Origin of the sequence: Pseudooceanicola nanhaiensis DSM 18065, assembly GCF_000688295.1 — a bacterium.
Classification (GTDB): domain Bacteria; phylum Pseudomonadota; class Alphaproteobacteria; order Rhodobacterales; family Rhodobacteraceae; genus Pseudooceanicola; species Pseudooceanicola nanhaiensis.
The window spans coordinates 623,264-732,761 of sequence record NZ_JHZF01000013.1; the positions used below are offsets into that span (position 1 = coordinate 623,264).

At 68.8% G+C, this 109,498-nt stretch carries 118 protein-coding genes and 1 tRNA gene (2 of these 119 cut by a window edge); 53 read left to right on the plus strand and 66 right to left on the minus strand.

Going from position 1 to position 109,498, the window contains the following annotated elements:
- From Q344_RS0113015 to Q344_RS0113030, 4 genes are all read left to right on the plus strand, one after another.
- Positions 1–365, plus strand: the 3' end of a protein-coding gene (locus tag Q344_RS0113015; protein ID WP_028287107.1) for a glycosyltransferase family 4 protein. Its footprint begins 862 nt before the window's first position; the window shows 365 of its 1,227 coding nt (coding positions 863–1,227); the start codon falls outside the window, past its left edge; its stop codon occupies positions 363–365.
- Between the two features lie 74 nt (positions 366–439).
- The gene (locus tag Q344_RS0113020) at positions 440–1,420 is read left to right on the plus strand and encodes a glycosyltransferase family 2 protein (protein WP_409372505.1); all 981 of its coding nucleotides are present in this window, start codon (positions 440–442) and stop codon (positions 1,418–1,420) included.
- The gene (locus Q344_RS0113025; protein ID WP_028287109.1) at positions 1,417–3,117 is read left to right on the plus strand and encodes a DUF5927 domain-containing protein; all 1,701 of its coding nucleotides are present in this window, start codon (positions 1,417–1,419) and stop codon (positions 3,115–3,117) included. Before Q344_RS0113020 ends, Q344_RS0113025 begins: the two co-directional genes overlap by 4 nt.
- Positions 3,118–3,123: 6 nt before the next feature.
- Positions 3,124–4,554 (plus strand): sulfotransferase family 2 domain-containing protein, encoded by a 1,431-nt coding sequence (locus Q344_RS0113030; protein ID WP_028287110.1) that lies wholly within the window; start codon positions 3,124–3,126, stop codon positions 4,552–4,554.
- Positions 4,555–4,558: 4 nt separating this feature from the next.
- Here Q344_RS0113030 and Q344_RS0113035 read toward each other — a convergent pair whose 3' ends face one another.
- The 8 genes from Q344_RS0113035 to smpB all read right to left on the minus strand — a co-directional run bounded on the left by Q344_RS0113035 (position 4,559) and on the right by smpB (position 9,904).
- Positions 4,559–5,023, minus strand: coding sequence for a PTS sugar transporter subunit IIA (locus tag Q344_RS0113035; RefSeq protein ID WP_028287111.1), 465 nt, complete (start codon positions 5,021–5,023; stop codon positions 4,559–4,561).
- A 57-nt stretch (positions 5,024–5,080) separates the two neighbouring features.
- Positions 5,081–5,650 (minus strand): ribosome hibernation-promoting factor, HPF/YfiA family, encoded by a 570-nt coding sequence (gene hpf / locus Q344_RS0113040; protein WP_028287112.1) that lies wholly within the window; start codon positions 5,648–5,650, stop codon positions 5,081–5,083.
- 241 nt (positions 5,651–5,891) lie between these two features.
- On the minus strand, positions 5,892–6,653 hold the full coding sequence (gene lptB / locus Q344_RS0113045) for an LPS export ABC transporter ATP-binding protein (RefSeq protein ID WP_028287113.1): 762 nt from the start codon (positions 6,651–6,653) through the stop codon (positions 5,892–5,894).
- Positions 6,650–7,153: a lipopolysaccharide transport periplasmic protein LptA gene (gene lptA, locus Q344_RS0113050; RefSeq protein ID WP_036539201.1), complete on the minus strand. Its 504-nt coding sequence runs from the start codon at positions 7,151–7,153 to the stop codon at positions 6,650–6,652. Before lptA ends, lptB begins: the two co-directional genes overlap by 4 nt.
- 2 nt (positions 7,154–7,155) lie before the next feature.
- Positions 7,156–7,767: an LPS export ABC transporter periplasmic protein LptC gene (lptC, locus tag Q344_RS0113055; RefSeq protein WP_028287115.1), complete on the minus strand. Its 612-nt coding sequence runs from the start codon at positions 7,765–7,767 to the stop codon at positions 7,156–7,158.
- A gap of 1 nt (position 7,768) precedes the next feature.
- Positions 7,769–8,740, minus strand: coding sequence for a KpsF/GutQ family sugar-phosphate isomerase (locus tag Q344_RS0113060; protein WP_028287116.1), 972 nt, complete (start codon positions 8,738–8,740; stop codon positions 7,769–7,771).
- 7 nt (positions 8,741–8,747) lie between these two features.
- Positions 8,748–9,362 carry a ribonuclease D gene (locus Q344_RS0113065; protein WP_028287117.1) on the minus strand — a complete coding sequence of 205 codons (615 nt, stop codon included), beginning with the start codon at positions 9,360–9,362 and terminating at the stop codon, positions 8,748–8,750.
- A 68-nt stretch (positions 9,363–9,430) separates the two neighbouring features.
- Positions 9,431–9,904, minus strand: a complete 474-nt coding sequence (gene smpB / locus Q344_RS0113070; protein WP_028287118.1) for an SsrA-binding protein SmpB — start codon at positions 9,902–9,904, stop codon at positions 9,431–9,433.
- A gap of 138 nt (positions 9,905–10,042) precedes the next feature.
- Here smpB and Q344_RS0113075 point away from each other — a divergent pair, with 138 nt between their 5' ends.
- A complete protein-coding gene (locus Q344_RS0113075; protein ID WP_084178467.1) occupies positions 10,043–11,059 on the plus strand; it encodes an NADP-dependent oxidoreductase in 1,017 nt (338 codons plus the stop codon).
- Positions 11,060–11,301: 242 nt separating this feature from the next.
- Here Q344_RS0113075 and Q344_RS0113080 read toward each other — a convergent pair whose 3' ends face one another.
- Genes Q344_RS0113080 through Q344_RS0113095 form a run of 4 tightly spaced genes read right to left on the minus strand, consistent with a single transcriptional unit; the run spans position 11,302 to position 18,027 of the window.
- Entirely contained in the window at positions 11,302–13,356 is a 2,055-nt protein-coding gene (locus Q344_RS0113080; RefSeq protein WP_028287120.1) for a membrane protein, read from the minus strand.
- Positions 13,353–16,130 (minus strand): DUF4159 domain-containing protein, encoded by a 2,778-nt coding sequence (locus Q344_RS0113085; RefSeq protein WP_028287121.1) that lies wholly within the window; start codon positions 16,128–16,130, stop codon positions 13,353–13,355. Before Q344_RS0113085 ends, Q344_RS0113080 begins: the two co-directional genes overlap by 4 nt.
- Positions 16,127–17,005 carry a DUF58 domain-containing protein gene (locus Q344_RS0113090; RefSeq protein WP_028287122.1) on the minus strand — a complete coding sequence of 293 codons (879 nt, stop codon included), beginning with the start codon at positions 17,003–17,005 and terminating at the stop codon, positions 16,127–16,129. The genes Q344_RS0113085 and Q344_RS0113090 overlap by 4 nt, the downstream gene beginning before the upstream one ends.
- Positions 17,002–18,027, minus strand: coding sequence for an AAA family ATPase (locus Q344_RS0113095; protein WP_188781521.1), 1,026 nt, complete (start codon positions 18,025–18,027; stop codon positions 17,002–17,004). The genes Q344_RS0113090 and Q344_RS0113095 overlap by 4 nt, the downstream gene beginning before the upstream one ends.
- A 53-nt stretch (positions 18,028–18,080) precedes the next feature.
- On the opposite strand from Q344_RS0113095, the gene Q344_RS0113100 reads away from it, so the two are divergent.
- The 4 genes from Q344_RS0113100 (at position 18,081) to Q344_RS0113115 (ending at position 20,691) form a co-directional block, all read left to right on the plus strand.
- Complete coding sequence (locus Q344_RS0113100; protein ID WP_036539202.1) at positions 18,081–18,689, plus strand: DUF1285 domain-containing protein; 609 nt, start codon at positions 18,081–18,083, stop codon at positions 18,687–18,689.
- Positions 18,690–18,790: 101 nt separating this feature from the next.
- Positions 18,791–19,546: a hydroxypyruvate isomerase family protein gene (locus Q344_RS0113105; protein WP_028287125.1), complete on the plus strand. Its 756-nt coding sequence runs from the start codon at positions 18,791–18,793 to the stop codon at positions 19,544–19,546.
- A 75-nt stretch (positions 19,547–19,621) separates the two neighbouring features.
- A complete protein-coding gene (locus tag Q344_RS0113110; RefSeq protein ID WP_028287126.1) occupies positions 19,622–19,990 on the plus strand; it encodes a VOC family protein in 369 nt (122 codons plus the stop codon).
- Positions 19,990–20,691: a helix-turn-helix transcriptional regulator gene (locus Q344_RS0113115; protein ID WP_028287127.1), complete on the plus strand. Its 702-nt coding sequence runs from the start codon at positions 19,990–19,992 to the stop codon at positions 20,689–20,691. The genes Q344_RS0113110 and Q344_RS0113115 overlap by 1 nt, the downstream gene beginning before the upstream one ends.
- A gap of 181 nt (positions 20,692–20,872) precedes the next feature.
- On the opposite strand, the gene radC is transcribed toward Q344_RS0113115, so the two are convergent.
- From radC to dnaK, 3 genes are all read right to left on the minus strand, one after another.
- On the minus strand, positions 20,873–21,625 hold the full coding sequence (radC, locus tag Q344_RS0113120; RefSeq protein ID WP_028287128.1) for a RadC family protein: 753 nt from the start codon (positions 21,623–21,625) through the stop codon (positions 20,873–20,875).
- 353 nt (positions 21,626–21,978) lie between these two features.
- On the minus strand, positions 21,979–23,127 hold the full coding sequence (dnaJ, locus tag Q344_RS0113125) for a molecular chaperone DnaJ (RefSeq protein ID WP_028287129.1): 1,149 nt from the start codon (positions 23,125–23,127) through the stop codon (positions 21,979–21,981).
- A 79-nt stretch (positions 23,128–23,206) separates the two neighbouring features.
- Positions 23,207–25,120, minus strand: coding sequence for a molecular chaperone DnaK (dnaK, locus tag Q344_RS0113130; RefSeq protein WP_028287130.1), 1,914 nt, complete (start codon positions 25,118–25,120; stop codon positions 23,207–23,209).
- 239 nt (positions 25,121–25,359) lie between these two features.
- On the opposite strand from dnaK, the gene Q344_RS0113135 reads away from it, so the two are divergent.
- A complete protein-coding gene (locus Q344_RS0113135) occupies positions 25,360–25,965 on the plus strand; it encodes an alpha-ketoglutarate-dependent dioxygenase AlkB family protein (RefSeq protein WP_028287131.1) in 606 nt (201 codons plus the stop codon).
- A 238-nt stretch (positions 25,966–26,203) separates the two neighbouring features.
- On the opposite strand, the gene Q344_RS0113140 is transcribed toward Q344_RS0113135, so the two are convergent.
- Positions 26,204–26,971 carry a cyclase family protein gene (locus Q344_RS0113140; protein WP_028287132.1) on the minus strand — a complete coding sequence of 256 codons (768 nt, stop codon included), beginning with the start codon at positions 26,969–26,971 and terminating at the stop codon, positions 26,204–26,206.
- A 92-nt stretch (positions 26,972–27,063) separates the two neighbouring features.
- Here Q344_RS0113140 and Q344_RS0113145 point away from each other — a divergent pair, with 92 nt between their 5' ends.
- On the plus strand, positions 27,064–28,275 hold the full coding sequence (locus Q344_RS0113145) for an MFS transporter (RefSeq protein WP_028287133.1): 1,212 nt from the start codon (positions 27,064–27,066) through the stop codon (positions 28,273–28,275).
- Between the two features lie 31 nt (positions 28,276–28,306).
- Here Q344_RS0113145 and Q344_RS0113150 read toward each other — a convergent pair whose 3' ends face one another.
- Positions 28,307–28,762: an Lrp/AsnC family transcriptional regulator gene (locus Q344_RS0113150; protein WP_028287134.1), complete on the minus strand. Its 456-nt coding sequence runs from the start codon at positions 28,760–28,762 to the stop codon at positions 28,307–28,309.
- 113 nt (positions 28,763–28,875) lie between these two features.
- Here Q344_RS0113150 and Q344_RS23925 point away from each other — a divergent pair, with 113 nt between their 5' ends.
- Positions 28,876–30,258, plus strand: a complete 1,383-nt coding sequence (locus tag Q344_RS23925; protein WP_051630612.1) for an aminotransferase class V-fold PLP-dependent enzyme — start codon at positions 28,876–28,878, stop codon at positions 30,256–30,258.
- On the opposite strand, the gene Q344_RS0113160 is transcribed toward Q344_RS23925, so the two are convergent.
- The 3 genes from Q344_RS0113160 to trhO form a co-directional block, all read right to left on the minus strand.
- Positions 30,242–31,063, minus strand: a complete 822-nt coding sequence (locus Q344_RS0113160; RefSeq protein ID WP_211249919.1) for a hypothetical protein — start codon at positions 31,061–31,063, stop codon at positions 30,242–30,244. The two genes, Q344_RS23925 and Q344_RS0113160, sit on opposite strands and share 17 nt — an antisense overlap.
- Positions 31,060–32,769, minus strand: coding sequence for a SulP family inorganic anion transporter (locus tag Q344_RS23930; protein WP_051630614.1), 1,710 nt, complete (start codon positions 32,767–32,769; stop codon positions 31,060–31,062). Before Q344_RS23930 ends, Q344_RS0113160 begins: the two co-directional genes overlap by 4 nt.
- Before the next feature lie 105 nt (positions 32,770–32,874).
- A complete protein-coding gene (gene trhO, locus Q344_RS0113170) occupies positions 32,875–33,777 on the minus strand; it encodes an oxygen-dependent tRNA uridine(34) hydroxylase TrhO (protein WP_028287136.1) in 903 nt (300 codons plus the stop codon).
- 232 nt (positions 33,778–34,009) lie between these two features.
- Between trhO and Q344_RS0113175 the strand changes: the two genes are divergently transcribed.
- Complete coding sequence (locus Q344_RS0113175; protein WP_028287137.1) at positions 34,010–35,458, plus strand: alanine/glycine:cation symporter family protein; 1,449 nt, start codon at positions 34,010–34,012, stop codon at positions 35,456–35,458.
- A 107-nt stretch (positions 35,459–35,565) separates the two neighbouring features.
- A complete protein-coding gene (gene pncA / locus Q344_RS0113180) occupies positions 35,566–36,162 on the plus strand; it encodes a bifunctional nicotinamidase/pyrazinamidase (protein ID WP_028287138.1) in 597 nt (198 codons plus the stop codon).
- A 7-nt stretch (positions 36,163–36,169) separates the two neighbouring features.
- Here the strand turns inward: pncA and Q344_RS0113185 are convergent, their stop codons facing one another.
- On the minus strand, positions 36,170–36,634 hold the full coding sequence (locus Q344_RS0113185; RefSeq protein ID WP_028287139.1) for a hypothetical protein: 465 nt from the start codon (positions 36,632–36,634) through the stop codon (positions 36,170–36,172).
- Between the two features lie 194 nt (positions 36,635–36,828).
- On the opposite strand from Q344_RS0113185, the gene pncB reads away from it, so the two are divergent.
- Positions 36,829–38,121: a nicotinate phosphoribosyltransferase gene (pncB, locus tag Q344_RS0113190; RefSeq protein ID WP_028287140.1), complete on the plus strand. Its 1,293-nt coding sequence runs from the start codon at positions 36,829–36,831 to the stop codon at positions 38,119–38,121.
- A 1-nt stretch (position 38,122) separates the two neighbouring features.
- Here pncB and Q344_RS25565 read toward each other — a convergent pair whose 3' ends face one another.
- From Q344_RS25565 to Q344_RS0113225, 9 genes are all read right to left on the minus strand, one after another.
- Complete coding sequence (locus Q344_RS25565) at positions 38,123–39,286, minus strand: DGQHR domain-containing protein (protein ID WP_084178402.1); 1,164 nt, start codon at positions 39,284–39,286, stop codon at positions 38,123–38,125.
- Complete coding sequence (locus Q344_RS26105; protein ID WP_156954701.1) at positions 39,279–39,869, minus strand: hypothetical protein; 591 nt, start codon at positions 39,867–39,869, stop codon at positions 39,279–39,281. Before Q344_RS26105 ends, Q344_RS25565 begins: the two co-directional genes overlap by 8 nt.
- 340 nt (positions 39,870–40,209) lie before the next feature.
- On the minus strand, positions 40,210–40,371 hold the full coding sequence (locus Q344_RS26110; RefSeq protein ID WP_156954702.1) for a nicotinate phosphoribosyltransferase: 162 nt from the start codon (positions 40,369–40,371) through the stop codon (positions 40,210–40,212).
- Between the two features lie 63 nt (positions 40,372–40,434).
- On the minus strand, positions 40,435–40,848 hold the full coding sequence (gene arfB, locus Q344_RS0113200) for an alternative ribosome rescue aminoacyl-tRNA hydrolase ArfB (RefSeq protein ID WP_028287141.1): 414 nt from the start codon (positions 40,846–40,848) through the stop codon (positions 40,435–40,437).
- Between the two features lie 296 nt (positions 40,849–41,144).
- Positions 41,145–41,768 carry a queuosine precursor transporter gene (locus tag Q344_RS0113205; protein ID WP_028287142.1) on the minus strand — a complete coding sequence of 208 codons (624 nt, stop codon included), beginning with the start codon at positions 41,766–41,768 and terminating at the stop codon, positions 41,145–41,147.
- A gap of 65 nt (positions 41,769–41,833) precedes the next feature.
- A complete protein-coding gene (locus Q344_RS0113210; protein WP_028287143.1) occupies positions 41,834–42,727 on the minus strand; it encodes an esterase-like activity of phytase family protein in 894 nt (297 codons plus the stop codon).
- Positions 42,700–43,632 (minus strand): penicillin-insensitive murein endopeptidase, encoded by a 933-nt coding sequence (gene mepA / locus Q344_RS0113215; protein ID WP_028287144.1) that lies wholly within the window; start codon positions 43,630–43,632, stop codon positions 42,700–42,702. Before mepA ends, Q344_RS0113210 begins: the two co-directional genes overlap by 28 nt.
- Positions 43,617–44,978, minus strand: a complete 1,362-nt coding sequence (locus Q344_RS0113220) for an MFS transporter (RefSeq protein WP_028287145.1) — start codon at positions 44,976–44,978, stop codon at positions 43,617–43,619. Before Q344_RS0113220 ends, mepA begins: the two co-directional genes overlap by 16 nt.
- A 100-nt stretch (positions 44,979–45,078) precedes the next feature.
- On the minus strand, positions 45,079–45,690 hold the full coding sequence (locus Q344_RS0113225) for a glutathione S-transferase family protein (RefSeq protein WP_028287146.1): 612 nt from the start codon (positions 45,688–45,690) through the stop codon (positions 45,079–45,081).
- 77 nt (positions 45,691–45,767) lie between these two features.
- Between Q344_RS0113225 and Q344_RS0113230 the strand changes: the two genes are divergently transcribed.
- The 3 genes from Q344_RS0113230 to Q344_RS0113240 are packed head-to-tail and all read left to right on the plus strand — an operon-like array spanning position 45,768 to position 47,775.
- Positions 45,768–46,451, plus strand: coding sequence for a helix-turn-helix transcriptional regulator (locus Q344_RS0113230; RefSeq protein ID WP_028287147.1), 684 nt, complete (start codon positions 45,768–45,770; stop codon positions 46,449–46,451).
- A gap of 51 nt (positions 46,452–46,502) precedes the next feature.
- Positions 46,503–47,354 (plus strand): cytochrome c biogenesis CcdA family protein, encoded by an 852-nt coding sequence (locus Q344_RS0113235; RefSeq protein WP_308423364.1) that lies wholly within the window; start codon positions 46,503–46,505, stop codon positions 47,352–47,354.
- A gap of 10 nt (positions 47,355–47,364) precedes the next feature.
- Entirely contained in the window at positions 47,365–47,775 is a 411-nt protein-coding gene (locus tag Q344_RS0113240; RefSeq protein WP_028287149.1) for a thioredoxin family protein, read from the plus strand.
- Here Q344_RS0113240 and Q344_RS0113245 read toward each other — a convergent pair.
- From Q344_RS0113245 to era, 4 genes are all read right to left on the minus strand, one after another.
- Positions 47,772–48,374 (minus strand): glutathione S-transferase family protein, encoded by a 603-nt coding sequence (locus Q344_RS0113245; RefSeq protein ID WP_028287150.1) that lies wholly within the window; start codon positions 48,372–48,374, stop codon positions 47,772–47,774. The two genes, Q344_RS0113240 and Q344_RS0113245, sit on opposite strands and share 4 nt — an antisense overlap.
- Before the next feature lie 70 nt (positions 48,375–48,444).
- Positions 48,445–48,978 (minus strand): TetR/AcrR family transcriptional regulator, encoded by a 534-nt coding sequence (locus Q344_RS0113250; protein ID WP_028287151.1) that lies wholly within the window; start codon positions 48,976–48,978, stop codon positions 48,445–48,447.
- A 74-nt stretch (positions 48,979–49,052) separates the two neighbouring features.
- Positions 49,053–49,382: a DUF1491 family protein gene (locus Q344_RS0113255; protein WP_028287152.1), complete on the minus strand. Its 330-nt coding sequence runs from the start codon at positions 49,380–49,382 to the stop codon at positions 49,053–49,055.
- A gap of 1 nt (position 49,383) precedes the next feature.
- On the minus strand, positions 49,384–50,289 hold the full coding sequence (era, locus tag Q344_RS0113260; protein WP_028287153.1) for a GTPase Era: 906 nt from the start codon (positions 50,287–50,289) through the stop codon (positions 49,384–49,386).
- A gap of 197 nt (positions 50,290–50,486) precedes the next feature.
- Between era and Q344_RS23935 the strand changes: the two genes are divergently transcribed.
- Positions 50,487–50,810 (plus strand): VOC family protein, encoded by a 324-nt coding sequence (locus tag Q344_RS23935; protein WP_036539207.1) that lies wholly within the window; start codon positions 50,487–50,489, stop codon positions 50,808–50,810.
- Here Q344_RS23935 and rnc read toward each other — a convergent pair.
- The 5 genes from rnc to Q344_RS0113290 all read right to left on the minus strand — a co-directional run bounded on the left by rnc (position 50,807) and on the right by Q344_RS0113290 (position 53,566).
- Positions 50,807–51,493 (minus strand): ribonuclease III, encoded by a 687-nt coding sequence (gene rnc / locus Q344_RS0113270; RefSeq protein WP_028287154.1) that lies wholly within the window; start codon positions 51,491–51,493, stop codon positions 50,807–50,809. The genes Q344_RS23935 and rnc overlap by 4 nt on opposite strands.
- Before the next feature lie 10 nt (positions 51,494–51,503).
- Positions 51,504–52,343, minus strand: coding sequence for a signal peptidase I (gene lepB / locus Q344_RS0113275; protein WP_028287155.1), 840 nt, complete (start codon positions 52,341–52,343; stop codon positions 51,504–51,506).
- A 145-nt stretch (positions 52,344–52,488) separates the two neighbouring features.
- A complete protein-coding gene (acpS, locus tag Q344_RS0113280) occupies positions 52,489–52,893 on the minus strand; it encodes a holo-ACP synthase (RefSeq protein ID WP_028287156.1) in 405 nt (134 codons plus the stop codon).
- A 7-nt stretch (positions 52,894–52,900) separates the two neighbouring features.
- A complete protein-coding gene (locus Q344_RS0113285; protein ID WP_036539209.1) occupies positions 52,901–53,347 on the minus strand; it encodes a hypothetical protein in 447 nt (148 codons plus the stop codon).
- Positions 53,348–53,374: 27 nt separating this feature from the next.
- On the minus strand, positions 53,375–53,566 hold the full coding sequence (locus tag Q344_RS0113290; protein ID WP_028287158.1) for a hypothetical protein: 192 nt from the start codon (positions 53,564–53,566) through the stop codon (positions 53,375–53,377).
- 89 nt (positions 53,567–53,655) lie between these two features.
- Between Q344_RS0113290 and Q344_RS0113295 the strand changes: the two genes are divergently transcribed.
- Positions 53,656–54,552, plus strand: coding sequence for a LysR substrate-binding domain-containing protein (locus tag Q344_RS0113295; protein ID WP_028287159.1), 897 nt, complete (start codon positions 53,656–53,658; stop codon positions 54,550–54,552).
- A gap of 10 nt (positions 54,553–54,562) precedes the next feature.
- Here Q344_RS0113295 and Q344_RS25155 read toward each other — a convergent pair whose 3' ends face one another.
- From Q344_RS25155 to folK, 6 genes are all read right to left on the minus strand, one after another.
- Complete coding sequence (locus tag Q344_RS25155) at positions 54,563–55,447, minus strand: NAD-dependent epimerase/dehydratase family protein (RefSeq protein WP_028287160.1); 885 nt, start codon at positions 55,445–55,447, stop codon at positions 54,563–54,565.
- Between the two features lie 15 nt (positions 55,448–55,462).
- On the minus strand, positions 55,463–56,209 hold the full coding sequence (locus Q344_RS0113305; protein WP_028287161.1) for a pyridoxine 5'-phosphate synthase: 747 nt from the start codon (positions 56,207–56,209) through the stop codon (positions 55,463–55,465).
- Between the two features lie 29 nt (positions 56,210–56,238).
- Positions 56,239–56,889: a DUF2062 domain-containing protein gene (locus Q344_RS0113310; RefSeq protein ID WP_028287162.1), complete on the minus strand. Its 651-nt coding sequence runs from the start codon at positions 56,887–56,889 to the stop codon at positions 56,239–56,241.
- Positions 56,879–59,038: a RelA/SpoT family protein gene (locus tag Q344_RS0113315; RefSeq protein WP_028287163.1), complete on the minus strand. Its 2,160-nt coding sequence runs from the start codon at positions 59,036–59,038 to the stop codon at positions 56,879–56,881. Before Q344_RS0113315 ends, Q344_RS0113310 begins: the two co-directional genes overlap by 11 nt.
- Positions 59,039–59,078: 40 nt before the next feature.
- The gene (gene rpoZ / locus Q344_RS0113320) at positions 59,079–59,432 is read right to left on the minus strand and encodes a DNA-directed RNA polymerase subunit omega (protein ID WP_028287164.1); all 354 of its coding nucleotides are present in this window, start codon (positions 59,430–59,432) and stop codon (positions 59,079–59,081) included.
- A gap of 66 nt (positions 59,433–59,498) precedes the next feature.
- Entirely contained in the window at positions 59,499–60,077 is a 579-nt protein-coding gene (gene folK / locus Q344_RS0113325; protein WP_028287165.1) for a 2-amino-4-hydroxy-6-hydroxymethyldihydropteridine diphosphokinase, read from the minus strand.
- 154 nt (positions 60,078–60,231) lie between these two features.
- On the opposite strand from folK, the gene Q344_RS0113330 reads away from it, so the two are divergent.
- The 6 genes from Q344_RS0113330 (at position 60,232) to rnhA (ending at position 64,061) form a co-directional block, all read left to right on the plus strand.
- The gene (locus Q344_RS0113330) at positions 60,232–60,807 is read left to right on the plus strand and encodes a LabA-like NYN domain-containing protein (protein ID WP_028287166.1); all 576 of its coding nucleotides are present in this window, start codon (positions 60,232–60,234) and stop codon (positions 60,805–60,807) included.
- Positions 60,808–60,829: 22 nt separating this feature from the next.
- The gene (locus Q344_RS0113335; protein WP_036539211.1) at positions 60,830–61,264 is read left to right on the plus strand and encodes a YqaA family protein; all 435 of its coding nucleotides are present in this window, start codon (positions 60,830–60,832) and stop codon (positions 61,262–61,264) included.
- A gap of 69 nt (positions 61,265–61,333) precedes the next feature.
- Complete coding sequence (ispH, locus tag Q344_RS0113340; RefSeq protein WP_028287168.1) at positions 61,334–62,284, plus strand: 4-hydroxy-3-methylbut-2-enyl diphosphate reductase; 951 nt, start codon at positions 61,334–61,336, stop codon at positions 62,282–62,284.
- A gap of 61 nt (positions 62,285–62,345) precedes the next feature.
- Positions 62,346–62,966, plus strand: coding sequence for a LysE family translocator (locus Q344_RS0113345; protein WP_028287169.1), 621 nt, complete (start codon positions 62,346–62,348; stop codon positions 62,964–62,966).
- 139 nt (positions 62,967–63,105) lie between these two features.
- Positions 63,106–63,600, plus strand: a complete 495-nt coding sequence (locus Q344_RS23945; RefSeq protein ID WP_229669220.1) for a methyltransferase domain-containing protein — start codon at positions 63,106–63,108, stop codon at positions 63,598–63,600.
- An 11-nt stretch (positions 63,601–63,611) separates the two neighbouring features.
- Positions 63,612–64,061: a ribonuclease HI gene (rnhA, locus tag Q344_RS0113355; RefSeq protein ID WP_028287170.1), complete on the plus strand. Its 450-nt coding sequence runs from the start codon at positions 63,612–63,614 to the stop codon at positions 64,059–64,061.
- 117 nt (positions 64,062–64,178) lie between these two features.
- Here rnhA and Q344_RS0113360 read toward each other — a convergent pair whose 3' ends face one another.
- Positions 64,179–64,415, minus strand: a complete 237-nt coding sequence (locus Q344_RS0113360) for a GlsB/YeaQ/YmgE family stress response membrane protein (RefSeq protein ID WP_028287171.1) — start codon at positions 64,413–64,415, stop codon at positions 64,179–64,181.
- A gap of 4 nt (positions 64,416–64,419) precedes the next feature.
- Positions 64,420–64,779 carry a hydroxyisourate hydrolase gene (uraH, locus tag Q344_RS0113365; RefSeq protein WP_028287172.1) on the minus strand — a complete coding sequence of 120 codons (360 nt, stop codon included), beginning with the start codon at positions 64,777–64,779 and terminating at the stop codon, positions 64,420–64,422.
- A gap of 70 nt (positions 64,780–64,849) precedes the next feature.
- On the opposite strand from uraH, the gene puuE reads away from it, so the two are divergent.
- The 5 genes from puuE to Q344_RS0113390 all read left to right on the plus strand — a co-directional run bounded on the left by puuE (position 64,850) and on the right by Q344_RS0113390 (position 69,767).
- Positions 64,850–66,259, plus strand: coding sequence for an allantoinase PuuE (gene puuE, locus Q344_RS0113370; protein WP_028287173.1), 1,410 nt, complete (start codon positions 64,850–64,852; stop codon positions 66,257–66,259).
- Positions 66,256–67,074: a bifunctional allantoicase/(S)-ureidoglycine aminohydrolase gene (locus Q344_RS0113375; RefSeq protein WP_028287174.1), complete on the plus strand. Its 819-nt coding sequence runs from the start codon at positions 66,256–66,258 to the stop codon at positions 67,072–67,074. The genes puuE and Q344_RS0113375 overlap by 4 nt, the downstream gene beginning before the upstream one ends.
- Complete coding sequence (locus Q344_RS0113380) at positions 67,071–67,556, plus strand: ureidoglycolate lyase (RefSeq protein WP_028287175.1); 486 nt, start codon at positions 67,071–67,073, stop codon at positions 67,554–67,556. Before Q344_RS0113375 ends, Q344_RS0113380 begins: the two co-directional genes overlap by 4 nt.
- Before the next feature lie 53 nt (positions 67,557–67,609).
- On the plus strand, positions 67,610–68,974 hold the full coding sequence (locus tag Q344_RS0113385; RefSeq protein WP_028287176.1) for a uracil-xanthine permease family protein: 1,365 nt from the start codon (positions 67,610–67,612) through the stop codon (positions 68,972–68,974).
- A 175-nt stretch (positions 68,975–69,149) separates the two neighbouring features.
- Positions 69,150–69,767, plus strand: a complete 618-nt coding sequence (locus tag Q344_RS0113390) for a Pr6Pr family membrane protein (RefSeq protein WP_028287177.1) — start codon at positions 69,150–69,152, stop codon at positions 69,765–69,767.
- Here the strand turns inward: Q344_RS0113390 and lpxK are convergent.
- Genes lpxK through Q344_RS0113405 form a run of 3 tightly spaced genes read right to left on the minus strand, consistent with a single transcriptional unit; the run spans position 69,760 to position 72,208 of the window.
- Positions 69,760–70,743, minus strand: coding sequence for a tetraacyldisaccharide 4'-kinase (gene lpxK / locus Q344_RS0113395; RefSeq protein WP_028287178.1), 984 nt, complete (start codon positions 70,741–70,743; stop codon positions 69,760–69,762). The genes Q344_RS0113390 and lpxK overlap by 8 nt on opposite strands.
- Positions 70,743–71,960, minus strand: coding sequence for a 3-deoxy-D-manno-octulosonic acid transferase (locus tag Q344_RS0113400; RefSeq protein ID WP_028287179.1), 1,218 nt, complete (start codon positions 71,958–71,960; stop codon positions 70,743–70,745). Before Q344_RS0113400 ends, lpxK begins: the two co-directional genes overlap by 1 nt.
- An 8-nt stretch (positions 71,961–71,968) precedes the next feature.
- Complete coding sequence (locus Q344_RS0113405; protein ID WP_028287180.1) at positions 71,969–72,208, minus strand: DUF4170 domain-containing protein; 240 nt, start codon at positions 72,206–72,208, stop codon at positions 71,969–71,971.
- 177 nt (positions 72,209–72,385) lie between these two features.
- On the opposite strand from Q344_RS0113405, the gene aroC reads away from it, so the two are divergent.
- Positions 72,386–73,489 carry a chorismate synthase gene (gene aroC / locus Q344_RS0113410; RefSeq protein WP_028287181.1) on the plus strand — a complete coding sequence of 368 codons (1,104 nt, stop codon included), beginning with the start codon at positions 72,386–72,388 and terminating at the stop codon, positions 73,487–73,489.
- A gap of 184 nt (positions 73,490–73,673) precedes the next feature.
- On the opposite strand, the gene rlmH is transcribed toward aroC, so the two are convergent.
- Positions 73,674–74,144 carry a 23S rRNA (pseudouridine(1915)-N(3))-methyltransferase RlmH gene (gene rlmH / locus Q344_RS0113415; RefSeq protein ID WP_028287182.1) on the minus strand — a complete coding sequence of 157 codons (471 nt, stop codon included), beginning with the start codon at positions 74,142–74,144 and terminating at the stop codon, positions 73,674–73,676.
- A gap of 17 nt (positions 74,145–74,161) precedes the next feature.
- Positions 74,162–74,524 carry a ribosome silencing factor gene (rsfS, locus tag Q344_RS0113420; protein ID WP_028287183.1) on the minus strand — a complete coding sequence of 121 codons (363 nt, stop codon included), beginning with the start codon at positions 74,522–74,524 and terminating at the stop codon, positions 74,162–74,164.
- 255 nt (positions 74,525–74,779) lie between these two features.
- Here rsfS and Q344_RS0113425 point away from each other — a divergent pair, with 255 nt between their 5' ends.
- Positions 74,780–75,199, plus strand: coding sequence for a hypothetical protein (locus tag Q344_RS0113425; protein ID WP_156954703.1), 420 nt, complete (start codon positions 74,780–74,782; stop codon positions 75,197–75,199).
- Here the strand turns inward: Q344_RS0113425 and Q344_RS0113430 are convergent.
- The gene (locus Q344_RS0113430; protein WP_028287185.1) at positions 75,181–76,503 is read right to left on the minus strand and encodes a mechanosensitive ion channel family protein; all 1,323 of its coding nucleotides are present in this window, start codon (positions 76,501–76,503) and stop codon (positions 75,181–75,183) included. The two genes, Q344_RS0113425 and Q344_RS0113430, sit on opposite strands and share 19 nt — an antisense overlap.
- A 137-nt stretch (positions 76,504–76,640) precedes the next feature.
- On the opposite strand from Q344_RS0113430, the gene Q344_RS0113435 reads away from it, so the two are divergent.
- From Q344_RS0113435 to Q344_RS0113460, 6 genes are all read left to right on the plus strand, one after another.
- Positions 76,641–76,835, plus strand: a complete 195-nt coding sequence (locus tag Q344_RS0113435; RefSeq protein ID WP_028287186.1) for a hypothetical protein — start codon at positions 76,641–76,643, stop codon at positions 76,833–76,835.
- A gap of 215 nt (positions 76,836–77,050) precedes the next feature.
- Positions 77,051–78,457, plus strand: a complete 1,407-nt coding sequence (gene leuC, locus Q344_RS0113440; protein WP_028287187.1) for a 3-isopropylmalate dehydratase large subunit — start codon at positions 77,051–77,053, stop codon at positions 78,455–78,457.
- Positions 78,458–78,493: 36 nt separating this feature from the next.
- Positions 78,494–79,012 (plus strand): HdeD family acid-resistance protein, encoded by a 519-nt coding sequence (locus Q344_RS0113445; protein ID WP_084178403.1) that lies wholly within the window; start codon positions 78,494–78,496, stop codon positions 79,010–79,012.
- Between the two features lie 93 nt (positions 79,013–79,105).
- Positions 79,106–79,711 carry a 3-isopropylmalate dehydratase small subunit gene (leuD, locus tag Q344_RS0113450; RefSeq protein ID WP_028287189.1) on the plus strand — a complete coding sequence of 202 codons (606 nt, stop codon included), beginning with the start codon at positions 79,106–79,108 and terminating at the stop codon, positions 79,709–79,711.
- Positions 79,712–79,962: 251 nt separating this feature from the next.
- Entirely contained in the window at positions 79,963–80,805 is an 843-nt protein-coding gene (locus Q344_RS0113455; protein ID WP_028287190.1) for a hypothetical protein, read from the plus strand.
- Between the two features lie 101 nt (positions 80,806–80,906).
- On the plus strand, positions 80,907–81,845 hold the full coding sequence (locus tag Q344_RS0113460; RefSeq protein ID WP_229669205.1) for an endonuclease/exonuclease/phosphatase family protein: 939 nt from the start codon (positions 80,907–80,909) through the stop codon (positions 81,843–81,845).
- 130 nt (positions 81,846–81,975) lie between these two features.
- Here Q344_RS0113460 and Q344_RS0113465 read toward each other — a convergent pair whose 3' ends face one another.
- The gene (locus Q344_RS0113465; RefSeq protein ID WP_028287192.1) at positions 81,976–82,878 is read right to left on the minus strand and encodes a Rossmann-fold NAD(P)-binding domain-containing protein; all 903 of its coding nucleotides are present in this window, start codon (positions 82,876–82,878) and stop codon (positions 81,976–81,978) included.
- Between the two features lie 93 nt (positions 82,879–82,971).
- Between Q344_RS0113465 and Q344_RS0113470 the strand changes: the two genes are divergently transcribed.
- The 5 genes from Q344_RS0113470 (at position 82,972) to prfB (ending at position 90,041) form a co-directional block, all read left to right on the plus strand.
- Positions 82,972–83,874 (plus strand): LysR family transcriptional regulator, encoded by a 903-nt coding sequence (locus Q344_RS0113470; RefSeq protein WP_028287193.1) that lies wholly within the window; start codon positions 82,972–82,974, stop codon positions 83,872–83,874.
- 69 nt (positions 83,875–83,943) lie between these two features.
- On the plus strand, positions 83,944–85,053 hold the full coding sequence (gene leuB / locus Q344_RS0113475) for a 3-isopropylmalate dehydrogenase (RefSeq protein WP_028287194.1): 1,110 nt from the start codon (positions 83,944–83,946) through the stop codon (positions 85,051–85,053).
- A 47-nt stretch (positions 85,054–85,100) separates the two neighbouring features.
- Complete coding sequence (locus Q344_RS0113480) at positions 85,101–86,084, plus strand: DMT family transporter (protein ID WP_028287195.1); 984 nt, start codon at positions 85,101–85,103, stop codon at positions 86,082–86,084.
- A gap of 143 nt (positions 86,085–86,227) precedes the next feature.
- On the plus strand, positions 86,228–88,747 hold the full coding sequence (locus Q344_RS0113485; RefSeq protein ID WP_028287196.1) for a penicillin-binding protein 1A: 2,520 nt from the start codon (positions 86,228–86,230) through the stop codon (positions 88,745–88,747).
- 169 nt (positions 88,748–88,916) lie between these two features.
- The gene (gene prfB, locus Q344_RS0113490) at positions 88,917–90,041 is read left to right on the plus strand and encodes a peptide chain release factor 2 (protein ID WP_028287197.1); all 1,125 of its coding nucleotides are present in this window, start codon (positions 88,917–88,919) and stop codon (positions 90,039–90,041) included.
- Between the two features lie 132 nt (positions 90,042–90,173).
- On the opposite strand, the gene Q344_RS26465 is transcribed toward prfB, so the two are convergent.
- The gene (locus Q344_RS26465; RefSeq protein ID WP_229669204.1) at positions 90,174–91,448 is read right to left on the minus strand and encodes an MFS transporter; all 1,275 of its coding nucleotides are present in this window, start codon (positions 91,446–91,448) and stop codon (positions 90,174–90,176) included.
- Complete coding sequence (locus Q344_RS26470; protein ID WP_028287199.1) at positions 91,385–92,179, minus strand: lytic murein transglycosylase; 795 nt, start codon at positions 92,177–92,179, stop codon at positions 91,385–91,387. The genes Q344_RS26465 and Q344_RS26470 overlap by 64 nt, the downstream gene beginning before the upstream one ends.
- A gap of 330 nt (positions 92,180–92,509) precedes the next feature.
- On the opposite strand from Q344_RS26470, the gene Q344_RS0113505 reads away from it, so the two are divergent.
- From Q344_RS0113505 to Q344_RS0113535, 7 genes are all read left to right on the plus strand, one after another.
- On the plus strand, positions 92,510–93,931 hold the full coding sequence (locus tag Q344_RS0113505; RefSeq protein WP_028287200.1) for an amidase: 1,422 nt from the start codon (positions 92,510–92,512) through the stop codon (positions 93,929–93,931).
- A gap of 74 nt (positions 93,932–94,005) precedes the next feature.
- Positions 94,006–94,082, plus strand: a tRNA-Pro gene (locus Q344_RS0113510).
- A gap of 305 nt (positions 94,083–94,387) precedes the next feature.
- Positions 94,388–96,847 (plus strand): heavy metal translocating P-type ATPase, encoded by a 2,460-nt coding sequence (locus Q344_RS0113515; RefSeq protein WP_028287201.1) that lies wholly within the window; start codon positions 94,388–94,390, stop codon positions 96,845–96,847.
- Positions 96,848–96,973: 126 nt separating this feature from the next.
- A complete protein-coding gene (locus Q344_RS0113520; protein WP_028287202.1) occupies positions 96,974–97,297 on the plus strand; it encodes a hypothetical protein in 324 nt (107 codons plus the stop codon).
- Between the two features lie 83 nt (positions 97,298–97,380).
- Complete coding sequence (locus Q344_RS0113525; protein WP_028287203.1) at positions 97,381–97,827, plus strand: c-type cytochrome; 447 nt, start codon at positions 97,381–97,383, stop codon at positions 97,825–97,827.
- 264 nt (positions 97,828–98,091) lie between these two features.
- Positions 98,092–98,526, plus strand: coding sequence for a c-type cytochrome (locus Q344_RS0113530; RefSeq protein ID WP_028287204.1), 435 nt, complete (start codon positions 98,092–98,094; stop codon positions 98,524–98,526).
- Entirely contained in the window at positions 98,523–98,951 is a 429-nt protein-coding gene (locus Q344_RS0113535) for a c-type cytochrome (protein ID WP_028287205.1), read from the plus strand. The genes Q344_RS0113530 and Q344_RS0113535 overlap by 4 nt, the downstream gene beginning before the upstream one ends.
- A gap of 40 nt (positions 98,952–98,991) precedes the next feature.
- On the opposite strand, the gene Q344_RS0113540 is transcribed toward Q344_RS0113535, so the two are convergent.
- From Q344_RS0113540 to Q344_RS0113575, 8 genes are all read right to left on the minus strand, one after another.
- Positions 98,992–99,288: an SHOCT domain-containing protein gene (locus tag Q344_RS0113540; RefSeq protein WP_028287206.1), complete on the minus strand. Its 297-nt coding sequence runs from the start codon at positions 99,286–99,288 to the stop codon at positions 98,992–98,994.
- 145 nt (positions 99,289–99,433) lie between these two features.
- Positions 99,434–99,730 carry a copper-binding protein gene (locus tag Q344_RS0113545; protein WP_028287207.1) on the minus strand — a complete coding sequence of 99 codons (297 nt, stop codon included), beginning with the start codon at positions 99,728–99,730 and terminating at the stop codon, positions 99,434–99,436.
- Between the two features lie 58 nt (positions 99,731–99,788).
- A complete protein-coding gene (locus Q344_RS0113550) occupies positions 99,789–101,141 on the minus strand; it encodes a multicopper oxidase family protein (RefSeq protein ID WP_211249920.1) in 1,353 nt (450 codons plus the stop codon).
- Positions 101,141–102,547 (minus strand): TolC family protein, encoded by a 1,407-nt coding sequence (locus Q344_RS0113555; RefSeq protein ID WP_028287209.1) that lies wholly within the window; start codon positions 102,545–102,547, stop codon positions 101,141–101,143. The genes Q344_RS0113550 and Q344_RS0113555 overlap by 1 nt, the downstream gene beginning before the upstream one ends.
- Complete coding sequence (locus tag Q344_RS0113560; protein WP_036539220.1) at positions 102,544–102,762, minus strand: hypothetical protein; 219 nt, start codon at positions 102,760–102,762, stop codon at positions 102,544–102,546. The genes Q344_RS0113555 and Q344_RS0113560 overlap by 4 nt, the downstream gene beginning before the upstream one ends.
- Positions 102,763–102,822: 60 nt before the next feature.
- Entirely contained in the window at positions 102,823–103,200 is a 378-nt protein-coding gene (locus Q344_RS0113565) for a hypothetical protein (protein WP_028287211.1), read from the minus strand.
- 321 nt (positions 103,201–103,521) lie between these two features.
- Positions 103,522–104,802 (minus strand): flavin-dependent oxidoreductase, encoded by a 1,281-nt coding sequence (locus tag Q344_RS0113570; protein ID WP_028287212.1) that lies wholly within the window; start codon positions 104,800–104,802, stop codon positions 103,522–103,524.
- Between the two features lie 259 nt (positions 104,803–105,061).
- A complete protein-coding gene (locus tag Q344_RS0113575; RefSeq protein WP_028287213.1) occupies positions 105,062–105,748 on the minus strand; it encodes a response regulator transcription factor in 687 nt (228 codons plus the stop codon).
- Between the two features lie 163 nt (positions 105,749–105,911).
- On the opposite strand from Q344_RS0113575, the gene ribA reads away from it, so the two are divergent.
- Both ribA and Q344_RS0113585 read left to right on the plus strand, forming a co-directional pair.
- Complete coding sequence (ribA, locus tag Q344_RS0113580) at positions 105,912–107,003, plus strand: GTP cyclohydrolase II (RefSeq protein ID WP_028287214.1); 1,092 nt, start codon at positions 105,912–105,914, stop codon at positions 107,001–107,003.
- On the plus strand, positions 107,000–107,497 hold the full coding sequence (locus Q344_RS0113585) for a L,D-transpeptidase family protein (RefSeq protein ID WP_188781520.1): 498 nt from the start codon (positions 107,000–107,002) through the stop codon (positions 107,495–107,497). The genes ribA and Q344_RS0113585 overlap by 4 nt, the downstream gene beginning before the upstream one ends.
- 430 nt (positions 107,498–107,927) lie before the next feature.
- Here Q344_RS0113585 and thpD read toward each other — a convergent pair whose 3' ends face one another.
- Complete coding sequence (gene thpD / locus Q344_RS0113590; protein WP_028287216.1) at positions 107,928–108,878, minus strand: ectoine hydroxylase; 951 nt, start codon at positions 108,876–108,878, stop codon at positions 107,928–107,930.
- Positions 108,879–108,986: 108 nt separating this feature from the next.
- Positions 108,987–109,498, minus strand: the 3' portion of a protein-coding gene (locus Q344_RS0113595; protein ID WP_028287217.1) for a YggS family pyridoxal phosphate-dependent enzyme. Its footprint extends 145 nt past the window's final position; 512 of the gene's 657 nt are visible here — the last part of the coding sequence; its start codon lies beyond the right edge, outside the window — the gene reads right to left on this strand; the stop codon is at positions 108,987–108,989.

A 109,498-nucleotide genomic window follows, 5' to 3' on the forward strand; every position in this document is an offset into this window, starting at 1 on the left:
GGCTCGACGCGCTGCCGCCGGACGGGCCGGTCCTGGAATGTCCGGACCTGCCCGATGGCGCGGTCGCGGCGCTGGTGGCGGGGGCGGCGGGTCTGCTCCAGCCCAGTTTCGCGGAGGGCTTCGGTCTGCCCCCGGTCGAGGCGGCGGCGCTCGGCACCCCGGTGGTCTGCGCGGACCTGGGTGTTTTCCACGAGGTTCTCGGGGACATTCCCGTTTACCTAAACCCGTCCGATCGCGTATCCTGGACGAAAGAGGTCAGGACACTGGCACGAGTAGACGGCAGGGTTTCGGGGACGGGGATTCAGGACGGCTATGTCCCGCCATCGTGGCAGGATCATTTCGACATCGTTTTAACGTTGACCTGATAGCCGAAGCCTGACCCGGTCCCGGCGGGACGGATAGGACACCATTGGGCTTCGCGCAGTCATACAGACTCAGGGTGCAGCGGAAACGCTGGCGCATCCGGGCGTTCCGCAAGCGGCGCGAACTGACCCGCGTGGCCGACCGCACCGGCCAGATCCGCAAGCGCGACATCCTGGTGTTCTCGACCTGCCGGAACGAGGCGATCCGCCTGCCCTATTTCCTGCGCTATTACCGTGACATGGGCGTGTCGCACTTCCTGATCGTGGACAACGACAGCACCGACGGCACCCGCGACTACCTGGCCGGGCAGGAGGACGTTTCCCTCTGGACCACCGCCGCGAGCTACAAGCGCGCCCGGTTCGGGGTGGACTGGCTGAACTGGCTCCAGCTGAAACACGGCCACGGGCACTGGACGCTGACGGTCGATCCGGACGAATTCTTCATCTACCCGTTCTGCGACACCCGCCCGCTTCCGGCGCTGACCGACTGGCTCGACGCCTCGTCGATCAAGAGCTTCCCGGCGATGCTGCTGGACATGTACCCCAAGGGCCGGCTCGATGCGCAGCCCTACGTCGCCGGGCAGAACCCGCTCGAGATCGCCGCCTGGTTCGACGCCGGGAACTACGTGATCTCGAAGAACCACCTCTACGGCAACCTCTGGATCCAGGGTGGCCCGCGGATGCGGATGTTCTTCCCGGACGAGCCCGCGCGCGCGCCGGCGCTGAACAAGATCCCGCTGGTGAAATGGGACCGGGACTATGCCTGGGTCTCCTCGACCCACACGCTGCTGCCGCGCGGCCTGAACCTCGTCTACGACGAATGGGGGGGCGAGAAGGCGTCGGGCATCCTGCTGCACACGAAGTTCCTGCACACCTTCGGCGAGAAGGCCGCGGAAGAGCTGGACCGCGGCCAGCATTACGCGGCCTCGGTCGAATACCGCGCCTATGCCGAAACGCTGAAGCAGGATCCCGAGCTCTGGTGCCGCTGGTCCGAGAAATACATCAACTGGCGCCAGCTCGAGATCCTCGGGCTGATGTCCAAGGGGAACTGGGCGTGACGGTCGGGATCGTCATGCTGGTCCACACGGCGCTGAACCGGGCCGAGCAGGTGGCGCGGCACTGGGCCGCCGCCGGCTGCCCGGTGGTGATCCACGCCGACGCGAACGTGCCGCGCCGGGTGAACCGGGCGTTCCGCAAGTCGCTGGCGGATGTGGAGAGCGTGCGCTTCTCGGGCCGTCACCGCTGCGAATGGGGCACCTGGGGCATCGTCGCGGCCACGCAGGAGGCCTGCGAGCTGATGCTGCGCGACTTCCCGGAGGTGACGCATGTCTACCTTGCCTCGGGCTCCTGCATGCCGCTGAGGCCGGTGCAGGAACTGCGCGATTACCTCGCCGCCCGCCCGCGCACCGATTTCATCGAAAGCGCGACGACCGCAGACGTCGCCTGGACCGTCGGAGGGCTGGACAGCGAACGTTTCACCCTGCGCTTCCCGTTCTCGTGGAAGCGGCACCGCCGCCTCTTCGACCGCTACGTCGAGCTGCAGCGCCGCCTCGGCTACAAGCGCCGGATGCCGAACGGGATCGTGCCGCACATGGGCTCGCAATGGTGGTGCCTGACGCGGCAGACCCTCTCGGCGATCCTGGAGGACCCGGAGCGGCCGACCTACGACCGCTACTTCCAGCGCGTCTGGATCCCCGACGAGAGCTATTTCCAGACCCTCTCGCGGCTCTGGTCGCGGCAGATCGAGAGCCGGTCGCTGACGCTGTCGAAGTTCGATTTCCAGGGCAAGCCGCACATCTTCTACGACGACCACCTCCAGCTGCTGCGCCGGTCGGACTGCTTCGTCGCGCGCAAGATCTGGCCGCATGCCAACCGGCTCTACCGCACCTTCCTGACCGAGGAGGGCGAGGGCCGGAAGACCGAACCGAACCCCGGCAAGATCGACCGCATCTTCAGCCGCGCCGTCGAACGGCGGACGCGGGGGCGGCCGGGGCTCTACATGCAGTCGCGCTGGCCGAACCACGGCTGGGAGAACGGGACGACCTGCGCCCCCTTCGCCGTGTTCCAGGGCTTCGCCGAGCTGTTCGAGGATTTCGAGCCCTGGCTCGCCGGGCAGACGGGGATGCGGGTGCACGGTCATCTCTACGGCCCCGCGCGGGCGGAATTCGCCGGCGGGCAGGAGATCATCGCCGGCGCCATCTCGGACAGCGCGGCGATCCGCGACTACAACCCGCGCGCCTTCCTGACGAACCTGCTCTGGGCGACGCGGGGCGAGATGCAGGCGTTCCAGTACGGGCCCGCCGACAACCAGCACATCCGGTGGGACCTGGCCCGCGACGGCAATGCGCGGATCGCCGTGATCTCGGGCGCATGGGCGCTGCCGCTCTTCCGGTCGAACGTCAATTTCAGCGAGATCCGGGCCGAGGCCGCCCGGCTCCAGAAGATCGAGGCGTCCTTCCTCGACCTGCTGCGGGCGACCGACACCAAGGCGCGGGTGCATATCTGGAGCATGGCGGACTTCATCGAGGCCCCGATGGAGGCGCTGCAGACCACGCTTTCCGAACTGGGCACGCGCACCACGCGCCGCCTGTCCGAGGCGCCGACGATGAGCGACCTCACGGGCTTCGGCCGCTTCCTCCAGAACCTCAAGAACCAGGGGATGCATCCCCATCTGATGGGCGACTTCCCGGTCTCGACCGACCCGCAGCCCGGCGGCGCGCGCAAGGCGCCGAAACCCTACCTCGTGCGGAAATAAGGCATCATGAGCGGCACTTTCGATCACTTCGTCATGTTCGCCGAGATGCGGACCGGCTCCAACTTCCTCGAGGCGAACCTGAACGCCATCCCCGGCGTGACCTGCCACGGCGAGGCGTTCAATCCCCATTTCATCGGCTATCCCAACCGCGAGGAGATCCTCGGCATGGGCATGGCGGCGCGCGATGCCGATCCGGCTGCGCTGATCGCGACCATACGTGACCGGACCGAGGGGATGGGCGGCTTCCGCTACTTCCACGACCACGACCCGCGGGTCTTCGACCTGGTGGTGGACGATCCGCGCTGTGCCAAGATCGTGCTGACCCGGAACCCGGTCGACAGCTACGTCAGCTGGAAGATCGCGCAGGCCACCGGCCAGTGGAAGCTGACCGACGTGCGCAAGCGCAAGGACGAGCCGGCGGCATTCGACGCGGCCGAGTTCTCGGCCCATCTGGAGGCGCTTCAGGCCTTCCAGGTGCGCCTGATGAACGCGCTCCAGCGCAGCGGGCAGACGGCCTTCTACGTCGCCTACGAGGACCTGCAGGACCTTGCCGTCATGAACGGGCTGGCCGCATGGCTGGGGGTCGAGGGGCGGCTGGAGGAGCTGGATCAGAAGCTCAAGCGGCAGAACCCGGCGGGGCTGGAAGAGAAGGTCGCGAACTTCCCCGAGATGGAAGGCGCGCTGGCGCGGCTCGACCGGTTCAACCTGTCCCGGACCCCGAATTTCGAACCCCGGCGCGGGCCGGCCGTGCCCTCCTACGTTGCCGCCGCGCAGGCGCCGCTGATGTACCTGCCGGTGCGCTCGGGCCCCGAGGCGGAGGTGCGGGCGTGGCTGGCTGCGCTTGACGGGGGGGACGAGGAGGCGCTGCTGACCCGCCTGTCCCAGAAGGAGCTGCGCCAGTGGAAACGGCGCCACGCCGGGCACCGCAGCTTCACGGTGATCCGCCATCCCGTCGCGCGCGCCCACGCGGCCTTCTGCGAGCGGATCCTCGCAACCGGAGAGGGCAGCCTTGCAGAGATCCGGCGCATCCTCCGCAACCGCTACAAGCTGCCGATCCCCGCCGAGGCGCCGGGCCCCGACTGGGGGGCGGAAGCGCACCGCGCCGCCTTCCTCGCCTTCCTCGATTTCGTGAAGGCCAACCTCGCCGGCCAGACGGCGCTGCGGATCGACCCCTCGTGGTCCACCCAGGCCGCGCTGATCGAGGGGATGGGCCAGTTCGCCCTGCCGGACATGGTGGTGCGGGAAGAGGACATGGCCCGCTGGCTGCCGATGCTCGCCAGGAGCGCGGGGGTGAAGAAGGCGCCCGAGCCCGCGGTGCCGCAGGACGGCGCCATCGTGCCGCTGGCCGCCTTCTACGACGACGAGGTCGAGGCGCGCGTCCAGGACGTCTATCAGCGCGATTACATGATCTTCGGATACCGCCGCTGGCGGCGCTGACGGCTCAGGCGGCCTGCATGCCCTGATCGGAGGTCAGGATCGCATAGATCGTGGCCGGATCGGCATTGGCGCGCAGCTTCTTGCAGATGCTGTCGTCCCGGAAGCTCCGGGACACCAGCGCCAATGCCTTGAGGTGTTCGACGCCCGCGTCCAGCGGGGCGAAGAGGGCGAAGACGAGGTCGACCGGCTGGCGGTCGACGGAATCGAAATCGACAGGTTTCTCAAGCAGGATGAACGCCCCGCGCACGTTGTCCAGACCATCCATGCGGGCATGGGGCAGGGCGACGCCGTGACCGACGCCGGTCGGGCCGAGGCTCTCGCGTTCCAGCAGAGCCTCGACCACGCGGGCCGAGTCCAGACCATAGGCGGCATGTGCCAGGTCGCCGAGATCGTGCAATAGGCGTTTCTTGCTCGAGGCTGCGCCAATGACCTTGACCGCCTCGGCCTTGAGAATTGCCGAAAGATTCATACTGTCCTGTCTCGCTTCGGCCTGCCGCCATCCCGCCCGGGGACGGCGCCCATACCCTTACGTTCGCGGGTCAATCCAGCCGATATTGCCATCCTCGCGGCGATACACGACGTTCAGCCCGTCTTTCCCTTCGTGGCGGAAGACTAACACAGGAGCCCCCGCCAGTTCCATCTGCATGACCGCCTCGCCGACCGACAGCGACGGAATCCGGGTCTGCATCTCAGCCACGATGATCGGCTGAAGGTCCTCGGTTTCCGATTCCCCCTCCTCCTGATCCGCGGCGAGGATATAAGAGGACGCTTCCAGATGTTCAACCGGGTCCGTCCGCTTGCTGTGGTGATCCTTCAGACGCCGCTTGTAGCGCCGCAGCTGCTTCTCCATCTTCTCGCTGCAACCCTCGAAAGCGGCGTAGATTTCCGTGGAATGGGCCTTGGCCTGCGCCGTCAGCCCGGTGCTCAGGTGCACCGTCGCTTCACAGACGTATTCGTGTGCGCTCTTGGAAAAGATGACGATCGCCTCGGTCGGGCGTTCGGCGTATTTCGCGATCGCTTCGTTAAGACCGTCCTTCACGTGGGTCTGAAGGGCATCGCCGATGTCGATTTGTTTTCCGGTGATCTGGTAGCGCATGTCGTCTCCTTCACGATAAGCATGAAGAGCCGCCGGTGCGCGAGAGCGCTCCGATCAGCTCTCCATACCGAGATAAGACCGTCCGTCCGCCAAGCAATTGCCGGGCCCGGGCTTTTCGCCCGGTCGGCGGCAAATGGCGTGAGACGCGACTGTCATTCCTCCATTTGAGGCGAGGTGCCGCCGTCCTGTCAATCGAATCCGGCAGGCGCGGTTACCCGCGCATCGCGGGCGCCGCCGCCGGTCAGGAGATGCGGAAGCTGTCGCCGAGGTAGACGCGACGCACGTTCTCGTTCTCGACCACGTCGGCGGGCGAGCCGGACATCAGAACCTTGCCGTCGTGCAGGATATAGGCGCGGTCCACGATCTCGAGCGTTTCGCGCACGTTGTGGTCGGTGATGAGCACGCCGATCCCGCGCTTCTTCAGATCCGCGACGAGGTGCCGGATGTCGGCGACCGAGATCGGGTCCACCCCGGCGAAGGGTTCGTCGAGCAGCAGGTACTTGGGATCCGCGGCAAGGCAGCGCGCGATCTCGACCCGGCGGCGTTCGCCGCCCGAAAGCGCCAGCGCGGGCGCGCGGCGCAGGTGTTCGATCGAGAAGTCCGAGAGCAGCTCCTCCAGCCGTTCGCGCCGCTTCAGCGGGTCGCTCTGGGCGATCTCGAGAATCGAGAGGATGTTGTCCTCGACGTTCATGCCGCGGAAGATCGACATCTCCTGCGGCAGGTAGCCGATGCCGAGCCGTGCGCGACGGTACATCGGCAGCCCCGTGACCTCGCGCCCGTCGATCAGCACGTGGCCGCCCTCGGGCACGACGAGGCCGGCGATGGAATAGAAGGTCGTCGTCTTGCCGCAGCCGTTCGGTCCCAGCAGGGCCACGACCTCGCCGCGCTCGAGCTCGATGGTCACGTCGCGTATGACCACCCGTTTGCGATAGCTCTTGCGGAGGTTGATGACCCGCAGTCCCGAGGACCCCTCGACCGCCGTCAGCCCCGGCGTGTCCGTCATTCGCTCTGGCCGCTCTGCAGCACGGTGCGGACGCGGCCCTCCATCTGCGCGGTGCCGGTCGCGAGGTTGATCGTCACCTTGTCCGAGCTGATCGTGTTCGGGCCCTGCACGATGGTCACGGCACCGCTCATCACGATGACCCGGTCCTGCACGCGGTAATCCGCGGTTTCGGATTCCGCCGCGTCCTCGCCGCTGACGATGGTCACGCCGCCCGAGGCCTCGAGCCTTTCGACGCCGCTCTGGTCCTCGGTGTATTCCACCAGCACCCGCGGGGCCGAGAGCTTCATGTCGCCCTGGACGATGCGGACATTGCCCGAGAATTCGGCCGTGCCGTCCTTCTGGTTGACCGACAGGCTGTCCGCATCGACCTCGACCGGCTTGTCGGAATTGTCGGAGCTGCCGAAGGCGAGGCTCGGGCCCTGGGCGAGGGTCTGGGCCGGAACGCAGACCAGCAGCGCAAGGCCGAAGGCGCGGATCGCGGTCGAAAAGGCGGTCGTCATGGTCAATCCTCGGAACGTTGCGGTTCGTATACCAGCTTCACCCCGTCGGTGAAAACCAATTGCACGTCATCGCCGCCGGCGCCCCCGGTGACCCGCATGCCCCCGGCGGTGAGCGTGCCTTCCGGGCCTGTGCTGCGCACCTCGCCGGGCGCCACCACCTCGAGCGTGTCCAGCGCGATGGTCAGCCGTCCCGTGCGGATCTCCTGACCCGTGCCGGTGGCCACCAGCACGTCGCCCGACAGGTCCGCCTGTCCCGCGCCCTGGTCGAACTGCGCGCTGTCGGCCCGCACCTGCATGGAGCCGCCGTCGGCGAAGCCGATCTTCGCCGCGACATCCATCGCCGTCACCCGCCCGGGATCGGCGGTGTCGGGGCGCACCTCGGCCGCGCTCACCTCGACCAGATCGCCCTTGTCGGTCGCGCCCGAGAGGCTCGGCCGGGTGATCTGCTGGCGACGGGCGCGGTCCTCGAGCTCGACCTGCGCGAAGGGCAGGTCGTCCGCCGGCTCGATCCGGCGCGACAGCAGGAAGAGCGTCGACAGGATGGCCAGCGCGGCCAGCGGCAGCCCGATCTTGAGCCAGCCGACGATGCGCGTATGCCGGTCGCGCCGCGCCATGTCAGCCAAGCCCGGCGCGCAGGCAGTCGTGGATGTGCAGCAGCCCGAGCGCCGCGCCGCCACCCTGCCGCCGGTCCACGACGAAGAGGCTGGTGATCCGCGCCTCGTTCATCACCGCCACCGCCTCCTGCGCCAGCGCATCCGGTCCGATGGTGCGCGGGTTCGCCGTCATCACCTCGGCGGCGCTGTGCGACAGGAGCCCCTCCATGTGCCGGCGGAGGTCGCCGTCGGTGATGATCCCGGCCAGCCGCCCGTCCGGGTCCGTCACGCCCGCGACGCCGAAGCCCTTGCGGGTGATCTCGAGCAGCACCTCGGGCATCCGCGCGGCGCCCGCGACCAGCGGCACCTGCTCCTGCCCGTGCATCAGGTCGCGCACGAGGCGCAGCTGCGCGCCCAGCTTGCCGCCCGGATGGAAGGCGCGGAAATGCTCGGCGGTGAACTGGCGCTGTTCCATCAGCGCCACCGCCAGCGCGTCGCCGAGCGCCAGGGTCATGGTGGTGGAAGATGTCGGCACGATGCCGGTCCCGCAGGCCTCCTCGGCCTTCGGCAGGACGATCTTCACCTCGGATTGCGCCATCAGGGTCGAGTCCGGGTTCCCCGCCACGCCGATCACCGGGATCCGGAAGCGCTTCGCATGCGCAAGGATGTCGGCCAGCTCCGGCGTCTCGCCCGAGTTCGACAGGATGAGCACGGCGTCGCCCGGGGCCACCATCCCGAGGTCGCCATGGCTCGCTTCGGCCGGATGGACGAATTGCGCGGGCGTGCCGGTCGAGGCCAGCGTCGCCGCGATCTTCCGCGCGACATGGCCCGACTTGCCCATGCCGCAGACGATGACCCGGCCCTTCACGGCGAGGATCGTCTCGACCGCCTCCGAGAAGCCGCCGTCCAGCGCCTCTTCCAGCCGTTTCAGCGCCGCCGCCTCGATCCCGATGACCCGGCGGGCGGTGGCGAGATACTGGGCGCGGTCGGACATGGCGGCCTCAGCTGTGCGCGAAGATGTCGGTTTCGGGCCAGCCCGCGAGGTCGAGTTTCGCGCGCGTCGGCAGGAAGTCGAAACAGGCCTGCGCCAGCTCGGTCCGGCCCTCGCGGGCAAGCCGGCGGTCGAGCTCCGTGCGCAGGCGGTGAAGGTAGAGCACGTCCGACGCCGCATAGTCCAGCTGCGCCTCGGTCAGCTCCTCGGCGCCCCAGTCGCTCGACTGCTGCTGTTTCGAGAGGTCGACGCCGATCAGCTCCTGCGTCAGGTTCTTCAGCCCGTGCCGGTCGGTGTAGGTCCGGATCAGCCGGGAGGCGATCTTGGTGCAATAGACCGGCGCCGCGAGCGCGCCGAAGGCGTGGTACATCGCTGCGATGTCGAACCGGCCGAAGTGGAAGAGCTTCAGGACGTCGGGATCCTCGAGCATCCGGGCGAGGTTCGGCGCCTCGGTCTGGCCCTTCTCCACCTGCACGATGTGGGAATGTCCGTCGCCGCCCGACATCTGCACGACGCAGAGCCGGTCGCGCATCGGGTTCAGGCCCATGGTCTCGCAGTCGATGGCCACGACCGGGCCGAGGTCGAGCCCGTCGGGCAGGTCGCGCTTGTAGAGATGGTTGGTCAAGGGTCGGTTCCGCTCGTTCAGGATTACCGTGGCATAGCCCGCCCGTCGCGGCCTTGCAACGCAGGCGCTCAGCCGTGTTCCTTTAGCAGCCGCTGCTTCTGGCGGTTCCAGTCGCGCTTGGCCTCGGTCTCGCGCTTGTCGGGGGCCTTCTTGCCCTTGGCGATGCCGATCTTCAGCTTTACCGTGCCCCGGTGGTTGAAGTAGAGCACCAGCGGCACGAGGGTCATCCCCTTGCGCTGCGTGTCCGACCACAGCCGCGCCAGTTCCTTGCGGTTCACGAGCAGCTTCCGCCGCCGCCGCTCCTCGTGGCCGAACATGGCCTGCTGGTAGGGGGCGATATAGGCGTTCACCAGCCAGAGCTCGCCGTCGTCCACCGTGGCGTAGCTCTCGGCGATGTTGGACTGGCCGGTGCGCAGGCTCTTCACCTCGGACCCCATGAGCACGATCCCGCATTCGAGGTCGTCCTCGATCGCGTAGTCGTAGCGGGCCCGCCGGTTCTCGGCGATGACCTTGTAATTGGGGTTCTCGGGTTTCTTGGCCATGGTCGGGCTCCATATAGGCATTCCCGGCCGCATGTCCATCTCGCGCTTGCGCACAGGCTGCGGAATTGGTTTCCGCTTGGCATGTGCGTTTCCCGGGCTACTCTGGCCGGCGAACACAGGAGGACCCCCATGACCAGCATGAAACGCATCGTGCTCGCCTCGCGCCCGGACGGCGCGCCCACCGACGACAACTTCCGCCTCGAAGAGGTGGACATGCCGGAACCCGGCGAGGGCGAGATCCTCGTCGAGACGGCCTACATGTCGCTCGACCCCTACATGCGGGGCCGGATGGACGACGTGAAGAGCTATTCCGCCCCGGTGCCCATCGGCGGCACGATGGAGGCGGGCGCCATCGGCCGCGTCCTCAAGTCGAACAGCCCCGACTTCAAGGAAGGTGATTACGCCGTCGGCCGCTTCGGCTGGGCCGATCACGGGGTGCAGCCCGCGACGCAGTGCTACAAGTGGGATCCGTCGATGGGCTCGCCCTCGCTGGCGCTCGGCGTGCTCGGGATGCCGGGCTTCACCGCATGGGCCGGGATGACGGCCTACGGCAAGCTGAAAGAGGGCGAGACGCTGGTCGTCGGCGCCGCCACGGGCCCCGTGGGCTCCATGGTGGGCCAGCTGGCCAGGCAGGCGGGGTGCCGCGTCGTCGGCGTCGCCGGCGGCGAGGAGAAGTGCCGGATGGCGGTCGAGACCTTCGGCTTCGACGCCTGCATCGATCACCGCGGCAAGGATGCCAGGGCGATGCGCGAGGCGCTGAAGGCGGAATGCCCGGACGGGATCGACGTCTATTTCGAAAACGTCGGCGGCCCGACCCTGGGCGGGGTGCTGCCGCTGATGAACCTCCACGGCCGGATCATCGTCTGCGGCATGATCGCGTGGTACAACGGCGCGGAGGACGAGACCTCGGCCTTCCCGACCGGCAAGCTCTGGCGGATGATCCTCGTCAACCGGCTCACGATCCAGGGCCTGCTGCAGACCGATCACGTGAAGCGGATGCCCGAGTTCTTCAAGGAGGTCGGTCCCAAGGTCGCGGCGGGCGAGATCGCCTATGTCGAGGACGTGGCGGAGGGACTCGAGAACGCGCCGAAGGCCTTCATGTCGCTGCTGAAGGGCGGCAACACCGGCAAGATGGTCGTCAAGATCCACGGCTGAGCCTTGCGGAGCGGCCCCCTCGGGGGCCGCACACGATGCCTTGCGATTTGCGGGGCAAATCGCGGTCCGGCGCGCGCGGGGAGGGAGCGGCGATCCGGACAATGTCCGGCGCTGGCTTGCAGCCTTGAACGGATGCGGCGCCCTTGGCAGGCAGATCCGCGCCCTGCTTTCCTCTGGTCCCTGTATCCCGGGGGGAGTCGGCCGAAGGCCGACGGGGGGCTGGCCCCCCGCCGCCCTGTCCGTCAGCGCCGTCCTTCGCGGAGCCAGGCGCCGAGGATCAGGCCCGCGGCGAGCAGCAGCACCAGCCAGGGCGGCAGCAGCGGCATCAGCGTGACGTCCTGCGTCACATAGGCCTCGCGCGGGGTGAGGCCGATCCAGCCGCGGCCCGCCGCGGGGCGGCCGGCGCGCGTGTCGCGGATCGAGGGCAGCCCGTCCGAGAGGGTCATCACGCCGCCGCGCAGCCCGTCGATCACCGGCTGCAGCGTCTCGCCGCTCGCGATGGTCGCCTCGAATTCCCGCGGCGCGGCGGGCCCGAGCCCGATCACCGCCGTCTGCTCGCCGTTCTCGAGCCGGTAGAGGCCGATCTCGGGGCCGCGCCAGATCGTCTCGAACCGGCCCGGCGTGACCTCCTCCAGCTCGAGCTCCACGGTCTCGCCGGAGGGCGTGGTGACCGTCACCGGCGGCACCGTCTCGTCGAGGGTGCGGCGGATGATGCGCATGGTCTGGCCCGAGGGTTCGGCCCAGAGCGCCTCTTCCTCGAGTTCCGGCTCCTTCATCATCCAGTGCGCGAGCCGGCGCAGCAATTCCAGCTGCGGGCCGCCGCCCTCGTAGCCGCGGCTCCAGAGCCAGGCATGGTCAGAGGCGAGCAGCGCGACGCGGCCTTCGCCGACCCGGTCGAGGATCAGCAGCGGGCGGTCCTCCACCCCGGACATGACGACCTCGCCCTCGCCCTCCACCGGCGTGACGTCGATCTGCCGCATCCAGCGGCCCCAGTCGCCGTCCCATTCGTTGATCAGCCCGGCGGTGACCGGGTGGCGGCGGCCGAGCGCGGTCACCTGGGGGCGGTAGCCCTGTTCGATCACCCGGGCCGTGGGGCGGGCGGGCATGATCTCTCCGAGCGGAGAGCGGAAGAGGGAATCGGCCGAGGCGAAGTCGGGCCCCGCGGCGACGAGCACGGCGCCGCCGTTCTCGACGTAGTTCCGGACGTTGTCGAGGTAGAGCGACGGCAGGATCCCGCGGCGCTTGTAGCGGTCGAAGATGATCAGGTCGAAATCGTCGATCTTCTCGAGGAAGAGCTCCCGCGTCGGGAAGGCGATGAGCGACAGCTCCGAGACCGGCACGCCGTCCTGCTTCGAGGGCGGGCGCAGGATGGTGAAATGCACGAGATCGACGGAGCTGTCCGATTTCAGCAGGTTGCGCCATGTCCGGCCGCCCGCGTGGGGCTCGCCCGAAACCAGCAGCACCCGCAGCCGGTCGCGCACGCCGTTCATCTGGACGAGCGCGGAATTGTTGCGGTCGGTCAGCTCGCCCTCGGCCCCCGGCACCGAGAACTGGATCACGTTGCGCCCGCCGTGGGGCAGGGTGACGGGCAGGTCGATGTCCTGCCCGATCGGCACGTCGAAGCGCTGCGGCTCGCCCCCGTCGATCGAGATGTCGAGCGGCGCCTCTGTCGCGCCCTCGGGCGCCGCGCCCATGTCCTCGACCCGGATGGTCAGCGTCACCGGCTCTCCGAGAATGGCGAAGGCCGGGGCGTTCCTGATGACGAGGCGGCGGTCCCAATCCTCGGGTTCGCCGGTCAGCAGCAGATGCATCGGGGCGGAGAGGTCGGGCGCGCGGTCGACATCGTGCAGCCGCCCGTCCGAGACGATGATCGTGCCGGCGACGCGGGCCTGCGGCTCCTCGGCCAGCGCCTCGGAGACGGCGGTCATCAGCTCGGTCCCGGCATTGTCGGCGCCGTCGGGGACGGTGACGCGCCGCACCTCGGTGTTCGGGCGGGCGGCGAGGCGGGACTCCAGCGCCTGGACCGCGGCGTCCGTCTGGGCGGGGCGGTCGGCGAGCGCCTGGCTGGCCGAGCGGTCGTCGACCAGCAGCACGATGTCGGTGAGCGGCGCGCGGTCCTCCTGCCGGAAGACCGGTCCCGCCAGGGCCCCGAGCACCACGAGGGCGGCCAGCCCGCGCAGCGCCCAGCCCGCCAGCCCGCGCCAGAGGGCGAGCAGGATGCCCAGAACGGCGAGCGCCGCGAGGGCCGCCAGAAGCGGCAGCGGAAGGAGGGGATCGAAGACGATCGTGCCGGTCATTGCCCGAGCCTGTCGAGAAGCGCAGGCACGTGGACCTGGTCGGATTTGTAATTGCCGGTGAGCACGTGCATCACCAGGTTCACCCCGAAGCGATAGGCGATCTCGCGCTGGCGCTCACCCGAGAAGCCGCGGCCGACGGGGACCAGCGGAGAGCCGCGGTCGTCCACCGCCCAGGCCGAGGCCCAGTCGTTGCCGCCGATCACCACCGGCGTGACGTTGTCGTTGAGGTTGCGGAAGGGCATGCCCTCGATCAGCTCGGCATCGGCGGGCGCGGCCTCGACCCAGACCTCGCCGCCGGTGTGGCGGCCGGGGAAGTCCTGCAGCAGGTAGAAGGTGCGGGTCAGCACGTGGTCCGAGGGTACGGGTTCCAGCGCCGGCACGTCCAGCGGCGCGGCCAGCTCCTGCAGCTTGCGACCGTTGGGCGAGGCGGCGCCGAAGCGGGCGATGTCCGCGTCGCGCGTGTCGAACAGGATCATGCCGCCCGTCCGCAGGTAATCGTTCAGCTTGGCATAGGCCGCGTCCGAGGGGGTCGGCTGGTCGGGGGTGATGGGCCAGTAGAGGAAGGGGAAGAACGACAGCTCGTCGGTCTCGAGGTCCACCGCCATCGGCTCCGCCGGCTCGACCGAGGTGCGGAAGAAGAGCGTTTCGGACAGGCCCTTGAGCCCCGCCTGCGCCATGTCGTCGAGCTGCCGGTCGCCGGTGACCACGTGGGCGAGCACGACCTCGGAGGTGGCGGCAAGGGCGAGGGCCGCGTCGCGGTCATCCGGCGCCTGCGCGCGGGACGGGCCCGGCTGGAGCACGAGCGCCGCGGCGAGAAGGGCGGCGGAGGCGGTGGCGGTGCGCCCGGTCAGCCGGCCCGACAGCGCCAGCGTCGCGAGGATGTCGGCCACCAGCATCACCAGCGCCGCGCCGAGCAGCCAGCCGCCGAGCGGCAGCGCCCGGGTGCGTTCGAGCCCGACGACCGGGACGGAGGCGGGCCAGCTGGCCGGGGTCAGCACGGTGTCGGGGGTCAGCACGTTGCGCGCGATGCGGCGATCCTCTCCTTCGTAGAGCCCGGGCTGCATGTCGGGGCCGAGCGGCTCGGTCAGAAGCGCCTGGCCGTCGACGCCGGGCAGGGTGCCCGCGGGTTCGAGCGTGCCGCTGGCGGTCAGCAGGCTGACCGGGCGCCAGGTCGTGCCCTTCAGGTCGGCAGGCTCCGGCAGGGTATGGGCCGACGAGATCGCGAGGCGCTCGAGCATCTGCACGAACAGGCCCGAGAGCGGCAGGCTGGACCATTCCGCATTGGCCGAGACGTGGAACAGCACCACCTGTCCGTCGCCGACCCGCTTGCGCGTCACCAGCGGCGTGCCGTCCGAGAGCCGGGCGATCACGCGGTCCGCGAGGGTCGGGTCGGGCTGGGCCATGACCTGCGAGGAAATCGTCACGTCGGGGGGCACGGGCAGGCCCGCGAAGGGGCTGTCCTGGTCGAAGGGCGCCAGGGTCTTGGGCTCGCCCCAGGACATCGCGCCGCCGACGTTGCGGCCGCCGGCCCGCAGGCGGACGGGCATCAGCGGGTCCTCGGCCTCGCGGCTGACGTCGCTGGCGGCCAGGCGGGGACCGGCGAAGCGCAGCAGCATGCCACCCTTTTCGACCCATTCGGTCAGCCCCTGCGTCTCGCCGTCCGAAAGGCGGGCCACGTCGGCCAGCACGATCACGTCGGGGTTTGCGGGCAGGATGTCGGTCAGCGCGCCGTCCAGCAGGTCGGCATTGGGCGCGAGGGCGCGTTCGAGGTAATGCAGCGGCGACAGCAGTTCGAGCCCCTCGCGGTTCTCGCGGCCGGCGATCAGCGCGATCTCGCGGCGGCGCAGGCTGTCGTCGGTGAGGCTGACGGCGCCCGCGTTGCGGCTTCCCGCGATGTCGAAATGGGTGACGCGGGCGCGCAGCTCGGCGGGCAGGTCCATCTCTCCGGTGGCCGTGCCTTCGCCGGCCGGGAAGGTCAGCGTCGTGGTGTCGAGGATGCGCATCGCGCCGGAAGGGTCGCGGCCGTGCGCGTTCACGCGGACCTCGCGTTCCGATCCGGTGACCGCGCGCAGGGCAGAGAGCTGGACGGCGCCCTCGGCAAAGCTCACGGGGGCCAGGCCCATCACCGGCGCGCCGCCCTCGTAGATCGTCACGGCGCCGCGGTTCTGGAGCGCGGTCAGCAGGCGCGCGCGGCTGTCGCGGGCCAGGCCGTCGGAGAACCAGTAGGTCTCGAACTCCTCGTCCGGAAGGCCGTCGATGAAGGCGCCCACGGTTTCGGGCTCCGGCTCCCAGGCGCGCGGGGCCATCCCGGGCAGGCGCGTGCGCCACGCGTCGGCGGACTGGAAGACCGGCGGCTCGGGCGTGGTCAGCCGGACCATCGCGGCGGTGCGGCCCTGGCGCGCGGCCTCGGCCAGCAGGCCGTCGATCGTGTCCTCGCGCGTGGGCCAGTCCTGCGCCTCGGCCCAGCTTCCGTCGGTCAGGATCAGGAGCGGACCACGGCCCGAACTCTCCGCCTCGGCCTCGGGGTTCAGGACGGGGCCGGCGAGGCCGACGATCAGCGCGGCCACGGCCAGCATCCGCAGCAGGAGCAGCCACCACGGCGTGCGGTCGGTCACGCTCTCGTCGTCCGTCAGCCCCAGCAGGAGCGCGACGCCCGGGAAGCGGCGGCGGATCGGTGCGGGCGGCACGGCGCGCAGCAGGATCCACAGCAGCGGCAGCGCGAGCAGCGTCAGCAGCAGCCAGGGGGCGGTGAAACCGATGGGACCCAGGATCATGCGCCGGTCCCCCGGTCGAGGGCGCGGTAGATCCACAGGAGCGCCGATTGCGCCGAGGCATCCGTGTGGTGGGTCTGGAACTGCCAGCCGGAGCGTTGGCAGAGCTGTTGCAGCTCGGCCTTCCGGGCGGCCAGCCGGTCGCGGTAGCGGTCGCGCAGCTCACCGGCCTTGAGCGTCTCGTGGCGGAGCGCGCCGGTCATGCTCTCGAAGATGGTGCGGCCGTGAAAGGGGAAGGCTTCCTCGCTGGGGTCAAGCACCTGCAGCAGGACGCCCCGGATGCCGCGGTCGGCGGCCTTGGCCAGGGCCGTCTTCACCTCTGTCACGTCGCCGAGGAAATCCGACACGAAGACCGCGCGGGCGTTCGGGATCATCGCGCGGTGTTCCGGCACGCCGTAATCCCCGCTGTCCTCGCGCGAGAAGAACTCGGCCAGCCGCAGGATCTGATCGTTCCCCCGCCGCGGCGGCAGCAGCGTGCCGGTCAGCCCGACGCGTTCACCGCCGCGCACCAGCAGGATGGCGGTCGCCAGCGCAATCAGCCGCGCGCGCTCGCCCTTCTCGGGCAGGCTCTTGCCTGAGGTGAAGCGCATCGAGGCCGCCTGGTCGACCCAGAGCATCACGCTCTGCGCGATCTGCCATTCCCGTTCGCGGACGAAGCGTTCGTCGCCCCGGGCCGAACGGCGCCAGTCGATCATCCGCCGCGGATCGCCCGGCTGGACCGGGCGGTACTGCCAGAAATCGTCACCCATGCCGGCGCGCCTGCGACCGTGATCGCCCAGAAGGACGGTCCCGGCGAGGTGCTCCGCGCGGGCGAGCAGGGGGGGAAGCCGGGCGGCCTCTCCCTCGGCCCGGCCGCGAAGGGCGACGGGATCGCTCACGCCGCGGCCTCGGTCCGGGTGATGGTCGCGGCGGTCTGGTCGATGAGGGCGGGCAGGCTGTCGCCGCGGGCACGGGCGGCGAAGTTCAGCGCCATGCGGTGCTGGAGCACGGGGCGGGCCATGGCCACCACGTCCTCGACCGAGGGCGCGAGCCGGCCCTGCAGCATCGCGCGGGCCCGGACGGTCATCATCAGCGCCTGCGCGGCACGGGGTCCGGGGCCCCAGTTCACCGTGTCCCGCACCAGCTGCGACGCGTCGGGCTCGTCCGGGCGGCAGGCGCGCACGAGGTCGAGGATCGTCTCGACCACCGTTTCGCCCACGGGCATCCGGCGGAGCAGTTTCTGGGCGCGGATCAGCTCGTCCGCGGTGAAGACGGCATGCGCCTCTCCTTCCTCGACGCCGGTGGTGGCGGTGAGGATGTTCCGCTCCGTCTCGCGATCCGGATAGGCGACGTCGATCTGCACGAGGAACCGGTCGAGCTGCGCCTCGGGCAGCGGATAGGTCCCTTCCTGTTCGATCGGGTTCTGGGTGGCCAGCACGTGGAACGGCGCGCCGAGCGACCGGTTCTCGCCTGCGACGGTCACGACCCGTTCCTGCATCGCCTGCAGCAGCGCCGACTGGGTCCGCGGCGAGGCGCGGTTGATCTCGTCCGCCATCAGGAGCTGGCAGAAGATCGGGCCCTGCAGGAAGCGGAAGGCGCGGGTCCCGTCCGCCGCCGTCTCCAGCACCTCTGAGCCGAGGATGTCGGCGGGCATCAGGTCGGGCGTGAACTGCACCCGGTTGCCGCTGAGGCCCATCACCGTCGACAGCGTCTCGACCAGGCGGGTCTTGCCGAGGCCCGGCAGGCCGATCAGCAGCCCGTGGCCGCCGCAGAGCAGCGCCGAGAGCGTCAGGTCCACGACCTGTTCCTGCCCGATGAACCGCTTGGTGATCGAGGCCTTCGCCTCGGCCAGCTTGGCCTCGAGCGCTTCGATCTCGGCGACCAGGTCCTCTTCGTTCAGGCTTTCGGGGGATTCGGTCATGGCAAATTCCTGCACGGGACTATTTGATACCGAGTGTATGCCGTTCCGCCCGGATGGCAAAACCGAAGGATGGACAAAAAGACGTGAAACCTACAGCAGAGTCGATCGCTGCCTCGGTCAGAGCAGCTTCGAAGGGCCGCGGACTTCCGCCGATCCACCAGTGGAACCCCGAGCGCGAGACCGATGCCAACATGCGCATCGCCCGCGACGGCACGTGGTTTCACGAAGGCACCCCGATCAACCGGCCCGAGCTGGTGCGGCTGTTCTCGACCATCCTGCGGAAGGACGACGACGGCTATTTCCTGATCACCCCGGTCGAGAAGGCCCGGGTCGAGGTCGAGGATGCGCCCTTCGTCGCCGTGGACCTGGACGTCGAGGGCGAGGGCGAGGACCAGCGCCTGACCTTCCTGACCAATGTCGGCGACCGCGCCACCGCCGGGCCGGACCACCCGATCCGTGTCGAGCGGGACCCCGGGACCGGCGAGCCCGCGCCCTATGTCCTCGTGCGCGACAAGCTCGAAGCGCTGATCGACCGCAAGAGCTTCTACCGGCTGGTCGAGACCGGATCGGAGCAGGAGCGCGACGGCACGCGCTGGTTCGGCCTCTGGTCCGGCGGGGCCTTCTTCCCCGTCATTCCGGCCAGCGAGCTGAAGACGCGCTGACAGCGCCTTCCGCGCTTACTTTCAAAATGACAACTGACACAAGTTAGGACTGGCCGGCACGCCCTGCCGTTCCTAGGGTGACGGCGCACGGCAGGGGTCTCATGCTAAAGTTTGTTGCCAATATTTCATTTCTGTTCAAGGACCTGACGATCCCTGAACGGATCCACGCCGCGACCGCGAACGGCTTTCACGGGGTCGAGCTCCTGTTCCCCTATGACGACCCGGTTCCGCCGATCCAGCAGGCCCTCTCCGCCACCGGTCTGCCGATGGTGCTGATCAATGCGCCGCCGCCCAATTACGCCGGCGGCACCCGCGGGTTTGCCGCGATTCCGGGCGCCGAGGAGCGCTTCCGCTACGATCTCAGGCGCACGCTCCGCTACGCCCGGAGCCTGCACACCCGCTTCGTGCACGTGATGGCGGGGGCGGGGTCGGGCGACGACGCCCGCGCCGCCTTCGTCTCGAACCTGCGATACGCGGCGGCAGAGGCGCCGGACCGGACCTTCACCATCGAACCGATCAACCAGGACGACATGCCGGGCTACTTCCTGTCGGATTTCGACCTCGCGGCCGAGATCCTCGACGAGGTCGGCGCCCATAACGTCGCGCTGCAGTTCGATGTCTACCACGCGCAGAAGATCACCGGCGACGCGATGGCGGTCTGGTCCCGGCATGGCCACCGGGCCCGGCACATCCAGATCGCGGGCCTGCCGGACCGGCACGAACCGGTCGCGGGCGTCGTCGATTACCCGGCCTTCTTCCGGCACCTCGAATCGATCGGCTACGACGGCTACGTCAGCGCCGAGTACCATCCCGCGAACGGCACCGAGGCGGGGCTGGGCTGGATGCCGCGGGACTGAGCGCGGATGCTGACAGAAGGCTGTCAGCAGGGGTATGAGAGAACCACGCCATCGACCCAACAAAGGAGATGAGCGATGGCAGATCAATCCCATGTCGTCTGGACGGAAATTCCCGTGACGGACATGCAGAAAGCGATGGAGTTCTACAACCGGGTGTTCGGCTGGGCGCTGACACTCGACGAGTCGGGCCCCGACCCGATGGCCGTGTTCCCGGACGGTGGCGCCGGGGTCGGCGGGCATCTCTATCCCGGCGCGCCCGGCAAGGGGGCGGGCCCGACGATCCACCTCGGCGTGCCGGACGGTCTGGAGGCCGCGACGGAGCGGGCGCAGGCGGCCGGGGCCAGGGTGCTTCACGGTCCGATCGGCATCCCGCCGGGCCGCTTCACCTATATCGAGGACCCCGACGGCAATTCCATCGGCCTGTTCGAGCCGAAGGCCGCCTGATGCGCCGGGCCGACCGCCTCTTCCGGATCGTGCAGCATCTGCGCGGCGGTCGGCTCATCACCGCGGCGGAACTCGCCCGCCGGCTCGAGGTCTCGACCCGGACGGTCTATCGCGACGTGGCCGACCTGATCGGGTCGGGCGTGCCGATCGAGGGTGAGGCCGGGATCGGCTATGTCATGCGGCAGGGCTACGAGCTGCCGCCGCTGATGTTCACCAGCGACGAGATCGTGGCCCTCGTCGCCGGCGCCCGCCTGCTCCGGGCCTGGGGCGGCACCGCGATGGCCGCCGCGGCGGAGGAGGCGCTGGTGAAGATCGGCGAGGTCCTGCCCGAGGCGGCCCGCGCCCGCGCCGACCGGGTCCAGGTCCACGCCGTCGGCATGGGCCGGATGAGCCCCGAGCTGCGCGACCGGCTCGACCGGCTGGAGCGCGCCTGCAACGCCAACATCCGGCTGACGCTGGCCTATGTCGACGAGCAGGACCGGGCGACGGAGCGTCCGGTGCGGCCGCTGGCGCTGTTCTTCTGGGGCAAGGTCTGGACGCTGCTGGCGTGGTGCGAGCTGCGCGAGGACTTCCGGACCTTCCGCATCGACCGGATCCGCGGCCACGCCGAGGGCGAGCGCTTCCGCCCCGAGCGCGACAAGAGCGCCGCCGCCTTCTACGAGCGCGAACGGTGCCTCGGCCGCCTCCAGCCGCCGGGGTAGCGCGCGGTCCCGCGCTTCATCTTTCCGGAAATACTCCCGCCGGAGGCATCGCCGCTTGCGGCGACAAGGGGTTGCGCCGTCCGCTGGACGTCGCCCGGGGGGATGTCCGGACCGGGCATCGAGCCCGGTCCGGACATGGCCTCCGGCGGGGATATTTATGGCAAGAGGAAGGGGGAACCGTTCAGAGATAGCCGGTGGCGCGGAAGCTGAGCTCGGTCGACCGGCCGATGATGATGTGGTCGTGGATGGCGATGCCCAGGGCCGCGGCGGCCTGTTCGATCTCGCGGGTCATGGAGATGTCGGCGCGCGAGGGGGTGGGGTCTCCGGACGGGTGGTTGTGCACGAGGATGAGGGCGGAGGCGTTCAGCTCGAGCGCGCGCTTGACGACCTCGCGCGGGTAGACCGGGACATGGTCGACCGTGCCCTGCGCCTGCGCCTCGTCGGCGATCAGCACGTTCTTGCGGTCGAGGTAGAGGACGCGGAACTGTTCCGTCTGACGGTGGGCCATCGCGGTGTGGCAATAATCGATCAGCGCGTGCCAGGAGCCGAGGACGGGGCGGTCCAGGATCCGGGCGCGGGAGAGGCGCTGCGCCGCGGCCTCGATCAGCTTGAGTTCCGCGATCACGGCGTCGCCCACGCCCGCCACCTCGCGCAGGCGTTCCGGCGGGGCGGAGAGGACGCCGTTGAAATCGCCGAAGGTCTCGAGCAGGCGGCGGCCGAGGGGTTTCATGTCGGCGCGGGCGTTCGCGCGGAAGAGGACCATCTCGAGCAATTCGTAATCCGGCATCGCCGCCGCGCCGCCCTGCATGAAGCGGTCCCGCAGGCGCTTGCGGTGGTCGGCGATGTAGGAGGGCCGGGGCGGCGCGACCGGCGCGGCCACCCCCGCGACGAAGAGGGGAAGCGAAGCTTCGGTGAAGGCGCGCGGCTCGGTCATGACGTAGAAGGTCGCGCGAAATGGTTAGCGGGTGGTTAACGGTGGGGCGGCGGGCATGAGAAAAGCGCCTCCCGTGGGAGAGGCGCTTCGATGTTGTCCGCCGGTCGAGGTTTGGCCATCCGGGCGCGCGGTTTCCGGTTGGCCAGGACCCCCGCAGGAGGGGCAGACCCGGGCGCTCGGGCCCGAGTTCGTCCCGGGGCTCCGCCCGTGAAACCCCCGAACCGTCCACAGGACGCTTCGCCTGCGCCGCACATCCTTGTGGCTGCGTTTCGCATCCCCGGCGCTCCGCGCGCGATTTGACCGGAACGTCCACCGGACGTTCCGCCCGGGCCCGTGGGCCCGGGTTCGTCAAATCACCCCTTCATCGAGTCCCAGAAGCCCTTCACGCTCGAGAAGAAGCTCTTGCTCTCGGGGTTGTTGTCCTCGCTCAGGTCCTCGAATTCGCGCAGCAGATCCTTCTGGCGCGCGGTGAGGTTCACCGGCGTTTCCACGGCGAGTTCGATGAACATGTCGCCATGCGTCCCGCCCCTGAGCGCCGGCATCCCCTTGCCGCGCAGCCGCATCTGACGGCCGCTCTGGGACCCTTCCGGGATCTTCACGCGGCTCCGGCCGCCGTCGATCGTCGGCACCTCGATGTCGCCGCCGAGCGACGCCTTGGTCATCGAGACGGGCACGCGGCAATAGAGGTTCGTGGCCTCCCGTTCGAAGATCTTGTGCTTGGCGACCTCGATGAAGATGTAGAGATCGCCCGGAGGTCCGCCGCGCATCCCGGCCTCGCCCTCTCCGCCGAGGCGGATGCGGGTGCCCGTCTCGACCCCCGCGGGGATGTTGACCGACAGCGAGCGGTCGCGTTCGACGCGGCCCTGGCCGTGGCACTGCTTGCACGGGTTCTGGACGATCTGGCCCAGGCCCGAACAGGTCGGGCAGGTGCGCTCCACCGTGAAGAAGCCCTGCTGCGCGCGGACCTTGCCCATCCCGGAACAGGTCGGGCAGGTGACGGGCTCGGCGCCGCCTTCGGCGCCGGTGCCGTCACAGGCCGTGCACTGCACCGAGGTCGGCACGTTGATCGTCTTCTGCAGGCCGGCATAGGCCTCTTCCAGCGTGAGACGAAGGTTGTAGCGCAGATCCGAGCCGCGGGCGGCACGGCTGCGGGCGCCGCCACTGCGGCCGCCGCCCATGAAATCGCCGAAGAGATCGTCGAACACGTCCGAGAACGCGCTGGCGAAATCGCCCTGCTGGCCGCCCCGCGGACCGCCGCGCGCCCCGCCCATGCCGCCGTCGAAGGCGGCGTGGCCAAAGCGGTCGTAGGCGGCCTTCTTGTCGCCGTCCTTCAGGACGTCATAGGCCTCGTTCACTTCCTTGAACTGGGCCTCGGCGTCCGGGTTGTCGCTGTTGCGGTCGGGATGGAGCTCCTTGGCCTTCTTGCGATAGGCCTTCTTGATCTCGTCCGCCGATGCACCCTTCGCGACGCCGAGCGTCTCGTAGTAATCGCGTTTTGCCATTCAGAGAGTCCCCCTCTCCGGGAACGTGGAAGCCGGCCCGCCGTGGGACGGGCCGGCTTCAGAGGTTCCCGCGTGCGGATTACGCACGCTTGTTGTCGTCCAGATCCTCGAAGTCGGCGTCGACGATGTCGTCATCGTCGGACTGGCCCGAATCGGCGGCCTGCGGCTCCTCGTCCGAGGTTTCCTCGGTCTGGGCCTTGTAGATCGCCTCGCCCAGCTTCATCGAGGCTTCGGTGACGTTCTGGATGCCGGACTTGATCTTGTCGGCATTGTCGCTTTCCAGCTCGTCCTTCAGCGCCGCGATCGCCAGTTCGATGGCTTCGACGGTCGAGGGGTCGACCTTGTCGGCATGCTCTTCGAGCGCCTTCTCGGTCGAATGGATCAGGCTCTCCGCCTGGTTCTTCGCCTCGACGAGGCCGCGGCGGGCCTTGTCGGCATCCGCGTTCTCCTCGGCGTCCTTGACCATCCGCTCGATGTCCTCGTCGGAGAGACCGCCCGAAGCCTGGATCGTGATCTTCTGTTCCTTGTTGGTGCCCTTGTCCTTGGCACCCACGGACACGATGCCGTTGGCATCGATGTCGAAGGTCACTTCGATCTGCGGCATGCCGCGCGGCGCCGGGGGGATGTCCTCGAGGTTGAACTGGCCGAGCATCTTGTTGTCGGCCGCCATCTCGCGTTCACCCTGGAAGACCCGGATGGTCACGGCGTTCTGGTTGTCCTCGGCGGTCGAGAAGACCTGGGACTTCTTGGTCGGGATCGTCGTGTTCCGGTCGATCAGGCGGGTGAACACGCCACCCAGCGTCTCGATGCCGAGCGACAGGGGCGTCACGTCGAGCAGGACCACGTCCTTCACGTCACCCTGCAGCACGCCGGCCTGGATCGCCGCGCCGAGTGCCACGACCTCGTCCGGGTTCACGCCCTTGTGGGGCTCCTTCCCGAAGAACTTGGTCACTTCCTCGACGACCTTGGGCATGCGGGTCATGCCGCCGACGAGGACAACCTCGTCCACGTCCGAAGTCGAGAGGCCGGCATCCTTGAGCGCGGCCTGGCAGGGCTTCAGCGAGGCCTTGATCAGGTCACCGACCAGGCTTTCCAGCTTGGCGCGGGTCAGCTTCATGACCATGTGCAGCGGCTGGCCGCCGGCGCCCATCGAGATGAAGGGCTGGTTGATCTCGGTCGACTGGGAGGAGGACAGCTCGATCTTCGCCTTTTCCGCCGCCTCTTTCAGGCGCTGGAGGGCCATCTTGTCCTTGGTCAGGTCGACGTCATGCTCTTTCTTGAACTCGTCCGCGAGGTAGTTGACGATCCGCATGTCGAAGTCCTCACCGCCGAGGAACGTGTCCCCGTTGGTGGATTTCACTTCGAACAGGCCGTCGTCGATTTCCAGGATCGTGACGTCGAAGGTGCCGCCGCCGAGGTCGTAGACCGCGATCGTGTGGCTTTCCTGCTTGTCGAGGCCATAGGCCAGCGCCGCGGCGGTCGGCTCGTTGATGATCCGCAGCACTTCGAGGCCGGCGATCTTGCCGGCGTCCTTGGTGGCCTGACGCTGGGCGTCGTTGAAGTAGGCGGGCACGGTGATGACGGCCTGCGTGACTTCCTCGCCGAGGTAGCTCTCGGCGGTTTCCTTCATCTTGCCGAGGATGAAGGCGGAGATCTGCGACGGCGAGTATTTCTCGCCGCGGGATTCCACCCAGGCGTCGCCGTTGCCGCCGTTGATGACGTTGTACGGCAGGTTCTTCTTGTCCTTGGCCAGATGCTCGTCGTCGAACCGACGGCCGATCAGGCGCTTGACGCCGAAGATGGTGTTGGAGGCGTTGGTGACGGCCTGCCGCTTGGCGGACTGGCCGACGAGCCGCTCTTCTTCCGTGAAGGCGACGATGGAGGGCGTGGTGCGTGCCCCTTCGGAGTTCTCGATGACCTTGGGTTGCGAGCCATCCATGATGGCGACGCAGGAGTTGGTTGTCCCGAGGTCGATACCGATCACTTTCGACATGTTTTCAATCCCTTTTCAATTCAGGCGATGGACGGGGACGGACCCGTAACGGCATCCGCACCCGAAGTGATGCGGCAGCCAGAGCCTTGGGCCTTGTGCGGGCCTTCATGCCCTGTCCGCCACGCTTCCGGGCGTATATAAGTAGGGGTCTGAGGGCCTGCAAGCGGGACAGGCCGGGCAAAAGCCGCGAATTGGTGATTTTCCGCGACGGCGGGGGCGCGGTGTCGGAAGGGCAGGCGATGCAGACGAGACTGGCGATCCGGGGCGTGGAGGTGCTGAAGGGCTATCTGGGGCCCGAGGCGCAGGCGGCGATGGTGGCCGACATCCGCGGCGTGGCCGCGGCGGCGCCGCTCTTTTCGCCCGAGACGCGGTTCGGAAAGAAGATGTCGGTGGCGATGACCTCGGCCGGGAAATACGGCTGGTACACGGACCGGCGCGGCTATCGGTACGAACCGCGCCATCCCTCGGGCGTCGCATGGCCGCCGATCCCGGAAACGGTGCTGTCGGTCTGGCGCGATCTGGTGAGCGCCGAGCGGATGCCGGATTGCTGCCTCGTGAACTTCTACCGCGAGGGCGCGAAGATGGGCCTGCACCAGGACCGGGACGAGGCCGATTTCTCGTGGCCGGTGCTGTCGATCTCGCTGGGCGACACGGCCCGGTTCCGGATCGGCGCGGTGGACCGCGGCGGGAGCACCGAGTCGGTCTGGCTCGAGTCGGGGGATGTCTGCGTGATGGGCGGCGAGGCCCGGCTGGTGCATCACGGCATCGACAAGGTGCGCTTCGGGTCGTCGACGCTGCTGAGCGACGGCGGGCGGATCAACCTGACCCTGCGCGTGGTGGATTGAGGCGGCGGGGAGGGGTGAACCCCGCCCTGCGAAGGTCGGGGATCGCCGTGCAATCCGGGCCCGGGGCTCTTCCATATCGTGCCGTCATCCCCGCGCTTGACCCGAAAACGCCCCGGGGCCCGAGGTCATCCGGACAGGCCGGAATACGACGGAGAAGGCGGCAGCCTGTTGCTCAACCAGCCCGGTCGACCCCGCCCCCGGAGCAAGCCCTGCCCGCGCACCGGCGGGCGAGGCCCGCTCACCGCAGGATCGCCACGGGTCGGCACCAGCCCGCGCTCGCGCCCTTGATCTTGACCGGGAAGCACTGGACCTCGAACCCGGTGGCCGGCAGGCTTTCGAGATTGGCGAGCTTCTCCATGTGGCAATAGCCCTTCACCATGCCGGCGCGGTGGCCTTCCCAGATCAGCCCGGCATCGCCGGTCTCGGCCACCTTCTTCGCGGTGTGCACGAAGGGCGCGTCCCAGCTCCAGGCGTCGGTGCCGCAGACGCGCATGCCGCGCTCGGTCATCCAGAGGGTGGCCTCCCGCCCGATCCCGCAGCCCGTGGCCACGTATTCGGGCGTGCCATAGGCGGCGCCCGCGGCGGTGTTCACCAGCACGATGTCGCCGGGTGCGAGCTGGTGCCCGATGCGGGCGAATTCCGCCTCGACCTCTCCGGCGCCGACGACGTGGCCGTCGGGGACCTCGCGGAAGTCGAGCTTCACGCCCCGCCCGATGCACCATTCCAGCGGCACCTCGTCGATGGTGATCGCGCGTTCCCCGCCGTCCATCGTGGAATGGTAATGGTAGGGCGCATCCAGATGCGTGCCGTTGTGGGTCGAGAGCTGCACCTGCTCGACCGCCCAGCCCTCGCCGCCGGGCAGGTCCTCCGGCGCCACGCCGGGGAAGAAGCCGAGGATCTGCGCGGCCGTTTCCCGGTGGCCGAGATAGGTGATCGTCGGATGCAGCCCCGGCGGGTCGGCGTAGGGCGTGTTCTCGAGCGGCCGCGCCAGGTCGATCAGTTTCATGAATGTCTCCTCCTGTTGCGCGCACACTAGGCGCAGCAGATGCGCGTCGGCAACGCTTGCCGTTCACCCGACGCCACCGTAGCGTCCGGCGCATGGGTCCCGATGCCGTTCTCGACAGCGCCTATTCCTGGCGCCGCCTCGCCCTCTCGCTCGCCATCGCGGTGATCGGGAACGCCGGGATGTGGGCGTCGATCCTCGTGTTGCCCGACATGCAGGAAGAGTTCGGGCTGGCCCGTTCCGACGCCTCGCTGCCCTACACGTTCACGATGTTCGGCTATGCCTTCGGAAACCTGCTGATCGGCCGGATCGTGGACCGGTTCGGCGTGACCGTCGCGCTCTCGGCCGCGGCGCTGACCATCGCTGCGGGTTTCAGCCTCGCCGCCTCGACGGGCAGCTTCTGGCTGGTCTGCCTGCTGCAGCTGGTCATCGGCCTGGGCACCGCGGCCAGCTTCGGGCCGCTGGTGGCGGACGTGTCGCTCTGGTTCCTGAAGCGGCGGGGGATCGCGGTCGGGATCGCGGCGTCGGGGAATTACCTCTCCGGCGCGATCTGGCCGGTGCTTCTGGCGGGCGTGCTGGCCGAGGGCGGCTGGCGCGCGGCCTATCTCGCCCTCGCGGCCATATCGCTCGCGGGGATGATCCCGCTGGCGCTCTTTCTGCGCCGCCGCCTGCCGCTCGAGGCGGTGGCGATCTCGGACGCCGCCTCGGCCGCGCGGGCACGTGCGACGGGCATCCCGCCGCTGACGCTGATGCTGATGCTCGGCCTTGCGGGGGTCGCCTGCTGCGTGGCGATGTCGATGCCGCAAGTGCATATCGTCTCGCTCTGCATCGATCTCGGCTACGGGCCGGCGGCGGGCGGGCAGATGCTGTCGCTCATGCTCGTCGGCGGCGTCGCCTCGCGCATCGCCTCGGGCTTCATCGCGGACCGGCTGGGCGGCGTCCGGACGCTGCTGATCGGCTCGGTCCTGCAGGGGCTCGCGCTGCTGCTCTATCTGCCGTCGGACGCGCTGACCTCGCTCTACGTCGTCTCGCTGGTCTTCGGGCTGAGCCAGGGCGGCATCGTGCCCTCCTACGCGGTCATCGTGCGGGAATACATGCCCGCGCGCGAGGCAGGGAGCCGGACCGGCTTCGTCATCATGGGCACGATCCTCGGCATGGCGCTCGGCGGCTGGATGTCGGGCTGGATCTACGACGTGACCGGCAGCTACCACTGGGCCTTCCTGAACGGCATCGCCTGGAACGTGCTCAACATCGCGATCATGGTGACGGTGCTGCTGCGCGGCCGCCCCCGGGCCGTGCCCGCCTGACCCGTCCACTGCAGCGACAGGGTCGGTCCGGCTAGACCGGCAGGTCCCGGTTCTCGGCGATCGCCTCCATCGTGATGCTCGAGGTGACGCTGTCGAGCTCCACGCTGTCGATCAGGCGACGATAGATGCGGTCGAAATCGTTCATGTCCTGGGCCACGATCTTCAGCAGGTAATCGTAATCGCCGGCGATCCGGTAGAAGTCGATCACGTTGGGGATCGAGGTCACGTGGCTGCGGAACTGCCTCAGCCAGTCGGTGCTGTGGTGCCGGGTCCGGACCATGACGATCACCGTCAGGCTGAACCCCACGTCGCGCGGGTCGAGCCGGAGCGTCTGTTCCGTCAGCCCGGCCTCCTTCAGGCGGGTGAGCCGGCGCCAGCATGCGTTCTGCGACAGGCCGACCCGATCGGCCAGCTCGCGCTGCGAGAGCGAGGCGTCCGACTGCAGCTGACGCAGGATGCGCCGATCAATCTCATCGAGTTTTTCCATTCGAGCGATCATATGACACAATTCGAAAGGCTGCGAGGGGTAAATCAGGTGAACACCTCTCGCCGGGGCCGGGCTAGATTGGCGCCACCCTCGCCAGCAAAGGACCCGCTCAGATGACCACGCCCGACACCCGTTTCGCAGAGTTCCGCAGTAGCCTCGGCACCCCCGCCGAGATCGCGCAGGGGCTAATCGGCGACGGGATGACCTTCGAGGGTCCGCTCGGGCCGCGCCAGCTGATCTATGCGGATTACACCGCCTCGGGGCGGGCGCTGCGGCAGGTCGAGATGTTCATGATGGAGCAGGTCCTGCCGACCTACGGCAACACCCACACCACCGCGTCGCATTGCGGCGCGACGACCACGGGACTGCGCGAGGCCGCGCGCCGCGTGGTCGCGCGCCACGTGAACGCCGGCCCGGATCACGCGGTGATCTTCGGCGGGGGCGGGGCCACGGCGGGGATCAACCGGCTGCCGCATCTCTTCGGGATTCGCGGCGCGGCGGAGGCGCTGGTCCTGATCGGCCCCTACGAGCACCATTCCAACATCCTGCCCTGGCGCGAGTCCGGCGCCGAGGTGCGGATGATCCCGGAGGCGCCCGGGGGCGGGCCGGACATGGAGGTTCTTGCCGCGACGCTTCGGGCCGCCGAAGGCCGCCCCGTGGTGGGCGCCTTCTCGGCCGCCTCGAACCTGACGGGCGTGCTGACCGACGTGCGCGCCGTGACGCGGCTGCTGAAGTCGCATGGCGCGCGCTCGGTCTGGGATTACGCCTGCGGCGGCCCCTACCTCGACATCGACATGGCGCCCGGCACGGATCACGAGATCGACGCGGTGGTCTTCTCGGCGCACAAGTTCGCGGGCGGTCCGGGCGCATCCGGCGTGCTGGTCCTGAACCGCAAGGCCGTCGCCGCGACCACGCCCAGCCTGCCGGGCGGCGGCACGGTGCGCTTCGTCTCGCCGTGGCACCACGATTACGTCGCCGATGTCGTGGCGCGCGAGGAGGCCGGCACGCCGAACGTGCTGGCCGACATCCGCGCCGCGCTGGCCGTGCTGGTGAAGGAGGCGATCGGCACCGGCTACATGGCGCGCCGTCATGCCGCCTTCCGCGCCGCCGCGCGGGCCCGCTGGGACCGGCACCCCGCGCTGCGCCTCTTCGGGCCCGAGACGCCGGACCAGCTGCCGATCTTCGCGCTCGGCCTCGACGGGGTGCCCGCGCAGCAGTTCACCCGCCTGCTGAGCGATCATTTCGGGGTCCAGACCCGGTCGGGCTGCGCCTGCGCCGGGCCCTACGGCCACATCCTGATGGAGATCGGCGAGACGCGCTCGGCCGAGATGCGCCGCGCGATCCTTCAGGGCGACGAGAGCGCCAAGCCCGGGTTCACGCGGCTCAACTTCTCGGCCCTGCTGACCGAGGCGAAGGCCGAGGCGATCCTCGATGCCGTCGACCGGATCGCCGCCGCGCCCGCGCTCTACGTCGAACCGGTCAGGCGTTCGGCCTGACCCGGCGCCGCCCGAATTCGCCGGCCAGGGGGAACAGCACGAGCATCCCGATCAGCGAGGCCGTCACGATAAAGGTCAGGACGTCGATCCCGAAGTTCTGGCCCGCGACGACCACCGCCGCCGAGATGTTCCGCTGCGCCGTTGCCAGCGCCATGACGGGTCCGCCCAGCAGGTATCCGACCGCCGCCACGACAACGTAGAACAGCAGCGCCGCGATCAGCCCGTGCGAGCCCACGAGCCCGATCATGTCGCGGAAGTTCATCACGATCAGCAGCCCGACCAGGACGATGAGCGCGACGTTGGCCGCCTGGGCGCAGACCGCCTGCACCGGCTCCACCGCCGCGCCATAGCGGGCGCGGGCGGCGAGTGCGAGGGCCAGCGGCAGCAGCATCATCAGGATCAGCGACCGGGCAATGGCCCAGCTGTCCACGACCACGCCGGTCAGCAGCCATGGCAGAAGCAGCGGCAGGATCACCACCGTGGCGGCCATCAGGAGCACCATCAGGCCGACGCCGGTGGCGACATCGTCCTTCGCCGCCTGCACGAGCTTCGGCAGGAAGGGCGCGCCGGCTGCCGCCGCGATCACGATCAGCCCGGTGGCAAGCGCGCCGTCCAGCCCGGTCAGAAGCACGATGCCCCAGCCCGCCAGCGGGGCCACGACGAAGCTGGCGGCCAGCGCCAGCACGACAGTCCGCAGGTTGGCCAGCGGGGCGGTGATCTCGGCGGGCGTAAGGCTCAGCCCCATGCTCACCATGCTGCCGGTGACGAAGACGAGGGTCATGAGGTTGGCGATGGTCTCGATCACGATGCGGTCCCTCCTGCAGGGGCCGGCGCCCGCGCCGTTGCACGTTCCAGCCGGTTCCGCGCCGCTCCGACCGCCTCGTTCATCGAGGCGCCCAGCTGGGGACGCTGCCAGAATATGTTGTCGGTGCCGAGCAGCTCGACCATCCCGGTGCGTTCGAGCTGGCGGAAGAGCCGCGGGTCCACGCCCGCCAGCATCAGCCGCCCGCCGTTGCGCTGGAGTCCGTCGGCATAGCGCTTGAGCACCCGGATCACCGTGCTCCCGAGGTCGTCGACATCGTGCATCGTGAGGATCACGCAGGCGCCCTCCGCCTCTCCGATCCGCGGCAGCTGATCCTCGAGCATCTGCGCCGAGGCGAAGAACAGCGGCCCCCGCACCCGCAGCAGCACGATGGCGGAAGGATCGAGGCTGCGCCGGGCCGGGCCTTCGACAGGGAAGCCGCCCTCGACCAGCTCGATCTCGCGCAGCTCGATCCGGTTGGACATCTGGAGGATCTGCAGCAGGAACGAGAGCGCGACGCCGAACAGGATCGCGTATTGCAACGGCAGCAGCAGGGCGGCGAGGAAGGTGGCGATCATCGCGGCCGCCGCCGCGTGGCCGGTCTTCCAGATCGAGCGCGCGGTCTCGACCGGGATCGTCTGCAGCCCCACGACGAAGAGCAGCCCGCCGAGCGCGGCCATCGGAACGAGCTCGACGAGGTCCACGAGCAGGAATACGATGACGATCACGAAGAGCCCGCCGAAGATGTTGGCCCAGCGGGTCCGGGCGCCCGCCTGCACAGTCACCGCCGTGCCGGACATCGACCCGCCCGAGGGGATCGCACCGAAGGGCGCGGCGGCGAGGTTCGCCAGCCCCTGGCCGACGAAATCGCGCGAGGTGTCGGGAAACTGCCCATCGGGGTTGGGATAGCTCTGCCCGACGCCCGCGCCCTGGATCAGCCCGATCAGCGCGATCCCGAAGGCGGGCACCAGGAGCAGCGGCAGCATCAGCAGGTCCGGCAGCATCGGCCGCGGCAGGCTGCGCGGAATGTCCGCGATGTCCCGCACGAGCCGGGCATCGTCGCCGTGCGGAAACAGCGCGAAGAGCTGACCCAGCAGCGTGACGCCCGCAAGCGCGAGGATCAGCGCGAAGGGCCGGTATTTCGTCATCTGGAACGCGAATATCGCGGCAATGGTCGAGAGCCCGAGGATCAGCGTCTCGGGGTCGATCTCGGTCCAGTGGAGCAGCGTGTCCGCGACGACCAGCAGCTTGATGCTCTGGTCGCTCTCGTAGCCGGTGAGATCCGGGACCGCGCCCAGCATGATCAGCACGGCGATGCCCGAGATGAAGCCCGTCATCACCGCATGCGAGATGAAGCGCACGAGTTGGCCCATCCTCAGCAGCCCGAAGGCCAGCTGGATCGCCCCCACCATCAGCACCAGCGCGATGAGGGCCTTCACCTTCTGCTCGCCCTCGAACCGCGCCAGCGCCTCGCCGGCGGCGACCGACAGGGCGCCGGTGGTCGAGACGTTCATGTAGACGGAGCCGGTGAAGATCGCGCCGACAGGCATCGCCACCATCAGCGCGTAGAGACCGGCCACCGGGTTGACGGCGGCCAGCACCGCGTTCGCCATGCCCTGCGGCACGTTCACGACGGCGAAGGTCGCGCCGGCGACGAGGTCGGGGACCAGCGTCCTCGGGTCGGCCTTCAGCCTGGACAGGATCGACATCCCGCGCGGTCCTTCACCAACGGGCGGTTCCCGGTCCTGCGGTCGCCGCGCCAGCCCCGTGCAAGACGTAGCACGCGGGTGACGCAAGGTGAACTGCCCGGCGCGTCAGCCGCCGAGATGCGTCTCGCCGCGGGCGGCGGCCAGGGCGATCTGCTTCTGGCGCTCGCGGAACCGGGCCTTGTCGGCGTCGGTGGTCTCTTCGATGCACTGGTGGCAGGAGACGCCCTGCTCGAACTCGGGCCGGGCGCGGTCTTCGGGCAGGATCGGCCGGCGGCAGGCATGGCAGAGGTCGTGCGGGCCTTCCTTCAGCCCGTGCCCGACGCTGACCCGGCCGTCGAAGACGAAGCATTCGCCCCGCCAGAGGCTCTCGTCCTCGGGCACCTCCTCGAGGTATTTCAGGATGCCGCCCTTCAGGTGATAGACCTCGTCCACGCCCTGGCCGATCAGCCAGTTGGTGGATTTCTCGCAGCGGATGCCGCCGGTGCAGAACATCGCGATCCGCTTGTTGTGGAAGCGGTCGCGGTTCTCTTCCCACCATTTCGGGAAATCGCGGAAGCTTGCCGTCTGCGGATCGACCGCGCCCTCGAAGGTGCCGATGGCGACCTCGTAATCGTTGCGCGTGTCGATCACCGCAACGTCGGGCGCCGAGATCAGCGCGTTCCACTCGGCGGGCTCGACGTAATGCCCGACGCGGGCCAGCGGATCGACGTCCGGCTGGCCCATGGTGACGATCTCCTTCTTGAGCCGCACCTTCATCCGGCCGAAGGGCATCCGTTCCGCGGTGCTTTCCTTCCACTCGAGGGTCTCGCAGCCCGGCAGGGACCGGACATGGGCGAGCACGGCATCGATGCCCGCGCGGCGGCCCGCGATGGTGCCGTTGATCCCCTCGCCGGCGATCAGCAGGGAGCCGCGGACGCCCTGCGCGTCGCAGATCTGCCTGAGCGCCGGGCGCAGGGCGTCCGGGTCGGGGAAGCGGGTGAAATGATAGAGCGCGGCCACGATGAACATGCGCGCGAGATAATCCCGACCGATCCGGCAGGCAAGCATCCCGAATGTCGCGGCGCGCCGGCCCGATCGCGTCCGCGCGAGCACAGTGGCCGAGCACCCGCCCGGGGGTTGAGCAAATGCGTCACAAAGGCTTTGCAATACCCGCCGGTTCGGGAGAAGGGTGGGGCGTCTGCCGTTACGTTACCCGCCTGCCGGCACGGGACCGCGGCGCAGAGCATCAGAAGGCAAGCCCATGCAGTTTCTCGACACCATCTTCACCGTCATCAACGACCTGACATGGGGCTTCGCCCTCGTGCCGTTCCTCGTCGTTCTGGGGGTCTTCTTCACCCTCGCCTCGGGCTTCGTCCAGTTCCGCTTCTTCGGCCGGATGTTCCGCGTCCTCTTCCGGGAGGGCAGCGGCGACCCGACCAAGATCTCGGCCCGCGAGGCGCTGCTGGTCTCGGTCGGCGGGCGGGTCGGCGGCGGCAACATCGCGGGCGTCGCGGTCGCGATCACGGCGGGCGGGCCGGGGGCCGTGTTCTGGATGTGGGCCATCGCGCTGATCGGCATGTGTTCGGCGCTGGTCGAATCCACGCTGGCGCAGGCCTACAAGCGGACCGAGGCCGACGGCTCCTATCGCGGCGGACCGGCGCGGGCGATCATCCACGGGCTGGGCGAGAACTACCGCTGGCTGGCCGTGGTCTATTCGATCTGCCTGATCGCCTCCTTCGCCATCGGCTTCAACGCCTTCCAGGGCAACACGGTGGCCGGCGCGGTGGAGGACAGCTTCGGCATCGACCGGCTCTGGACCGGCATCTTCCTCGCGGTGGCCACGGGCTTCATCGTCTACGGCGGGATCAAGCGGATCGCGCGGGTCGCGGATATCATCATTCCGATCATGGCGTTCGGTTACCTCGCCATGGCGCTCCTCGTCATCGTGCTGAACATCGCGGAGCTTCCGGCTGTGATCACCGACATCTTCGCCAATGCCTTCGGCTTCCGCGAGGCGGTGGCCGGTGGGGTCGGCGCCGCGATCTCGAACGGTCTGAGGCGCGGGCTCTTCTCGAACGAGGCGGGGCTCGGCTCCGCGCCCAACGTGGCGGCGACCGCCTATGTCCGGCACCCGGTGAGCCAGGGCATCACCCAGAGCTTCTCGGTCTTCATCGACACGATGGTGATCTGCTCCTGCACCGCCTTCGTGATCCTGCTGGGCGATGTCTACCAGCCCGGCGCCGAAGGGATCGACGGCGTGGCCCTGACGCAGCAGAGCCTCGTGAGCCATGTCGGGGAATGGGCGCAGTACTTCCTGACGGCGGCCGTGTTCCTCTTCGCCTTCTCCTCGATCATGTACAATTACTACCTCGGGGAGAACGCGCTGACCTTCATGACATCGCGAAGCGTCGCCCTGCATGTGCTGCGGATCGCGATCATGGGGATCGTGCTTCTGGGGGCCACGGCGCCCGGAGCCACGGCGGTCTTCTCCTTCTCGGACCCGCTGATGGGCGTGCTGGCACTGGTGAACCTGCTGGCCATCGCAATGATGTTCCCGATCGCGATGCGGCTGATCCGGGATTTCCGCGACCAGGTGAACGCGGGTGTCGCCCGGCCGGTCTTCGACCCGGCCAGGTTCCCCGACCTCGACACCGATCCGACCGCCTGGCCCGACAGTCCGCCGCAGCGCAAGGGCCGCACCGCGCGCTGATCCGGCGACAGCCAACGACCGGGGCGGGGACCTTCCTCCGCCCCGGCGCCTGATTGAACTCCGCGCCCCGGGCCTGCTACCCTGCCGCCGTCCAAGCGGAGGCATCCATGACCAAGGCCCTGATCGTCATCGACATCCAGAACGACTTCTGCCCGGGCGGCGCGCTCGCCGTGGCCGGCGGGGACGAGATCGTGCCGGGGGTGAACGCGCTCATGGCCGAGTATCCCGCGGTGATCCTGACGCAGGACTGGCATCCGGCGGGGCATTCCTCCTTCGCCTCCGCGCATCCGGGGGCCGCGCCCTTCTCGACCACGGAGATGCCCTATGGCACGCAGGTGCTCTGGCCCGATCACTGCGTGCAGGGCAGCCCCGGCGCCGCCTTCCACGCGGCGCTCGACACCGACCGGGCGGACCTGATCATCCGCAAGGGGTTCAACCCGGCGATCGACAGCTACTCGGCCTTCTTCGAGAACGACCAGACCACGCCCACGGGGCTCGAGGGCTATCTCCGCACCCGGGGGATCACCGAGCTGACCATGGTCGGCCTCGCCACCGATTTCTGCGTGAACTTCTCGGCCACCGATGCGGCCCGGCTGGGGTTCTCCGTCACCGTCCGGCAGGACCTCTGCCGCGGCATCGACATGGAGGGCTCGCTGGACGCCGCGCTCGCGGGCCTGCGCGAGGCCGGAGTCGCCATCGCCTGACCGGCTGTCAGCCCTGGGAGGCGAGCTTCGGCTGTGCCGACCCGGCCCAGGCCGGCCAGTCGAGTATCTTGCACCGCTCACGCGCCGCGAAAGGGCGCGCCGCCTCCGTCTGGTCGAGGAAGTCGGCCAGCGAGAAGGCGGAGCCCGCAGCCGTCCGGATTTCCGCGCGCCGGGTCGGGATCAGGTCGTGCAGACGACGGATCACCTCGCGCCGGGCGGCGGCGTGATCGCGGGCGTAGGTGCCCTCCGGCAGGTCCATCCGGCTGACCCCGAGGCTGAATCCGGCCTGCTGGAAGACCTCGCGCAGGTCCGGATCGGCCGCCCGCAGCGCCGCGGCGGCCCGCGGGTCGCGGAAAAGGGCGACCTTCTCGTCCAGCCGCGGATCGAAGACGCCGCGCGACAGGAATTCGTCGAGCTCCTCGCGGGATACAACGGGCATCATGTCGAAATCGTACCGGATCGCGTCGGGCAAAAGGGGCTCCAAAGCCAGGTGAACAGGGGTCACGGCTAGGGTCGAAAAGCGACGGAAAGGTGGCGCGGATGGGCCGCGAAGGTGGCCCGCTCCTCGCCCGCGCGTGCCCTCGGCGGAACCCCGCCGACGCCCCGTGCCTTGCCAAGACCCTGAATCCCCTGCTTTAACGGCCCCGCGAAAGAGGAGAGCGCCCGATGGCCGATATCGCCACACGTGTCTGGAACCACCGCTGGAAGATCGACCCGATCGTCCGCTCCCTCATCGACACGGATTTCTACAAGCTGCTGATGTGCCAGTCGGTCTTCCGCAACAAGCGGGACACCCATGTCACCTTCTCGCTGATCAACCGGACGAAGTCGGTCCCGCTGGCCGATCTGATCGACGAGGGCGAGCTGCGCGAACAGCTCGACCATGTCCGCTCCCTCTCGCTCACCCGGGGCGAGAGCACCTGGCTGCGCGGCAACACCTTCTACGGCAAGCGCCAGATGTTCCGCCCGGACTTCATGGAATGGTTCGAGACCCTGCGCCTGCCGCCCTACCACCTGGAGCGGAAGGGCGACCAGTACGAGCTGACCTTCGAGGGCGCCTGGCCCGAGGTCATGCTCTGGGAGATCCCGGCGCTCGCCATCCTGATGGAGCTGCGCGGCCGCGCCATCCTCGACCGGATGAAGCGCTTCGAGCTCGAGATCCTCTACGCCCGCGCCATGACCAAGCTCTGGGAGAAGATCGAACGCCTGCGCCCGCTGGAGAACCTCCGCATCGCCGATTTCGGCACCCGCCGGCGGCACAGCTTCCTCTGGCAGGACTGGTGCGTGCAGGCGATGGTCGAGGGGCTCGGCCCCCGCTTCACCGGCACCTCGAACTGCCTGATCGCCATGCGCCGCGATCTCGAGGCCGTGGGCACCAACGCCCATGAGCTGCCGATGGTCTATTCCGCGCTGGCCGAGGACGACGCCGCGCTCGCCCGCGCCCCCTACGACGTGCTGGCCGACTGGCACGAGGAGCATGACGGCAACCTGCGCATCATCCTGCCCGACACCTACGGCACCAGGGGCTTCCTCGACCGCGCGCCCGACTGGCTGGCGGGCTGGACCGGCATCCGCATCGACAGCGGAGACCCCGCCACCGGCGCCGAGACCGCCATCGACTGGTGGCGCTCCCGCGGGGAGGACCCCTCGACCAAGCTGATCATCTTCTCCGACGGTCTGGACGTGGAGAAGATCGAGGAGCTCCACCGCCAGTTCTCCGGCCGCGTCCGGGTGTCCTTCGGCTGGGGGACGCTGCTGACGAACGATTTCCGCGGGCTGGTCCCGGACGACGCGCTGGCGCCGTTTTCGCTGGTGTGCAAGGCCGTGGCGGCGGACGGGAAGCCGACGGTGAAGCTCTCGGACAACCCGGAGAAGGCCATGGGGCCGGAGGCGGAAGTGGCGCGCTACAAGCGGGTGTTCGGGGTTGGGGAGCAGGAGCGGATGGAGGTTGTGGTTTAGGTCAACCCTTGACCGCAACTCCTCTAAGAAGTCGGTTCAGCGTCGATTCGCCTGTACTACCAGGCGGAAATTTTTCCGTGTTAAAATCTTCATCTTCCAGTGGGACTTTTGCCATGAATCTGGATGCGAATTCACTTGATACGGGTTTGTCAGGATCACCTTGGAGCTCATTTACATATTCATATGCCCGCATGAAGGCGCGAAACCCATTGGTGCGATTCAGCATATTTCCGCGATCTTCAGTTGCCCAAGCGACGGGCCATCTATCGCGTATCGCCGCAAAGTAGTCAAAAATCGCTTGCACAATCTCTATATCCCGATCTTCTAGAAACAGATTCCTGAAAGGTAGTCTGATTTTCTCCTCTCCCAAAGCTTTTCTAGGTGATTTTCCCCGCAATATCGTGTCACGATCAATGCGTGGGTCGTCTGTAATGTAGCGCATCACAGCCTCGACGAAGGTAGCTTGCGACAATGGCTCAAAGTCTCTTCCAAGCGTGGCCACCCCAAGGCGTTTTATTCTTTCAAAGAATGGACTTTTTTTGTCTCTGTCTAAAACAACTGCAACGTTGTGCGCGGTCTTCTGAGGGCTTCTATGGCTCGACAGTGAGTATAGGTCATAGGCTAAGCTCTTGTTGACCTTTTGTTGCTCAAGGTTGACCGTAGCAAAAATTTGAGCCTGATCGGCGATATCGGCACCAACAAAAATTGTCACGGGTACGTCAAAGGCTGCCCCCCGAAACGTCTCCAATCCTGCGATGCGGTGCTGCCCGTCAAGTACCCTGGCTATGTTACTAATCAGTATGCTCGGATTGTCTTCGTTCCTGGCTACATTAGAAATTGTAAGGGTCTTGTTATTGATATCATAATCGGCATAGCTTTCGTCAACGGCTAGAATGACCGCGGTAGGGAATGTCGCGTCGAAGAAGTTCACGTAGTCGTAAAGTTTTTCAACTCTGTTCTTCGAAAGTGGTCGTTGTATGCCCAGATACCGCTCGACATCGCGTTCCTCTTGCAGGACCCGGCGAACATCAAAGTACGTGATCTTTCGCAAAACGTCGTGAGGAATCGATGCGAAAAAGAGGTCACCAATAGGCTGAACTGCCCGAAGGCAATCGAGGGTGATATGAATTGGGTCGGGATCCACAAGGCTTAGCTGTTCAGTCATCTCGGTTCTCCCAATCTTCGATGAGGCGTCGAGTATCCTTTCCGAAACGGTTGGGAGTGTTTTCAAGGTTAATGCGGTACACCGTTGCGCAAAACAAACATGAAAGTGAAAAAATGTAAATAATCGCTGATGTCCAGAACAGATTCTTAGTGCTGGGGTCGTCGAGACTTGTGCCAGAGACGTCCGCATCGGTTCTGATTGTTCCGTAGAGGAAAGCGGAAAAAATGCAAATTAGAATCGAAGAAACAAGAAATGAATATCCTGACGGAAACTGTATAGTCAGCCGTCTTGGGAAGCCGTCATTGTTCCCTTCGGGACCCTCAAACTCCCCATATTTTTTCGTTATCAAGAAGATCAGCGGGCCGACGATTGCGGCGGAATATAGGAAGAGTTCACCGCTGCTTACGAATGAGAGCATGTTACTTAGCAAGGGATCATCATAGATAACTTTAGCTGCAATCGGATAGAACCAGAGTGGGAAGATAGAGAATATGGTAGTCGTCGCAAGCTCAGCCATGCCCTCGCGGATTGACGCACCAGAAGAGGCTGCTAACGGGCCATATATCGGGATCTTGCTAAACATACGTGAAAGGGCATTCCGAAAAAGGTCTACATAGTATTGCATTTTTATCGTTTTGGTGTCGCGCTCATTTTCTTCACGCCACGTTAGTCGAATCTGAAAATTTTACAAATATTTCTTCCCTCCCCCTACCTCTCTCACCCTCGCTTCTCATTCCCCTATACCCGCTCGCGCTCATGCCAACCGCCACCTCCGCCCGCACCCGCCGCCGCGGCACCATCGTAGCCTTCCGCACCGGCCCTGCCAGCCGCTCCCCGCCAGTCCCGGCTGCCGGCCTGTGAGCGGTCCTCCGCGACCCGCACCACCCCCGCGCCGACCGGGGGCCGTCAGCCCCCGCGCGCGCTCACCCCTCGTCCTCCGTCACATCGCTCACGCTCGGGACCACGTCCTCCTGCACGGCCTCGCCGCCGAGGACCAGGAACAGCACGAAGACGACGAAGCCGAGGGGGATCGCCGCGTAGATGAGGGCGCGGGGCATTCCGCGTTTTGGTTTGGGATCGGTCATCTGGAGTCTCCTTCTGGTTCGCAGACTCAACCGCCACCCCGGCGCGGCGTTCCACCGGAGCGCCTACCTCTCCCAGCCCCGTTTGTCCTTCACCTCCGCCCGGGCCTTCTTTTCCTCCACCCGCTTGCGCTTCTGGTTCTTCGACACCTTCGTCGGCACCCGGCGTTTCGGCACCACCGTCGCTTTCCGCACCAGCTCGGCCAGACGCTCCCGCGCGATCTCGCGGTTGCGGGCCTGGGAGCGTTCCTCGGAGACCTGGATCACCACCGCGCCGTCCTTGGTCCAGCGCCGCCCCGCGAGCCGCCGCAGACGGCGCTTCACCGGGTCGGGGAGCGAGGGGGAGCGTTCGGCCTCGAACCGCAGCTCGACGGCCGAGGAGACCTTGTTCACGTTCTGCCCGCCGGGGCCGGAGGCGCGGACGAACTGCTCCACCAGCTCCCAGTCCTGGAGCGCGATCTGGTCGGTGATCCTCAGCAAGGGCGGTCTCCGCAAGGCATGTCCGTTGTGATACCGGGCCGGGGCCGCGCTGCCAATCGGGCAAAGGGAAAGGGCCGCCCCGGTTCGCGGAACGGCCCTTCTCGAGATAAGGAGGTGGGGTCGGTTAGGTTTCCCACCAATCCGGTTGTCACTCAGCCGAGGGCTGCCTCAGCTGACCTCCTTCCGGACTGTTCCAACACCTTTCCCCAAAGTCTCAATAGACACTAGAGCACCTCCTTTCTGAACGTTTCCGATAGGGGAATCGTCTCACAGATTCGCCGAAACGCAAAACGTTTTCACGCAGGTCTTGCGGTCAATTTTCTGACAACCACACGGAATGGTATCAAAGCGAGCAGCGCCAGGGTCAGCTTGACCAGCCAGTCGGCGACGCCCAGCGACACCCAGAGCGGCAGCAGCGGGCCCATGCCCAAAAGCGGCACCGCCTCGTTCGCCCAGGACACGTCGTTGCCGGGCTCGAGGAAGGTGAAGGCCGCGGCGAAGGCCACCGAGAAGAAGATCGCGGTGTCGAGCGAGGAGCCGACCAGCGTCGAGACCAGCGGCGCGCGCCACCATCTGCCGCCGCGCACGGCGTTGAAGACGAAGACGTCCACGAGCTGCGCCAGGAGGAAGGCCGAGCCCGAGGCGAGCGCGACGCGGAAGGTGACGAGGGGGCCGAATTCGCCTTGGATCTGGGTGCCGATCAGCGAGCAGATCACGCCGACGACGAAGCCCGCGATCACCACCTTGCGTGCGGGACCGGGGCCGTAGACCCGGTTCATCACGTCGGTGACGAGGAAGGCGAAGGGATAGGTGAAGGCCCCCCAGGTGAGCCAGTCGCCCAGCAGGATCTGGACGAGGATGTTCGAGGCCACGACAATCGCGGCCATGGCAAGGATGCCGGGTAGATAGGTGCGGTTCATATGTGAGCCCGTTTTTTAGACAAGGTAGCGGAGACTTGTATCCCCCGGAGGGGAAAGCGCGCCGTTTAGTGGGTTTGCGGCGCGCCCGCAAGGGGCAGGACGTATTCCACGACCTGCGAGGGCAGGACGTCCATGAAATTGTCGTCCGCGACCATGGTCAGCCGGATCGCGCCCGTGTCGTCCTGCCAGACGGCGAGGCCCTCGAGGTTGCCGTACTCCCAGGTCCGGGTCTTCAGCACCTCCTCCTCGGCCGTGATCCTGTCGCCGTCGAGGGTGAAGGCGCGCACCCGGCTGGTGAAGCCGAGCCCCGAGAAATGCCGCTCCAGCAGGTAGAGCCGTCCGTCCGGGCCGAAATCCGCGCCGACCGGCAGGAAGGGCGGGCGGCGGGGGATGTCGAAGACCTCCCGCCAGGTGTCGCCCTCGAGCCGCCAGACCGGGAAGGGGCGTTTCACGTGGCCCGACCGCTCGGGGATCGCGTAAAGGCGGTCGCGCCGGTCGATGGCCAGCGCCTCGAGCCCGGAGTTGGGCTGCAGCTTCAGGAACTCCGGCGCGCGGGGCAGGGGCGTGACCTGCGAGAGCGCGGCGTCGTAGGCATCGACCCGGTGGCGGTTCTCGAACGAGATGTGGATCGTGCCGTCGCTGCCGATCGCCAGCCCCTCGGGATCGTTCCGCGTGCCGACCAGCGGGCCGCCGCCGGTGCCGAAGAGCCGCGTGGCCCGGTCGATCGCCATGCCGGTGATGGCGCCGTCCTCGCGGGTGAAGGCGCCGCTGAACAGCATGCCGCGGTCGGACAGGGCGGTGAAGGTGGCTCCGTCCTCCGAGACCTCGAGCCCGGACAGACCGCCGAGCCCCGCCACGTCCCGCGGCAGGTCACGGGACGACACGAAACGCGCGGGATCCGCGTGCAGCGTGCAGCCCAGCAGGATCGCCGTCAGGGCGACTGCAGGACCGAGACGCATTGGCCGGGCAGGTCAGCGAGGGTGAGGTCACGCCGCGGTTTCGGGGCGGGCGCGTTCGGGTCCGGTGGCGGCGGGTTCAGGATGTTGCTCACCCATTGCCGCGCCTCGGCGCAGCCGTCGCCGGGGGGCGGCGCATCCTGATCGACGCATCCGCTGGCCCCGCGGGGGCAGTTGAGGCGGACATGGAAATGGTAGTGGTGGCCGTACCAGGGGCGGATCTTGCGCAGCCACGACCGGTCGCCGGTGGCTTCGTCGCACATCTTCACCTTGGCGCCGGGGAAGAGGAAGATCCGCGCCACGCGGGGGTCGCTGGCGGCGGCCTTCAGCACCTCCATGTGCTGCCGGGTCCACTTGTCGTTCGTGTAGGCCCCGTTCGCCCGGCGCAGCGAGACCGAGGAGATCGACTCGCGTTCGGCGCGGGAGAGGTTCAGCCGCTGCGGCGCGAGCAGCCAGATGTCCGCGTCGAGCCCGCTCTGGTGCGAGGCATGGCCCGAGGTCATCGGGCCGCCCCTCGGCTGGGACATGTCGCCGACATAGAGGCCCTTCCAGCCGGGGATCTGCGCGACCTTCCGGCTGAGGTCCTGAACGTAGTCGATCGTCACGGGCTGCGCCCAGTTCCGGTTCCGCGACAGGCGCATCGCCTGCCACGTCGGCCCGGTCTCCGGCAGCTGCACGGCGCCGGCCTGGCAGCCGCGCGAATAGCCGCCGAAACTGGCCGGGCTCTGGCGCGAGGCCACGGGCTGGGCGCCGAAGAAGGCCTTCGCCGGCTTGCCCTGCATCGTGGCCGGGATCTCGGCCTGGGTGGAAATCGCCGTCGTCTGCACCTTCGTGCCCGCGTCGTCCGATCCGATACAACCGGACAGAGTCAGGGCGAGAAGGGCTGCAAGTGTCAGGTGGCGGGCCATGCTGCTCGGTCCTCCGGTGCCGGGGCGGATTCTTCGCCCTCGGGTTTGACCCAGCGTAGCAGAATGAGGCCGATCAGGAAAAGGGCTATGAGCGGTGAGACGCCGAGCTGCTGGCTCTGCGTGACGGCCGTGGCGATCCCGATGGAGAGCGGCGCGATGAAGGAGGTCGCCTTGCCCGCCAGCGCATAGAGGCCGAAGGCCTCGGCCATGCGCTCGGGGTTGGCCTGACGCACCATCATCGTGCGGCTTGCGGCCTGCAGCGTGCCCCCGGCGGCACCGATGGCCGCGCCGATCAGGTAGAACAGGATGTCGGGCAGGTTGGAGCCCTCGGAAACGGGAATGAAATAGATGCTCTCGCGCGAGATCAGCACGATCGAGACCGCCGTCACCGTCAGCACGAGGATCGACACCGTGATGACCGGCTTCGGCCCGAACCGCTGGTCCATCCGCCCGCCAAGCCAGGCGAAGACCGCGCCCGAGATGATGGCGATGATGGCGAAGATGCCGATGTCGGTGATCGACCAGCCCAGCACGCCCGAGGCATAGATGCCGCCGAAGACGTACATCCCGTTCAGCCCGTCGCGGTAGAACATCGAGGAGCCGAGATAGGCAAAGCGCGACGGGTGCCGCGGCAGCGTCTTCAGCGTGCCGGCCAGCCCGCTCAGGGCGGCCTTCACCGCGCCCGGGGCCGCCCTGGCGACCTTGGGATCGCGGACCCAGAAGAAGAAGGGGATCATGAAGACGGCGTACCAGATCGCGGTCAGTGGCCCCACGGCGCGGGTGCCTTCGCGCAGCGCGGGGTCGAGCCCGAGGATCGGGTCGATGCCGATCATGGTCTTGCCGGTGGTGGCGTTCTCCTGGAACAGCGCGAGCATCAGGATCAGCGCGACCAGCCCGCCGACATAGCCGAAGGCCCAGCCGGAGCCCGAGATCCGGCCGACCTCTTCCCGCGGGCCGAGGTCGGGGAGCATCGAGTTGGTGAAGATCGTCGCGAATTCCATCCCGATCATGCCGATGGCAAAGAAGATCAGCGTGCGGATCAGGTCGAAATCGCCCGGCGCCGCCCACCAGAGGGCGAAGGCGCCGATGACGTACATCAGGGAAAAGACCCAGATCCACCTGAGCCGGTTGCCCGAGACGTCCGAGATCGCGCCGAGGATCGGGGCCAGGAGGGCGATGATGACACCCGCCGCACCGATGCCGAACCCCCAGGCCGCCTGCGCCCGCGCGCCGTCGCCGATCAGCTCCTTCACGTAGGGGGCGAAGATGAAGGTGATGAGCAGGGTGTTGTAGGGCTGGCTGGCCCAGTCGAAGAAATACCACCCCCAGATACGCTTCCGCTGCATCGCCCCGTCCCCCGCGTGTTTCGTCGGGATATGAGCGGGAAGCGACCGAGGTGGCAAGGCCGCCCGCGCGGACGGCCTGCCTTTGGGTCAGGTCCTGTGTCTATGCGGCCATTGCCCGCGCGTCCTCGTCATTCGCCCAGGCGGTCGCGGGGCGGGCGAGGCAGCGCTCGATCCAGGCCCGCACCTTGGGGTCGGCCGGGATCGAGTCGCGGAAGAAGCCGAAGGGCGAGGCCACGATCAGGTCGGCGGCCGAGTAGCGGTCGCCGAGCAGGAAGTGCCGCCCGTCCGCGAGGGCCTCGGCCAGCCGCGCCTCCACCTCGGGCATGCCGCGGAAGGTGGCCCGGGCCATCGGGTGGTCGATGCCGGCGGCGGTGAGGACATAGACCGGCTCCATCACGTCGCCGTACCAGGCGAGCCAGGACAGGTAGGCGCCGCGCTGGCTTTCGCCGACCTTGGGCCCGAGCCCGGCGGCCGGGAAGAGATCGGTGAGGTAGAGCGCGATGGCCGAGGATTCCCGGATCATCACGCCGTCATGGACGAGGACCGGCACCTTGCCCTCCGGATGCGGGTTGGCCGGGTCGGCCTGCCCGGTGCCGTCGACGCGGGCGATCGAGACGCGGCGGATCTCCACCCGGTCGAGGGCGTCGAGCTCTTTCAGAAGCGCGAGGATGCGGGTCGAGCGGGTCATGGGCGAATGGTAGAAGGTGAGCATATCGGTCACTCCGATGAGGGGTTGGTGATGACCCCTTATCGTGGCACCCTCCTGTCAGATTACGTCAGGAGGCGTGGATGCCCCGCACCGACCGCATGTTCCGCCTGCTGCACCTTCTCCGGACGCTGCCCGGGCCGGTCACCGCCGCCCGGCTGGCCGAGGAAACCGGCGTCTCCGAACGCACGCTCTACCGCGACATCGGCGCGCTGAGATCGGCCGGCGCGGTGATCGACGGCGCGGCGGGTTTCGGCTTCACCCTGACCGAGGACCCGGCGCTGCCGCCGCAGATGTTCGACCGGCTCGAGATCGAGGCGCTGGTGCTCGGGCTGGCCGAGGTGCGGCAGGTGGCCGATCCCGCGCTGGCCGCCGCCGCCGAGGGCGCGCTCGCCAAGATCGCCGCGACGGTGCCCGAACGGGTGGAGCGCCAGATGATGCATGCCGTCACCATGTCCTACCGCTTCACCCCGGCCGAGCCCGCCCGGTTCATCGACACGATCCGCGACGCATGCTGGCACGAGACCGCGCTCGATATCCGCTATGCCGATGCGGAGGGCCGGGCGACGGAGCGGCGGGTGCGACCTCTGGCGGTGGTCTACACCGACCGCCACGCCACCCTCCTTGCGTGGTGCTGCCTGCGGGAGGGGTTCCGCAGGTTCCACCTCCACCGCATGACCGCCTGCGCCGCGACCGCGGAGAGCTTCCGCCCCCGGCGGGTCGAACTGCTCCGCCGGGTCATCGCGGAGATGGGCGGCCGGACGTGACCGGACCCCGAGGGTGACGTGCGCCGCCGTGTCCATGGGCCATCCCAGGGCATGGCCGGCCTCCCCCGCGTCGCCCCGGACGCCACCGGCCGCCAGCGGCGCGGCAACGGCGCCACGCGACGCCGCAACGCGCCCCTGCTCACGCGCTTGTCTGGTGACGGACGGCGCTTCGCCGCTTACCCATGGGGCATGGAAGTGATCCTCGCCTACCTCGCGGGCCTGCTGACGCTGATCAATCCTTGCGTCCTGCCGGTGCTGCCGATCGTGCTGGGCTCTGCCCTGCAGGCGAGCAGTTACGGCCCGCTCGCCCTTGCGGCGGGAATGTCGCTGTCCTTCGTCGTGCTCGGGATCACCGTGACGGCCTTCGGCTATGCGCTCGGGATCGACGAGCAGAGCGTGGCGCAGGCGGGCGCCGTGCTGATGATCGGCTTCGGGGTGATCCTGCTGGTGCCGCGCTTCTCGATGGCCTTCTCGGCCGCCACCGCGGGCCTTGCCACCGGCGCCGATGCGCGGATCGGCCGGATCGACAGCACCGGCGCGCGGGGCCAGTTCCTGGGCGGGCTGCTGCTCGGCGCGGTCTGGAGCCCCTGCGTCGGGCCGACCCTCGGCGGGGCGATCTCGCTCGCCAGCCAGGGCGAGAGCCTCCTGCGCGCGACGTTCATCATGACGGGCTTCGCGCTCGGGGTGGCGAGCGTCATCCTCGCGCTAGGTTACGGCGCGCGGCGCCTGCTGACCGGGCGGGACCGCTGGCTGCGCGCGCTGGCCGAGAGGTCGCGGCCGATCCTGGGCGCGATCTTCGTGGCGACGGGCCTTGCGATCCTGTTCCGCCTGCATCATGCCGCCGAAGCCTGGGCGGTGGACACCATGCCCGACTGGCTGCTGAACCTGTCGGTGTCGATCTGAGGAGAATGACATGAAGAGACGTGATTTCATCGCCGCCGGTGGCGCCACCCTGCTTCTTCCCGCCGCACTCTCGGCCGAGCCGGTCGAGTACAAGCCCGGCGTCGTCACCGACGCGCTCGGCGCGGGGCGGACCGTGTTCCTCGACTTCAAGGCAAGCTGGTGCACGACCTGCGCGGCCCAGGAGAAGGTGCTGAAAAGGCTGAAGGCAGAGAACCCGGATTACGAGGCCAACATCACCTTCGTGAACATCGACTGGGACACCTACGGCCGGTCGTCCTTTGCGCAGCGCCTCAACATCCCGCGCCGGTCGACGCTGGTGGTGCTGAAGGGCGATACCGAGGTCGGCCGCCTGGTCGCCGAGACCCGCGAAGACCGCATCAAGGCGCTGCTCGACGCGGCCCTGAACGCGGCGACGGCCTAGGCGGGCAGGGCGTCGCGCTCGGCCTGCCGCCGCGAGGCGGGGCGTTCGGCATAGCGGGCCACCCAGTCGGGGATCGGCCCGTCCTTGGGCTGGAACTGCGGGAAGAGGTGGAACATCTGGGCCGCGATCTGATCGGCCGCCGAATAGCGCTCGCCAAGCAGCCAGGGCCCCTTGGCCAGCTGCGCCTCGAGCCGCGCGACGGCGGTCGGGAAGTCCCGGAAGGTCCGCTTGAGGGCGGGCGACTCGATCTGGGCGAAGTGGAAATGCACCACCGGCTCCAGCACGTTGCCATACCACGCCATCCACATCAGGAAGGGGCCCCGCAGCGGATCGTCCAGCGGCGCGCCCATGCCGCCCTCGGGGAAGAGGTCGGTGAGGTGCAGCATGATCGCGTTCACCTCGGTCATGCCGGCCCCGTCGTGCAGCAGGTAGGGCACCTTGCCGTCCGGATGCGGGTTCGCGGGATCCGCGCCGCCGCTGCCGTCCTGCCGCGAGATGGAGACTTCGCGGATCGTCACCTTCTCCATCATGTCCATCTCGTCGAGAAGCTGGACGATGGCGGAAGAGCGCGAGCGCGGGGCGTGAAACAGTTCGATCATGGCAATACCTCCGCCCCGCATCCAGCCATTGCGCGCCGAGTCGGGCAAGCGGAACCCTCGGAACGGGCGCTCAGCGCAGCGCGATGACCATGTCGACCAGCGTCTCGATCGCGGCCTTGGTGGTCTTGTCCTTGCCCTTGGCGATCTGCGCCGCCCCGATCCGCGCGGCGTAGAGCGCGCGGGGGATGTCGGGATTGGTCACGCCCAGCTTGTCGAGCAGCGTGCGGATCCGCTCGATCCGGACGGCGTCGATCCTGGCCAGCGCATCGGCGGCGTCCTGATCGGTCCGGGCCCAGGTGCGCATCGCCGCCTCGGCCGCGCCGTCCTCGCCGAAGCCGTCCTCCATGAGGCTCTTCAGCTCGGCCACCGCTTCCTTCTTCTTCTTCGGCGCTTCCTCGGGGGCGACGTTCGATTCGCTCCAGTATTCCAGCACGCGCTTCTGGTAGGTGGGCACGTCGGGGAAGTGCCAGTAGAACGACCCCTTGGTGGTTTCGAGCACCCGCGCCAGCGGCTCGGCCTTCAGCCCCTCCGGCCCGAGCCGGGCAAGGGCATCCACACCGGCCTTGAGCCAGTCATCGGGCGAGAGTCTTTGACGCGTGACCATGCGTCAAAGCTAGACCGGCCGGAGTGATTCTGCATGTGAAAAATTCTGCAATGCAGCGATCCGGGGCGGAATGGTCACTCCCTGAGCCCCGGTTCGTCCAGCAGGTGACGGCCCTGCCGGTCCTCGACCTCGATCACCCAGAGGTCGGGATCGAATCCGCGCTGACGGGCCACGGCCGCGTCGACCTCGGCCTCCTCGCCCTCGGCCAGGGCCACCCAGGTCCGGTCGCCGGTCGTCAGGTCGAAGCTGCGGGTGAAGGCGCGGGCCCGGCCATCCAGCGTATTGAGCTTCACCAGCACCGCGCCGCCGGTGTCGTCACCATGGGCGGTCACGAAGGCCGGGATGTCGGCCAGGCGCAGGCGGGTCAGGTAGGCATCGACCCAGAGCCGGGCGGTCAGCCGCATCTCAGTTGCTGTCGCGGAAATCGAGGCCCATCTCGGAATAGCGCGCGGCCTCGTCCTGCCAGTTCTCGCGCACCTTCACCTGCAGGAAAAGATGCACGGGCCGGTCGAGAAACGCCGCGATCTCCTCGCGCGCGGCTTTCGAGATCGCCTTGATCGTCTCGCCGCCCTTGCCCAGCAGGATGCCCTTGTGGCCCGCCCGGCTGACGTAGATCACCTGGTCGATGCGGGCGGAGCCGTCCTTGCGCTCTTCCCAGTTCTCCGTCTCGACGGTGAGCTGGTAGGGAAGCTCCTGGTGCAGCCGCAGGGTGAGCTTCTCGCGCGTCATCTCGGCCGCGATCATCCGGAGCGGCAGGTCGGCGATCTGGTCCTCGGGATAGAGCCAGGGGCTTTCCGGCACCTCGCCCGCCAGCCAGTCGCGCAGATCCTCGACGCCATAGCCTTTCTCGGCCGAGATCATGAAGGTCTTCGCGAAGGGCAGCCGGTTGTTCAGATCCTCGGCCAGTGCCAGCAGCCGCGGCCCCTCCACCCGGTCGATCTTGTTGATCGCCAGCGCCACGGTCCGGCCCTTCGGCATGTCGGCCAGTCCTTCGAGGATGGTCTCCACCCCCTCGGTCACGCCGCGATGCGCCTCGACCAGCAGGACGACCACGTCGGCATCCGCGGCCCCGCCCCAGGCGGCGGCGACCATCGCGCGGTCGAGCCTGCGCCTGGGCCGGAACAGCCCCGGCGTGTCGACGAAGACGATCTGGCTGTCGCCCGCCATCGCGACGCCCCGGATCCGCGCCCGGGTGGTCTGCACCTTGTGGGTCACGATCGACACCTTGGCGCCGACCATGCGGTTCAGCAGGGTCGACTTGCCCGCATTGGGCTCTCCGATCAGGGCGACGAATCCGGCGCGGGTGGTCATGGCAGGGGCTCCGGTCTGGGATGAACAGGCGATGTAGCGGAAATGTGCGCCTCTCGCCAGCGAATTGAGGCGGTGCGCCGCCGGACCCGCGCGCCGTCATCGGGCTGTCCGCGGACCTTCACGTAATATTAACGGACGGGCGGAAGAAGGAGCAGATGCACCGCGGGGTGCGCCCCTTGTCCAACCATGGAGCCGCCATGTCACGACCCGTCTTCGCCGACCTGCCCTGCGCCGACCTCGCCGCCAGCACGGAATGGTTCGCCGACCTCCTGGGGCGCGACCCGGACGCGCGCCACTCCGCGGACCTCGCCGAATGGCACCATCCCGGCACCGCGGGCCTGCGGCTGCGCCGCGATCGCGATCGCGCGGGACAGGGCGCGCTGACCCTGGTGGTCGCCGACATCGCCACACGGCGGGAACGGCTGATCCGGCTGGAGTCCGGGGTGACGCCGGATGCCGGCCGGTTGCGGGTGCAGCTGCGCGATCCGGACGGCAATCTCGTGGTGATGGAGGGGGATTAACCCTTGGGGCCGAGCGCTTTCAGCAGCGCCTCGGCGGCCGCCTGCTCGGCCTGGCGCTTGGACCCGGCCGAGGCGCTGGCCTCCTCGCCGGTGGCAAGCCGCGCGGCGATGGTGAAGACCGGCGAATGGTCCGGGCCGGTCCGCGCCGTCTCGACGTAGCGTGGCGGTTGCATCCCGCGGGCCTGCGCCCATTCCTGCAGCGCGGTCTTCGCGTCGCGGGCGTCGGCCTCGACCGTCTCGATCCGGCTGCCCCAGAGCGAGAGGATCACGCGCTGCGCGGCATCGAAGCCGCCGTCGATATAGACCGCGGCGATCACCGCCTCCATCGCGTCGCCAAGCAGCGCCTGCTTGCGCCGCCCGCCGGTCATCATCTCGGACCGGCCAAGCCGCAGCACCGCGCCCAGGTCGATCTCGCGCGCGACGTCGGCGCAGGTTTCCTTGCGCACCAGCGCGTTGAACCGCGGGGCGAGCTGCCCCTCCGAGGCGCCCCGGTCGGCGCGGAGCAGCGCCTCGGCCATGACCAGCCCGAGCACCCGGTCGCCCAGGAACTCGAGCCGCTGGTTGTCCTCGCGCGTGGCGGAGGAGACCGAGGAATGGGTGAGCGCGTTCTGCAGCAGTTCGACCCGGTCGAATTCATGACCGAGCCGCTTCTGGAAGGCGGTCTGTTCGCGTGACAGCTTCATCGCCGCACGCTCACTCGATGGCTTTGAAATACCGGTCGCTGCGCCAGGTCCAGAAGAACAGCATGGACCGGCCCGCCGAGGAGAACATGATCCGGTCGGCGCGTCCGATGAGGTTTTCGTAGGGCACGAAGCCGACCCCGCCCGCGGTGACCGGGAAGCGCGAGTCGAGCGAGTTGTCGCGGTTGTCGCCCATCATGAAGTAATGGCCCTCGGGGACGTGGAAGACCCCGGTGTCGTCGGCGCCGCGATAGGTGCCGATGTTCAGGATGTGATGGCTGGTGCCGCCCGGCAGCGTCTCGATCTGGCGCGACTTCTCGCAATCCGCGCCCGGACCCACGGCGCCGTTCTCGCAGCGCGGCGGACGACCCTCGGGGCCCTGCCGTTCGTAGGTCTCGACGAAGACGCCGTCATCCTCCAGCTCGACGGGGGCGCCGTTGATCTGCAGCACGCCGTCAATCATCTGCACCGTGTCGCCGGGCAGGCCGACGAGGCGCTTGATGTAATCCTGCCCGGTGGCGGGATGGCGGAAGACGACCACGTCGCCGCGCTCGGGCTCGCCGCCCAGGATGCGGGTGTTGTCGCCGTCGAGGAAGCCGCAGATGTCCTGCGCGTCGATGTTGATCCCGAAGCGCTGCAACCGGACCGAGGGGCAGGAGGCGTAGGAATAGCCGTAGGTCATCTTGTTGACGAAGAGGAAGTCGCCGATCAGCAGCGTGTCCTTCATCGAACCGGAGGGGATCCAGAACGGCTGGAAGAAGATCGTCCGGAAGATCCCGGCGATCAGCAATGCCCAGAAGATCGTCTTGATGGTTTCCCAGACCGCGCTGAAGAAGCCGCCTTCGCTCGCCATGTCGGTTGTCCCTGCCCAAGCCTCCGGCGCTACATGCGGGCGGGGGCGCTTGGTGTCAAGGCGCGACGCGGCGGCCCGCAACGCCGGAAGCCACGGCAAAACAGCGCATTTCCGGAGGGTCCGCAGGGCGTCCCGGCCGGGCGCCTCAAACCGTGATCGGCCGCGCCTCGATCACCACGAAGGCCTGTGCCCAGGGGTGGTCGTCGGTCAGCGTGACATGGATGATCGCCTCGTGCCCCGGCGGGGTCATGGCCGCCAGCCGCTCGGCGGCCCAGCCGGTGACGTGCATCACGGGCTGCCCGGTCCTCAGGTTCGACACCGCCATGTCCTTCCAGGCGATCCCCATCCTCAGCCCGGTGCCGAGCGCCTTTGAGCAGGCCTCCTTCGCCGCCCAGCGTTTCGCATAGGTGCCGGCGACATCGCGGCGGCGTTCGGCCTTGCGCTGTTCCACCTCGGTGAAGACGCGGTTGCGGAAGCGGTCGCCGAACCGGTCCAGCGTGCCCTGGATCCGCTCGATGTTGGCGAGGTCGGTGCCGATGCCGAGGATCATGGCGCCTCTAGTCCGTGGTGGCCGTCACCTCTCCAGTAGACTGATTGATCGTCACTGTCAGGGGGAAAGGCGGCGGGTTCTTCCAGCCGTCGGCGTAATCCGTGACGGGGATGCGCAGGGTGAGGCCGGTCTCCGCGTCCTGCTCGGCCTCCACCGTGGCGAGGTCGATCTGGTAGAAGCCGTAGTTCGGCTGCGCCTCGACCATCTTGCACTGGCGGTCGCCGACCTCGTTGTAGGGCGGCGAGAGCACGACGAGGTAGGAGGGCGCGCCGGCCGGTTCCTTCATGTCGAGCACGGCGAGGCGCACCTCGCCTTCCGCGAAGGTGGCCGTGTTCTCTTCCCAGGGCTCGGCCAGGAACCGCGCGCTCGCGCGGTCGCCGCAGTCACTGACGCTGGCGGCCGAGAGCGGCGCAGCGGCGAGGCAGACGAGGGGGATGAGGGCGTGACGAAACATGGGTGTCCTCCAGTTGGGGCTGGAGGATCAACACGCGATGGCACGCATCGGTTTCGCCACGGAGGCCGCGTCGCGCCGCTGCGCGGGGGCAGGCGGCGGGGTGAGCGGCAGGCCGGATAGCTCGCGATGGCGCATCGCGGCGACCTCGGGATGGGCGAAGGGGTCGCCGGGGGCGGGCCGCTCCGCAGGGGGTTTCGGTTTGGTGAACCAGTTGAACATGGTTTTCTCCTTTCAGTCTTCGTGAATATAATGGGGGCACGATGCGCGAAAAACTGCACAAGACCTGCATGGGTATTTAGATTATCTGAATGGATGGCCTGAACCTCGTCCCCCTCAACGGCCTCCGCGCGATGGAGGCGGTGGCCCGCCTCGGCTCCCTCTCGGCCGCCGGGCGCGAGCTGGGCGTGTCCCCCGGCGCTGTCAGCCAGCAGATCGCCCGGTGCGAGGCGGCGCTGGACCGCCGGCTCTTCGACCGCCGCCCCGGCGGGATGGTGCCGGTGGCGGGGAGCGAGGATATCTTCCGCCGCCTGGGCGAGGGATTCGCGGCGCTCGGCTCGGCAGTCGAGATGACGCGCCGCGACCGGGCCCATGTGCTGACGATCTCGGTCGCGCCGATCTTCGCGGCGCGCTGGCTGATCTGGCGGCTGTCGGGCTTCACCCGCGCGCATCCCGACATCCGCGTGCGGATCGATTCCGAGACGGCGCTTGTCGATCCGAATGCCGGGGACATCGACTTCGCCATCCGCATCGGCCCCGGCGGCTATCGCGGCGTGACGGCGGAACGGCTGTTCCCGCAGCGGATCGTGCCGGTCTGCAACGCCTATTGGGCCGCCCGGATCAAGGCGCCCGCCGACATCGCCCGGGTGCCGATCATCCGCGAGCCCGGCGCCATGTTCGGCTGGGAGGACTGGCTGGAGCCCGAGGGGCTCTCGCCCGCGATCCTCGGCGACGGACCCACGTTCAACGAGGCGTCGCTCTGCCTTGATGCGGCGATGGCGGGCGAGGGGCTGTTCCTCGCCTTCGAGGCGCTCTGCCGGGACGCGCTGGACCGGGGGCAGATCCTGGCGCCCGTGCCGCGGTTCCACCTCTCGGGCCTCAGCTACTGGCTGGTCTCGGCGCGGGACCGCTCGCTCTCGGGGCCGCAGCGGCTGTTCCGGACCTGGCTGCTCGAGGTGCTGGCCGAAGGCGGGCTTGGTGGCGCGTGAGGGGCCGGGCTCAGCCCCGGCGGCGCCGCAGCTCCTGCGCGATTGCGGCGAGGCCCGCGTCGAGCGTGACCTCGGGTGTCCAGCCGGGCAGCAGCGGCCATGTCGGCAGCTTGTCGATCCCGGCCCGGCGCAGCTGCACGGTCGTCATGGGCACCGGCCGGCCGTCGCGTTCGGCGCGCGCCACGGCGCGGGCGACCATCGCCATCGGCACCGGCAGCACGAAGCGCCCGCGTCCCGCGGCGCGGCAGACCTTGCGGTAGAGCGCGCGCAGGCTGAGCACCTCGGCGCCCGCCGCCGTCACCTCGGCCCGGTCGCCGCCGGCGCCGAGCGCCAGCATCATCGCCAGCCCGGCGAGGTCATGGACATGCACCGGCTGCTGCAGGGCACGCCCGTCGCCGGGCAGCGGCAGGACCGGCGATTTCATCGCGACGGCGAGCAGGCGGCCGAGGTTGCCGTCCTCCGGCAGGCCGTAGATCATCGTCGGACGCACGATCGCCCAGGGGTCGGGCAGGGCGCGGATGCGATCCTCGGCCCGGTCGAGCGCCTGGTAGAGCTCGGAGGCGCGGTCGAGGCCGACGTTGTTGGACGAGACCGCGACGATCCGGACCCCGGGCGCGATGCGGCGGAGCGCCTCGGCCGTGGCGACGCTCTGCGTCAGGATCGGGCAGAAGACCACCGCGTCGCACTCGGCGAGGCTCCGCGCCGCCGCCTCCGGCGCGTCGAGGTCGAGCGCGCGCAACGCGATCCGCGGGTCGTCCGGGTCGATGTCGATCCGCATCGGATCGCGCGCGGTCAGGACCAGCCGGGCGCCGGTTTCGTCCCGCAGCCGCCGGGCGAGCCGTGCGCCGAGGCGCCCGGTGGCGCCGACCACGCCGAGGGTCAGGTCTTCGGTCATCCGTGCCTCCGGGCTCTAGCTGCCCGCGCGGGCCTCGTCCATCAGGCGGCGCATCTCCGCGATGGCGGGCTTGAGCCCGAGGAAGATCGCCTCGCCGACCAGGAAATGCCCGATGTTGAGCTCGCGTACCTCGGGGAAGGCGGCGACGGGGCGGACCGTGTCGTAGGTCAGCCCGTGGCCCGCATGCACCTCGAGCCCCAGCGAATGGGCGAAGGCCGACATTTCGCGCAGGCGCTCGAGCTCGGCATCCCGGGCGTCGAGACGGCCTTCGGCATGGGCGTCGCAATAGGCGCCGGTGTGCAGCTCGATCACCTCGGCGCCGATCCGGTGCGCGGCCTCGATCTGTTTGCGGTCGGCGGCGATGAAGATCGACACCCGGCAGCCCGCGTCGCGCAGGGGGGCGATGAAATGCGCGAGCCTGTTCTCTTCGCGGGCGACTTCCAGCCCGCCCTCGGTGGTCCGCTCCTCGCGCTTCTCGGGCACGATGCAGACCGCGTGCGGCCGGTGGCGCAGGGCGATCGCCTGCATCTCGTCGGTGGCCGCCATCTCGAAGTTGAGCGGCACCGTAAGCACCTCCATCAGCCCCTCGATATCCGCGTCCGAAATATGCCGGCGGTCCTCGCGCAGATGCGCGGTGATCCCGTCGGCGCCGGCTTCCTCGGCCAGTTGCGCGGCGCGCAGCGGGTCGGGATAGGCGCCGCCGCGGGCGTTGCGGACGGTGGCGACGTGGTCGATGTTCACGCCAAGGCGCAGGTGGGTCATGGGCTTGCCTCCGGTCTTCGGGCCGGGGCTTACTTGCTCTCGGCCTTTGTCGCCTTGGCAGCCTTGATGCCTTTCAGGCGCTCTTGCAAGGCCCCTTTGCGGCGCTGCTGGTAGGCCCGGATGACGGGCAGCGAGAGGTAGAAGCCGACCGCGCCGCCCAGGATCCCGGGGATGATCCCGCCGATCATGTAGGGGAAGAAGACCTCGTGGTAGAACGTGGCGAGCCAGGTCCAGTTCATCGTGTCATCGGTGAAGATGGCGATGAAATTGTGGTGCAGCGCGTCATAGGCATCGGCAAAGCGGCCGCCGATGGATTCGTGCATGTCCGGCGTCATCTTCCGACGGTCGCCCAGCAGGAAATGACCTGTTTCCAATGAGATGGCCGCGATCGGGACATAGGTCAGCGGGTTGCCGACGAAGGTGGCGAGCAGGGCCGCGATGATGTTCCCGCGGATCAGCTTCGCGCAGAGCGCGGCGGTCAGGAAGTGGAAACCGTAGAATGGCGTGAAGACGGTGAAGACCCCGGCGGCGATGCCGCGCGCGATGCGCTCGGGCTTGTCGGGCAGGCGCTGGACGCGGTGCTTGACGTATTGCGCCGCACGGCCCCAGCCTCCTTTCGGCCAGAAGAAATCCGCCGCGACCTTCCAGATCGGACGTCTGTCCCGGCGCTTAAAGACCAACCGCTTCTCCCTGCATGGCGTTGTCCGCCCTTGCTTCAACTGCTCCGTTCCGCCGGCGTTCCACAGCCGCCACGTCACTTTCCGCCTCGAGCGCGGAGACCACCGTGTGCAGGTGCTCGGCGTCGCTGAGTTCGAGGTCTATCGAGACTCTGTAAAAGTCCGGCTTACGATCCACGAACCGCAGGTCCGAGATATTGGCCTTCTGCTCGCCGATCAATGTGCAGATCCGGCCCAGCACGCCCGCGTCGTTGCCCATCGTCACGTCGAGCGTCACCGGGTAGATCGGTTCGTGCCGGCCCGAATGCCAGTGCAGGTCGACCCAGCGTTCCGGCTGGTTCTCGTATTCCGCCAGCGTCTCGCAATCGATCGCGTGGACCACCACGCCGCGCCCGCGCCAGGTGATCCCGACGATGCGCTCGCCCGGCAGCGGCTGGCAGCAGGTGGCGCGCTGGAACGAGGAGCCCTCCTCCACGCCGATCACCGCGCGGTCCCATGTCACGCCGTTGCCCTCGGCGGGCGCGAGGTCGGGATAGACCGCCTTCACCACCTCGCGCGCGGTCATCTCGGCCGAACCGAGGCGCGCGAGAACCTCGTCGCGATCGGGCAGGCGGAGCTGCTTCGCCGCGGCGTCCAGCGCCTTGTCGGTGGCCTTCTTGCCGACATGTTCGAAGGCGGACCGCGCCAGTTCCCGGCCCAGCCGGATGAAGCGTTCCTTGTCGACCTCGCGCAGCGCCCGGCGGATGGCGGTCTTGGCCTTGCCGGTGGTCGCGATTTCCAGCCAGGTCGCCTGCGGTGTCTGACCCTCGGCGGTGGTGATCTCGACCGACTGGCCGTTCTTGATACGGGTCCAGAGCGGCACCCGCATCCCGTCGATCTTGGCGCCGACACAGGCGTTGCCGATGCGGGTGTGGATCGAATAGGCGAAGTCGATGGGCGTCGCGCCGCGCGGCAGCTTCACGACCTCGCCCTTGGGGGTGAAGCAGAAGACCTTGTCCGAATACATCTCGAGCTTCACGGCCTCGAGGAAATCCTCGTGATCCTCTTCCGAGTTGAACTGCTCGGTCAGCCCCGAGAGCCATTTCACCGGATCGACGGCGAAGGGGTTCTCGGACCGCACGCCGTCGCGATAGGACCAGTGCGCGGCAACGCCCGCCTCGGCCACCTCGTGCATGGCGCGGGTGCGGATCTGCACCTCGACCCGCTTGCCGTCGCGCCCGGACACGGTGGTGTGGATCGAGCGGTAGCCGTTCGACTTCGGCTGGGAGATGTAATCCTTGAAGCGCCCCGGCACCGCCCGCCAGCGGCGGTGGATCGCGCCGAGCGCGCGGTAGCAGGCATCCTCGCTGTCGGTGATGATCCGGAAACCGTAGATGTCGGACAGGCGCGAGAAGCCCTGCCCCTTCTCCTGCATCTTGCGCCAGATCGAATAGGGCTTCTTGGCGCGGCCCAGCACCTCGGCCTCGACATCGGCGCGCTTCAGCTCCTGCCGCATGTCGGCGGTGATCCGGTCGATCACGTCGCCCGCGTCGCTCTGAAGGGTGATGAAGCGGCGCAGGATCGACTGCCGCGCCTCGGGGTTCAGCACCTTGAAGGCGAGGTCTTCCAGCTCCTCGCGCATCCACTGCATGCCCATCCGGCCCGCCAGCGGCGCGAAGATGTCCATCGTCTCGCGCGCCTTCTGGACCTGCTTCTCCGGCCGCATCGCCCGGATCGTGCGCATGTTGTGGAGCCGGTCGGCGAGCTTGACGAGGATCACCCGCAGGTCCTTGGACATTGCCATCAGGAGCTTGCGGAAGTTCTCGGCCTGCTGGGTCTCGGTCGACGACAGCTGGAGCTTGGTCAGCTTGGTGACGCCGTCCACGAGGTCGGCGATGTCGCGCCCGAAGATGTCCGAGACCTCGCCGTAGGAGGCCTTGGTGTCCTCGATCGTGTCGTGCAGCAGCGCGGTGATGATGGTGGCGTCGTCCAGCTTCTGCTGGGTGAGGATCGCGGCCACCGCCACCGGATGGCTGAAATAGGGCTCGCCCGAGTGGCGGAACTGCCCTTCATGCGCCGCGAGACCGTAGTCATAGGCCACTCGGAGCAGAGTCTCGTCGGTCTTCGGATTGTAGGCGCGGACGAGAGCGATCAGGTCGTCGGCCGCCAGCATCTTCGTTCCGCGCCTCTTCCCTGGGGTCCTTCGACCCCGTTCAGCCTTGCCCCTGTGCTTCCATCAGCTGGCGCAGCAGGCGCTCCTCGCTCATGTCGTCCTCGGCGGGCTTGTCCACCTCGGCGCCCATGAGCAGGGACATGTTGTCGTCTTCCGGCTCGTCAACCTCGATCTGGCTCTGGTTCGCCTCGATCAGACGCTCGCGCAGCTCGTCGGCGCTCTGCGTTTCCTCTGCGATCTCGCGCAGGGCGACGACCGGGTTCTTGTCGTTGTCGCGGTCCACGGTGATGGCAGCCCCCGACGAGACTTCGCGCGCACGGTGTGCGGCAAGCATCACCAGTTCGAAACGGTTCGGTACCTTGTCGACGCAGTCTTCAACGGTCACTCGGGCCATGGGGCACTCCCATCAGGAAAATCGGTAGAACAGGTGTCATATGCAACGGAACGGCTGAACACAAGGTCAAAGCAGGGGCGCATCAGCCAGTTTCACCACGGAATCACGGTCCGCAGCGGGGATTTCGGCGCACATTTCCGCGATTGTACGCCCAAGCACCGGATGACGCCAGTCCGGCGCGACATCCAGGAGAGGCACCAGCACGAAAGCGCGGTCCTGCATCCGGGGGTGGGGGAGAATCAGTTGGTCGGGGCTTTCGACCCTCTGCGCCTCTGCCGCGAGGTCATGCCACCGCCGCCAGCCCGCCGCATCCGGCAGGATCCTGCTGTCCGCCGCGATGAGGTCGATGTCGAGGGTCCGGGCCCCCCATCTCTCCATCCGCTCCCGTCCGAACCGGGCCTCGACGGCGTGAAATGCGGACAGGACGCCATGCGGCGTCAGCCCGCTCTGTGCGACAAAGGCCGCATTGGCGAAATCAGGGCCGGAGCCGGGGGGGAAGGCGGGGGTCCGGTAGATGGCGCTGACGCGGATCGGCGTCACCCGGTGAGCGCGCAATTCTGCCAGTGCTTCTAGCAGGTTGTCCGCCGGCGCACGTCCCTTGGTGGGACGATTTCCGCCGATTGCGCCCAGATAAAGCTCGCTCACCTGTCCCTCTCTCGAGATTTCGCCTATACTTTTGGACAAAGCCTCAGACTTGATGCAGAATTGTTGAGCGCCTAATTACACGCACCCGTGGCCGCTTTTTTTAGTACTCACACTCACGGATGGCACGCGACCACGAAATTCGGAAGGGTTTTTGATGTTTTACAAGGACGAACGGCTTGCGCTGTTCATCGATGGCTCGAATCTGTACGCGGCGGCCAAAGCACTTGGGTTTGATATTGATTACAAATTGCTGCGTCAGGAGTTCATGCGTCGTGGGAAACTCCTGAGGGCCTTCTACTACACCGCCCTGCTGGAGAACGACGAGTACTCGCCGATCCGTCCGCTGGTGGATTGGCTCCACTACAACGGCTTCACCATGGTGACCAAGGCTGCGAAGGAATACACCGACAGCCAGGGACGGCGTAAGGTCAAGGGGAACATGGACATCGAACTGACCGTCGATGCCATGGAGCTTGCGCCGCGGGTGGATCACATCGTGCTGTTCTCGGGCGACGGCGATTTCCGTCCGCTGGTCGAGAGCCTGCAGCGCCAGGGTGTCCGGGTGTCGGTGGTCTCGACCATCCGCAGCCAGCCGCCGATGATCGCCGACGAGCTGCGCCGCCAGGCCGACAACTTCATCGAGCTCGACGAGCTGAAGGAAGTCATCGGTCGCCCGCCGCGTGAACAGAGCAACGACGAGCGCGTCCGCGCCGTCGCCACCGGAAGCTGACCCGCGCGGAATTCTCCGCGACATGGATTGGCCCGCGCTTCTGATTCTCTTCGCCGCCGCCTTCGGGGCGGCGACCGTTCTGCCGTTCCAGTCGGAAGTCGTCTTCGCCGCCATGCAGCTGCGCGAGGCGGCGCCGCTGTGGTCGCTGGTCGTGGTGGCCAGCATCGGCAACACGCTGGGCGCGGTGGTCAATTACGGGCTGGGCCGCTGGATCGAGACCGCACGGGACCGCCCCTGGTTCCCGGTGAAGGAGGCGCAGCTTGCGAAGGCGCAGGACTGGTACGCCCGGCGGGGCGTCTGGACGCTGCTCCTGTCATGGGCGCCGCTCGGCGATGCGCTGACGGTGGCGGCGGGCGTGATGCACACGCCGCTGCGCATCTTCCTGCCGCTGGTCGCCGTGGCGAAGACGGGCCGGTACATCGTGCTCGCCGCCGTGACCGAGGGCCTCTTCGGCTGAGCGCCGCCCGCACGCCCCTTTACCAGACCTCCCCGGCCACATAGGTGTGAAACGACAGGAGACACCGCGATGACCAAGCCGCCGCTGACCCTATACCTTGCCGCGCCGCGCGGATTCTGCGCGGGCGTGGACCGTGCGATCAAGATCGTCGAGATGGCGCTGAAGAAATGGGGCGCCCCGGTCTACGTGCGCCACGAGATCGTGCACAACAAGTATGTCGTGGACGGGCTGCGCGAACTGGGTGCCGTCTTCGTCGAGGAGCTCGACGAATGTCCGCCGGACCGGCCGGTGATCTTCTCGGCCCATGGTGTGCCCAAGGCGGTCCCGGCCGAAGCGGCGCGGCGCGAGATGGTCTTCGTGGACGCCACCTGCCCGCTGGTCTCCAAGGTGCATATCGAGGCGGAGCGGCACCACGAGAACGGGCTCCAGATCGTGATGATCGGCCATACCGGCCACCCCGAGACGATCGGCACCATGGGGCAATTGCCCGAGGGCGAGGTCCTGCTGGTCGAGACCGAGGCGGATGTGGCGGGGCTCGAGGTGCGTGATCCCGAGCGGCTGGCCTTCGTGACCCAGACGACGCTTTCGGTGGACGACACGGCGGGGATCGTCCGGGCGCTGACCGCGCGTTTCCCGAAGATCGTCGGCCCGCACAAGGAAGACATCTGCTACGCGACGACCAACCGGCAGGAATCCGTGAAGGCCATGGCCGGCAGGATCGACGCGATGTTGGTGGTGGGCGCGCCCAATTCCTCGAACTCGCGCCGTCTGGTCGAGGTCGCGGAGCGGGCGGGCTGCTCCTATGCCCAGCTCGTGCAGCGGGCGACGGACATCGACTGGCGCGCGCTCGAGGGTATCCGCTCCATCGGCATCACGGCGGGCGCCAGCGCGCCCGAGGTGCTGGTGAACGAGGTCGTCGATGCGCTGAAGGCCCGCTACGACGTGACCGTCGAGATGGTCGAGACCGCGCGCGAGAACGTCGAGTTCAAGGTCCCCCGCGTCCTGCGCGAACCGGCCTGAGCGCCATTGCCCCCGGGCTGACGCCGGGGCAGGGTGGCCCGGCGCTTTGCCGGAGGTCCCGATGTCGCCCGAATACCTGCTCACCGTCCTGATCGTCTGCCTCGCCCCGGGGATCGGGGTGATCTACACGCTCTCGGCCGCCCTCGGCGGCGGGCTGCGCGCGGGGGTCTGGGCCTCGGTCGGCTGCACGCTGGCCACCTGCCTGCACCTCGCGGTGGCGCTGGCGGGGCTGGCGGCGATCCTGCACACCTCGGCCCTGCTGTTCCAGACGCTGAAATTCGCGGGCGTCGCCTATCTGCTCTGGATGGCCTGGACGACGCTGCGGGGGACCGGGGCGCTGGCGGTCTCGCCCGAGGGACGGGCGCAGGAGCTGCGGCCGGGGCGGCTCGTCTGGCGGGGCGTTGCGCTCAACATCCTGAACCCGAAGCTGCCGATGTTCTTCCTCGCCTTCCTGCCGCAGTTCATGGCGCCGGATAGCCTGACGCCGACCCGCGACCTCGTGGTGCTGGGCGCGGGCTTCATCGGCATGACGCTGGCGGTGATGCTGCTCTACGCGCTGGCCGCGGGGCTGATGCGTCGCGCGGTGGTCGAGAACGAGCGCGCGATGACATGGCTCCGCCGCGCCTTCGCGGCGAGCTTCGCGGCGCTCGGGCTGCGGCTGGCGATGGAACGCGCGGCATGAGCGCCGACCGCGAGACGCTGGCGGTCTACGACGGCGCGAGCGACCGCTACGCGAAGCGGGGCGGGGCGGGGCGGATTGGGACTACGCGGCGCTCGACGCCTTCCTCGCCCGTCTGCCCGCGGGCGCGCGGATCCTCGATCTGGGCTGCGGCCCGGAGCACCTGTCGGCGGTGATGGCCGAGCGGGGCATGGCGCCCGACCCGGTTGATGCCTCCGCGGGGATGGTGGCGCTGGCGCGGGAGACATACGGGCTGCCCGCCCGGCAGGCCACGTTCGACGAGATCGACGGGGGCGCGGTCTATGACGCGGTCTGGGCGAACTTCTCGCTGCTGCACGCGCCAAGGGCCGAGATGCCGGGGCACCTGGAGCGGCTGGCCCGGGCGCTCAGGCCCGGCGGGCTGATCCATCTCGGGATGAAGGTGGGGGAGGGCGAGGGGCGCGACGGCCTGAACCGGTTCTACACCTACTGGCGGGTGGAGGAGCTGCAGGCGGCGCTGGAGGCGGCCGGTTTCGCGGTCGATGGCGGAGGTCCGGCGCGGCAGGGGAAAGGGGCTCGACGGCGCGCCCTTCGGCTGGTGCCTGGTGACGGGGCGGCTGGCCGAATAGCGCTTGCGCGGGGGGCGTGGCGGACCTAAGCCTCGGCCCCATGACGACGTATTACGCATATACCGACGGCGCCTGCTCGGGGAATCCGGGACCGGGCGGATGGGGCGCCCTCCTGCAGGCGAAGGACGGCGCGACCGTCGTGAAGGAGCGCGAGCTGAAGGGCGGCGAGGCGCAGACCACCAACAACCGGATGGAGCTGCTGGCGGCGATCAACGCGCTGGAAACGCTCGGGCGCGGGACGGCGATCACGGTGGTGACGGACAGCCAGTACGTGAAGAACGGCGTGACCGGCTGGATCCACGGCTGGAAGCGCAACGGCTGGAAGACGGCGGCGAAGAAGCCGGTGAAGAATGCCGAGCTCTGGCAGCGGCTGGACGCGGCGGCGCAGCGCCATGACGTCACCTGGGAATGGGTGAAGGGGCATGCGGGCCATCCCGAGAACGAGCGGGCGGATGAACTGGCCCGGGCCGGGATGGCGCCCTACAAGTAGGGTTTGCGCCGGGCCTTGCCCGTCGCGACGCGAGGGGGGCGCTGCCCCCCTCTTGCGCCTGCGGCGCAATTCACCCCCCGGGATATTTCCGGCAAGAGGAAGACGGCGGGGCGGCGGCTATTTCCGCGCGTACCGGTCCCAGAGCCAGAGCAGGAGGACGGCGCCCAGTGCCGCGCCGATGAGGCCCGCGACCAGGCCGAGGACGGCGAGCACGGCGCGGAGGACGAGGCCGCCGACAAGCGCGCCCGCCATGCCGATCAGCACGGTCGTCAGTGGCGCGGCCTCGATGTCCAGGAGGCGGGTCGCGGCCCAGCCCGCGGCGGCGCCGATCAGGATCCAGAGGAGGAGGCCCATGGTCTCAGCTGCCCCGGTAGGTGGTGTAGCCATGGGGGGAGAGGAGGAGGGGGACGTGGTAATGGGCGTCCGCCTCGGCCATGCCGAAGCGGATCGGGATCTCGTCGAGGAAGAGCGGGTCGGCCCCGGACTGGCCGGTGGCGCGGAGATAGTCTCCGGCGTGGAAGACGAGCTCGTAGGTGCCGGGGGCGAAGTCTTCGGCGGGCAGGATCGGGGCGTCGGTGCGGCCATCGGCATTGGTGACGCTTTCGGCCAGCAGCCTGCGCTGCGCGCCCTCGAGGCGGTGGAGCGCGATGCGGATGCCCGCGGCGGGCGCGCCGCGCGCGGTGTCGAGGACGTGGGTGGTCAGGTAGCCTTGCGCCATGGGAGCCTTCCGCTTGCAAGTGGGGCAGGCGCGGTCTTTGATGGCCCCGCCTCGGACAGGAGAGAACCACATGCAGCGCTATCCCCGCAACCTGATCGGCTACGGGCCGAACCCTCCGGACGCGGCCTGGCCGGGCGGGGCGAAGATCGCGGTGAGCTTCGTGCTGAACTACGAGGAGGGGGGCGAGAACAACATCCTGCACGGCGATGCGGGGTCGGAGGCCTTTCTGTCCGAGATCGTGGGCGCGGCGCCCTGGGAGGGGAAGCGCCACTGGAACATGGAATCGAACTACGATTACGGCGCGCGGGCCGGGTTCTGGCGGCTGCACCGGCTGTTCACCGGGGCGGGCATCCCGCTGACGGTCTACGGGGTGACGACGGCCCTCGCCCGCGGGCCGGAGCAGGTCTGGGCGATGCAGGAGGCGGGCTGGGAGGTCGCCTCGCACGGGCTGAAGTGGATCGAGCACAAGGACATGGCGCCGGAGGAGGAGCGGCGGCACATGGAGGCGGCGGTCAGGCTTCATGCCGAGGTGACCGGCGCGCCGCCGGAGGGCTGGTACACGGGGCGGTGTTCGATGAACACGGTGGAGCTGGCCGCGGAGATGGGGATGAAGTGGGTCTCGGACACGATCGACGACGACCTGCCCTACTGGCACGCGAACGGCGAGACGCTGGTGATCCCCTACACGATGGACGCGAACGACATGCGTTTCGCCGTGGCCGCGGGCTTCGGCGGGCCGGAGGAGTTCTTCCAGCACCTGAAGGATTCCTTCGACGCGCTCTACGCCGAGGGGGAGGCCGGCAGCGCCAAGATGATGAGCGTCGGGATGCATTGCCGGCTGCTCGGTCGGCCGGGGCGGGTGCAGGCTCTGCGGCGATTCATCGAATATGCCCAGGGGCACGCGGGGGTCTGGTTCCCCCGCCGCATCGACATCTGGCGGCACTGGGCCGAGGTGCATCCGCCGGTGGTGCCGGACCTCGTGCCGTCGGAGATGGAGCGCGCGGAGTTCGTCGCGGCCTTCGGGGGCATCTACGAGCATTCTCCGTGGATCGCGGAGCGGGCGTGGGAGCTGGAGCTGGGGCCGGTGCATGACCGGGCCGTCGGGCTCTGGAATGCGCTGGCGCGGGTGTTCCGCTCGGCCTCGGAGGCGGAACGGCTGGAGGTGCTGAGGGCGCATCCGGATCTCGCGGGCAAGCTCGCGGCGGCGAAGCGGCTGACGGCGGAGAGCAGTGCCGAGCAGGCCTCGGCCGGGCTCGACGCGCTGACGGACGAGGAACGGGCGGCCTTCGAGCGGCACAACGCGGCCTATACGGACAGGTTCGGCTTTCCCTTCATCATCGCGGTGAAGGACAACGACAAGACCTCGATCATGGCGGCCTTCGAGACCCGGCTTGCCAATGACCGCGAGACCGAGTTCAAGACGGCCTGCGCCCAGGTGGAGCGCATCGCCTATCACCGACTGAAGGACCTCCTGCCGTGAACCGGACCTATTTCTCCGACTGGGGCGGGCTGCCCGCGCAGCGCAACATCATCGCGGGCCGCGCGGTCTTCACCGAGGCCTACGCCTTCATGCCCCGCCAGGTGCAGTCCGACATCACCGCGAGCCTGCTGCCGGGGTGGGAGGACACGCGGGCGTGGATCCTCGCCCGGCCCCTGACCGGGTTCGCGGAGACCTTCGCGGAGTTGATCCTCGACATCGCGCCGGGCGGCGGGACCGATGCGGGCGAACCCGATCCGAAGGCCGAGGGCGTGCTCTTCCTGCTGGAGGGCGCGCTGACGCTGGAGGTCGGCGGCGCGACGCACGAGATGGCGCCGGGGGGCTTCGCCTACCTGCCGCCGGGCTCGGGGTGGTCGGTGCGCGCCGGTGACGCGAAGGCGGTCTGCGTCTGGATCCGGAAGCGCTACGAGCCGGTGCCGGGGCTGGAGGCGCCGGAGGTGCTGGTGACGAACGATGCCGAGGTGACGCCTGCGCCGATGCCCGACACGGAGGGGCGCTGGTCGACGACCCGCTTCGTGGACCCGAACGACATCCGCCACGACATGCATGTGACCATCGTCACCCTGCATCCGGGCGCCGAGGTGCCCTTCACCGAGACCCACGTGATGGAGCACGGGCTTCTGGTGTTGCAGGGGATGGGCGTCTACCGGCTGAACGCCGACTGGGTGGAGGTCGAGGCCGGGGATTTCATGTGGCTGCGCGCCTTCTGCCCGCAGGGGTGCCATGCCTCGGGGTCCGAGCCGTTCCGGTATCTCCTCTACAAGGACGTGAACCGGCACCCGAGGCTGGAGCTGTGAGGGAGATCCGGGCGGAGCCCCTGACGGCGGAGGCGTTCGCCCCCTTCGGCGAGGTGCTGGAGGCGGCGGGCGCCCCCGACAAGGTCATCAACGCGGGCTGGTGCGACCGTTTCCACGACCGCGCCGCGCTCGATTTCGGGCCGGAGGGGCGGGCGGGGATCAGCCTCTTCCGGGCGCGGCCGCGGAGCCTGCCCTATGAATGCGGGATGCTCGAGCGGCACCCGGAGGGCTCGCAGGCCTTCCTGCCGATGGCGGACATGGCGTGGCTGGTGATCGTCGCGCCGGACGAGGATGGCCGCCCGGGCGCGCCGCGCGCCTTCCTGCCCGCACCGGGGCAGGGGATCAACCTAGCCCGCGGAACCTGGCACGGAGTGCTCACGCCGTTGGCAGAACCGGGGCTTTTCGCGGTGGTCGACCGCATCGGGGCGACCCCCAACCTTCAAGAACACTTCCTGGATGCGCCGTTTGTCGTAATCTCGTGACGGACCCGTCCGGCAGAGGCGGGACGGACAACCAACGGAACGGGACAACACACATGGCAGATATCGCCACACACGGCAGCGCGCTCGGCACGCCCGAGCAATTGCGCGATCCGGACTACACGCCACCGCTCGCCAATGCGATCCCGCTGGGGATCCAGCACGTGCTGGCGATGTTCGCCTCGAACGTCACGCCGGCGATCATCGTCGCCGGGGCGGCGGGCTTCGGCTTCGGCTCGAACTCGGCCGATTTCCCCAGCATGATCTACATGATCCAGATGTCGATGCTCTTTGCCGGCATCGCGACGCTGTTCCAGTCGATCGGGCTGGGCCCCGTCGGTGCGCGTCTGCCCATCGTGCAGGGCACGAGCTTCGCCTTCCTGCCGATCATGATCCCCGCCGTCGCGGGGCAGGGCGTCGCCGGGATGGCGGGTCTGATGACCGGCGTCTTCATCGGCGGCATCTTCCACTTCTTCCTGGGCACCTTCATCGGCCGGCTGCGCTTCGCCCTGCCGCCGCTGGTGACCGGGCTGATCGTGCTGATGATCGGGCTCTCGCTGATCCGGGTCGGCATCCAGTACGCCGCGGGCGGCGTGCCGAAGATGGGGACCGAGGGCTTCGGGACGCTGGCCATGTGGACGCCCGCGCTGGTGGTCGTCGTGGTGACGCTGGCGGTGAAGTTCTTCACCCGCGGGCTGGTGTCGGTCTCGGCCGTGCTGATCGGGCTGGTGGCGGGCTATGTCGTGGCGCTGCTCATGGGGCAGGTGAGCTTCGGCAATGTCGGCAATGCCGCCGTCTTCGCGCCGCCGCTGCCGTTCCGCTGGGGGCTCGAGTTCAACGTGGCGATCATCGTGGGCATGATCTTCATGGCGGTGATCTCGGCCATCGAGACGGTGGGCGACGTCAGCGGCATCTGCAAGGGCGGCGCCGGGCGCGAGGCCACCGACCGCGAGATCGCGGGCGCGACCTATGCGGACGGTCTGGGAACGGCCGTGGCGGGGATCTTCGGCGGGCTGCCGAACACCTCGTTCAGCCAGAACGTGGGGCTGATCTCGATGACCGGGGTGATGAGCCGTCACGTCGTCACCATCGGCGGGATATTCCTGATCCTCTGCGGGCTCATTCCCAAGGTGGGGGCCGTCGTCTCGACCGTGCCGATCAACGTGCTGGGCGGCGGCGTGATCGTCATGTTCGGCATGGTGGCGGCGGCGGGCGTCAACATGCTGTCCGAGGTGGTCTGGAACCGCCGCAACATGGTGATCTTCGCGGTCTCGCTCTCGGTCGGGCTGGGGCTCCAGCTGGAACCTTCGGCGCTGCAGCACCTGCCGGGATGGCTGCAGATCCTGCTGACCTCGGGCCTGCTGCCCGCGGCGGGTCTGTCGATCGCGCTGAACCTGCTGCTGCCGGAGGACCTGGACTGATCCGCACCCGGTGCGAAGGCCCGCGGTGGGCCTGTTCCTGTCACTGACAGGGCCTCCATGACGGTTTTGTGAAAATTCCTGCGATCCGCCCCGGAACCCGGGGCGGCCCCGCGCGGTAGTTCCTGACAGCCACGCGGAAGAGCGAGGAGAACGCCACCGGACCGGAGGATCGAACATGGGCCCCTGGGCACGTCGTCACGCAGCCGCCATCTCGGCCCTGATCCTCGTCGGATTGTTCCTGAACTACGTCTCCGCGCTCGAGGTCTATCCCGACAAGTCGCCCGGAGAGGTGCTCTGGCGCCTGCTCGGCTTCTTCACCAACCTGACCAACGGCATCGTCGCCTGGTGCTTCGCCGCGATGGCGCTCAGGGGCCGCTTCCTCGAACCGTTCTGGATGGGGGCGCTGACGCTCTGGGTCTGCATCGTCGGCGGGGTCTATTACGGCGTGCTGTTCCAGCCGCTCGAGGGGCTGAGCTGGTATGCCGACCTCACCATCCACGCCATCGCGCCGCTTGCGGTAACCCTGTGGTGGATCGCCTATGCCGAGAAGCGCCTCAGCTGGCATGACGCGGTGGTCTGGTTGCTCTGGCCGCTGCTCTACCTCGGCTACGCGCTCGGCCGCGGGGCGCTGACGGGGGCCTATCCCTATCCGTTCATCGACCCGCTTCAGATCGGCTGGGGCGGCGTCGCGGTCTGGTTCGCGCTGCTCGCCTGCCTCTTCCTGACGGCGGGCCTTGCCATGGTGGCGCTGAGCATGGTGGCGCAGGCGCTCGGCCTCCGCCGGATCAGCTGAGCGCGCGGTCGAGCGCGGCGTCGAGCGCCGCGGGGTCCGCGAACGTCATCCGCACCGGCAGGGTCAGGACCCGGCGGCGCCACTCCTGCGGCAGGCGGACCGCGTCCTTCTCGGTCGTGACGATCTGGGCGCCGTGCAGCGCCGCGTCCCGTTCCAGCCGCGCGAGGATCGCGGGCGTCAGCGGCTGGTGATCCGACAGGGCCACCGTCTCGACCAGCGTCGCGCCGAGGCTGCGCAACGTGGCGAAGAACTTGTCCGGGTGGCCGATCCCCGCGAAGGCGAGGAACGGCGTGCCGCGCCACTCCATGCCGGTCGGCAGGGGCTCGAGCACGCCTGTCACATGCGGCACGGTGATCGCCCCGCCCCAGCTTTCGCGGAAGGCCGTCTGCGCCCTCTCGTGCCCCACCGAGAGCAGCAGGTCCGCGCGGGCCATGCCGGCCGCGACCGGCTCCCGCAGGGGGCCCGCGGGGATGCAGCGGCCGTTGCCGAAGCCCAGCACCGCATCGACCACCACGATCGAGAGCGTCTTGACGAGCGCGGGGTTCTGGAACCCGTCGTCGAGGATCAGCGCCCGCGCCCCGGCCGCCACGGCGTCCTGCGCGGTCGCCACACGGTCGCGGCCGACCCAGACCGGGCCGAAGGCCGCCATCAGCAGCGGCTCGTCCCCGACCTCGGCGGCGGCATGGGCGCGTTCGTCCACCCGCAGCGGGCCCTCGGCCGAACCGCCGTGCCCGCGCGACAGGACATGCGCCGCGATCCCGCGGTCGGCCAGGCGCTGCATCAGCGCGATCACCGTGGGTGTCTTGCCGGTGCCGCCCGCGTTGATGTTGCCGACGCAGATCACCGGCACGCCCGGGTCGACCGGATTGCCCCGCGCCAGCCGCCTGCGGGTCGCCCCGGCATAGAGCGCGCCCAGCGGAGAGAGCAGGCGCGCGGCCAGCCCCGGGGGGCGGTGCCAGAAGCCCGGGGCCCGCATCAGATGACCTCTCCGTCCAGCGCGCGGCCCATGAGGGTCAGCAGGCGGTCCGTCGCCTCCGCCCCCTCGGTGGCCAGCATCCACGCCGCATGGGCCATCGCCGCCGCCTGGTCCGGCGCGGTCAGCCGCGAGACGGCGGCGGCGAGCGTCTCGGCATCGCGGACGATCCGCGCGGCGCCGCCCTCGGCCAGGCGGGTGTAGGCGGCGGCGTAGCGGCCCGTCTCGGGCCCCGACAGCACCGCGGAGCCGAGCGCGGCGGGTTCGTAGGGATCGCTGCCGCCGTGTTCCGGAAAGAGCGAGGAGGCCATGAAGGCGATCGGCGACAGCCGATACCACAGCCCCATGTCGCCGCGGGTGTCGGCCAGCAGGATCTGCGTCGCCTCGCCGGGCACCTCGCCCTCGGACCAGATCGCGACGCGGAAGCCCGCCTCGCGCGCGGCGCGCGCATAATCCGGGCCCTGCGCCTCGTCGTCGGGCACCAGCACGAGGAACAGACGGTGGGTCGAGCGCGAGGCCAGCCGGTGCGCCCTGAGCACGAGATCGAGCTCTCCGGGCTTCACCATGGCCGCCAGCCAGACCGGCCGGCCGGCGATGGTGGCCGCGACCTCGGCGCGCTCCTCCTCGTTGCAGTTCAGCGCCTGCCCGGCCTGCTGGAGCGGACCGGTGATGTCGATCCGCTCGGGCGCCATCCCCAGCCGGGTGAGCCGCCGCGCCGCGTTGGCGGTGCGCGCGAAGGCGAGGTGGAACTGGTCGATCACCCCGCGCGACATGTCCGGCAGCCAGCGCCAGCGGGCTTCCTCGAGCGCGGTCTCCTCGGCATCCACGAGGATCAGGTGGAAATCGCGCTTGCCGGCGCAGGTCAGCAGGGCGGGCCGCAGGTGACCGTTCGACCAGAGCGCGAGGTTCGGCCGCCAGTGGTCGAGGAACGCCTCGGCCGCGGGGATGTTTTCGGGCGGGAGGTCGGCCTGCACCACGTTGTCCGGCACCCGTGCGGGCCGTTCGGCATCGCCGCCGCGGGTCAGCAGGACATGGGCGCCGGGGTGGTCACGCTCCAGCCGGATGGCAAGCTGGAGCAGGCCGGCCATCGCCCCCTGCGAGGCGGCATGCACCCAGACGATGCTGCCCGCGGGCCGCGGTTCGCGCGGGGGCGCCCAGTCCGAGGGCGCCGGCCGGCGCGCCAGCGCGAGATAGGCCGACAGGCTGACCGATCGCGCCATTCAGCGCCTCAGCCCAGTTCCTCGGTCGGCGAGGCGGGCGCTTCCTCGTCCCGCAGCCGGTGGATGTGAGCGATGAAATAGCGCATGTGGGCATTGTCCACCGTGCGCTGCGCCTCGGCCTTCCAGGCGTCGTAGGCGGCGGCGTAATTCGGGTACATGCCCACGATGTGGATGTCTTCCACATCCTTGAAGACGTTCTTGGTGGGATCGACAAGCTCGCCGCCGAAGACGAGGTGAAGGCGCTGCATGTGGGGCTCCTTTCGCCGGGATCGCGGGCCCGGTGTGTGATGCGACTGCGTTGGCGCGACTCTAAGCGCCGCGCCGGGGGATGGAAAGAACCGGAGGGTTGAGATCCGGTTGCGCCCGCGCCGATTGCGCGAACCCGGGCCTTGCGGTAACAGGCAGCGACCGCGCGAGGAGTTCCCATGTCGATCAACAGCTTCGGCCACCTGTTCCGTGTCACCACCTGGGGCGAGAGCCACGGGCCGGCACTGGGCGCCGTGGTGGACGGCTGCCCCCCGGGGATCGAGGTCGACGCCGCGCTGATCCAGCACTGGCTGGACCGCCGCAAGCCCGGCACCTCGAAATACACCACGCAGCGGCGCGAGGCGGACGAGGTGGAGATCCTCTCGGGCGTCTTCGAGGGCAGGACCACCGGCACGCCGGTGCAGCTGATGATCCGCAACACCGACCAGCGGTCGAAGGATTACGGCGAGATCGCCGAGAAGTTCCGCCCCGGTCACGCCGACATCACCTATTGGCAGAAATACGGGATCCGCGACTACCGCGGCGGCGGGCGCTCCTCGGCCCGCGAGACGGCAGCGCGGGTGGCGGCCGGAGGGCTGGCGCGCGCCGCGCTGAAGGCGCTGGCCCCCGAGGTCCAGATCACCGGCTACATGGTCCAGATGGGGCCGCGGAAGATCGACCGCGAGGCCTTCGACATGGCCGAGATCGAGCGCAATCCCTTCTGGGTCCCCGATGCGGGCGCGGCGGCGGACTGGGCCGAGTATCTGGACGGTCTGCGCAAATCCGGCAACTCGGTCGGCGCGGTGATCGAGGTCGTCGCGAAGGGGGTTCCGGCCGGTCTGGGCGCGCCGATCTACGGCAAGCTCGACACCGATCTGGCAGCGGCGATGATGTCGATCAACGCGGTGAAGGGGGTCGAGATCGGCGAGGGCATGGCGGCGGCGGAGCTGACCGGCGAGGCCAACGCGGACGAGATCTTCATGGGGAACGACGGCCGGCCGGTCTATTCCTCGAACCACGCGGGCGGGATCCTCGGCGGTATCTCGACCGGGCAGGAGGTGGTGGTGCGCTTCGCGGTGAAGCCGACCTCGTCGATCCTGAAGCCGCGGCAGACCATCACCAAGACCGGCGAGGCGACCGAGATCGTCACCAAGGGCCGGCACGATCCCTGCGTCGGGATCCGCGCGGTGCCCGTCGGCGAGGCGATGATGGCCTGCGTGATCCTCGACCATCTGCTCCTGCACCGGGGGCAGGTCGGAGACGCGGGCGGCCGGATCGGCTGACACGACGCGCGACGCGGCGCGACTGCCCGTGGGCAGGCGCGCGCAACGGTGTTCCGGGATGCTTTACGGCGCCAGCGGCATCTTCCCCCCGAGGTCAGCGCGCGGGTGACAAGGCGCCTGACCCCGGGACGGGCAGGCGCGGCCCTGCGTCCGCGCTGGTGCGCATCGCAACCGGACGGAGCCATCAGACCCGGTGGTAGGGCGACCCGGCGAGGATCGTCGCCGCACGGTAGAGCTGTTCCGAGAGCATCACCCGTACCAGCATGTGCGGCCAGACCATCTTGCCGAAGCTCAGCTTCAACGCCGCGCGGGCGCGAAGCTCCTTCGCCAGCCCGTCCGCGCCGCCGATCAGCAGCGCGAGGTCCTGCGCCCCGTCGTCCCGGTGCCGGGCCAGCGCCGCGGCGAAATCGGGCGAGGACATCACCGTGCCGCGTTCGTCGAGCGCCATCACCACCGCGCGGTCGGGGATCGCCTTCTCCAGCAGCGCGGCCTCGGCGGCCATGCCGCCGCCCCGCTTGTCCTCGACCTCGCGCACCTCCACCGGGCCGAGCCCGAGGGCACGGCCGGTGCGGTCGAACCGGCTGAGGTAATCGTCGATCAGCGCAAGTTCAGGCCCCGCCCGGAGGCGGCCGACAGCGCAGATATGCACGCGCATTCAGGCGCGGGCCGGGGTCAGGCGCGGGACGCGGCGGCCTCGGCGGGCAGCCACATCTTCTCGAGCTGGTAGAACTCGCGCACTTCGGGCCGGAAGACGTGGACGATCACGTCGCCCGTGTCGATCAGCACCCAATCGCCTGCATCCTTGCCCTCGATCTTCGCGGTGATGCCGAAGGCGGACTTGATCCGCTCCACCAGCTTCTCCGAGATGGCCGCCACCTGCCGCGAGGAGCGGCCGGAGCAGATCACCATGTGATCGCCGATGGCCGACTTGCCGCGCAGGTCCACCTGCACGATGTCTTCGGCCTTGTCGTCATCGAGGGATTTCAGGATATGCGCGAGGAGCGCTTCGCTCGTCGCGTCTTGCGGGGGCTGCATCAGCGTGACCCCCGGTTGAGCGGTCTGCACCGCGTCGAGGTCGAAAGACAGGTCATTGTCCTCCTGGGTTGCGCACCGCCAAAGGCCCCGGTGCCGGGCATGCGCCAAACTTAGCAATTGTTGCCCTCGGTTTCAATGAAACTGCCCGCCGCCGTCGCGGTTCCCGCAGGGAAGGCGGATTGCCGCTTGTAAATCCGGAATCCACACCGGACAGTCGGTCGCGACGAGAGTCCATACGCGGCTGGGGTTAGGCGTGTGACGATAGCTTACCTGAACTCGGGCGGCACGGGCGAACTCCTCGTGCGACTCGAGGGACATGTTTCGCGTGCCGAGAACGCACGTGCGCTGCGGGCGATGGTCGAGGACCGCGCCTTCCGCGATCTGTATCACCTGGTGATCGACGTCCGGGACATGATGTCGACCGAGCTGTCCTCGGTCGACATGAAGTGGCTGGTGAGCGAGATCGGCCGCCAGGTCCGCCGCAACGGCGGCTCGGTCGAGGTGCGCTTTCTCGCGCAGGTGGATTCCTTCGGCTACGCCATGGCGCGCGTCTTCCTGTCCTATGCCTCGCTGGTCGACATCTTCCGGATCGACGAGATCGCGACCGCCGGGTTCGGCGGCCACGAGGCCCGGATCGAGGCGCTGCGGCGGGAGGGTCAGGTGATCTCGGCCTGAGCGGTGCCCGGACCGTTGAGGTGCCGGACCTCGCGCTGCGGGAAGGGGATCGAGATGCCCTCGGCCTTGAACGCGTCCCAGAGGGCCAGGAAGACCTCGCCCCGGACGTTGGTCAGGCCCTGGCTCGGGTCCACGATCCAGAACCGCAGGATGTAGTCGACCGAGCTGTCGCCGAAGCCGGTGATATGGCAGACGGGCGGCCGCGCGCTGAGGACGCGGTTGACCGTCTGGGACGCCTCGATCGCCACCCGCCGCACCAGGTGGGGATCGTCGCCATAGGCGGTGCCGAATTCGATGTCGACGCGCACGAACTTGTTGGAATGGGACCAGTTCACCACCTGCCCGGTGATCAGGTCCTCGTTCGGGATCAGGTATTCCTTGCCGTCCCGCGTCGTGATCGAGACGTAGCGCGCGCCCAGCGTGTTGATCCAGCCGAAGGTGTCGCCGATCGAGATCACGTCGCCCGGCTTCACGCTCTTGTCGAGCAGGATGATGATCCCGCTGACGAGGTTCGAGACCACCTTCTGCAGGCCGAAGCCCAGGCCCACGCCGACCGCGCCCGAGAACAGCGTCAGACCGGTCAGGTCCAGCCCGACGATGCGGAGGGCGACGAAGAAGGCGACCCCGTAGAGCACCACCTGCAGGAACTTCACCGCCAGCACCTGCATGGAGGGGCTGAGATCCTCGCTCCGGCTGATGTTGGCGGCGCCGGCATGGCTGGCGAAGCGGGCGATGGTGAAGAGCGCCGTCAGGACGACCGCCGCCTGCAGCAGCAGCCAGAGCGAGAACCGGGTCTCGCCCAGCGAGAAGGCGAAGCTGTCGAGCAGCTGGCGCGTCTCGTCCGTCAGGTCCACGATGATCAGCGTCACCCAGACCCAGGCCGCGATGCGCACGACCTTGCGGACGATGTCGTTCGCGATGAACCGGGTGAGCAGCGCAATCGCCAGCCACGCGAAGGCCAGCGTGCCGATGATCGCCAGGAGATGCGAGCGCGAGGGCCATGTGACCCCCTGCATCAGCCAGACCACCGGCCAGACCAGCAGCACGAACATGATCAGCACCATGCGGCGGTGCAGCTGGAGCCCGAAGCGCAGGCGCCATTTCGGCCAGCCCTCGCGCGCGCGCAGCCAGTTGTGGTAGCGCGGCCGGACCAGCCGGGCGAGCAGCCAGGCGAGGGCGAGAAGCGCAAGCGCGATGCCGATCTGGTAGAGGTTCCACGGCCGCATCAGCCCCGCGAGGAACAGTTCCGCACGCTGCCAGACGTCGAGCACGATCTCGAGGGCGATGTCGCGGTCCTGATCCATTCAAACTCCTTCGCACGATCCTGCACCGCGGCGGGCGCTCCCGGCAAGTCCTGGCCGGCCCGGGGGCCGTGCCGCGCCGCCGCGTGACCCGAATCGCCTGACCGTGTCATCATGGCCGCCCGAAGGAGGACAACGACATGACCGATGACACTCCGCTGAACCTGTTCGCCCGCCCGGCCGAGGCGGCCCGCAGCGACTATGCGCTGCACCGCTACCGCCGCGCCCTGCTGGCCAATCATGAAACGCCGAAGGGCATCCTTGCGGTTCCGCACAAGGATCCGGCCCGCGACCGTGCGCTGCGCGCGGTCTTCGGCCCGCAGCCCGAGCGCTGAGCCCACGCCCCAGATGCTGCACCGCCGCGTGGCCCGCCCTTGCGGGGCGCGCGGCGCGGGCGTATTGAACGCAGCATGACACGGATTTTCGACATGGATGATCGCGCGCGCCTGCCCTGGCGCTTCTTTGGCGCGTCCCTGACCGTTCTCGCCCGCCTATAAGGCCGGGCCCTTCGCGATTCCCGACATTTCACGAACACTCCAGGAGAGGACCCATGTCCCCCAAGACGCTCTATGACAAGATCTGGGATGCCCACCTCGTTCACGAGGCCGAGGACGGCACCTGCCTTCTATATATCGACCGCCATCTCGTCCACGAGGTGACCTCGCCCCAGGCCTTCGAGGGCCTGCGCATGGCGGGCCGCAAGGTGCATGCGCCGGACAAGACCATCGCCGTGCCGGACCACAACGTGCCGACCACGCTCGACCGCGCCAACGCCGCGACGATGACCGAGGAGAGCCGCATCCAGGTGGAGGCGCTCGACAAGAACGCCAAGGACTTCGGGTTGCATTACTACCCGGTGTCGGATGTCCGCCAGGGCATCGTGCACATCGTCGGCCCCGAGCAGGGCTGGACGCTGCCCGGCATGACCGTGGTCTGCGGCGACAGCCACACGGCCACGCACGGCGCCTTCGGCGCGCTCGCGCACGGGATCGGCACGTCCGAGGTCGAGCACGTGCTCGCCACCCAGACGCTGATCCAGTCGAAATCGAAGAACATGAAGGTCGAGATCACCGGCAAGCTCGCGCCGGGGGTCACCGCGAAGGACATCACCCTTTCGGTGATCGGCCGCACCGGCACCGCCGGCGGCACCGGCTACGTGATCGAATATTGCGGCGAGGCGATCCGCGACCTGTCCATGGAAGGCCGGATGACGGTCTGCAACATGGCGATCGAGGGCGGCGCCCGCGCCGGCCTGATCGCGCCGGACGAGAAGACCTTCGAGTACGTCAAGGGCCGCCCGCATGCGCCGAAGGGCGCCCAGTGGGAAGCGGCGATGGACTGGTGGAAGACGCTCTATTCCGATGACGACGCGCATTGGGACAAGGTCATCACCATCAGGGGCGAGGACATCGCCCCGGTCGTCACCTGGGGCACCTCGCCCGAGGACGTGCTGCCGATCACCGCGGAGGTGCCGGATCCGGCCTCCTTCTCCGGCGGCAAGGTCGGCGCGGCGCAGCGCTCGCTCGACTACATGGGGCTGAAGCCGGGCCAGAAGCTCTCGGACATCGAGATCGACACCGTCTTCATCGGCTCCTGCACCAACGGGCGGATCGAGGACCTGCGGGCGGCCGCGGCCATCCTGAAGGGCAAGAAGATCAAGGACGGGATGCGCGCCATGGTCGTGCCGGGCTCGGGCCTCGTCCGGGCGCAGGCCGAGGAAGAGGGGCTTGCCCAGATCTTCCAGGACGCGGGCTTCGAATGGCGCCTCGCGGGCTGCTCCATGTGCCTGGCGATGAACCCCGACCAGCTGTCGCCCGGCGAACGCTGTGCCGCGACCTCCAACCGCAACTTCGAGGGCCGTCAGGGCCGGGGCGGACGCACCCACCTGATGAGCCCCGCGATGGCGGCGGCGGCGGCGGTCACGGGACGGCTGACAGACGTGCGCGAGATCATGTAACCTCGGGGCAGTTATTTCCGTCGAAAGGACAAGGACATGAGGGCTTCCAGCACGATGCTCGGCATCGGGGTCGCGATGATGATCGCGGGGATATTCGCGATCATCAACCCGCTCGCGGCCTCGGTCGCGGTCACCACCATCGTCGGCCTCGTGCTGCTGGTGGCGGGCGGGGTGTCGCTGATCTCGCTCCTGGCGGACGGCAGCTACCGCAGCCGGATGTGGAACATCGTGATCGCCGGGCTCTCGGTGATCGCGGGCTTCTGGATGCTGACCAATCCGCTCGAGGGGACGGTGTCGCTCACCATCATCCTCGGCGCGCTGTTCTTCGTGATCGGCCTGATCCGCCTGCTGATGCTGCCCGCCCTGCGGGGCACGCCCGGCTTCTTGCCGCTGCTGATCTCGGGCGGGGCGTCGGTCATCATCGGTCTCCTTGTCCTCTTCGGCTTCGCAGAGCTGCAGTCGACGCTCCTCGGCTACCTGCTGGGCTTCCAGCTTCTGGCCGAGGGCATCGCGCTGGCGGCGCTCGGATACCTCGGCCGGCGGGGCGGCGTCTGACGTCCCCGGCCATGTACTGACACGGGCGGAGGGACCTTCCTCCGCCACACCACGACAACCCAGCCGGTCCGTGGGGCCGGTCAGGAGGACCTTATGGAAAAGTTCGAGAAAGTGACCGGGATCGCGGCGCCGATGCCGCTGGTGAACATCGACACCGACATGATCATCCCCAAGCAGTTCCTGAAGACGATCAAGCGCTCGGGGCTGGGCGTGAACCTCTTCGACGAGATGCGCTATGACGACAACGGCAACGAGATCCCCGATTTCGTGCTGAACAAGCCGGCCTACCGCGAGGCGAAGATCCTCGTTGCGGGTGACAATTTCGGCTGCGGCTCCTCGCGCGAACACGCGCCCTGGGCGCTGGCGGATTTCGGCATCAAGGTGATCGTCTCGACCAGCTACGCCGACATCTTCTACAACAACTGCTTCAAGAACGGCATGCTGCCGATCGTCCTGCCGGAAGAGCAGGTCGAGGCGCTGATGAAGGACGCCGAGAAGGGCGCCAACGCCCGGATGGAGGTCGACCTGGAAAGCCAGACGATCACCGATTCCACCGGCGCCGCCTATCATTTCGAGGTCGATCCCTTCCGCAAGCACTGCCTGCTCGAGGGGCTGGACGACATCGGACTGACGCTCGAGAAGGCCGGCGCGATCGAGACCTTCGAGGCGCAGGCATCGCAGTGGCGGCCTTGGGTCTGACCCCCTGATCGCTACAATATGTTGAAAAAGGGGCGGTTTCGCCCCTTTTTTGCGCGGAAATTGATGCAGGAAAGCACCAGTATACCCGTCATTTCGCCCCATTGGTGATGTCGAATACCCTGGACGCTTGAGGCCTTGCGGCAAAAGCGGCAACATTTGGGCAATATTGAGGCATCCGCCATGCGCGGTATCAAGTTGGAACATCGGGTCGGCGACGCATCGGCCCGGGCCAGTTTGAAGGACATCGAACTGTGATCGTGAGATTGACAGGTGCGTTCCTGCGCGCCCTCCTGGTGGCTTTGACCATCGTGACGCCGGCCCTTCTGCTGCCCGACACGGCCGCGGACACCGCGCAGGTCGTGGTGCTGCTGGCGCTGATCGCGGGCGCCTTCGTCTTCATCGAATACTACAGCCGCTACCCCTCGATCATCGAGTTCCGCTTCGCGCCGCCGTTCAACCGGCTGCGCTTCTACGCCGTCTTCCTGACCGTGCTGCTGCTGACCGTGCACCGCGCCGGAGAGGCGCTCGACACGCCGGTGGCCGATCTCTTCAGCGCCTTCGGCAGGTTGCTCAGCGGGTTGCTGGACTTCCCCTATTCGCCCGTGCGCCTCGTCCTGCTGGCCCTGCCGGAGGGCACGCCGCCCGCCATGATGGCCGAGGTGCGGGATGCGGCGAGCATCGCCTACCTCGTGGCCCTCGGGCTGCTCCTGTGCTTCGCGTGGCTGGTCAAGATCAAGGGCTGGCCGGGACGGCAGGGCGCCTTCAACGTCTGGCTGAACCTGCCGCTCTTCGATCCGACCGGCGGTGGCGACGTTCTGGCCCGGCTGAAGCGCGATTCGAGCATTAACATCGTATTAGGGTTTCTCCTGCCATTCTTGACCCCGGCGGCCTTCAAGCTGGTCGTGCTGGTGATCGGCCCCGTGTCGATCACCTCTCCGCAGACACTGATCTGGGTGATGACGGCATGGGCGATCGTACCGGCGAACCTCGTGATGCGCGGCATCGCGCTGCACCGCATCGCGGTGATGATCGAGGAAAAGCGCCGCCGCACCTACGAGGAATCGAAGGCCGAGGAGCAGTTCCAGGCCGCCTGATCCTCGCGCTTGCCTTCTGCCTCACCGCCGGCATCGCCGCGGCCGAGACTTTGCGGGTCGGCTATCTTCACACCGAATTGTCGCGCGAGGGGCCCGGGCTGATGCTGCGGGACATCGTCTCGGACGCGCCGCAGGTCGCGGCCCTCCGCGCGGTGATCGGCGCCGCGGAGGCGGACGTGCTGGTGCTGGGCGACATGGATTACGATGCGCAGGGGGCCGCTCTTGATGCGTTGAACGCGGGGCTGGCGACTCCCTATCCCCACGCGCAGGCCCTGCAGGGCAATGCCGGGATCGACACCGGGCTGGACCTCGACGGCGATGGCAGGCTGGGGCGGCCGCGCGACATGCAGGCCTACGGGCGGTTCGCGGGACAGTCGGGCCTGGGCATCCTGTCGCGCCTGCCGATCGGGGCGCCGGTCTCGCTGAACGCGCTCCTGTGGCAGGACGTCCCCGGCAGCCTGATGTCCGCCGAGGAGCGCGACACCGCGGGCGATGTCCAGCGGCTGTCCTCCGGCGGGCACTGGATCGTGCCGCTGGCGCCTGTGAACGGCCCGGCGCTGACCCTGATGGTCTTCCACGCCACGCCCCCCGTCTTCGACGGGCCGGAGGACCGCAACGGCCGGCGCAACGCGGACGAGATCGCGCTGTGGCAGAGGCTGCTCGACGGCGCGCTGGACAGCCCCGCCCCCTCCGGCTCTTTCGTGATCGCGGGCACCGCCAATATCGACCCGGCGGACGGAGAGGGGCGGCTGGAGGCGATTGGCGACCTGCTGGCCGATCCGCGGCTGATCGATCCGCGCCCCGCTTCTCCGGGCGGCGCGGCGGCCGAGGCCGGCGGTCAGACCGGCGATCCCGCGCTGGATACCGTCGACTGGCCCGAGCCCGCGCCCGGGAACCTCCGGGTGGATTACGTGCTGCCCTCCGCCGATCTGCGGCTGGACCGGCCCGGGGTGCTCTGGCCCGAGAAGGGCGCGGAGCTGGCCGAGAGCGTCGCGGTGGCAAGCCGGCACCGCCTGGTCTGGATCGACATCCTGCGCTGAGGGCCGGAGGCGGTGCTGGCGCGGGCCGAGCTTCCCCCGACCTGCCCCGTCCCATGCGCGCCCCGGGACGGCGCCCCGGGGGGTAGATCGGCGGAACTGCGTTGCCGTCCGCTCGAGAGCGCCGGGACCGTCAGGCCGCCGCGCTCCGGCCCGCCGCGCGTGTTTCGGGGCGGAGGGGGTGGATCGCCTCGGCCAGCGCGGCGTCGAGCGGGGTGGGCACGAAGCCCGGCAGCAGCCGCCCGAGCGGCGCGGGGTCGAGCCGGTGCGGCAGCGACCAGAGGTAGCGCATCTCGAACACGCCGCGCAGAACCGGCAGGAAGGGCCGGGCGAGCTGCAGCTGCCACCAGGGAAACCGCCCGGCGCGGACCGTGTGCCCGGTGACGCGGGAGAGGGCGCCCGCCAGATCCCGCCCGGTGAGGGTGTGGCCGGGGACCGGCACCTGTTCGAATCGCGCAAGGTCGTCGCGTTCGGCCAGCGCCACCGCGATCCGGGCGGCGTCGGGCAGCCAGCACCAGGCGTGCTCGGTGTCGACGGGTCCGGGATAGGCGATCCGGCCCTTCCAGACGTCCCTGGCGATGAAGCGGTCGAACCAGTTGCCCGAGGCGCGGTCGTCGATGAAGTCGCCCATGTAGAGCATGATCGTCCGGACGCCGCTGTCGCGATACAGCGCCTCCATCTCGCGGCGGAGCCGTCCGAGGGGGTTCGTGGCCCGCATCGGGGCCCCGGGGCCGAAGACCGGCCCGGCGCCGGGGCCGAAGCCGTAGACGCTGCCCGGCACGATGACCGGAATGTCATGGGTGCGCGCCGCGTCGATCGTCATCCGGTGCAGCGGCAGAAGCTGCGTGTCCCAAAGATCGTAGGTCGGCGGGTGCATCCCCATGACGACGACATCGGCATCCGCGGCCGCGCGGGTCAGGTCCCCGGTCCTGCGGTCGAAGCGATGGACGTGCCAGCCGGCCGCGGCGAAGGCGCGGGCGGCATGGCGTCCGAACCTGCCGTTGGCGCCGGTGATGAGAGCGGTCTTGCGGGTCATGGCCTGGTCTCCTTTCAGATGATGCGAGGAAGATGAGGCATTCACGGGCATATCGGAATTGCGAGAAAATGACGGTCGTGTATTCATGAATGAATGGATAACGCGTTCGCACAGCTCGACTGGTCGCTCGTTCAGGCCTTCCTCGCCGTGGCACGCGAAGGCTCGCTGTCGGGCGGGGCGCGGGCGCTCGGGATCAGCCAGCCGACGCTGGGGCGGCACATTGCGCGGCTGGAGGCAGAGACCGGGCTGTCGCTCTTCGCGCGGCAGCCGCGCGGGCTCGACCTGACCGAAGCGGGGCGGGCGCTGCGCCCGCCAGCCGAGCGGATGGCGGCCGCGATGGCCGAGATGGCGCTGGCCGCCGCCGGGCGGGACGAGGCGCTGACCGGCACCGTCCGGATCACCGCGAGCGAGGTCGTGGCGCATCACATCCTGCCGCGGATCGTGGCGGAGCTCCTTGCGGAAGCGCCCGGCATCTCGGTCGAGATCGACGCCAGCAACGCCAGCGGCAACCTCTTGTTCCGCGAGGCCGACATCGCGGTCAGGATGTTCCGGCCCGAGCAGCTCGACCTCGTGACCCGGCGCTTGGGCGAGATCGAGATCGGCTGCTTCGCGGCCACCGCCTATCTCGACCGGCGCGGGCGGCCCCGGACGGGCGCGGATCTTGCCGGGCACGACCTCATCGGCTTCGACCGGTCCGAACTGATGCTGCGCGCGATGCGCGGCCTGGGCTGGCCGCTGACGCGGGAGGATTTCCGGCTCAGGACCGACGACCAGGTCGCCTATTGGGAATACCTGCGCGCCGGCTGCGGGATCGGCTTCTTCCAGGCCCATGTCGCGCGCGCGACCGATTGCATCGAGGAGCTGCTGCCGGAACTGACGGTCCCGGGCCTGCCGGTCTGGATCGCGGCGCATGAAAAGGTCCGGCGCATCCCCCGCGTGGACCTCGTCTGGCGCCTGCTGGAGCGCGGGTTGAAGCCGTTTCTGACGCCCGCCTGACGCAGGGTTTCTTGACCGCCCCCGGCCAAAGGGATACCCGAGCCGGGACACGGGAAAAGGAACGATCGAATGAGCAACCCCTCGCTTCTCATCCTGCCGGGCGACGGCATCGGGCCCGAGGTGATGGCCGAAGTGCGCAAGATCATCGACTGGTTCGGCGACAAGCGCGGCGTCAGCTTCGACGTGAGCGAGGACCTCGTCGGCGGCTGCGCCTACGACAAGCACGGCACGCCGCTGCATGACGACACGATGGCCAGGGCGCAGGAGGTCGACGCCGTCCTGCTGGGTGCCGTCGGCGGGCCGAAATACGACAAGCTCGACTTCAGCGTGAAGCCGGAACGCGGGCTGCTGCGGCTGCGCAAGGAGATGGACCTCTACGCCAACCTGCGCCCGGCCCAGTGCTTTGACGCGCTGGCCGATTTCTCGTCCCTGAAGAAGGACGTGGTCGCGGGCCTCGACATCATGATCATCCGCGAGCTCACCTCGGGCGTCTATTTCGGCGAGCCGCGCGGCATCATCAAGGAAGGCAACGAGCGCGTCGGCATCAACACGCAGCGCTACACCGAGAGCGAGATCGCCCGCGTGGCACGCTCGGCCTTCGAGATGGCGCGCAAGCGGTCGAACAAGGTCTGCTCGATGGAGAAGGCCAACGTGATGGAATCGGGCATCCTGTGGCGCGACGTCGTGCAGGAGATCCACGACGCCGAGTATCCGGATGTCGAGCTGTCGCACATGTACGCCGACGCCGGCGCCATGCAGCTGACCCGCTGGCCCAAGCAGTTCGACGTGATCGTGACCGACAACCTCTTCGGCGACCTGCTGTCCGACCTCGCCGCGATGCTCACGGGTTCGCTCGGGATGCTGCCCTCGGCCTCGCTGGGTGCCCCGATGGCCAATGGCCGTCCGAAGGCGCTTTACGAGCCGGTGCACGGCTCGGCCCCCGACATCGCGGGTCAGGGCAAGGCGAACCCGATCGCCTGCATCCTCAGCTTCGCCATGGCGCTGCGGTATTCGTTCGACATGGGCGACGAGGCCGCACGGGTCGAGACGGCGGTCGAGAAGGTGCTCGCCGACGGTCTCAGGACTGCCGATCTTCTGGGCGAAGAGGGCAAATCTCCGGTCAGCACGTCGGAAATGGGCGATGCGATCGTCGCGGCGCTCGATGCCAGCCTCGCATGACGCTCCGGCGGTCCTAGTCTGGCACTGATCCGGACAGAGGACCGCCGATGGCACCGAATGCGCGGGGCGCGCTGACCGCCCTTCTGGCTTTTGCCATCTTCGCCACCCATGACGTGGTGGTGAAGACCCTGGGGACGCAGTACAGCGCCTTCCAGATCGTCTTCTTCAGCGTGCTCTTCGGCTTCCCGTTGGCGATGCTGATGCTGATCCGGGACGTGACCCCGGGCACCCTGCGGCCGGTCCACCCGTGGTGGACGCTCGGCCGCACGGCAGCGGCGGTCACCACCGGGGTCAGCGCCTTCTACGCCTTCTCGGTGCTGCCGCTGGCGCAGACCTACGCGATCCTCTTCTCGGCCCCGCTGCTGGTGACCGTCTTCTCGATCCCGATCCTGGGCGAGACGGTCCGCCTGCGCCGCTGGTCCGCCGTGATCGTCGGCCTCTGTGGCGTGCTCGTCGTGCTGCGGCCCGGCGGGACGGAGCTGGGTCTGGGACATGCCGCGGCGCTGCTGGCGGCGGTCTCGTCCTCGCTCGCCTCGGTCATCGTCCGCAAGATCGGGCGCGAGGAACGCAGCGTGGTGCTCCTGCTCTACCCGATGCTGGCGCAATTCGTGATCATGGGGGCGGCGCTGCCCTTCGTCTACAAGCCGATGCCGGTCGGCCACCTGGGGCTCTCGGCGGGCATGGCGGCGATGGCCTTCCTCGCCGCCGCGCTGATGATCGAGGCCTATCGCCACGGCGAGGCGGTGATCGTCGCGCCGATGCAATACAGCCAGATCATCTGGGCCACGGTCTACGGCATGCTCTTCTTCTCCGAGATCCCGGACACGACGACGCTGGCGGGCGCCGGGATCGTGGTGGCAAGCGGGCTCTACATCGTGCTGCGCGAGGGCCGCGCCCGAAGCTCGGCCAACCGCCCGGTGCTGCAGACCCGGTCGCGGTTCGAGACCGGGACGGCGCCGCGGGTCGGCGCGCTTCTGCGGCTGAAACGGCCCCGGCGCGACGACCCCGCGGGGGACCGCAACGCGCCGTGAGGCGCGGGCGCCGGGCGGGCCGCGACACGCCGTCGTGACAATTGCCGTCATGACCGGCAGCGCGCCGCCTTTTCCGGTTCTTGTGTTTTGCACAGGGACCGCGACGGGCCTATATAGAGCACTGCATTTGCAAGGGGCCCGACGTGATCCGATTCATCCTGTCCTTCTTCGGCGGCATCTTCACGATGCTGACGCTCGGCCTCGCCGTGGGTGCCCTGTCGATCGGCGCGATCTTCTGGGTCTACGGCCGCGACCTGCCGTCCCATGAAAGCCTGGCGCAGTACCAGCCGAAGACGATCAGCCGCATCTATTCCGGCGAGGGGCGGATCATCGACGAATTCGCGGTCGAACGCCGGCTCTTCGCCCCGGCCGAAGAGATCCCGGACCTGATCAAGCAGGCCTTCATCTCGGCCGAGGACAAGAACTTCTACAACCACGCGGGCTATGACACCCGCGGCATGGTGGCGGCGGCCGTCGACGCGGTGAAATCCCGCGGCCGCGACGTGCGCGGCGCCTCGACCATCACCCAGCAGGTGATGAAGAACTTCCTGCTCGACGGCTCGCGCCGGGTCGAACGCAAGATCAAGGAGATCATCCTCGCCACCCGCCTGGAAGAGACGCTGTCGAAGGAGAAGATCCTCGAGCTCTACCTGAACGAGATCTTCCTCGGCCAGAACTCCTATGGCGTGGCCGCCGCGGCGCAGACCTATTTCAACAAGACGCTGGGCGAGCTCGAGCCGCACGAGGCCGCGATGCTGGCGGCCATGCCCCAGGCGCCCAGCAAGTATCATCCCGTCCATGCCAAGGAGCGCGTGACGCAGCGCCGGAACTACGTGCTGCGCGAGATGAAGGAAAACGGCTACATCACCCAGGCGGTCTATGAGTCGGAGATCAAGAAACCCCTCCGCACCGTGCAGAACGGCGATTTCGAGAGCTTCAAGGCCGCCCTGCCGCCGCGTGATTATTTCACCGATGAAATACGCCGCCAGCTCAGCCGCGACTTCGGCGAGGGCGAATTCCTGACCGGCGGCTTCGCCGTCCGCGCCACCATCGACCCCGAGATGCAGATCGAGGCGGCGAAGGCGCTGCGCACCCAGCTCGAACAGTTCGACCGCAGCCTCGGCCGCTGGCGCGGCACCGGCAAGACCATCGAGGAGGCGAACCTCGCCTCCGAGGACGCCTGGCGCGCGGCGCTGGCGTCGACCGACGTGGCGCGCGACATCGACCTCGACGGCAAGTGGTACCCGGCGGTCGTGCTCGAGGTCGGCGACGAGCAGATGCGCCTCGGGATCGAGGGCGTCGAGGAGACCGAGGCGGAGCCCTTCGTGGTGCCGCGCAAGGACATCGGCTGGCTTCGCGGCTCGTTCCAGGACAATTTCAAGCGCGGCGACGTCGTCTTCGTCCGCCGGATGACCGAGGACGACTCGGGCGCCTTCATCCGCTGGTCGCTCCGCCAGGTGCCCGAGGTCGAGGGCGGGTTCATGGCGATGGACGTGAACACCGGACGGGTGATCGCGATGCAGGGCGGGTTCTCCTACGAGCATTCGGTCTTCAACCGCGCGACGCAGGCGCGGCGCCAGCCCGGGTCGAGCTTCAAGCCCTTCGTCTATGCCTCGGCGCTCGACAGCGGCTACACGCCCGCGACCATCGTGATCGACGCGCCGATCGAGATCGATACCGGCCAGGGCATCTGGCGGCCGACCAACGCGAGCAACCAGTTCTACGGGCCGACCCCGCTCCGGACCGGGATCGAGAAGTCGCGGAACCTGATGACCGTGCGCCTCGCGCAGGAGGTCGGCATGGATGTCGTCGCGGCCTATGCTGAACGTTTCGGGGTCTATGACAACATGGGCCCCTACCTCGCCAACGCGCTCGGCTCGGAAGAGACGACGCTGTTCAAGATGGTCGCGGCCTACGCGATGTTCGCCAACGGCGGCGAGCGGGTCGAACCGACCCTCGTCGACCGGGTGCAGGACCGCTACGGCAAGACGATCTACCGCCACGACCAGCGCGTCTGCACCGATTGCGACAACCCGGCCCTGCCCTCCAGCCAGCCGCCGCATATCGACTCGCGCCGCGAGCGGGTGATGAACGCGATCACCGCCTACCAGCTCACCTCGATGATGCAGGGCGTGGTCCAGCGGGGCACCGCCGCGGGCGCGGTGAACCTGCCGGTGCCGACCGCGGGCAAGACCGGCACGACGAACGATGCGAAGGACGTCTGGTTCATCGGCTTCACCTCGAACATCGTGGCGGGCTGCTACATCGGCTATGACGATCCCCGGTCGCTGGGCCGCGGCGCGTCGGGCGGCGGCTATTGCGGGCCGGTGTTCCAGCGCTTCATGGAGAAGGCGGTGAAGAAATACGGCGGCGGCAAGTTCCGCATCCCGCCGGGCGGCCACTTCATCAAGATCGACCGCTTCACCGGCGCGCGGCTGGCCGACGACGCACAGGGCGAGAACGTGGTGGCCGAGTACTTCCGCGACGGCGAAGAGCCCGTCTTCGGCATCTCCTTCGACGGCGGCTTCGCCATGGGGGCCAACCTGCCGCTCTTCGACGAGGTCCCGCAGGGCGGACGCGAGGTCACGACCTCCACCGGGCGCAAGGCGGTGGTCGGGCCGAAGGCCGATTTCGGGACGCTCAGCTCGGGCGGGCTCTATTGAGGCCGGGACGAGAGGCGACATCACCGGCCTGACCGGGGGACCCCGTGACGAGAGGTCCTCGACGCGGGTCCGGGGATGACGGCACGGCGGCGGGGCCGGAAACGGTGCCCGTCTTGTCCGTCAGCGGTCTTCGCGGTATCAGGCTGGCCAGATCCAAAGGAACATTCCCATGCGTGCCGAAGCCCAGAACATCGTCGCCGAGATCGAGAAGAGCCTCGAACTGCTCGGCCAGCGGATGGACCTCTCGACCGCCCAGCACCGGCTTGAGGAATTCAACGCCCGGGTCGAGGATCCCAACCTCTGGGACGACCCGGCCAAGGCGCAGGCGCTGATGCGCGACCGGCAGGCGCTGGTCGACAGCCTCGAGGGCTACAACGCCATCCGGCAGGAGCTGGACGACAATGTCGAGCTGATCGAGATGGGCGAGGAGGAAGGCGACGCCGACGTGGTCTCGGAGGCCGAGGCGGCGCTGAAGGCGCTGCGCGCGAAGGCCGCCGAGAAGGAGCTCGAGGCGCTGCTGAACGGCGAGGCCGACGGCAACGACACCTTCCTCGAGATCAACGCGGGCGCCGGCGGCACCGAGGCCTGCGACTGGGCCAACATGCTGCAGCGGATGTATGTCCGCTGGGCCGAGAAGCGCGGCTTCAAGGTGGAACTGCAATCCGAGGAAGCGGGCTCCGAGGCGGGGATCAAGTCGATCGCCTACAAGATCTCGGGGCACAACGCCTATGGCTGGCTGAAATCGGAAAGCGGCGTGCACCGGCTGGTGCGGATCTCGCCCTTCGGGAAGGGCACGCGGGAGACCTCCTTCGCCTCCGTCTGGGTCTATCCGGTGGTGGACGACAATATCGAGATCGAGGTGAACCCCTCGGACATCCGGATCGACACCTATCGCTCCTCGGGCGCGGGCGGGCAGCACGTGAACACCACCGACTCGGCGGTGCGGATCACCCACCATCCCACCGGGATCGTCGTGACCTCGTCCGAGAAGTCGCAGCACCAGAACCGGGACATCGCCATGAAGGCGCTGAAATCGCGGCTCTACCAGCTCGAGCTCGACAAGCGGAACGCGGCGATCAACGAGGCGCACGAGAACAAGGGCTCGGCCGGCTGGGGCAACCAGATCCGCTCCTACGTCCTGCAGCCCTACCAGATGGTGAAGGACCTGCGGACGAACCACGAGACCTCCGACACGCAGGGCGTGCTGGACGGCGACCTCGACGATTTCATGGCGGCGACGCTGGCGATGGACCTCACCGGGAAGAGCCGGGCCGAGGCGAACGCGGAGCTCTAATTTCGACGCCGGTGCTCTGGCGCCGTTCTCTGCAGCGCTCGGATCAGAGCACCCGCCCGGCGGCACGCCGGGCAGCGCCGACCCGCCCCCCTGGGGCGGCGCTGCCCTTGTTTCCCTGATCGGCTGTTTCGCCTAGCGCCGCCCGCCCGCCATCCGCGCCGCCTCGGGCCGGGCGCGGAGCGTCAGCATCGCTGCCGCCCCCACCACCGGCCCGGGCACCAGCATCAGGAACGCCCATTGCCAGCCGCCGATCCAGGCGGCGAAGAGCGGCAGCGCCCAGATCGCCACCACCGTCAGCGCGAAACCGATCCCCAGTTGCAGCGCCAGTGCCGTGCCGACGAAGCGCGGATCGGCGAGCTCCGTCACCGCCGCCGAGAACTGCGCGCTGTCGCCGATCACCGTGATCCCCCAGACCAGCGCCACGAGGGCCAGCACCCAGGGCGGCCCGTCGAAGGCGAAGCCTATGCAGAGCGCCGCGAGGCCGGAGCAGATCATCATCCCCGCGGTTGTCCGGCAGCGCCCGAAACGGTCCGACAGGACCCCTCCGGCGATGCAGCCCACGACGCCGCCCGCCACGACGACGAAGGTCATCATCGAGGCCGACCCGAAGGGCACCCGCGCCAGCCCCTCGGACGCCGCGGTGGCGAAGGCGAGGAACCAGGCCCACATGGCATAGAGCTCCCACATGTGGCCGAAATAGCCGAGGTTCGCGAGGGCCACGGGGCGATTGCGAAGCACCGCGAGGCTCTGTCGCGGGTCGAAGGTGGCGCGGCCGAAGGCGTGGGGGCCTTCGCGGACGGTCAGGGCGATGAGCCCGGCGCCGAGGAGCGCGGCGCCGGAAGAGGCGATCACCACCGCCTCCCATGCCACGCCCGCCGTGAGCGCCCGGAACAGGTGCGGCACCGAGGAGCCCAGCGTCAGCGCCCCGATCAGGAACCCGAGCGCCAGCCCGCGCCCCGCGACGAACCACGTCGCCATCAGCTTCAGCGCGGGCGGATAGACCGCGGCCAGCGCCATGCCGGTCACGAGCCGCGCGGCAAGCGCCCCGGCGAAGCCGGGCCCGGTCAGGAGCCAGCCATTCGCCAGCGCCGCGACGAGGGCCGCCACGGCCATGAGCACATGCATCCGCACGATGTCCGGCAGGTTGATCAGGCTCGACCCGACCGCCCCGATCACGAAGCCGATCTGCACCGCGTTGGTCAGCCAGGCCGCCTGCGCGGGCGACAGGCTCCAGGCCAGGACAAGCTCGGGGACGATGGCGGTGGCCGAGAACCACGTCGTCATCACCCCGATCACGCCGATGCAGATGAGCGCCAGCGCCCGCCAGCGCCCGGGGGCGGGGTTCAGCCGTCGATCTGCGCCGCCGTCAGCGCGATGGCCTGTTGATAGACGGTCGCCGCGTTCCACTCGTTGAGGACCCTGAAGTTGGGGGTGCCCTCCTGGTAGGGCTGCCCGGGCTGCCAGCCCTTCTGCCGCAGGAAGTTGGCCGTGGATGCCATGGCGTCCGTCACGTTGTAAAGATCGACCCGGCCGTCGCCGTTGCCGTCCTGTCCGTAGCGGATGACGTTGCCCGGCAGGAACTGGGTGTGCCCGACCTCGCCATGGGCGGCGCCGATGGCGTTCGGGTCGAGCCAGCCGTTGTCCACCATCCGCAGTGCGGCAAGGAGGTGGTCGGTGAAGAAGGCCGAGCGGCGGCAATCGTAGGCCACCGTGGCGATGGAGGAGATCACGCGGTACTTGCCGAAGGTGTTGCCGAAGCCCGATTCCATCCCGTGGATCGCCAGCAGGATGCCGGCGGGCACGCCGTAATTCCGCTCGAGCCCGGCGTAGAAGTTCGGGTTGGCGTTCTTCTTCTGCTTGCCGATCCGGGCGATCGCGTCGGTGCCGCGGATGCGCATGAACTCGGACAGCGAATAGCGCACGCCGGTCTGTTTCCGGTCGGCGTTGATCGTGCCCTGGGAATACTGCGCCGCGGCCAGGGCCTGCTGGCCCCGGGGGCCCACCCCGGCGGCTGCGGCCTCCTGCGCGAAGGCGGATTTCCAGGCGTTGAACCCGGCCGAGGTATTGCCGCATTGCGCGGCGGCGGCCGTGGAGGCGGTCAGGGCCAGGGCGGCGAGGGTGTGGCAGATGCGGGTGATCACTGTCGGTCTCCGGACTACGTTTCTCGGGCAAAGGTAGTGCGGGGCAGGGGGGCGGGCGAGTCCCGTTTCAGGATGAGGACAGGGCAGGGCTGTGGCCGACCTGCGGAATGCCCCGAGGCGCAGGCGCCATGGCGATGCAGGCCGGGCTTCGGCCCGGCAGCCGGTCCCCGTGGCGGCCGACCGGAACGGGTGCGCACTTTGCGCGCACCGCCCGCGCCCGATGGGCCCCACCCCCCGCTTCCCACCTGTCCCGCGCCGGCCCGCCGTTGCACCCCGCTCCGCATCCTGCTTCTCTGGCGGCGCACAATCGGACCAAGAAAGCCCCCCATGACCCTTCTCGACCTCTCCGGCCGCGAGATCGCGCGCCGGATCGCCGCCCGCGAAACCTCAGCCACGGAGGTCATGACCGCCGCCCTCGACCGGATCGACGCCGTGAACGGCAAGGTCAACGCGCTGGTCAGCCTGCGCCCGCGCGACGACCTGATGGCCGAGGCCGCCGCCGCCGACCGCGCGCTCGAGGCGGGGGAACGGGCCGGTCCGCTGCACGGCCTGCCGATCGCGGTGAAGGATCTCGCCAATGTCGCGGGGCTGCGAACCTCGATGGGCTCGCCGATCACCGAAGGGACCGTCGCGCAGACCGACGACCTGTTCGCCGCGCGGATGCGCGACGCGGGGGCGATCTTCATCGGCAAGGCCAACGCGCCGGAATTCGGACTGGGCAGCCACACGTTCAACCCGGTCTTCGGCGCGACGCTCAACCCCTACGCCCCCGACCGCTCGGCCGGAGGCTCCTCGGGCGGGTCGGGCGCGGCGCTGGCGGCGCGGATGCAATGGCTCTGCGACGGGTCCGACGCCATGGGATCCCTGCGCAACCCGGCGGGCTGGAACAACGTCTACGGTTTCCGCCCGTCCTGGGGCCGCATTCCGCCCGACGCGGCGGGGGACGCGGTGATGCACCCGCTCTCGACCATGGGGCCCATGGCGCGCGACGTGGGCGACCTGGCCTACCTGCTCGACGTGATGGCCGGGCCCGCGCCCCATGCGCCCTACGGGCCGGCGCCCGAGCGGTTCTCGGGCCGGATCGCGGCGCCGGTCAAGGGCCGCCGGATCGCCTGGGGCGGCGACTGGGGCGGCGCCTGGCCGATGGAGCCCGGCGTCATGGAGCTCTGTGAGACGGCCGTCGCGACCTTCTCCGACCTCGGCTGCGAGGTCGAGACGATCGCGCCCCCCTTCCCGGCGGAGGACCTGTGGGAGAGCTGGACCGTGCTCCGCGCCTTCTCGGTGCTGGGCCGGGTCGGACCGCTGTACGAGAACCCGAAGACCCGCGCGCAGCTGCGCGACGTGGCGATCTGGGAGGTCGAGCAGGGCCTCGCCCTCACGCCGCAGAAAATCCTCCGCGCCAGCGCAATCCGGTCGCGCTGGCACGCCGCCCTGGCCAGGTTCTTCGAGAGCTACGATGCCCTCGTCCTGCCGACCGCCCAGTGTTTCCCCTTCCCGGTGGAGCAGAGCCACCCGACCCGAATCGCCGGGCGCGAGATGGACACCTATCACCGCTGGATGGAGGTCATGATCCCCGCCAGCCTCGCCGGCCTGCCCGCGCTCGGCGCCCCGGCGGGCTTCTCGTCCGAGGGGCTGCCCATGGGCCTGCAGATCATCGGCCCCTACGGCGGCGATCTGGGCGTTCTGCAACTGGGCGAGGCCTATCATGGCGCCACGGGCTGGCCGGACCGCAGCCCGCCGCCGCTCTGACAGGAAATTCCCCGGCGTCGCCCTCGCGCCCCCTTGTCAAACCCCGGCATCCGGGGTAATCCGCCCGCCACGGTCGGAGTGTAGCTCAGCCTGGTAGAGCACTGTCTTCGGGAGGCAGGGGTCGGAGGTTCGAATCCTCTCACTCCGACCAAGTAAACAAGGCGCCTTCGGGCGCCTTTTTGCTTGCCGGGGGTGCGCCTGGGTTCGTTGGACCTGAGCGCCGCCCGAAGTCCGGCACATCGGCGGCACGACGGCGGTGGTCCGGGCCGAACCGCGCAGAGGTGGACGCCGTGATCCGGGTGGCCTTGCCGGACAGCGCGGCAGAGATCGGCGCACCGCCGGAAGCGTCCTTCCGGGCTCTGGCCGGTCCGGGGCGCGGGATGACCTCTTGACCCTCCAGTGACTGGAAGGATTACATGTGCTGTGCATCAGGCTCTCCGAGCGAAAGGACAGGCCATGGCCCACGCACATGCCGATCACCACCACACCTCCGACACCGTCACCCGCGATCCCGTATGCGGCATGACGGTTGATCCCGACGCCGGGAAACCCAGGGCCGAGCACGACGGGCACAGCTTCCACTTCTGCTCCGAGGGCTGCCGGTCGAAGTTCGTCGCCGACCCCGAGGCCTACCGCACCGCGAAGGACCCGGTCTGCGGCATGACCGTCGACCGCGCCACCGCCGCCTGGATGTCGAAGCACGAAGGGCAGCGGATCTACTTCTGCTCTCCCGGCTGCCAGGAAAAGTTCGAGGCCGACCCCGCCGCGTATATGGGCGACCGCCCCGCGCCCGAGGCGATGCCGAAGGGCACGCAATACACCTGCCCGATGCATCCCGAGATCGTCCGCGACGGCCCCGGAGACTGCCCGATCTGCGGCATGGCGCTGGAACCGATGATGCCCTCCGCCGACAGCGGGCCGAATCCGGAATACGTCGATTTCAAGCGCCGGCTCTGGATCACCGCGCCGCTGGCGCTGACGATCTTCCTGCTCGAGATGGGGGCGCATCTCGGCCTGCCCTTCGCCGACTGGATCGGGCATTCGGCCTTCGGGTGGGTCCAGTTCGCGCTGGCGACGCCGGTGGTCTGGATCTGCCGGCCGTTCTTCAAGCGGGGCTGGGCCTCGATCGTGAACCGCTCGCCGAACATGTGGACGCTGATCGCGCTCGGCACCGGGGCGGCCTACCTCTTCTCCATCGTCTCGCTGCTGGCGCCCGGGCTGCTGCCCGCGCAGCTGGCGGACGGCATGGGCATGACGCCGGTCTATTTCGAGGCGACGGCGGTGATCCTCGTCCTCGTGCTGACCGGGCAGGTCATGGAGCTGGCGGCGCGGGAGCGCACCGGCGACGCGATCCGGGCGCTGATGGACCTCGCCCCCAAGACGGCGCGGCGGGTGAAGGACGGCAGGGAGGAGGATGTCGAACTCGACGCCTTGCGGACGGGTGACATCCTGCGGGTCCGCCCCGGCGAGAGCGTCCCGGTGGACGGCGTGGTGATCGAGGGCCATTCCTCGGTCGACGAGAGCATGATCACCGGCGAGCCGGTCCCGGTCGAGAAGGTCGCGGGCGAGGACGTCACCGGCGGGACGCTGAACAAGACCGGGAGCTTCCTGATGGAGGCGCGCAACGTCGGCGACGACACCACGCTTGCACGGATCGTGCAGATGGTCGCCTCGGCCCAGCGGTCGCGTGCGCCGATCCAGGCGATGGCCGACCGGGTGGCGGAATACTTCGTGCCCGCCGTGGTGGTCGTGGCCCTGCTGGCCTTCCTCGCGTGGTGGGTCCTCGGGCCGGAACCGGCGCTCTCCTATGCCTTCGTCGCGGCGGTCTCCGTGCTGATCATCGCCTGCCCCTGTGCGCTCGGCCTTGCGACGCCGATGTCGATCATGGTGGCGACCGGGCGCGGCGCCAATGCCGGGGTGCTGATCCGCGACGCCGAGGCGCTTGAACGGTTCGCGAAGGTCGACGTGCTGATCGTCGACAAGACCGGCACGCTGACCGAGGGCAGGCCGACGCTGACCGACGCCGAACCGGCGGACGGGGTCGAGGCGGCCGACATGCTCTCCCTCGCCGCCGCGCTGGAGCGGGGCTCCGAGCATCCGCTGGCCGAGGCCATCGTCGCCGGAGCGGAAGAGCGCGGCGCACCGGTACGGCAGAGCTCCGCCTTCGATTCGGTCACCGGCAAGGGGGTGACGGGCGAAGTCGACGGCCGAAAGGTGGCGCTTGGCAATGCCGCACTGATGGCGGACCTCGCCGTCACGCCCGGCCCGCTCGCCGACCGGGCGAAAGCGCTTCAGGCCGAGGGCAAGACGGCGATGTTTGTCGCGGTGGACGGCAGGCCCGCCGGGCTGATCGCCGTCGCCGACCGGGTGAAGGAAACGACGCCGGCGGCGATCCGTGCCCTCCACCACCTCGGCCTGCGCATCGTCATGGCGACGGGCGACGCGGAGGCGACCGCAAAGGCTGTGGCGAAGGATCTCGGGATCGACGAGGTCCATGCCGGGGTCAGCCCCGAGGACAAGGGCGCCCTCGTCCGCAAGCTCAGGGCGGAGGGCCTCTCCGTCGCCATGGCCGGGGACGGGGTCAACGACGCCCCGGCGCTCGCCGAGGCGGACGTGGGCATCGCCATGGGCACCGGCGCGGACGTGGCCGTGGAGAGCGCGGGCATCACGCTGGTCAAGGGCGACCTGACCGGCATCGTGAGGGCCCGGAAGCTGGCCGAGGCGACGATGTCCAACATCCGACAGAACCTGTTCTTCGCTTTCGTCTACAACACGGCCGGCGTGCCGCTGGCGGCGGGCATCCTCTATCCGGTCTTCGGCCTCCTGCTCTCGCCCATCGTGGCGGCGGCGGCGATGAGCCTGTCGTCGGTCTCGGTCATCGGCAACGCGCTCAGGCTTCGCGCTAAGAAGCTCTGAAAACGGGAGGAGGCCGGTGAGCCGGCCTCCTTCGGCTCCCGGTTACGTGATCCCCGACGGCCGGAACCCCCTGTTGACCGCAAGGTGATGGCGCAGGCATAGTCCGGGGGCGTTTCCGGAGGTTCGATGCGGCATTTCCTTGCCATCCTGATGCTGGTCTTCACCGCCTGGGCAATCCTGCCCTCGGCGGCGCAGGCGCATGGGACGCCGCACGAGATGCCGGTTCTGGGCGCTTGCCCGGATTGCACCGAGATGGCGGACGCACAGGCCGCGGAGCAGTCCGAGGGCCACAGGTGCCACCACGGTGCCGGATGCGCCGTCCATGGCCTTCTGGCGATCACGCCCACCGTCGCGCCCTCTCCGGGCCTGACCGGCGGTCCGCGACCCGCGGCTCACGCCGCACCGCGCTCTGCCATGGTGGCCCGGGACCTGCCGCCTCCACGATCCTGATCGCACCCCACGCGATAACCGCGGCCTGACACGCCGCGAGCAAGACCGCGCGGCTTCGTGCCGCGCCCTTCAGGATCATGAAGATGAACAAGTTTATCCCGGCCATTGCCGCGGCCCTCGTGCTGGCTGCCGGCGCCTACACCTACACCCTGACCCGCGCTCCGGAGCCGACGCCCCCCGAGGCCCGCCAGGCGGCGCCCCAGGAGGGGGACGCCCTCGTCGCGATCACCATGCCTGACTCGCTCTCTCCCGAGGCAACGATGGGCCAGCGCGCGTTCGAGGCGACCTGCGCCGACTGCCACGGAGAGAACGCGACCGGCAAGATGGGGTTCGGTCCGCCACTCGTGCACAAGATCTACGAGCCCTCGCACCACGCCGACATGGCGTTCCAGATGGCCGTCCAGAACGGCGTCCGGGCGCATCACTGGAAGTTCGGCGACATGCCGCCCCAGACCGGCCTGACGCCCTCGGATGTCGCGAACATCGTCGCCTATGTCCGCGAGCTTCAGCGCGCCAACGGGATCGAGTGAGATGGGAGCCCTCCCGACACGACGCGCCGCCCGCGCCGCCGTGCCGGTCTGCGCAGGCGCGCAGGACCTGCGCACCGCGCGCGACGCGACGAAACAGGGCGCCCCGCCGACCCACCGGGCCGCCGGGGCCCGGGTCCGTGACGGCCACCTCCCGGGCGCGGGCCTGCGGGTGCCGCGGGGTGGCCGCGTCGCATCTCCACGGAAAGCATTTACGGCGGGTGCCGGGCGACGGCACCGAAACACCAAACGAGCAAGGACAACAGGATGAAGAAACAAGCGATCACCATGGCCCTCCTTCTGGCGGGCACCGCGGTTCTGGCCCATGGCGGGGTCAAGGACCCGGACGTGATGAACCGGATGATGGGCATGTCCGAGATGGCCAGGCAGGTGCAGATCCTCGGCGCCATGGCCAAGGGCGAAACCGCCTTTGACGCCGAGGCGGGCAACAAGGCGCTCGCGAAGCTCTCCGAGGAGGCGTCCTACATCCCGACCCTCTTCGAACCCGAGGCGACGGACCCGAAGTCCGAGGCGCTGCCGGTGATCTGGGAAAAGTACGACCGGTTCACCGCGCATGCGCAGGAGCTCGAGCGGGTCACCGGCGCGCTGGCCGGCACGATCGAGACCCGGGCCGACCTCGCCCCGGCGATGAGGCAGGTCGGTCAGGCCTGCGGCGCCTGCCACTCGAGCTTCCGCCAATGAAGGCGCTGCTGCTGGCCGCCCTCGTCGCGGGCTCCGCGGCCCAGGCGGATCACCGGCTGACCGGCCGCGACACCGCGGCGGGGGCGGCGCTCTACGCCGAGACCTGCGCGTCCTGCCACGGGGCCGAGCTCGAGGGTCAGCCCGACTGGCGCAGCCCCGGGGAGGACGGCGTGCTGCCCGCCCCGCCGCATGACGCGAGCGGCCACACCTGGCACCACGACACGCCGCTGCTGCTGGAATACACGCTGAAGGGCGGGCAGGCGGCTCTGGAGGCGCGGGGCGTCACCGGGTTCAAGAGCGGCATGCCTGCCTTCGAGGAGACGTTGAGCGAGGATCAGGTGCTCGACATCCTCGCCTTCATCCGCTCGACCTGGCCCGAGCGGGTGCAGGCGGCGCAAAGCGCGCGGACGCACGCCTCGGACTGAATGGCGCCCGGGATCGCGGAAGGCGGTTCCGGGCAGATTGTCACCCGTTCAGCAGCTTCTTGCGGGCCGTGTAGTCCTCGGCGTCGATCTCGCCCTTTGCGAGACGCATGTCGAGCTCGGCCCGGGCGCCCGACCCGGTGCCCGGGCCCGAACCGCCCTCCGAGCTGCGGACGAACCAGACCACCCCGGCCACGACGAGGCCGATCACGATGATCCACAGGATGGGCCCGAACATCATGCCCATACCGTATCCCCAATCCATCATGTGACCGTAGTCCCCGGCATCGGCATAGGCAGGACCTGCCAGCAGCGCCGCAGGGATCGAGAGACGAATCATGATGCCTATCCTTCTCATAATGGCTCCGGGCAGCTTGGCCTGTCCCGGATACGGGGGCATTGATCTGCCGCAAACCTGACGGGGATCGCGCGACCGTGATCCCCCCGGGGGAGCGACCGCCCGCAACGGGGCGGCCGCCCGAGGATCACTCGGTTTCGATCTCGGTGACCGTCAGCTTGCCCTTCACGCGGTCGGCCATGAAGGTGATCTCCTGGCCCTCGCTCAGGCCCTCCATCATTGCCGGGTCGACGACCTCGAACACCATGGTCATCGCCTCCATCTCGAGGTTCTCGAGCGGGCCGTGGTCGATGGTGAGCCGGTTCCACTTCTCGTCGATCTTGGTGATCGTGCCCTGGCTCATCGGCATGTCGCCGTGGGTCATCTGCGCCAGCGCGGCGCCGGAGGTGGCGAGGGTGAGGGCCAGGGCCAACAGGGTTTTCATGTCATTGTCCTTTCAGGTCAGGGTATGGCACCCGGTGCGCCGGGTTGCCGGTGGGTCATCAGCCGCGCGAGAGGTGCGAGCGCGGGGTGAGGATGGTGTCGGGGCTGTCGTTGCTGGCATGGTCCGGCAGCGCGCCGGTCCATTCCCAGGCCTGCGTGCCGGGCGGGTTCTCGTACCAGCCGGGATCGGTGTAATCGCCCGCGGCGATGCCCTCGCGGACCTTCACGACCGAGAACATGCCGCCCATCTCCAGCGGGCCGTAGGGGCCCCAGCCGGTCATCATCGGCACGGTGTTGTCCGGCAGCTCCATCGACATCTCGCCCATGTCCGCCATGCCCGCCGTGCCCATCGGCATGTATCCCCGGGTCTCGCGGCGGATCATGCCCGTGAGCTTGCGCTTGTCGGCCCCGATGAAGGTGGGCAGGTCGTGGCCCATGGCGTTCATCGTGTGGTGCGACTTGTGGCAGTGTATCGCCCAGTCGCCTTCATGCACGGCATCGAATTCGTAGGCGCGCATCGCGCCGACGGGGATGTCGATCGACACCTCGGGCCAGCGCGCCTCGGGCCGGACCCAGCCGCCGTCGGTGCAGGTGACCTCGAAATCGTAGCCGTGCATGTGGATCGGATGGTTCGTCATCGTCAGGTTGCCGACCCGGACCCGCACCCGGTCGCCCTTCGAGACGACCAGCGGGTCGATGTCCGGGAAGATCCGGCTGTTCCAGGTCCACATGTTGAAATCGGTCATCTCGGCCACCCGCGGGATGTAGGTGCCCGGGTCGATGTCGTAGGCCGCCAGCAGGAAGGCGAAATCGCGGTCCACCGGCATGAAGGCCGGATCGCGCGGGTGCACGATGAAGAGGCCCATCATCCCCATGGCCATCTGCACCATCTCGTCGGCATGCGGGTGATACATGAAGGTGCCCGACTTGATCAGGTCGAACTCGTAGACAAACGTCTTGCCGGGCGGGATCGCCGGGTGGCTGAGCCCGCCGACGCCGTCCATCCCGGAGGGCAGGATCAGCCCGTGCCAGTGGACGGAGGTGTGCTCGGGCAGGCGGTTGGTCACGTAGATCCGCACCCGTTCGCCCTCCACCGCTTCGATGGTCGGGCCGGTGGACTGGCCGTTGTAACCCCAGAGCCGCGCGATCATGCCGCTGGCCATGATCCGCTCGACCGGTTCGGCGACGAGGTGGAATTCCTTCACGTTGCCGTTCATCCGCCACGGCAGCGACCAGCCGTTGAGCGTGACGACCGGGTTGTAATCGGGCCCCGACCCCGGGGGCGGCGGCACCTGGGTGGATGGATCGTCGGTGGAGGCCGCCTCGGGCAGGTCGCGGAAACGGGTCTGCGCGGTGGCGGCAGAGGCGAGGACGGCACCCGCCCCGGCTGTCAGCAATTGTCTGCGGTTCATCAGTCAGTTCCTCCGGTGGAGCCGCCCCAGATCGCGGCGGTCATGCCTGCCTCGGCGCGCCAGTAATCGGCCTTGGCGCCGGCATAGCTGAGCTCGGCCTCGAGGCCCTCGCGGGCCTCGGCGATCAGGTCGAAGGTCGAGGTGAGCATGCCGTTGTAGGACCGCAGCGCCTCCTCGTCGATCACGCGGCGCAGCGGCAGGACCTCGTCCCGCCAGTGTCTTGCGATGTTGTATTTGCCCGTCACCGCGGCATGGGCCGAGCGCGCCTCCGAGCGGGCATTGACCGCCGCCTGCGCGAGCTGGTTCGCGGCGCGCATGTAGGCCAGCTCGCCCCGGCGCGAGGCGAGCTTGCCGGTGTCGTAGACGGGGATCTCGAATTCCACCTCGAGGACCGGGGAAACCTCCGTCTCGGTCGGGGACCCGGAGCGCTCGGCTTCCGCCCCGGCGACGATGGCGAGGTCGGAGATCATCCGCGTCTGTCCCGCCAGCCGGTAGTCCCGGGCGATGACCTCCAGTTCCAGCCGCCCTATCGCGAGGTCGGTGCGATGCGTCAGCGCCAGTTTCTCCGCCTCCGCCCGTCCCGGACGCCGCCCCGGCAGGCCGGGCAGACGGTCGGGCACGTAGAAGTCGATGTCGCTGCCCCAGAGCCCCATCAGGCGGGTCAGCTTCTCCTTCGCCAGCTGCGCCTCCAGGCGGGCGTCCGCCCGCTCGGCGGCAAGCTCCGCGGTGAAGACATGCTCCCGCGCCTGGTCGGCCCGGTTCATCGCCCCGGTGCGGCCCAATTCCGATGCCAGCTCCGAGGCCGCATCGGCGGTCCCCTGCGCCCGACCCACGAGCCCGGCCCTCTCGAAGGCCGAAACCGCGTCGATCCACGCGAGTCGCGTCTCGGTCGCCAGCGCCACCGTCTGCCCGAGCGCCGCGTATTGGGCCTGCCGGAAGCGGGTTTCGGCGACCGCCTGCCGCGGCTTCCGGGTCACCGCCTCGAGGATCGCGCCGGTCACCGTCGCCTCCAGCGACCGGGCGAGCCCGGCCTCGCCGATGCCCGAGATGGTGACGCCAAGCGTCGGAACCGGCCCGAGGGCGGTCTCCCAGAGATCGGCCGCGGAGAGCCCCAGCTCGGCATAGGCCGCCTGAAGTCCGCGGTTGTTCATCAGTGCCACCTGCACGGCCGTGTCGGGGCCGATCGTCTTGCGGTGGACCAGCGACCTTGCGCGCGCCTCGTTCGCCGCCACCTCGGCGGCCGACTGCGCCCAGACCCCGCCGGCGCCGGTGGCCTGCCGCGTTGATTGCGACACCAGCGAGAACCCTGCCTTCGGGTCCGACGCCATGCGCACGGTCCCGGTGTCGGCGCAGGCCGCCAGCAGCGCCGGCAGGGCCAGAACGGCCGGTTTCCAGGAGAGCGTCATGACGTTCCTCCCGGTGCCTGCGCATCGTTGAGGCGGCGCCAGTCCCCCGGCTCCTCGATGCTGCGTCGCGTGTGGGTCACGGCGGGTCCGGCGGGCGCCGGATGGGCCAGCCCCGGATCGGCGGCGCGCAGGAGCGGCGTCGCCAATGGCAGCGCATCGGGCTGCGCGCAGCCCGCAAGCGCCAGCGGCACGGCGGCCGCGAAGAGGGTTCTCATGGTAGGGTCTCCGGAAGGGATCGGCAGGCAGGGCGCGTCACGCGCCCGACGGCAGGTCGATCAGCCTTTCGGAGGTCGTCTGAGCCCGGTCGGTCCGGTCAGGGCGGTGCGGTCGGTCGAGGTCCAGGCCACGATCGCCCGCCATTCGTGCATCGGGTGGCCCTGCCACCTGGCAGTGACCCCCGCGTCGGAGATGCAGGCATGGTCGCAGCAGATCGGCTGCGTCAGGTCCTGGCTGGAGGTCGGTTGTGCCTCAGCCGCCGACATGCCGTGCGACGCGTGCTCAACATGGTCGGCCGGATGCGTCTCGGCCGCATGGGACGGACTCACCTGCGCGCAATAGACGCTGCCGGACATGGCCTTGGCGGCCACCGGGGCAGCCGCGACCATGACGCCGGTCCAGACCAGCAGCAGCGCGAGGAGGTATCGCTTCACCATGAGCGGCAGAATGTGTGATGGCTCGGGGGGAGGCAATTCACGAGAACGTCAACGCCGGGCGCGACGCGGTGGAAAGACGCCGACCCTGCGAGGCGATGATCGAGGGGCGGGAAGGACGCCGATCGTCCGGAGGGAATCGGGCGGCTCCGACGGCAGCCGGGCGTGGCGCGTCCGTCTGGTGCCGGTCCGGCGCGGCTGCGGGGACCGCGTTGCCGTTACCCACCGAAACGGCCGGCCCGCCTTCTGACGGGCCGAGCGCCGGAACCCCCTCGCGGAAAAGCGCTTTACTCGACCAGGGCCGAACTCCGGGGGCCGCGCTCCTCAGCCGCTGACGCGGGCGCCCGGGGCAATCGTCGGGGGGGCGCTGTTCAGCTGGTCCATGGCGAAGCCCGCCGCCGCCTTGTATCCGGCCATGAATGCGGCGCGTTCCTCGGAGGGGATGACCTCGTCGATGCTGTCGAAGGCGCCGCCGCAGCGCTCGTTCACGAGGTTCAGCAGCCCGAAGGGACCGGCGCCGCGATTGCGCAGGACGACCTCGGAGATCGGGCCGCAGAGCCGGGCGTCGAAGGCCGCCAGCGCAGCCTCGGTGACGCCGTGGCTCAGCATCTCTGCCCCGAGGACGCGGCCGTCCACGATCGCCTGGCTCGCCCCGTTGGAACCCGTGGGATACATCGCATGCGCCGCGTCGCCGATCAGCACGACCCGGCCGTCGCGCCAGGTGGGGATCGGGTCGCGGTCGATCATCGGGTTCTCGAAGGCCACCTCGGCGCCGCGCAGCAGCTCCGGCACGTCGAGCCAGTCGTAGTTCCAGCCCTCGAAATGATGGATGAACTCCTCGATGCCCGTCTCGCGGAACCAGCCGGTCTTCTGCCAGCCGCCCGAGGGGTCGACGGTGACCTCGGCGATCCAGTTGACCTCGGCCAGACCGGTGTCGGGATCGGGGGCGGAGATCGGGTAGATCACCAGCCGGTGCTCGTGCGTGCCGAGGCCGACGAAGGACGAGCCGGTGCGGATCGGCTTCGTCCGGGTGGTGCCGCGCCACATCAGCGCGCCGCCCCAGTTGATCGGCGGCTGGTCGGGATGCATCGCCGCGCGGATCGCGGAATGAATGCCGTCGGCGCCGATCAGGATCTCGGCTCTTTCCTCGCGCGGACCTTCCGGCCCCTCGATCACAGCCGTGACGCCTGCCGCGTCCTGCCGGTAGCCGGTGATCTTCCGGCCCAGCACCAGCGCGTCCTGCCCGGCCCGGGCGCGGAAGGTTTCGGCCAGCAGCATGTGCAGGCGGCCGCGGTGGACGGCGTATTGCGGCCAGTCATAGCCCGCCAGCGTGCCGCGCGGTTCGCTGTAGATGTCGTTGCCGTTGCGCCCGACCAGCGCCCATTCCCGCGCGGGCACGCCGATCTCGTCCAGGCGGTCGGTCCCGATCCCGAGGTCGATGAGCTCCCGCACCGCGTTCGGCTGCAGGTTGATCCCCACGCCGAGCGGCTTCAGCTCGGCCACCGACTCGATGACCCGGCAGGAGACACCGATCTGGTGCAGCGTCAGCGCGGCGGCGAGCCCACCGATGCCGCCTCCGGCGATCAGGACACGTGGGTCGGACATGCGGGCTCCTCCGGCGTTCGTCTCGTCCGGCGGGTCTTAGCAACAGGTGCCGCGCGGGAAAAGGCCGCGGCGCGCCATCGCGGCCACGTGGCAGGGGGCTCGGCGGCAAAAAAAAGGGCCCGGGAAACCCGGGCCCAGTCCAACAGGGAGGTATGCATGACATGACCCGGTCATGCGGCGGGATTCGGTGGGCCTGATCTGTCAAAGGCCGTGCGGGAACCATACCAGCTCCGGCCTCTGACGTAAGGTCGGGAATACCTTACGCTACCAGCCTGTAGCCGCCGGACTCCGTGACAAGGAGTCGCGCGTTCGACGGATCGGGCTCGATCTTCTGGCGCAGCCGGTAGATGTGCGTCTCGAGCGTGTGGGTCGTGACGCCGGCATTGTAGCCCCAGACCTCGTGCAGGAGGATGTCGCGGGCGACCACGCCTTCCGTCGCGCGGTAGAGGAACTTGAGGATGTTCGTCTCTTTCTCGGTCAGCCGGATCTTCTTGTCGTCCTCGGTGATGAGCATCTTCATCGCCGGCTTGAACGTGTAGGGCCCGAGCTGGAAGACCGCGTCCTCGCTCTGTTCGTGCTGGCGGAGCTGTGCGCGGATGCGGGCCAGCAGGACCGGGAACTTGAAGGGCTTGGTCACGTAGTCGTTCGCGCCCGCGTCCAGCCCGAGGATCGTGTCCGCGTCGCTGTCATGGCCGGTCAGCATGATGACCGGCGCCTTGACGCCCTGCTTGCGCATCAGGCGGCAGAGCTCGCGCCCGTCGGTGTCGGGCAGGCCCACGTCGAGGATCAGGAGGTCGAAATGCCCTTCCTTCACCTTGTGCATCGCGTCCGCGCCGCTGGCGGCTTCGAAGACGTCGAAATCTTCGGTCATCACGAGCTGCTCGCTCAGGGCCTCGCGCAGGTCGTCCTCGTCGTCGACCAGAAGGATCTTTCTGAGTTGTCCCATTCGGGGCTCTCCTTTGCTTGTGCCGATCACATCGGCTTCACCGGGGCGTGCGGCAAGGATTGCTGCATCTCTCTCACGCGCTCGTGTCCGCTGTCCGGCGAATGTTTCAAATCCGAAACGGAAAGGCTAAGTGCTTGGAGACAACAAGCAAGCGGAGGGACCGGTGAGTCTGTCTCCCGACATCGTGGAAGTTCTGGCGCGGGCACGTGCCGACCTGAGGATGGGTCTGGGCGTGGTGATCGCCGAGGGTCAGGCGGGGGCGCTGGTGCTCGGGGCCGAGGCGCTGTCGCCGCAGCGGCTGGCCGACGTGCTGGCGCTTGGCGGCGCGCCGGTGCTGGCGATCACGGCCCGGCGGGCCGAGACGCTCAAGGCGCGGCCCTATGACGGTGACCTCGCGCGGATCGTGCTGCCGAAGGACGCCACCGTCGCCTGGGTGGCGGCGATCGCCGACCCGGCCGACGATCTCCGTTCGCCGATGAAGGGTCCGCTGGTGGCGGCGCGCGGCGGCCAGGCGGGGCTGCACCGGCTGGGCCTGAAGCTCGCCAAATCGGCGCGGATCCTGCCGGCGGTGGTTGTGCTGGACCTGCCCGACGCCCGCGCCTTCGCCGACGAACACAGGCTGACCTGGGTGGATGCCGCCCTTGCCGCCCCGGTGCTGGTGGAGGCGAGCCCGCTGCACCCCGTGGTCGCGGCGCGGGTGCCGATCGAGGCCTCGGAGGCCGGGCGCGTCCATGTCTTCCGCCCCGAGGACGGCGGCGAGGAGCATTACGCCATCGAGATCGGCAAGCCGCCCCGCGACGCGCCGGTTCTGGCCCGCCTGCATTCGGCCTGTTTCACCGGGGACGTTCTGGGCTCGCTGAAATGCGATTGCGGTCCGCAGCTGCGCGGGGCGCTGGCACAGATGGGCGCGGAGGGCGCGGGCGTCCTGCTCTACCTCAACCAGGAGGGGCGGGGGATCGGGCTGGCCAACAAGATGCGGGCCTATTCGCTGCAGGATCAGGGTTTCGACACGGTCGAGGCGAACCACCGGCTGGGCTTCGAGGATGACGAGCGGGATTTCCGGATCGGCGCGGACCTTCTGAAACGGATGGGGTTCCGTTCGGTGCGGCTGCTGACCAACAACCCGGCGAAGATCGCGATGATGGAGAAGACGGGGATCACGGTCGCCGAACGGGTGCCGCTGAAGGTGGGCGAGACCCTGCACAACCGCGCCTATCTCGCCACCAAGGCGAAGAAATCGGGGCACCTGCTGTGAGGGTCGAGGATCTGGTTCTGACCCCGCGCGGCGTGCGGTTCATGGGGCGGGTGTTTCCCTGCACCGTCGGGCGCGGCGGCGTCGTGGCCGACAAGCGGGAGGGTGACGGCGGCACGCCCGTCGGTGTCCACGAGATCGTCGAGATGCTCTACCGCCCGGACCGGATCGCGCCGCCCGCACCATGGGCGCGGGCCATCGGGCCGAGGGACGTCTGGTGCGACGTGGACGGGCATCGCGACTACAACCAGCTCGTGCGGGGGCCGGTGGAGGGCACCGACGAGCGGCTGATGCGGGCCGATCCGCTCTACGACATCATCCTCGCCACGGACTGGAACTGGCCCGAGGCGGTGCCGGGCAGGGGCTCGGCGATCTTCCTGCATCAATGGCGGAGGCCCGGGTATCCCACGGCGGGCTGCATCGCGTTCCGGCGGGATCACCTGCGGTGGATCGCGGAACGGGTGGTCCCGGGGACGCGGGTGGTGGTGCCGGGGTAGGGGCGTGACGGGTGAAGCCCGCCTTGCGAAAAGTCGGTGGTGTTCTTCACGCGGACTTTTTCACGCCTGAGCTATTCCCGATGTCCGGAATCAAGGCCGCAGGCCGCCGGACAAGCGCCGGCCCGGTGAGGAGGGTCAGGAAAAGGTCCAGTGGACCTTTTCCCCGACCAACGCGGGCTGGCGCTTTGGTGAAGCCGGTGCCCCGTTTCGACATGGGGGCTACCACGGCTGTCATAAAGTGCGAGGCTCATGGGTTGCGCCGCGCCATCCCAGGGGCCGGCGCCTGTCTGGCTTGTGCTTGTGGATGGTGCGTGCGAACGCGCACCCTGCGGCGGTGGAGAGCCCCGTGCGGGGATCAGGTGCGGCGCCCTTGAATGAGAGGTAGGCCGGGCCTGAGCCCGGCCTACCGCGTGGGTCGGGGCGCTGTGCCTCACCCCTTGCGGATCTCGCCCGTCACGGGCGCGATCGGGTCCGGCACCGGACGGCCCTGGTTCGCGAGGAAGTCGGGGCGCTTCCGGTCCGCCGCATAGGGCTCTCCCACCAGGTTCGACATCGCGTTGTAGACGAAGAACGCGTTCGACCGCGGATCGGGGGTGATGTTCCCGTTCGAGCCGTGCAGCGTGTTGCACTCGAAGAAGACGATCGTCCCCGCGGGCCCGGTCGCCGCATCGAGCCCCAGTTCCGAGGCCATGCGCGAGATCGTCTCGGGCTGCGGCACGCCGATCTTCTGCGCCTTCAGCGAGGTCTCGTGGTTGTTCTCGGGCGTCTCGCCCTGGCAGGCGATGAAGGTCTTGTGCGACCCGGGCACCAGCATCAGCGGCCCGTTCAGCGCCGAGTTGTCGGTCAGCAGGATCGAGGCCGACACCGCCCGCATCCGGGGCATCCCGTCCTCGGCATGCCAGGTCTCGAAGTCGGAGTGCCAGTAGAATTCCTTGCCGGTGAAGCCGGGTTTGTAGTTCAGCCGGGATTGGTGGAGATACACCTGGTCCCCCAGCAGGAACTCGGCGACCCCGGCCACACGGGAATCCCGTGCCAGCCGGTCGAAGAGCGGCGAGTGCGCATCGAGGCGGAAGACGGTGCGCACGGCGTCGCTCTCCGGTTCGGAGATCAGATCGTCGCGCGCGATGCCGGACGGGTCCTCGCGCAGATGGGCCGAGGTCTCGACCAGCAGCTTCAGCTCCTCGGGCGAGAAGACGTCCTTGCGGACGAGGTAGCCCTTGTCGCGGTAATGGTCGGCCTCGGCGCGGGTGATCGGCGCATCCTCGTGCCACTCGGACCAGAGAACCGGGTCAAGCCGCTCGCTCAGCCTCTCGCCGTCGTGCAGCCGCGTGGGATAGGCGTCCACCTGGGTGAACTGCCTTTCGGGGGTGGTGAAATTCATCACGAACCTCCTTGGGTCTTGAGTATTTCGATGTTCCGGGCGCGCCGTTCGCGTCGCCCGATCCACCAACGGACCCGGAAAGGTGAGGTTCCTGCCTGTCTTCGTGCTTCACATATCCGAATCGCGCGCGCCGAAGATGGCGGAGCCGACCCTCACGTGGGTCGCGCCCTGGCGGATTGCCTCTACGTAATCGCCCGACATGCCCATCGACAACCCCTCGAGCCCGTTGCGCGCGGCGATCCTGGCGAGCAGGGCGAAATGGAGCGTCGGCTCCTCCTCCACCGGCGGGATGCACATCAGACCCCTGACCGGCAGGTCGAGCTTGCGACATTCGGCGACGAACTGGTCGGTCTCGGCCGGCAGGACGCCCGCCTTCTGGGGCTCCTCCCCGGTGTTCACCTGGATGAAGAGGTCGGGGCAATGGCCGATCTCCTGGGCCAGCCGCGCGAGCGTGTTCGCGAGCTTCGGGCGGTCCACCGAATGGATCGCCTGCGCCAGCTCCATCGCCTGCCGCGCCTTGTTGGTCTGGAGCGGGCCGATGATATGCAGCTCGATCCCGTCGTAGCTCTCGCGGAAGCGCGGCCACTTCCCCGCAGCTTCCTGCACCCGGTTTTCGCCGA

Coding starts and splice junctions, on each gene's coding strand:
- Q344_RS0113115 (WP_028287127.1), top strand. CDS start 19,990: ATGCGCCGGGCCGACCGCCTCTTCCGGATCGTGCAGCATCTGCGCGGC.
- leuB (WP_028287194.1), top strand. CDS start 83,944: ATGAGCAACCCCTCGCTTCTCATCCTGCCGGGCGACGGCATCGGGCCC.
- Q344_RS0113520 (WP_028287202.1), top strand. CDS start 96,974: ATGCGGCATTTCCTTGCCATCCTGATGCTGGTCTTCACCGCCTGGGCA.
- Q344_RS0113210 (WP_028287143.1), bottom strand. CDS start 42,727: ATGCGTCTCGGTCCTGCAGTCGCCCTGACGGCGATCCTGCTGGGCTGC.
- dnaJ (WP_028287129.1), bottom strand. CDS start 23,127: ATGGCAAAACGCGATTACTACGAGACGCTCGGCGTCGCGAAGGGTGCA.
- Q344_RS0113150 (WP_028287134.1), bottom strand. CDS start 28,762: ATGGAAAAACTCGATGAGATTGATCGGCGCATCCTGCGTCAGCTGCAG.
- Q344_RS26105 (WP_156954701.1), bottom strand. CDS start 39,869: ATGTTTAGCAAGATCCCGATATATGGCCCGTTAGCAGCCTCTTCTGGT.
- puuE (WP_028287173.1), top strand. CDS start 64,850: ATGCAGCGCTATCCCCGCAACCTGATCGGCTACGGGCCGAACCCTCCG.
- Q344_RS0113080 (WP_028287120.1), bottom strand. CDS start 13,356: ATGACCGGCACGATCGTCTTCGATCCCCTCCTTCCGCTGCCGCTTCTG.
- mepA (WP_028287144.1), bottom strand. CDS start 43,632: ATGGCCCGCCACCTGACACTTGCAGCCCTTCTCGCCCTGACTCTGTCC.
- Q344_RS0113565 (WP_028287211.1), bottom strand. CDS start 103,200: ATGGTGAAGCGATACCTCCTCGCGCTGCTGCTGGTCTGGACCGGCGTC.
- Q344_RS0113570 (WP_028287212.1), bottom strand. CDS start 104,802: ATGTCCGACCCACGTGTCCTGATCGCCGGAGGCGGCATCGGTGGGCTC.
- Q344_RS0113435 (WP_028287186.1), top strand. CDS start 76,641: ATGACCGATGACACTCCGCTGAACCTGTTCGCCCGCCCGGCCGAGGCG.
- lepB (WP_028287155.1), bottom strand. CDS start 52,343: ATGGCGAGCGAAGGCGGCTTCTTCAGCGCGGTCTGGGAAACCATCAAG.
- Q344_RS0113205 (WP_028287142.1), bottom strand. CDS start 41,768: ATGAACCGCACCTATCTACCCGGCATCCTTGCCATGGCCGCGATTGTC.
- Q344_RS0113430 (WP_028287185.1), bottom strand. CDS start 76,503: ATGGATCAGGACCGCGACATCGCCCTCGAGATCGTGCTCGACGTCTGG.
- Q344_RS23930 (WP_051630614.1), bottom strand. CDS start 32,769: ATGTCGATCCTGTCCAGGCTGAAGGCCGACCCGAGGACGCTGGTCCCC.
- rpoZ (WP_028287164.1), bottom strand. CDS start 59,432: ATGGCCCGAGTGACCGTTGAAGACTGCGTCGACAAGGTACCGAACCGT.
- ispH (WP_028287168.1), top strand. CDS start 61,334: ATGACCAAGCCGCCGCTGACCCTATACCTTGCCGCGCCGCGCGGATTC.
- Q344_RS0113515 (WP_028287201.1), top strand. CDS start 94,388: ATGGCCCACGCACATGCCGATCACCACCACACCTCCGACACCGTCACC.
- rnhA (WP_028287170.1), top strand. CDS start 63,612: ATGACGACGTATTACGCATATACCGACGGCGCCTGCTCGGGGAATCCG.
- Q344_RS0113220 (WP_028287145.1), bottom strand. CDS start 44,978: ATGCAGCGGAAGCGTATCTGGGGGTGGTATTTCTTCGACTGGGCCAGC.
- Q344_RS26110 (WP_156954702.1), bottom strand. CDS start 40,371: ATGACCGATCCCAAACCAAAACGCGGAATGCCCCGCGCCCTCATCTAC.
- lptC (WP_028287115.1), bottom strand. CDS start 7,767: ATGGCGCGGCGCGACCGGCATACGCGCATCGTCGGCTGGCTCAAGATC.
- Q344_RS0113305 (WP_028287161.1), bottom strand. CDS start 56,209: ATGACCCACCTGCGCCTTGGCGTGAACATCGACCACGTCGCCACCGTC.
- Q344_RS0113030 (WP_028287110.1), top strand. CDS start 3,124: ATGAGCGGCACTTTCGATCACTTCGTCATGTTCGCCGAGATGCGGACC.
- Q344_RS23935 (WP_036539207.1), top strand. CDS start 50,487: ATGTCACGACCCGTCTTCGCCGACCTGCCCTGCGCCGACCTCGCCGCC.
- smpB (WP_028287118.1), bottom strand. CDS start 9,904: ATGGCCAAGAAACCCGAGAACCCCAATTACAAGGTCATCGCCGAGAAC.
- Q344_RS0113060 (WP_028287116.1), bottom strand. CDS start 8,740: ATGTCCGACCGCGCCCAGTATCTCGCCACCGCCCGCCGGGTCATCGGG.
- Q344_RS0113540 (WP_028287206.1), bottom strand. CDS start 99,288: ATGATTCGTCTCTCGATCCCTGCGGCGCTGCTGGCAGGTCCTGCCTAT.
- Q344_RS0113445 (WP_084178403.1), top strand. CDS start 78,494: ATGAGGGCTTCCAGCACGATGCTCGGCATCGGGGTCGCGATGATGATC.
- Q344_RS0113110 (WP_028287126.1), top strand. CDS start 19,622: ATGGCAGATCAATCCCATGTCGTCTGGACGGAAATTCCCGTGACGGAC.
- Q344_RS0113555 (WP_028287209.1), bottom strand. CDS start 102,547: ATGACGCTCTCCTGGAAACCGGCCGTTCTGGCCCTGCCGGCGCTGCTG.
- Q344_RS0113135 (WP_028287131.1), top strand. CDS start 25,360: ATGCAGACGAGACTGGCGATCCGGGGCGTGGAGGTGCTGAAGGGCTAT.
- Q344_RS0113290 (WP_028287158.1), bottom strand. CDS start 53,566: ATGTTCAACTGGTTCACCAAACCGAAACCCCCTGCGGAGCGGCCCGCC.
- Q344_RS0113480 (WP_028287195.1), top strand. CDS start 85,101: ATGGCACCGAATGCGCGGGGCGCGCTGACCGCCCTTCTGGCTTTTGCC.
- era (WP_028287153.1), bottom strand. CDS start 50,289: ATGACCACCCGCGCCGGATTCGTCGCCCTGATCGGAGAGCCCAATGCG.
- Q344_RS0113560 (WP_036539220.1), bottom strand. CDS start 102,762: ATGAGAACCCTCTTCGCGGCCGCCGTGCCGCTGGCGCTTGCGGGCTGC.
- Q344_RS0113315 (WP_028287163.1), bottom strand. CDS start 59,038: ATGCTGGCGGCCGACGACCTGATCGCTCTCGTCCGCGCCTACAATCCG.
- Q344_RS0113550 (WP_211249920.1), bottom strand. CDS start 101,141: ATGAACCGCAGACAATTGCTGACAGCCGGGGCGGGTGCCGTCCTCGCC.
- pncA (WP_028287138.1), top strand. CDS start 35,566: ATGACCAAGGCCCTGATCGTCATCGACATCCAGAACGACTTCTGCCCG.
- Q344_RS0113250 (WP_028287151.1), bottom strand. CDS start 48,978: ATGGTCACGCGTCAAAGACTCTCGCCCGATGACTGGCTCAAGGCCGGT.
- Q344_RS0113470 (WP_028287193.1), top strand. CDS start 82,972: ATGGATAACGCGTTCGCACAGCTCGACTGGTCGCTCGTTCAGGCCTTC.
- Q344_RS0113390 (WP_028287177.1), top strand. CDS start 69,150: ATGGGCCCCTGGGCACGTCGTCACGCAGCCGCCATCTCGGCCCTGATC.
- rnc (WP_028287154.1), bottom strand. CDS start 51,493: ATGAAGCTGTCACGCGAACAGACCGCCTTCCAGAAGCGGCTCGGTCAT.
- Q344_RS25565 (WP_084178402.1), bottom strand. CDS start 39,286: ATGACTGAACAGCTAAGCCTTGTGGATCCCGACCCAATTCATATCACC.
- Q344_RS0113100 (WP_036539202.1), top strand. CDS start 18,081: ATGGCAAAACCGAAGGATGGACAAAAAGACGTGAAACCTACAGCAGAG.
- acpS (WP_028287156.1), bottom strand. CDS start 52,893: ATGATCCTCGGCATCGGCACCGACCTCGCCAACATCGAGCGGATCCAG.
- Q344_RS0113545 (WP_028287207.1), bottom strand. CDS start 99,730: ATGAAAACCCTGTTGGCCCTGGCCCTCACCCTCGCCACCTCCGGCGCC.
- Q344_RS0113575 (WP_028287213.1), bottom strand. CDS start 105,748: ATGGGACAACTCAGAAAGATCCTTCTGGTCGACGACGAGGACGACCTG.
- radC (WP_028287128.1), bottom strand. CDS start 21,625: ATGACCGAGCCGCGCGCCTTCACCGAAGCTTCGCTTCCCCTCTTCGTC.
- lptA (WP_036539201.1), bottom strand. CDS start 7,153: ATGACGACCGCCTTTTCGACCGCGATCCGCGCCTTCGGCCTTGCGCTG.
- Q344_RS23925 (WP_051630612.1), top strand. CDS start 28,876: ATGACCACGCCCGACACCCGTTTCGCAGAGTTCCGCAGTAGCCTCGGC.
- Q344_RS0113105 (WP_028287125.1), top strand. CDS start 18,791: ATGCTAAAGTTTGTTGCCAATATTTCATTTCTGTTCAAGGACCTGACG.
- Q344_RS0113035 (WP_028287111.1), bottom strand. CDS start 5,023: ATGAATCTTTCGGCAATTCTCAAGGCCGAGGCGGTCAAGGTCATTGGC.
- uraH (WP_028287172.1), bottom strand. CDS start 64,779: ATGGCGCAAGGCTACCTGACCACCCACGTCCTCGACACCGCGCGCGGC.
- Q344_RS0113330 (WP_028287166.1), top strand. CDS start 60,232: ATGTTTTACAAGGACGAACGGCTTGCGCTGTTCATCGATGGCTCGAAT.
- Q344_RS0113360 (WP_028287171.1), bottom strand. CDS start 64,415: ATGGGCCTCCTCCTCTGGATCCTGATCGGCGCCGCCGCGGGCTGGGCC.
- dnaK (WP_028287130.1), bottom strand. CDS start 25,120: ATGTCGAAAGTGATCGGTATCGACCTCGGGACAACCAACTCCTGCGTC.
- Q344_RS0113245 (WP_028287150.1), bottom strand. CDS start 48,374: ATGATCGAACTGTTTCACGCCCCGCGCTCGCGCTCTTCCGCCATCGTC.
- Q344_RS0113085 (WP_028287121.1), bottom strand. CDS start 16,130: ATGATCCTGGGTCCCATCGGTTTCACCGCCCCCTGGCTGCTGCTGACG.
- Q344_RS0113535 (WP_028287205.1), top strand. CDS start 98,523: ATGAAGGCGCTGCTGCTGGCCGCCCTCGTCGCGGGCTCCGCGGCCCAG.
- Q344_RS0113240 (WP_028287149.1), top strand. CDS start 47,365: ATGAAGAGACGTGATTTCATCGCCGCCGGTGGCGCCACCCTGCTTCTT.
- Q344_RS0113145 (WP_028287133.1), top strand. CDS start 27,064: ATGGGTCCCGATGCCGTTCTCGACAGCGCCTATTCCTGGCGCCGCCTC.
- Q344_RS0113460 (WP_229669205.1), top strand. CDS start 80,907: ATGCTGCGGGACATCGTCTCGGACGCGCCGCAGGTCGCGGCCCTCCGC.
- Q344_RS0113175 (WP_028287137.1), top strand. CDS start 34,010: ATGCAGTTTCTCGACACCATCTTCACCGTCATCAACGACCTGACATGG.
- Q344_RS0113295 (WP_028287159.1), top strand. CDS start 53,656: ATGGATGGCCTGAACCTCGTCCCCCTCAACGGCCTCCGCGCGATGGAG.
- Q344_RS0113335 (WP_036539211.1), top strand. CDS start 60,830: ATGGATTGGCCCGCGCTTCTGATTCTCTTCGCCGCCGCCTTCGGGGCG.
- thpD (WP_028287216.1), bottom strand. CDS start 108,878: ATGAATTTCACCACCCCCGAAAGGCAGTTCACCCAGGTGGACGCCTAT.
- Q344_RS0113230 (WP_028287147.1), top strand. CDS start 45,768: ATGCCCCGCACCGACCGCATGTTCCGCCTGCTGCACCTTCTCCGGACG.
- Q344_RS0113255 (WP_028287152.1), bottom strand. CDS start 49,382: ATGCGGCTGACCGCCCGGCTCTGGGTCGATGCCTACCTGACCCGCCTG.
- leuC (WP_028287187.1), top strand. CDS start 77,051: ATGTCCCCCAAGACGCTCTATGACAAGATCTGGGATGCCCACCTCGTT.
- trhO (WP_028287136.1), bottom strand. CDS start 33,777: ATGTTCATCGTGGCCGCGCTCTATCATTTCACCCGCTTCCCCGACCCG.
- Q344_RS0113140 (WP_028287132.1), bottom strand. CDS start 26,971: ATGAAACTGATCGACCTGGCGCGGCCGCTCGAGAACACGCCCTACGCC.
- Q344_RS0113095 (WP_188781521.1), bottom strand. CDS start 18,027: ATGACCGAATCCCCCGAAAGCCTGAACGAAGAGGACCTGGTCGCCGAG.
- Q344_RS0113400 (WP_028287179.1), bottom strand. CDS start 71,960: ATGGCGCGATCGGTCAGCCTGTCGGCCTATCTCGCGCTGGCGCGCCGG.
- Q344_RS0113405 (WP_028287180.1), bottom strand. CDS start 72,208: ATGCAGCGCCTTCACCTCGTCTTCGGCGGCGAGCTTGTCGATCCCACC.
- aroC (WP_028287181.1), top strand. CDS start 72,386: ATGTCGATCAACAGCTTCGGCCACCTGTTCCGTGTCACCACCTGGGGC.
- Q344_RS0113385 (WP_028287176.1), top strand. CDS start 67,610: ATGGCAGATATCGCCACACACGGCAGCGCGCTCGGCACGCCCGAGCAA.
- leuD (WP_028287189.1), top strand. CDS start 79,106: ATGGAAAAGTTCGAGAAAGTGACCGGGATCGCGGCGCCGATGCCGCTG.
- rsfS (WP_028287183.1), bottom strand. CDS start 74,524: ATGCAGCCCCCGCAAGACGCGACGAGCGAAGCGCTCCTCGCGCATATC.
- Q344_RS0113235 (WP_308423364.1), top strand. CDS start 46,503: ATGGCCGGCCTCCCCCGCGTCGCCCCGGACGCCACCGGCCGCCAGCGG.
- lpxK (WP_028287178.1), bottom strand. CDS start 70,743: ATGCGGGCCCCGGGCTTCTGGCACCGCCCCCCGGGGCTGGCCGCGCGC.
- prfB (WP_028287197.1), top strand. CDS start 88,917: ATGCGTGCCGAAGCCCAGAACATCGTCGCCGAGATCGAGAAGAGCCTC.
- Q344_RS0113285 (WP_036539209.1), bottom strand. CDS start 53,347: ATGTTTCGTCACGCCCTCATCCCCCTCGTCTGCCTCGCCGCTGCGCCG.
- Q344_RS25155 (WP_028287160.1), bottom strand. CDS start 55,447: ATGACCGAAGACCTGACCCTCGGCGTGGTCGGCGCCACCGGGCGCCTC.
- Q344_RS0113525 (WP_028287203.1), top strand. CDS start 97,381: ATGAACAAGTTTATCCCGGCCATTGCCGCGGCCCTCGTGCTGGCTGCC.
- Q344_RS0113075 (WP_084178467.1), top strand. CDS start 10,043: ATGAAACGCATCGTGCTCGCCTCGCGCCCGGACGGCGCGCCCACCGAC.
- Q344_RS0113505 (WP_028287200.1), top strand. CDS start 92,510: ATGACCCTTCTCGACCTCTCCGGCCGCGAGATCGCGCGCCGGATCGCC.
- rlmH (WP_028287182.1), bottom strand. CDS start 74,144: ATGCGCGTGCATATCTGCGCTGTCGGCCGCCTCCGGGCGGGGCCTGAA.
- Q344_RS0113465 (WP_028287192.1), bottom strand. CDS start 82,878: ATGACCCGCAAGACCGCTCTCATCACCGGCGCCAACGGCAGGTTCGGA.
- Q344_RS0113225 (WP_028287146.1), bottom strand. CDS start 45,690: ATGCTCACCTTCTACCATTCGCCCATGACCCGCTCGACCCGCATCCTC.
- Q344_RS0113345 (WP_028287169.1), top strand. CDS start 62,346: ATGTCGCCCGAATACCTGCTCACCGTCCTGATCGTCTGCCTCGCCCCG.
- hpf (WP_028287112.1), bottom strand. CDS start 5,650: ATGCGCTACCAGATCACCGGAAAACAAATCGACATCGGCGATGCCCTT.
- pncB (WP_028287140.1), top strand. CDS start 36,829: ATGGCCGATATCGCCACACGTGTCTGGAACCACCGCTGGAAGATCGAC.
- lptB (WP_028287113.1), bottom strand. CDS start 6,653: ATGACGGACACGCCGGGGCTGACGGCGGTCGAGGGGTCCTCGGGACTG.
- Q344_RS0113530 (WP_028287204.1), top strand. CDS start 98,092: ATGAAGAAACAAGCGATCACCATGGCCCTCCTTCTGGCGGGCACCGCG.